Raw genomic sequence first — 115343 nt, 5'->3', positions numbered from 1 at the left:
ATAGGGGTGTCATCGCCAGGGAATTCATACTCGCTTAATAATTCTCTGATTTCCATCTCTACTAATTCAAGTAATTCAGGATCATCAACCATATCACACTTGTTCATGAATACTACGATGTAAGGAACACCTACCTGACGGGATAAAAGAATGTGCTCTTTTGTCTGAGCCATAACACCATCAGTAGCAGCAACTACAAGAATAGCACCATCCATCTGAGCAGCACCAGTGATCATGTTCTTTACATAATCGGCATGTCCAGGGCAGTCAACGTGAGCATAGTGTCTTGCTTTTGACTCATACTCAACGTGAGCTGTAGAGATTGTGATACCTCTTTCTCTTTCTTCGGGAGCTTTATCGATCTGATCAAATGCTACTGCCTGACCAGTACCTAATCTCTCGTGAAGAGTCTTTGTGATAGCAGCTGTTAAAGTAGTCTTACCATGGTCAACATGTCCGATGGTACCAATATTACAATGGGGTTTGTTTCTTTCAAACTTAGCTTTAGCCATTTTTTTAACGTCCTCCTTTAAATAAATGCATCTTTGTGCACATACTTTAATTGCCGGCAGGTAAGGCAGAAGCCTACCTGCGGACATTTGATTTTTAGCTTATATGCTTTATTATATTTCAGATTAGAAATATTTTCAAGCATTATTAACGATTCCACTTATATTTGTGGACTAGTTCTTACTCTTTGCTGCAAGTACCTTTTCCTGTACGTTCTTAGGAACGGGATCGTAGTTGGAGAAGAACATGGAATAAGCACCACGGCCCTGTGTTCTGGAACGAAGGGAAGTGGAATATCCAAACATTTCTGAGAGGGGAACAAAACCTCTGATAAGCTTTGTACCATTGATATCTTCAGAGCCTTCGATACGTCCGCGGCGTGAGCTGATATCTCCGATAACATCACCCATATATTCCTCGGGAACTGTTACTTCTACTCTCATGATAGGCTCTAATAAAACAGCGCCTGCTTTTTGCATCGCATCTTTAAATGCCATGGAACCGGCAATCTTAAATGCCATTTCGTTGGAGTCAACTTCATGGTAGGAACCATCGTATACAGTAGCTTTAATACCAAGTACGGGATATCCGCCAAGGATTCCGGCTTTGGAAGCTTCTTCGATACCGGCACCTACTGCAGGGATGTATTCCTTCGGAATAGCTCCACCTACAACGCTTGATACGAATTCAAAAGTCTTTTCTGCATTAGCATCCATAGGCTCAAAGCGAACTTTACAGTGACCGTACTGTCCACGTCCACCGGACTGCTTAGCATATTTAGAGTCAACTTCAACAGATTTTGTAAAGGTTTCTTTGTAAGCAACCTGAGGAGCACCTACATTAGCCTCTACCTTAAATTCACGCAGAAGTCTGTCTACGATAATTTCAAGATGGAGCTCACCCATACCGGCAATAATTGTCTGTCCGGTTTCTTCATTGGTGTAAGTTCTGAAGGTAGGATCTTCTTCTGCTAATTTCGCTAAAGATTCACCCATCTTATCCTGACCTGCTTTTGTCTTAGGCTCGATAGAAACCTCGATAACAGGTTCAGGGAATTCCATGGATTCAAGAATTACAGGGAATTTTTCATCACAGATAGTGTCACCTGTTGTGGTGCTCTTTAAACCAACTGCTGCTGCAATATCTCCTGAATATACTTTCTCCAGGTCTTCTCTCTTGTTAGCATGCATCTGTAAGATACGGCCAACACGTTCTTTCTTGTTCTTTGTTGAGTTAAGAACGTAGGAACCGGAATTTAATGTACCGGAGTAAACACGGAAGAATGCAAGCTTACCTACGAAAGGATCGGCCATAATCTTAAATGCAAGAGCTGCAAAAGGCTCTTCATCAGAAGATTTTCTGTGTACTTCGTTACCGTCTTCATCCACACCTTTGATATCAGGGATATCGGTAGGAGCAGGAAGGTATTCGATAACGGCATCCAGTAACTTCTGAACACCTTTATTTCTGTATGCGGAACCGCAAGTTACAGGAATAATGGTAGTTGCAATGGTTGCATTTCTAAGAGCTTTCTTTAATTCAACGGTTGAAGGTTCTTCACCTTCTAAGAACTTCTCAAGCAACTCATCATCAGTCTCGCAAATGGATTCGATCATAGCTGCTCTGTAAGTTTCTGCCTGCTCAAGTAAATCTGCAGGTATTTCAGTGATGCTGATATCATCACCTTTATCATCATTATAGAAATAAGCTTTCATTTCAAATAAGTCGATAATACCTTTAAACTCATCCTCTTTACCAATAGGTAACTGGATAGCTACAGGATTCTTACCAAGTCTTGATTTGATCATGCTGATTACATTGTAGAAGTCAGCACCGGAGATGTCCATCTTATTAACGAAAGCCATTCTGGGTACGTGATACTTGTCAGCCTGACGCCATACAGTTTCAGACTGAGGCTCAACACCGCCTTTAGCGCAAAATACGCCAACGGCACTATCGAGTACGCGTAAGGAACGCTCAACTTCTACTGTAAAGTCAACGTGTCCCGGTGTATCAATGATATTGATACGATGGGCAAGGGCTCCAGGTAAGGGCTGATGCTCAAGTTCCTGTGTCCAATGACAGGTTGTAGCAGCAGAAGTAATTGTGATACCTCTTTCCTGTTCCTGCTCCATCCAGTCCATGGTAGCAGTTCCTTCATGAGTATCACCGATTTTATAATTAACTCCGGTATAATATAAGATACGCTCTGTAAGTGTAGTCTTACCGGCATCAATATGTGCCATGATACCGATGTTTCTGGTTCTTTCTAACGGGTATTCTCTTCCAGCCAAGGAAATTCCTCCTTATCTTTATAGTCATCTGTGATGAAATCACCACAGTCTATTTATTTTGCAGTCGGCCGTATCAGCTGATGCTTTACAGCCAATCTGCTCTATAGCTACATAAGTCTTGTAATGAAACAAGACCTACTCATAAAATTACCAGCGATAATGTGCAAATGCCTTATTAGCGTCAGCCATCTTATGCATATCTTCTTTCTTCTTAACAGCAGAACCTGTGTTATTAGAAGCATCTAAAATCTCATTAGCTAACTTCTCTTCCATGGTCTTCTCTCCTCTTTTACGTGAGTAGAGTGTTAACCAACGAAGCGCTAAAGCCTGTCTTCTGTCAGGTCTTACTTCGATTGGTACCTGATAGGTAGCACCACCGATACGTCTTGCTTTTACTTCAAGAACCGGCATGATGTTATTCATAGCATCTTCGAAAACTTCAGTAGCTTCTTTACCTGTCTTCTCAGCTACTCTTTCAAAGGCTCCGTACACAATCTTCTGTGCAGTTCCTCTCTTACCATCTAACATAATGTTATTGATAAGCTTGGTTACAGTCTTACTCTTGTAAATAGGATCTGCCAATACATCTCTTTTCTGTATATGTCCTTTACGTGGCACGTTTCTTCCCTCCTTAATAATCCTTATTGCCCGAAGAAAAATCTATTCCGGACTGACAAAACAGGATTTTCCCGAATTGTCTTTTATAAGTTCCCTTAAATCATCGGTACTCACATTCCCCGGTTAACCGGGCAGCATAAGAAATCTCTTATACCATTTTGTGTTCGCGCACAGTTTAACTTATCTTTCAAATCTATTCCGTTGATGAAACAAAATGTTTTTTCCTCTGCGGTGATAAAACGCGGCTCCCTTATTTTATCCCAATCTGAAATAAAAATTAATCCGGCACTTAATGATTAGCGAAAAACTTAATTATTTACCTGCTTTAGGTCTCTTAGCTCCATACTTGGAACGAGCCTGTCTTCTCTTAGCAACACCTGCTGTATCAAGTGTACCTCTGACGATGTGGTAACGAGTACCGGGTAAATCCTTAACCCTTCCACCTCTGATCAGAACAACACTATGCTCCTGAAGGTTGTGGCCTTCTCCGGGGATATAGCTAGTTACTTCGATTCCGTTAGAAAGACGAACTCTGGCGATTTTTCTAAGAGCTGAGTTAGGCTTCTTAGGAGTTGCTGTTCTAACTGCTGTACAAACACCTCTCTTCTGGGGTGAGGACACATCAGTAGATCTCTTATTTAAGGAGTTAAATCCTTTTTGAAGAGCAGGAGAAGTTGATTTCTTCTCAACCGTCTTTCTACCTTTTCTAACTAATTGATTAAATGTAGGCATTAATTTTCACCTCCTGGTTTTTGTTTGAAATGAATAAATTTCCTGAATTTATTCCGTGAGCCGCTTTACATTTTACTTAAAATAAACATAAATACTGACGCAATATAAAATCGCGCTTTTAGATTATACTTTAAATAATCCATGGTGTCAAGGGTTTTCCTTTAAATTTAGCGGTAAGTACCTATATGATGAATGAAATAAAGTTTTAACACCCATTCAAAGGATTGCTTGTCCGAGGGATTTTATTCAAAAAAATGTTCCCATAATAAAGCTTTGGGAACATCTACCGATAATTATATTTGTTGTTTATTCCACAATTCCTTTATCTCGTCAGGCTCCTAAAATTCTAACAGCTCATCGGGTAGAATTCCCTATCTGTGCCTGTTTTATTTCGCATCTTTCTTAAAAAGAAGGACAAAGATTTTAATCACAAAATAATACGTCAAAATAATTCCTGCTAATGTAATTAACATTATTATCGGCTCAAAGCAATACTTCGCAAAATTATCTAAATCAATAAAATAATTCTCAAATATAACATCAACATTTTTCTGAATCAATTCAATATTTACTATGACCAGTAATAAAGAGATTGCTAATCCAAGTATGTGTTTTTTTAACAAGTTTATATTCATGATATTACTCAATATTACTCACTCCTTCTCTTACTAAGATACAGGAGACGCTGTTGCTATTGCCCTGTAATACAGCAGCCCTGTATTTTTACTTAATATGGTAATTCTTTATTAGCATAGTTTACCATATTTAGAATTAGCAAGCAATACATTTTTTGTAATAAAAACGGTACCCGCAATTGTATTTACTCTTGCGGGTACCATATTTACTATTTATCAGAATCATCCAAGGATTCATCATTCTCAAAATCTTCCTCTGAGAAATCTTCATCCTCGAACTCATCCAGGTCAATACTGTCTAAATCATCATCCATAGCATCATCGGAGTAATTAAAGTTCTGATAATTGTCATCATCAAAATCTTCAGAAAGAAGTATCTCTTCTTCCATATCACTGTCTAATTTTACAGAGCGATATCTCTTCATACCGGTTCCGGCAGGGATTAATTTACCGATAATAACATTTTCCTTCAGACCGATTAATGGATCAATCTTTCCGTTAATAGCAGCTTCTGTTAATACCTTAGTGGTTTCCTGGAAGGATGCTGCTGAAAGGAAGGAGTTTGTTGCAAGGGAAGCCTTTGTTATACCAAGCATTACCTGCTTTCCATCTGCTATCGGAAGTCCTTTGCTCTCTAACTCTTCATTTACATCCTCAAATTCCAGAATATCTACTAATTTACCAGGCAAGAATTCAGAATCACCGCTATTTTCGATGCGGATTTTCTTTAACATCTGACGAACAATTACTTCAATGTGCTTATCATTGATTTCAACACCTTGTAAGCGGTAAACTCGCTGAACTTCCTGGATCATGTAATCCTGAACCGCACGAACACCTTTAATCTTTAGGATATCATGAGGATTAACACTACCTTCTGTCAGTTCATCACCGGCTTCTAACACATCACCGTCTAACACTTTGATACGTGAACCGTAAGGAATTAGATAAGTCTTAGCTTCTCCGGTTTCATTGTTTGTTACAATAACTTCACGTTTCTTTTTCGTATCCTTTATGGTTACAACGCCGCCGAACTCTGCGATAATTGCAAGTCCCTTAGGCTTTCTGGCTTCAAATAATTCTTCTACACGGGGAAGACCCTGTGTAATATCATCGCCGGCAACACCACCGGTATGGAAAGTACGCATGGTAAGCTGCGTACCGGGTTCACCGATAGACTGTGCTGCAATAATACCTACTGCTTCACCAACCTGAACAGCTTCTCCGGTTGCCATGTTGGCACCATAACACTTGGCACATACACCAATGTGTGATTTACAGGTTAAGATGGTACGAATCTTTATTTTTGCATTAAAGCCCTGTTCTGATATCTTCTGGGTCGCAACGATTTTAGCTGCACGCTTCGGAGTAATCATATGGTTAGCTTTAACTATTACTTCGCCGTTATCATCCTGGATGGTCTCACAGGAATATCTTCCGGTGATTCTCTCTTCTAAGCTTTCAATTACTTCGCTGCCATCAGCAAACGCTTTGATCCACATACCAGGGATTTCTTTCCCTTCGCAGCAATCAACTTCACGGATGATAAGATCCTGTGATACGTCTACCAGACGACGGGTCAAGTAACCGGAGTCGGCAGTACGAAGAGCGGTATCGGAGAGACCTTTTCTCGCACCATGAGCAGACATAAAGTATTCCAATACGTCCAGACCTTCACGGAAATTAGACTTAATAGGAAGTTCCAAGGTACGTCCGGAGGTATCTGCCATAAGTCCACGCATACCGGCAAGCTGCTTAATCTGCTTATCGGAACCACGGGCACCGGAATCAGCCATCATATAAATGTTGTTGTATTTATCAAGTCCTGTAAGCAGCGCTTCTGTAATATCATCATCGGCTACTTTCCAGGTGTCAATTACAGCTTTGTGTCTTTCATCTTCCGTCATAAGACCACGGCGGAAGTTCTTGGAGATTTCTTCAACTCTTGATTCAGCTTCTGCGATAATGATCTTCTTCTGAGGAGGAACGGTCATATCGGAGATGGAAACGGTCATAGCTGCTCTGGTGGAGTATTTATATCCTAAGGACTTAATTGCATCCAGAGTTTCTGCCGTCTTAGTAGCTCCATGGGTATTAATGCATTTCTCAAGAATTTTCTTTAACTGCTTCTTACCTACATGGAAATCAACTTCAGGTACCAGGAAGTTATCCGAATTTGTTCTGTCTACGAATCCCAAATCCTGGCTGATGATTTCATTGAAGATAAAACGTCCCAAAGTGGACTCAATCGTTTTGGTTATGGTAACGCCTTCGCTATTAATACCGGTACGTCTTACTTTTATTCTTGCATGAAGAGTAATGGCACCATTTTCATAAGCTAAGATAGCTTCGTTAACACTCTTAAAGAAATGTCCTTCTCCAAGGTCACCGGGTTTTTGCAAGGTAAGGTAATAGATACCAAGTACCATATCCTGTGAAGGAACGGCTACAGGTCCACCGTCGGAAGGTTTTAAGAGGTTGTTAGGAGAGAGAAGAAGGAATCTGCACTCGGCCTGAGCTTCTACGGATAACGGTAAATGCACAGCCATCTGGTCACCATCGAAATCGGCATTGAAAGCAGTACAAACAAGAGGATGCAGCTTAATAGCCTTACCTTCTACCAATACCGGCTCGAAAGCCTGAATACCAAGTCTGTGAAGAGTCGGAGCACGGTTAAGCATAACCGGATGCTCTCTGATTACCTCTTCTAACACATCCCATACCTCAGACTGAAGCCTTTCCACCATCTTTTTAGCGGATTTTATATTATGAGCAGTGCCCTTGGCAACTAACTCTTTCATAACGAAAGGTTTGAATAATTCGATTGCCATTTCTTTGGGCAGACCGCACTGATAAATCTTTAATTCGGGTCCTACTACGATAACAGAACGTCCGGAGTAGTCAACACGTTTACCAAGTAAGTTCTGACGGAAACGTCCCTGCTTACCCTTTAACATATCAGATAAGGATTTTAATGCACGGTTTCCAGGACCGGTAACTGGTCTTCCTCTTCTGCCGTTATCAATTAAAGCATCAACTGCTTCCTGAAGCATTCTCTTTTCATTTCTTACAATAATATCCGGTGCACCAAGCTCTAAAAGTCTCTTCAGACGGTTGTTACGGTTGATAATTCTTCTATATAAATCGTTCATATCGGAAGTAGCAAAACGTCCGCCATCCAACTGAACCATAGGTCTTAAATCCGGAGGAATAACCGGAACTACAGTAAGTATCATCCAATCCGGTCTGTTACCAGACTCACGGAAGGCTTCAACAACCTCCAGTCTTTTGATAACTCTTGCTCTCTTCTGTCCGGTAAAATCCTTCAAACCTTTTTTCAGTTCTTTGGATTCTGCTTCCAGGTCAATTGCCATTAAAAGTTCCTGAATAGCTTCAGCACCCATTCCAACACGGAATCTGTTGCCGTACTTTTCATAAGCTTCACGGTATTCTTTTTCATTTAAAACCTGTTTGTACTGTAAATCACTGGTTCCTTTATCAAGAACAATATAGGAAGCAAAGTAAAGTACCTTTTCAAGAGTTCTGGGGGATAAATCCAGAATTAATCCCATACGGCTGGGGATTCCTTTAAAGTACCATATATGGGATACAGGGGCAGCAAGTTCAATATGCCCCATTCTCTCTCTGCGGACAGAAGCTTTGGTTACTTCAACACCACATCTGTCACATACAACACCCTTATATCGAATCTTTTTATATTTACCGCAGTGACACTCCCAATCTTTGCTGGGTCCAAAGATTTTCTCACAGAACAAACCGTCTTTTTCCGGTTTTAAGGTTCTGTAGTTAATTGTCTCCGGTTTTTTTACTTCGCCTCTGGACCACTCTCTGATTTTTTCAGGAGAAGCAAGGCCGATCTTTATAGCATCATAGGTTATTTCCTGATTACTTTGGTTATTTACCACTTCTGGCATCATCTGGCACTCCCTTTCATAGCATTCTGCAAACTAACAACCATGCCTTTTCCAACACACCGTAAGTTTGGGCCGAGGATTTCGCAGGCACTTGTATGAAAATTAGTTATTAACTTTCATTACTATTCCTCGAAATCTTCATCATCCAAGTCAGTAAGTTCTACCGTCTCTTCGTCAAACGGATCAAAGAAACTCTCTTCTTCTTCAGCAGTTGTCTCACGGTATCCGGCTTCCGTATAATCTTCGTCATAATGGAAGTTGTTGTCACCTTCGATAAGAGGAGTCAAATCGCCATCGCCGTAATCAATGTTTTCTGTCATTTTAATTTCGTGACCATTTTCATCCAGTACGATAACATCCAGCGCCAGTGACTGAAGCTCTTTTAAAAGCACCTTGAAGGATTCCGGAATTCCGGGATCGGAAATATTCTCACCTTTTATAATCGCTTCATAAGTCTTTACACGTCCCGTAACATCATCGGATTTTACAGTAAGGATTTCCTGAAGAGTATAAGCAGCACCGTAAGCTTCCAGTGCCCAAACCTCCATCTCACCGAATCTCTGTCCACCGAACTGTGCTTTACCACCTAAAGGCTGCTGTGTTACTAAGGAGTAAGGTCCTGTAGAACGTGCATGAATCTTATCATCTACAAGATGGTGAAGTTTTAAGTAGTGCATGAAACCTACGGTTACAGCTCCATCAAAATACTCACCGGTTCTTCCATCACGGAGTCTTACTTTACCGTCTCTGTTAATGGGAACACCCTTCCATTGATCTCTATATGCTTTATTGTTCTCTAAATAATCCATAACTTCCGGATCAAGAACTTCTTTATACTTGTTATAGAATTCATCCCACTCTGTATTAACATAATCATTGGCAAGTTCCAGAGTATCCATAATGTCATACTCGTTGGCACCATCAAATACAGGTGTTGCTACCTTAAATCCAAGTACTTTTGATGCAAGGCTTAAGTGGATTTCAAGTACCTGACCGATATTCATACGGGAAGGCACACCCAGCGGATTAAGCACGATATCAAGAGGTCTGCCGTTCGGTAAGAAAGGCATATCTTCTGCCGGTAATACACGGGATACAACACCCTTGTTACCATGTCGACCAGCCATCTTATCTCCGACTTGAATCTTTCTTTTCTGGGCAATATATACTCTAACAGTCTGATTCACTCCGGGAGAGAGTTCATCACCGTTTTCTCTTGTAAACACTTTGGCATCTACGATAATACCATATTCGCCATGAGGCACACGAAGGGATGTATCTCTTACTTCTCGTGCCTTCTCGCCGAAAATTGCACGAAGAAGTCTCTCTTCTGCTGTAAGTTCGGTCTCACCCTTTGGTGTTACCTTACCTACCAGAATATCTCCGGCACGTACTTCAGCACCGATTCTTATAATACCTCGTTCATCAAGGTCTTTTAAGGCATCGTCACCAACACCGGGAACATCTCTTGTAATTTCTTCCGGTCCCAACTTGGTGTCTCTGGACTCTGCTTCGTATTCTTCTATATGAACGGATGTATAAACATCCTCCTGAACAAGTCTTTCACTTAAAAGAACAGCATCTTCGTAGTTATAACCTTCCCAGGTCATAAATCCGATAAGAGGATTCTTACCTAATGCTAATTCACCATTGGAGGTAGAAGGACCATCTGCTATAACCTGGCCGGCATCAATCTTATCACCCTTTACAACGATAGGTCTCTGATTAATACAGGTTCCCTGGTTACTTCTTGCAAATTTTAACAATTTGTAATTACTCTTAGTTCCGTCGCTGTTCTTGATTATGATTTCCTTTGAAGTGGACTTTTCAACAACGCCGGCTTTTTCGGATACTACGCATACACCGGAGTCAACTGCGGCCTTTAATTCAATACCGGTACCAACAACAGGGGATTCGGTAATTAATAGAGGAACCGCCTGACGCTGCATGTTAGAACCCATGAGGGCACGGTTAGCATCATCATTTTCAAGGAAAGGAATCATAGCGGTAGCCACAGAAAATACCATCTTAGGAGATACGTCCATTAAATCAATTCTTGACTTCGGATATTCCAGAGTTTCCTCTCTAAAACGGCCTGATATATTACTGTCTGTAAAATATCCGTTTTCATCCAAAGGTTCATTTGCCTGTGCTACTACATATTTATCTTCTTCATCAGCAGTAAGATATACTACTTCATCGGTAACTCTAGGGTTCTTAGGGTCTGTTTTATCCACTTTACGGTAAGGTGCCTCAATGAATCCATACTCATTAATCCTTGCATAAGAAGCAAGGGAGTTAATAAGACCGATGTTAGGACCTTCGGGTGTTTCTACAGGGCACATTCTGCCATAATGGGAATAGTGAACATCTCGAACCTCGAATCCGGCACGATCACGGGACAAACCGCCAGGTCCTAAGGCTGAAAGACGTCTTTTATGAGTCAGCTCACCAAGAGGATTGTGCTGATCCATGAACTGTGACAGCTGAGAACTTCCAAAGAATTCTTTTACAGCAGCTGTAACCGGTTTGATATTAATTAAGGACTGAGGGCTAACGCCTTCTAAATCCTGTGTAGTCATTCTTTCTCTAACCACACGTTCCATTCTGGAAAGACCGATACGGTATTGGTTCTGTAATAATTCGCCCACTGCACGGATTCTTCTGTTACCTAAGTGGTCAATATCATCAGAACCACCAATGCCGTATTCCAAATGAATATTATAGTTAATAGATGCTATAATATCATCTTTTGTTATATGTTTAGGAATCAATTCAGCTATATTTCTCTTAATAGCAGTCTTAATATCCTCTATATTCTTATATTCATCCAAGATGTTCTTCAGAGCCGGGTAATAAACTTCCTCTGTTATGCCCAATTCTTTCTTATCCACATCCAGATAATAATTCAAGTCAACCATTAAACTGGAGAGAACCTTGACATTTCTTTCCTCCGCTTGTACCATTATAGAGCGAACAGCAGCATTCTGAATCTCAACTGCAAGATCTTCTGATATAACTGTACCAGCTTCTGCAATAATCTCACCGGTCTCTTTATTTACAACATCCTCAGCCAGAGTACAACCTATTACCCTGTTCTTAAGCGCAAGTTTTTTGTTGAATTTGAATCTACCTACTTTTGCAAGATCATATCTTCTGGGGTCAAAAAACATACTGTTGATTAAAGATTCCGCACTTTCTACAGAAAGCGGTTCGCCGGGACGCAGCTTTTTATACAACTCAAGTAAACCATCCTGATAATTATCAGATGGATCCTTTGTTATACTTGCTAAAATCTTCGGTTCTTCTCCGAAAAGCTCCTGAATCTCTATATTGCTGCCGATACCTAAGGCACGGATTAATACAGTAATGGGAACCTTTCTGTTACGATCCACACGAACATAAAAAACATCGTTTGAATCTGTTTCATACTCTAACCATGCTCCTCTGTTAGGAATAACAGTAGAAGAAAACAATCTCTTACCGATTTTGTCATGTCCGATGGCAAAGTAAATTCCGGGGGAACGTACCAACTGGCTAACGATAACTCTTTCTGCTCCGTTTATTACGAAGGTTCCGGTTTCCGTCATTAAAGGCAAGTCACCCATAAAAATATCGTGCTCATTGATCTCATCGTTCTCTTTGTTGTGAAGTCTGACTTTCACCTTTAAAGGAGCTGCATAGGTTGCATCTCTTTCCTTGCACTCTTCAATTGAATATTTTACATCATCTTCGCACAACGCAAAATCTACAAATTCTAAGCTTAAATGCCCACTGTAATCTTCAATTGGAGAGATATCTTCAAAAACTTCCTTCAGTCCTTCATCTAAAAACCACTGATAGGAATCTTTTTGAACTTCAATCAGATTTGGCATTTCCAGTACTTCTTTTTGCCTAGAATAGCTCATTCTTACGCCGTTTCCAACTTTGATTGGACGTATCCTGTTTTTATCCATTGACGTTTTCACCCCTTGAATTTTATTTTTATTTCCAGAAACATTCTAGAATAATTTGTTTAAACTACTTTTCTTTTATACGGAGATGTGCTATAATAGATATTGTAGGCATATCTTCGCACAATAGTGCATCTTTCATACTATCACAGGAATGTCAAGTTGTCAATATGTTTTTGTCCTTTTTTCATCTTTTTCTATTCCTTTAACCGAAAAATCCGCTATCTATAGTTTATTCCCAAAATAAGGCAGTCTATACCACTACCCCCTGAATTCTTTTTAAGGAGATATCATTCACTGTAATCTTCTATCTCATTGCAATATTCAGGATGCTTAGGATAAACCGGAGGTAAAGCTGCTATGTATCAATATTACATATTGCACAAAAAAGGTCTGTCCCATTGATACTCAGGACAGACCTTTACTGTTAAAGTTAAATTATTTAACTGTAACTTTAGCACCTTCAGCTTCAAGTTTAGCCTTGATATCAGCAGCTTCATCTTTGGATGCTGCTTCTTTTAACATCTTAGGAGCGCCATCTACAAGATCTTTAGCTTCTTTTAAGCCTAAGCCTGTGATTTCACGAACTACTTTGATAACCTTAACTTTGTTAGGGCCGCAATCTGTTAATTCAACGTCAAATTCTGTCTTCTCTTCTACTTCAGCTGCTGCTGCAGGACCAGCAACTACAACACCTGCTGCTGCGGATACACCGAATTCTTCTTCACATGCTTTTACTAAATCATTTAATTCTAATACTGTTAAGCTCTTAATAGCTTCGATAAACTCTTGAGTTGTCATTTCAAATACCTCCATTGAATAATTTATTTGTACGGATTAAAATTTCGTAACTGTTTCGCTCTTAGTTACTATGCTACTTCTGACTGTTTCTCAGCGATTTGCTTAAGAACACGAGCAAGATTGGTAACAGGTGACTGTAAGCTTCCAAGTAACTTGGAAATAAGTACTTCTCTTGAAGGAATTGTTGCGATAACCTGGATGCCTTTTTCATCATAATAGCTTCCATCAACAACACCTGCTTTGAACTCTAACTTAGGAGAAGTCTTAATATTATCATTGATGATTCTTGCAGGAGCGGTAGCATCTTCAATTCCGAAAGCTACTGCAGTAGGTCCTTCTAAGTGTTTTACAAGGCTCTCATATACAGTTCCTTCAAATGCACGCTTTAACAAAGTATTTTTGTATACTTTATATACAACGCCAGCTTCTCTTAACTGTTTACGAAGTTTTGTATCTTCTTCTACCGTAAGACCACGATAGTCAACAGCAACGATTGCCTTTGCCTGATCAACGTATCCCTTAATCTCTTCAACAATAGGTTGTTTTAATTCTACTTTTGCCATTCTGGTACACCTCCTTATAGATTTTAAAAAATCCCTTACTGCAAGACAGTAAGGGATTCAATAAGTTTCTTAATGAATGTGAGTTTGTTTATCAAACTCATTGAGCTTAGCTAGTAAACTCATCCCTGGGTAGGCGTTTTCTCCTTATGCCTTACGGCACCTACTGTCTTAGGCAGCTTAGTAGAAATAAAGTACAATTTCTACGGCAGAAATTAAAATGCAATTTCTGCAGTGGAAAATATATTAGTAATTTCCACAGCTTTAAAATTATAACATTAATCTATTATGGTGTCAACCATAAAACAAAATCTTTTTCAAAAGATTACTGAGCAAGTTTTGCAGTGTTTAATTTTACACCAGGTCCCATTGTGGAAGAAAGTGTAACGCTCTTTAAATACTGTCCCTTTGCAGCAGAAGGTTTTGCTTTATTGATTGCGCCAATAAGCGTCTGGAAGTTGTCCGCTAATTGATCTTCGCTAAATGAAGCTTTTCCCAACGGCACGTGAATGATATTTGTTTTGTCTAATCTGTATTCGATCTTACCGGCTTTGATTTCCTTAACAGCCTTTGCTACATCCATAGTAACAGTTCCGGCTTTGGGGTTAGGCATTAAGCCCTTAGGTCCGAGTACACGTCCTAAACGACCTACAACACCCATCATATCAGGTGTAGCAACAACTACGTCAAAGTCAATCCAGCCTTCATTCTGAATCTTAGGCACTAATTCTTCTCCGCCTACATGATCTGCGCCAGCTGCTTCAGCTTCTGCAAGCTTATCACCCTTTGCAAATACTAAAACTTTAACTGTTTTACCTGTTCCGTGGGGAAGTACTACTGCACCACGAACTTGCTGATCAGCGTGACGTCCGTCAACACCAAGTCTAATATGAGCCTCTACTGTTTCATCAAATTTAGCAACAGCTGTTTTCTTAACTAAGCCGATAGCAGCATCTGCATCGTAAAAAACAGCTCTGTCGATAAGCTTTGCAGCTTCTGCGTATTTCTTTCCTCTTTTCATTGCATTAACCTCCTAGTGGTATTATCGGGAGCTTAAAGAATCTCTTTCTGTCAAAGACCGGATTCCTATTCATGGTATGCCAAGGCAACCATTACCCTCCCACATTTTATTAAAAATTAGTCAACTACGGTAATTCCCATACTTCTTGCAGTACCAGCTATCATACTCGTAGCTGTATCAATGTTTGCAGCATTTAAATCAGGCATCTTTAATTCTGCAATCTTTCTTACTTCGGCTTTGGTTATTGTAGCAACCTTAGTCTTGTTAGGAACTGCAGAGCCAGATTTTAAGTTGCAAGCTTTCTTTAAAAGAATAGCAGCCGGAGGAGTCTTTGTGATGAAGCTAAAGCTTCTGTCTGCATATACAGTGATAACAACAGGAATAATCATTCCTTCCTGATCTGCGGTTCTAGCATTGAATTCCTTTGTAAACTGCACAATATTAACACCGTGCTGACCTAAAGCAGGTCCAACAGGCGGTGCGGGTGTTGCCTTTGCAGCGGGAATCTGTAATTTAATATATCCTGTAACTTTCTTTGCCATTATAGCATACCTCCTGAATTTGTGGTTTTATCGGGATTGCCCTCCCACCATCCGGTTTCTTTTGTGCAATAGAAGTTTTTGAGCCCGGATGTTCTTTGTTTACAATTTTCTGATATCCGTGAAACTTATTTCGACAGGAGTCTCACGGCCAAACATATCGACACTTATTGTGACAATCTGTTTGTGAGTATTAATCTGCTTAATGATGCCAGTTGTATTTTCCCACACACCGGAAACAACCTCCACCATATCACCGATTTCAAAATCAACAACAACGTCGTCTTTCTTAATTCCCATAGCTTTCATTTCTAAATCAGTTAAGGGAACCGGTTTGGAGCCAGGACCGACAAATCCGGTAACGCCTCGTGTATTACGAACAACGTACCATGTATCGTCGTTCATTTCCATGTTAAGCAAAACATATCCAGGGAACATCTTCTTCTGAACTTTTTTCTTAACGCCGTTCTTTACTTCGATAACATCCTGTAAGGGAACGGATACCTCTAAGATCTGATCTTGAAGTTTTCTGTTTTCAATTGTTTTCTCAATGTTGGCTTTCACCTTATTCTCATATCCTGAGTAGGTATGAACAACGTACCAATTCGTCTTTGACATATGACCATCCTTATTCTATTTAATAATAAAACCGAGACCGAATTTTACGATTAAATCTACTACAGATATAATTACACCAAGCGCAACAGATGCTGCAAGCACTGCTGAGGACTGCTTGATTAAAGTATCTCTGTCAGGCCAGGCTATTTTTGAGAATTCAGCTTTCAGTCCTTTGAACTTGCTTTTCTTTGGAGCCTTTTCCGTTGTAGTTAAGTTTTCTCCCATATTCTCACTTTCCTTTCCTATCAGTCTGTCCCAAAAATTGCTTTTTAAGTGAACTGTATAGAATTTAAGATACCGTTATTTTGTTTCTTTGTGTAGTGTGTGTGATTTGCAGAACTTGCAATATTTCTTTGTTTCCATTCTGTCTGGATGTGCTTTCTTCTCTTTTGTCGTATTGTAATTACGTTGTTTGCACTCCGTACATGCCAATGTGATCTTTACGCGCACAGCTTCCACCTCCGCTTGAATTTTAAAATTTTAGGCATAAAAAAAAGACCTCTTCCATCGCCAATATAATATAACATACTTTATTATTCACGTCAATTATTTTTTTATGTTTCTAACTGTACCGCCTTTTATCAGTTCAACCTTCAAACATACGGAATCCAGAGATGTTGTCATAGGGCTTTCAATTAGATTGATAAGCTGTCTTGCCGCTTCGCTTCCTATTTTATCCGTATCCTGTTTTATTGTTGTTAGTCTGGGTTCTATTGCCTGGGAGACAAGTATCCCATCATACCCGGCAACCGAAATATCCTCGGGTACTCTAAGTCCTGCCTTCCTGATTCCATTCATTACACCAAGAGCAGCATGATCATCCGGCGCCAGAATACAGGTGGGCGGAACCGGAAGTTTCATAAGATTAATCGCCAGTTCTTCACAGAATTCCGAATTTCTGTAGATTCCTTCTATCATATAATCTTCCGGTATTGAAAGACCATTTTCTTTCATAGTGTTATGAAAACCTACGAGACGGTTATGGGTAACCGATGATTTATTTCCATGTATATAGGCTATTCTTTCATGACCGCAGTCTATTATATACTGCACCAGCTGTCTCATTCCATCGTAATTATCCGATAAGATAGAAATTGCTTCATTCGATACCTGATCAATGGTCACAACAGGAAAAGGGCTGTTAATCAATTCGATTACCTGGGTCTGAGTGAAATCTGCACACACAATGAATACACCATCAAAGTTACGGTATCTGCAATGTTCCAGAAAGCTCATACTGCGCTTTCCCATATTCTGCTCTATAAATGTAATATCATAGCCTTTTAAGGCAGCTCTTTCCTTAAAAGACGCCAGAACATGGGCAAAATACTCATTTCTGAGTCCATAGTCAAAAAGAGTTGAAAAGAGCACCCCTATGTTATAAGTCTTTTTTGTTTTTAAGATTTTTTCTCCATTAGTAGGCAGATACCCTAATTCAATGGCGACCTTCTTAATCTCTTCTCTCTTCTCTTCACCGATATCCCTGTATCCATTTAATGCCTTACTGACAGTGGATACCGATACGCTGCATTTTTCAGCAATGTCTTTTATCGTTGCCATGTTCCCATCACCCCTTTTCCGTGTTTACCAATATCTTGTGCTGTTTTTAAGCTTTAACTGTACCTTAAGCAGCATTCCTCCAAGTATTCCTATTAAAATTCCTGTTACAGTACCGGCAATCAGTAATACCGGCAAATAATATATAATACTTGTGGTTTTCAGCATAAGTCCCGCTACTGCTATCTGCCCGATATTATGAGATATTCCTCCCGCAAGGCTTACTCCAATCATACTAAAGCCCTTGATTTTCTTGAACAGACACATTACCAGCCAGCTTAGAAGTCCTCCTGCTATACTGTAAAGAAGACTTGCCATGTTACCGAATGTAAATCCTACCAGTACTATCCGGACACAGGAGATAAAGAATGCATCCCTTGGGCCCATGGCATAAAGAGCTGTAAGCACCACAATATTTGCCAGTCCCAGCTTAATCCCCGGGATTCCCAGGGATATGGGAACCAACACCTCAACAAAACTAAATATAAAGGCAAGTGCCACAAATATTCCATAAAAAGCGACTTGGCCTGCCGTAGATTTCTTCATGTAAACTCCTATCTATGACTTTCTAATGTAATGTACCTCATGTTTATACCGAGGATTTCGCAGGTGCAAACATGTCTGTGAAAATTATCTTTTTAATTTTCACATTCTTATTGTTCTCTGATGTATTTTGCAAAACCAGGGCTATATTTGATGTCTCCGTTTTTGAATACCCAAAGGGCTTGTATCTGGGGATGCGCTGCTACAAACTTTAGTCCATCCTCATAAGGCATGTTATAAATTGCTTTCGTAAAGGCATCTGCCATTCCGGAATCTTTGCATACGATAGTGACTGCTGTAAAATACGTTGACGGCATTAAGGTTACAGGGTCGATGATGTGATGGTACTTTTTGCCGTCAACCATATAATATCTTTCATAGTCACCGCTGGATACTAAAGATGCTTCTGTTAGATTCAGAATCAGCAGATTCGTCTTTTCACTGTTTAAATCCGGATTCTGTATACCTACATGCCAAGGCTCTCCCTTACCGTCTCTGCTTCCGATAACCCGGACATTGCCTCCGACGCTGACCATACCGTTTGCAAAGCCATGAGCTTCAGCATATTGGCATACCTGTTCGGTTGCATATCCCTTGCCTACGCCTCCTACATCAAGAGACATTTCGGGATCTTTTAGGAATACGGTAGAATTCTTCTCATCAATAATCAGATTATCAATATTCGTATGTTTGTTTTTTTCCTGCAGCAACTCCATGGGTGGAAGTTTAGCCTTTTCAGGGTCATTAATACCTTCCTCCCTGTATTTATGCCATACCTGCAGAACTGCTCCAAGAGCAATATTTAATTTGCCGTCTGTTTCAGTATAAGCATTCTTGGCATATACAAGCATGTCCAATAACTTCTTATCCACTTTTACCGGTTTAACACCAGCATTATCGTTAATTGTTTTTATATTATTAATCCCGTCATAATTGTTATAGATGTCATACAACTCATGATATATTTTAAGCTCATCATAGATCATTTGGGCATTTTTGTCGAATTCTTTTTTGCTGTCGGCATAACCGACTATTTTTGTTACCGTATCAAATAAAACCAGAAATTCCGCTTCATATCTTTTTGGCTTTGAAAAAGCACAGGAGGTGAGAGAAATTACATTAATAAATATCAGTGCCAAGCATAAAATCCGCTTTCCCACGTTAGTCTCCATTTCTATAGAACCTGAAATTGTTCTATCACATATATTCTCTGTTTAAAATAGGGAGGTAGTCAAACTACCTCCCTTAAAGCTACGCCTTTACGAATTACTGAGCGTTTGTTACAGCTTTTTCGATTACACCAGAAAGAGGTGCAATATGTATTGTTACAGAACTTGCAAGATCAGAGTCCTTCGGTGTTCCTTCATCGCTTACAGCAATACCTTTGATCTGGTCAATTGTCTTACCTGTAGCATATTTAGCAAATGCATTTGCTTCTTCATACCACTCTTTGCCGATGGAGGAAGCCTGCTTCATACCATAAGCATCTTTTAATTCCTGTTTAGACTGAACATCAGCAGAAATATCAGATGTGATTGTACCTGTTGTATTGAATTTTACATCAGCGATAGAAGCATCAATAGCACAGCTTGTGATCTTCTTGGAAGAATCAACGGTTACTGCTGTGTAGTAAGAATAAGCTTCAGCTACACCATCAGTATCTGCTGCAGCATCTGTGGACTTATCAATTGTTGTATTAACGCCGAATCCTAATTTATCTCCGGATTTTGCACCTAAATCCTGTGCATTTGCAACAGCTTTAGCAACAACGGCAATAAAATCACCAACATGTACTGTTACAGAAGAAGAAAGATCAGCATCACTAGCTTTACCTTCATCTGTTACGGCAATACCTTTAACTTCATCTAAAGTTTTTCCAACACAATATTTTGCGAATGCATCAGCCTGCTCATTCCACTCTTTACCGATTGAAGAGCTGCCCTTCATACCGTATTCTTCTTTCAGTTCCTGTTTTGACTTCATAACTGTAGCTAAATCAGTTGTAAGTTTTCCTTCTTTAGAAAAGTTGATTTTTGTCTGAGCAGCATCAAGTTTACACTCGATAATCTTTCCATCAGAACCAACAGTTACAGCAGCAACATAAGAATCTGTCTCAGCGAGACCATCTTCGTCTCCTGCATTGGTTGAACTTGATACGTGTGTAATTATACCAAGACCAGTTTTAATTGCTTCGCCTTTAGAACCGCTGCTCTTACCGCAAGCTGTCAAAGCAGAAAGCACTAAAGTCATGCATAATACAAGTGCTAAGCCTTTTTTCATAAATTTTATCCTCCATAATATGATTATTTTTTTATTTTAATACCAGCATTTGCTGATAAAAATAAACACTTTTAAAACACAAAATCTGATTAGCCTTAATCATTCTAATTAGGGAAGCAGCAAACTAATAAATACAAGTATTGTAAGGCTGCCCATAATTGCAATATAATTCTTTATAGAAACCACAAAGGTCTCACTTTTTACTTGTTTTTTCTTGAATTCCCTGATGTTTTTCTCTACCGGGTACAGGGTAAGTAGTGCCAGTAAGCACAATGGTGATAATATTTTAACAATACACATTAAAATAATACCAGCGTAACAAATGTAATAAAGCCCGGCAAATAATCCAATTGATTTTTTACCAATATAATAAGGCAGGGTATGCCGTTTTACCAAAATATCCTTTTCTACATCACAAATGTTATTTGCCAGCATGATATTCGCTGTGCAGCAAAATGGAATCACAGCAACCAGGAAAAGTTTAAGAATCGGTATGATATGAAAACTTATACTAACTTCTTCCAAGCTTATGCTATAGCTTAAAAAGGTTCCTGCCGGTGAATTAATGTAAAACATTAAAAACGGAATAAACAAACCGTAAAAGATACCGGAAAGAAGTTCTCCTAAAGGCTGTCTTGATATGGGTACCGGGCCATAGGTATATAACACACCACACAAAAAACAAAGCCCTCCGACAAATAAAACAACCAAATCAGTACGGTAAGCCAAGTAGATTCCCAGTATCCCACCGGAAATCAGCAGCGCATATATAATATGCAGCGCTGTTCTTCTCTGAAAGGGGAGCAGCTGGTTACCATCCTTGGTATCTATATAATTATTAATTGCTGTAGTAGCAATATCTATCAAAAACATGGAGCAAAAGAATACCAGTGTAATCATTACCTGAATTGATTCACCCTGATAGAGTAAAACACCAATTGACATGGCAAATGCAAAGAGACTGGTAATTTTAGTCCGGATTTCTACATATTCAAAAAACCGTTTTATCATCTGCTTTTGCTCCTTAATCTAAACGGGAAGCTTTATTTAATATTTCTGTAAGCTTTTCTTTTTTTACAGGATTCAGTGACAATTCATCCATTATCTTTAAGGATTTCTTATAGTACTTATCGACAATGTGTCTGGTGGCCTTAAGTCCTCCGGAACGATTGACGGCATCATTTATCTCCTGTCTTGAGATATCCTTCTTCTCCGCCTTTTGCTTAAAATCAACTTCATTCTTTAAGGCATGTATAAGCGGGAGGGTTATAACACCTTGCTCATAATCCGATTGCACCGGTTTCATGCTTTTTTCCTTGGTGGATTCAAAATCCATTAAATCATCTGTCAACTGAAATATCATTCCGATATTAAAGCCCAACTGTTTGTAGCGGTTGCATTCCTTTTTATCATAGTCCGCAAGAACCGCACCTGCATAAAAAGAAGCCTCAAATAATGCCGCTGTTTTGCCTGAAATAATCTTTAAATACTGATAAACCGAGAGATTCAGATTAAAATTATTAATATATTGTTCCAATTCCCCAGTGCATATTTTACCTGCATAGTCAGGAAGTGCAAGACTCAGATATTTTTCTTTCTCAGTAATGGAAGCCGCTAACATAAGGGCAGTGCATAGAAGATAATCACCGCATATTACAGCCGTTTTTTTACCAAACTTCTTTTGCAGCGTCAGCTCGCCCCGGCGTAAATCCGCATCATCTATCACATCATCATGTACCAACGTAGCCAGATGTAGTACTTCTATAGCCGCCGCCATCTTAACTGCATTCGGATGAACCAACCCTTCTTCGTTCTGACTGCAGATGATAAGTGCTCCTGCACGAATATATTTGCCCCTGGATGAGAGCAAATGAGTTATATATCCGCGAACAACCCTTGGGGACCGTGCTATGGCACGGTCCATCTCCTCGATTGCAGCCTTTGTGGCTTCCTCAGCAGATAAAAGGGTTATATCGCTTTGACTGTGTGTCTTATTATTAATCATTATAAATGTACAACTTTCTTACTATAGGTAATTTCTTCCACCATTTCTTAAGTCCGGGCATTGCATAGTAATCCAGACCAAAGGTTCTTCCTGCACCGATTAACATCGCGATGCCTGCAAATATCATCCAGAAAGTGTTTAAATATAAGCCAGTTGTGCAGACAAACATAAATTGAAGTACTAAGGAAACAGCTGCTGCAGGACCTGTAAGAAGTCCGCCGATTAATGCAAGACCGATTAAAATTTCTGCTATTACGATAAATATCTGCATAAACATCTGCATTCCGTTGTTCGGTAAAATAAGATGATTTACAAACCAGTTCATAAGCGGAATATCTAATTTGAATGCCAGGTCATTTAATGTGGACTCTGCCAATGTCTTACCGCTTACAAAAATAACTTTAACTAACCCAAGAATATTAAAATGTACTAACACCTGGCCTACTGCCTGTGCTGCTCCTTCCCCGCCGCCGCTTGCTGTTGCAGAAGAAGTTGCATCTGCTGCTCCGCTTTCAACAGCTTTGGTAGCTACGTTTGATGCTGCATTTAAGATACTGTTATACCAAGTATTGGCGCCGCCGAAGAAATCTGTTAATTTACTTCCGGTAAACCAGCCTTCAACAATCTTCATAATACCTTCATAAACCCATACGGCTCCAAGCCATACTCTTAAAGCTACTAAAAGGAAACTAGGTGTTCTGTTGGAGAAATGTCCTCCCACAAAGCTTCTGCAGTTTCTTACTGTAAAGAACTCATGTTTTATATAGCTGAATATCTTATTCCATCCAAGTACCTGAATAAAATAAATAATATTAATGAAATGCTTTGTAAACATAGCGAAGAATGATGCCAGACTGAACATGTGATTCGGTAAACCTACCTGTGCCACACCGTATCTTCCTCCGATACTAACCATAACACCGTGGAATGCAGGTTTGTAAACTTCCATCTCACCCTGTCCGGTTACTGAACAAACTATATTGTGCGCAATAGTGTCTGCACACTGCTCACAGTTCTCAACCATCTGGGGAACAGGACGTTCTTCACCTTCCGGAACATAATACATATTGTCACCGGCAATAAATACTTTCTCGTCTTTTGTGGAACGAAGGTACTTATCTACTTGTACACGTGCGCCTCTGGTAAGTTCCAGATTCTTTCCGGCTTCCTGTGTAATATCAGCACTCTGAATACCAGCTGCCCAGATAACTGTTCCGGCGGTATAATGATTTATTTTATCGCCTTGTTTTAATTCTATAAAATCGTTACCAACTGCTGATACGGTTGCATTCATTATAAGGGAAACACCCATCTTTTCCAAGCGTCTTGCCACTTTTGCAGAAAGCTTTTCAGTCAGGTTAGGGATAACACGGCTCAATCCGTCAACATCACAAAGAGTTACTTCTTTTCTGTCAATTTCATATTTTTCGCAAAGGATTGGAACGTATTCTGCCAGTTCGCCGACCATTTCAACTCCGGTAAATCCAGCCCCGACAACAAAGAAACTTAAGAGTTTCTTTCTCTCTTCGATATTTGTTTCACAAGAAGCCTGTCGAAAAACGTTATGAATACGGTCTCTTAGCATCACTGCGTCATCAAAGGACCATAGTTTATAGGAAAATTCTTCCGCTCCGGGTACCCCATAAAAAGTAGGTTTGGAACCAGCAGCCATAACTAAAATGTCATATTTATATTCGCCTGTATTTCCTAAAACTTTCTTGCCTGTAAAATCGATGGAAGCTACGGTATCAATGACAACATTTACCTTTCTTCCGGCAAAAACTTTCTTAAGGCTGATCTTGATACTGTCTTCATCTACGCGGCTTGCCGCAACTTCGTGGAGTTCAGTAAGCATTGTATGGAATGGGTTCTTATCTATAATGGTTATGGTTACATCAGGATTTTTTTTGAATCTTTTCGCAAGTTTTTTCGCTGTCAGAATACCTGAATATCCGGCACCGACGATAACAATATTTTTCTCCATTTTCTTCTCCTTTGCTAATTTACAGATGCATTGTATCAAATAAAACTTGATTCGTCAACTATGTTTATAAGATTGTTAATTTATTAGTAAAGATTCTCATTATGCATCTGCCAGTTACAGTTTATAAAATATTTTTATGTGTTTTTATGCACTTTATTTAAATTATAGCATACATATCTGAAAAATAAAATACATAGATAAACTAATATAGCGAAATATAGAATGTCTTGACTAAAAGGCTCTTTTGCCTATGCAAAGAGCCTTTTTCATATCCTATATTTTTTATGAGCAATTGCTTTTTATTCTTTAGTATGCTTGACTATACTTGGTTTTATGTAGGTACTTTTCTTTTGTGGCTAATCCACCTCTGATATGCCTTTCTGACTTATTTAGGTCCAGCACAACTCTGGCTCTGTTAGCCAGGGAAGGATTTATCTGCCCTAAACGTTCTGTCACATCTTTATGTACTGTTGATACAGAAAAAAACGCTCTGTGTAAAGTGTGATTTTTTCGGTTATAGTAACCTTCAACAGTATTATTTATTTTATTTATTTTTTTCGAAAATTTGCTCATAAAGCAATATATTATTCTTTACATCTTTTATAATCAAATTGTTGCAAATTAAAAGTAAACGGAGTGATAAATAACTATGAAAAATCTAATAGGAGACCGGGTTAGAGAAGCCAGATATAAAAGGAGCCCGAAAATTACACAAGTGGATTTACTTGCAAGGCTGGCAATCAGAGGTGTTTATATGGAAAGTACCTCAATATCTAAAATCGAGTCATACAAAAGACCGGTAACAGATATCGAACTGGTGGCATTGGCCGATTCTTTAAATGTCAGTATATTATGGCTTTTAAGCAAAGAATAATGAACATATCTTAACAAAAGCTGCGCATACATCTATGTTTGTATGTGCAGCTTCTGAATATTTTTCATTCATTCATCGTATCCTTCACACTTTTCCTGTTTTTGTGCGAGCTTTTTTATCTCAATTATGATATTTCCTTTTTCATCAGCATCGATCCTTTCTATTATCCTCCTTAGATTGATATTGTCGGAGAAGGTTTTCCTGATATATGATTTTAGTATCTTATCCTCCGTATCTTTTTGATTTGCCTCATAACTTACCACATCTTTCTCCTCAGACGGCAGGTGTTCGGGCAGATTCACATTACCGCCCTCATAGCCCGTCTGAGATTCTCTTCTGAATAACTGTTCATTGAGATTTGACAGTTCATTCTCTATTCTGCTTGTATGGAGCTTCAATTCGCTAAGTGATATAACCTCAAAGGTATATAGTTCTATGTATTTGTTTCTTTCTTTCTCTTTTTTACAGATTTCTTTTTTTAAGCTTTGTACTTTTAAAAGAGTTTCATCAACTTCTAATAGCTTCCCCTCTTTTAACATGGTTTCTGCCACAGCCTGATTTTCCTTAAATACCATTGCAAAATAACCATGGATCGCATCTATAAGTTCTTCTTCTCTCAAAGATATGGCATTGGAGCAGCTGGTTGTACCATTTTTATTTCTTGTGCTGCATACCCAGGTTGTTATTGTATTTTTATAGGTTCTGGAAAGTCTGCGAAAGTAACCGCTGCATTCGCTGCAGATAATCAATTGGCTGAAGAGATGCTTGCCGGTTTCTGCGGTTCCCGGTGTTTTTCCAGCTTTTCTTCGGTTTGTTTTTAATTTATGTGCTTTTGAATATGTTTCCTCATCAATAATTTGGAGTTCCGGCTTATAGGTAATAAACCAGTTTTCCTCTTCCCGTTTTATTCGTTTACCGGTAAGGAAATCTTCTATTTCCTCTTTTCCGTTTATTACCTTTCCGATATAGATTTCATTATCCAGAATCCGGCAAATACTGGATTGGTTCCAGCTGCAGCCTTTCTTAGTCTTTATTCTTTCGTTGTTTAAGATTTCCGCAATTTTAGAAGCTCCCTTTTGACCTCTTATATATAGGTCGAATATCCTTTTTACAACCTTCGCTTCCTTTTCATTAATTTTCAAATCAAAATATTCACCGGGTATTTTATCATATCCGTATACAAGATTAGGCACTCTTCCTAGTCTCGCATTCTGCTTTTTACCAAACTTCACACGCTTTGAGGTATTTGCGCTTTCCTCCTGGGCAATTGCACTTAGCATGGTCAGCATAAATTCTGAGCTTTCCGAAGAGGTCTGATCATAATTAACAAATATAACCTTAATCCCCCAAGCCTTAAGCCGTCTTATACTGGTAAGGAAATCCACTGTATTTCTTGCAAGTCTTGAAATGTCTTTAATCAGTATAAGGTCAAATTCACCGCTTGATGCATCCTTTAAAAGATTTAGTAATTGGGTTCGGTTCTTCATTTTGGTTCCGCTTTTACCTTCGTCTGCGTAAATATGTACCAGCTCGTACTCATTTCTGGCTGCATATTCTAAAAAAAACTTCTGCTGACTTTCCAGACTGTCAAGCTGTTCTTCCTGCTTTGTAGAGACTCTGCAATAAGCTGCTGCCTTCAAATTCTGTCATCCTTCCCTTTATGTAACCGTTCTCTGTCCTTAAGCTCTTCCAGAATAATCTCAGCCAGATATTTTGCAGTGAGGAAAGAAGAGTTGGGATTCTTGATATTAATCTTTAACTTTTGTTTCCCATAAAGCTGTTGGTCTTGTTTCAATTGTTTCATTTTTCCGGCTAATTGTTTTTATTTAATCATATGACAACCCTCCCCACGATATGATAAGTAAAAAAGAAGACCTCCTTTACGGAAGTCCTCTTCTTTCAAATAAAAATATATTAAATTATAGATAAAAGGAATTATTCGTAATTAATGTTCGATGAAAGCCAATACCACAAAGTTTATAATAAATAAAGCACTTGCAACCCAAACGATAGGATGAACTTCCTTTGCTTTTCCCTTGCAGGTCTTTACGAGGCAATAGAATATAAAACCAGCTGCAATTCCGTAGGAAATGCTGTAGCTGAAGGCCATAAAGATTGAAGCAAAAAATGCAGGAATTGCTACGTCTAAGTCAGTCCAGTCAATTTCTTTGAAGGAAGACATCATCATAATACCTACTGCTATAAGAGCAGGAGCGGTAGCCTGAGTAGGTACGATGCTTACGATATTTCCGAGGAAGATACTAAGAAGGAATAAAACTGCTGTAACAACACTGGTAAGTCCTGTACGTCCGCCGGCACCGATACCTGCAGCACTCTCAACATAAGTGGTTGTATTGGAAGTACCGAAAATAGCTCCGATAGAAGTTGCAATGGAATCAGCAAATAAAGCCTTGTCCATCTTTGACTTAAAGCCATTTCCATCCTGAAGTGCTTTCTCATCCTCTGCGTCAAAGATACCGCTTCTCTTACCGGTTCCGACAAAGGTTCCGATTGTATCAAATGTATCGGATAAACTGAATGCAAAGATTGTCATTAATACAAGAGGAATTCTGGAAGCATCCTTAAAAAGAGATACAATTCCCTCTGAACCGAGAGCGGAACCAAACACGGTACCTAAGCTCTTAAAGGAATCTGCAAGACCGGAAGTTCCTTTTAAATCAGAAATGTTAACAACACCCATGGGAATACCGATAATGGTTGTTGCAGCTATACCAATCAGGATAGCGCCTTTTACCTTTAAAACTAATAATACAAATAATATAAGAATGCCGATAAGGGCAAGAATAACTTTTTTATCATTAAAGTCCACAAGTCCGGGAATTGCACTGCTGCTTCCGATGATTGTTCCGCCATCCAGTGCTGTATATGTTCCGGGATCTAATGTAAATTTGATTAAACCGGCATTCTTAATTCCTATGTAAGCGATAAAGATACCGATACCACCTCCGATAGCACTCTGGAGACCGGAAGGAATTGCTTTTACGATCAATTTACGTACTTTTGTTACAGTTATAAGAATATTGATAAGTCCGCATAAAAATACCATTGCTAAAGCTTCTTTCCAGGAAAATCCCAGAAGAAATACTACAGTATAAGTAAAGAATGCATTCAATCCCATACCAGGAGCCTGTGCATAAGGCACATTAGCAAACAACCCCATTACCAGCGTACCAACAACAGATGAAATAATTGTTGCTAAAAATATTGCTCCAAAGGGTATTCCTGTCTGGCTTAATATCTGCGGATTTACAAATATGATGTAAGCCATTGCAAAGAAGGTTGTGATACCCGCTACAATTTCTGTAGAAACCGTAGTGCCATGTTCTTTCAGTTTAAAAAACTTTTCCATAACTTTCTCCTTTTGATTGTTAACAAATTTACCTATACAGGCGAACACTGATTATTATAATAGATTACGTCGGTTTTTGAAAGTTTTCTTTTCTATTCCTTTTATTATTATTCATAATGTTATTTATTTGATTAGCTTATATATTCATAGTAAGTGTATATTTTATACTTAAGGGTTTTATGGTATAATTAAGGAAACGGTATCGTGAAAGGAATAATATATGTTTTATCAGATTAAGGACAGGCTCTGTCCCATCTCTATGAAAGAATACGATCCCTCCATACTTACACTAGGCATTATCAGTCTAAAGGAACTGACCGAGTGTTATGCCTCCTTTGGTTTCTCTCAAACCACTGTTATGGAATGTCAGGATACTACAAGAAAGCTTCATGGCATTATGGGAATATACGATGATTATCATTTCTGTATTATCACAGCAATTGATACAAAGTATTTTATCCATCTTGAGGACAGAATAGGCATCTATATTAAAGAAAATTTATTTTTAGTTGTGATTATCAAAGATCAGGATAACAGCATCCATATGGATCTATTTGATTCCCTGGATAAGCTGAACTTATCCAAGATTTCTCTGGAAAGGCTGATCTATGGATTTCTGGAGAGACTTCTTATTAATAATTATGAGATGCTGGAGGAGATCGAAAACACAATAAGTGTATATGAAGAGAATATTGATGATAACAGATTACCAAAAGATTTTTATCATGAAATTGCCGGTGTAAGAAAGAGACTGCTCCTTCTGGATAATTATTATGAGCAGCTCATCTTCATCGGCGAAGAACTTAAGGACAATTCTATTGGTCTTTTTGACGAAGGACATCTTCGTTATTTCAAGCTATTTACCGACCGTGTCAACAGGCTTAGCGAAAACGTCAGAAAACTTGATGATTACAGCATCCATGTAAGGGATGCCTATCATGCAAGGATGGATTATAATCTTAACAACATCATGAAATTGTTTACTGTAATTACTACTATTTTTCTGCCTCTAACTTTGATTGTAGGCTGGTATGGAATGAATTTTAGCAATATGCCGGAACTAAGGTGGAAATTCGGCTACCCATTTGTTATCCTCCTCAGTATTGTAGTAGTAATTATAAATATATTGTATTTCAAAAGAAAGAAGTTCCTATAACACCTCTTTCTCTTTATCAGGGTCCTCTGCATACTCTCTGAAAAATTCATCGGCTACAAACTCTGCGCTCTCTGCCCACATCAGAGAGCCTGTTTTTTGCAGCGTCTCATATGCTTTTGAACGGTAGAATTCATAAAGACAGTCATCAAAGGTTTTGCCGGTTTCTGCGGCAATCAAGCGTACAACATGTTCAACTTTCATAAGGATATCAAGAGTAATATCCTGATCTCTATAGCAATAAAGGGTCTTCATACTTTCCTCCATGGATTGGGCTTTTACCGGCTTAAGTTCTTTCCGGCCCAGATATGTCAGGTATTTCAGAGCTTTTTGTGTATGCAGGGATATCTGATCATGAGCCTGAAAGGGACGCAATTGTTCCAGTGCTGTTTCCTGGTTATAGATTCCTGCTACATAAAGAGCGATTGTTCTCATAATATTGTCATCCGCTACCGGTCCTATTACAATATCATATGTGTGCTGAATTCCTCCGTAAAGCCTGTTGTCTTTAATCATTGAAAGCCATTCGCTGGTAAGTCCCGGATACTTCATTACGGAAAGCTCTTCTGTTAATTGAAGTTTAAATTCCATAACGAATCTGCCTTCACCGCCGTACCGAATGTACATGTTTTCTGCCCAGCCCTCTGCCTGTTCTCTGAAGGTTGTGGTATAAAAGCCTCTTCCGAAATCCCTTTTGTCCTTTGAAAAACTCAAATCAACCTGGTCAAACTTTACATTCGTCCCATGGTACAAATATATTTCATTTTGCATCCAGCACTCTCCTTAAAATGTCCTCCACAAAGTATATGCTCTCCTCCATACTTTGTGTATGCAATGTCTTGTACTGTAACCGTAAGAGGTCTATAATACCGTTGCACCGAAATAACAAAAAGACTTCCCAGGTCTTCATATTGTGGTTTTTAGCATAGCCTTCAATGGCCTCTATCACCATAAGGTTCTTGTCATTTTCCAAATCCACACTATCCCTCCGTTCACTTTTGTTACATCTTTATGTACCGTTGATTTTGAAATGCCAAACTGCTTCGCTGTCTGCCTCACGGTCGCATTGTTGTCGATTATGTAGTTGGCTATTTCCACTGCTCTTTCTTCTATATAGCCTTTCAAAAGGATATCCCCCTATTGTACTTGTTTCTATAATTGTATGCATGACTATTACAAATTATATCCGGTTACTTCAAAGGAAATATAGAAAAATGCCGTAAATCAGCCGCATAGACTGTTTGAAGAAACAGCCTGTCAGCTAACTTACGGCAGGATAATATATGCCTATACTTTAATTTGTAGAACCGTCTACTTCACCGTCATCGCCGCCGGTAATTTTTACTACGACCTTATTCGGCAAACAGATGATGCTCTCACCGGTTTTATTTATCTTTCTTGATTTTACACATATTTTATCCGGGCAGCTTGCCTCAGTAACATCAGCATAACCATCCTTTATTACAAGGAGATTAGTGCTTCCGTTAACACCATGTATCGTGGCAGAGATATCTTTGTTTAAAGGGTACTCCTTATAAACCGCACCATCCACTGTGACCACCACCATCTTACCGTCCTTTTGTGTAAACCGAAAGGCCAGAAACCCTACTAGAGCTAAAACCAATATCACTCCTAATAAAATAATATCTTTCTTTTTTACATATGTGTTCTTATCCAAAGGTAACTCCTTATCTAATCCTTTTGTGTCAGGCTTTCTTATACTTTCTTCTCGTAGCCAATCCGCCTCTTATGTGCCGTTGTGCTTTATTCAACATAAGAATCTCATTTACAGCACTATAAAGCTGCTTATTAATACACGGCAGTCTATCCTGCAGATCTTTATGTACGGTTGATTTACTGACACCATACCGGATAGCCGTCTCCCGTACAGTCGCTTTTTGTTCAATCGTATAATTGGCTAGCTCAATTATTCTCTCCTCCATATATGGATGCATACCAGGGCCCCCAAGCTTGTTTTTTCTAATATATGCCTGTTTGTCCCCTTATATGTCAGAAGAAAATACCCTTTAGAAGCCTTCAGTACGCCTTAATTTACGTAGTTTATTCCGCTTAACAGCACCTTCCCATTCAGCTCTTTGAACCTCTGTTGTCAGGGTGAGCTTTGGAACCTTCACCGGTCTGCCATCCTTATCGATTGCGACATATACCAGATATGCCCGGTTAATTGGTTTTCTGGTCCCTGAGAGTTCTTCCAAATAAGTATCTACTCTTATCTCCATGGATGTAGTTCCTACATGTGTGATTCTGCCGATAAGCACAATTGTATCATTGATAAAGGCACCTGCTTTAAATTGAAGATTATCGATTGCTGCTGTTGTAATGTCACACTCCGCATGTCGTTTTGCAGTGATGCCTCCCACAATATCAATCCATTCCATCAGCTGCCCGCCAAAGAGCCTTCCGCTTCCGTTGATATGGCCAGGCATCAGAAGGTGAACCTGTTCTGTGATAGATTCTTCTACTGTTTTTGCTTCCTTCATAGTATCTTTCCTTCCTGCAGATTATCTTTTGCATTGCCTTAAGGTTATTCCTTCTCCCACTCTAACATTATCTAATCGCCTTGCTTTTGTCAAGGGCGTTCCTGTTTCGTGAAAGAATAAAAGGTCAGGGTTGTATGAAATACAAGGGGGACTGAGGGCGGACGATGACAGCTTGTTCCGTTGAGGTATTTATCTGGTTCAGGGTTTCGAATTCCACTAAGATGACACCCTTTATTCCAGGCAGGCTAAATTACACCAAACTCGCTTCTGCCTTTTGGTTATGTAACATTCTGCGCTCAAACATGGTGTAATTTAGCCTTGTCATAAAGGCTATCATCTAAGTGTCATACGAACCCCCTCAATAGATAAATACCTCAACGGAACAAGCTGCCATCTGTGTATAGCCTTAAATTTCCTATGTATTTATTACAAGGCAAAGTAGTATTGAATGGTAAATATACTTTTATACTCTATGATTAGATATGATTAAATTAGATTCTGCTGTGTAGTGTATTCCTTTTACTACGTAAAAAAGCCTGTAATATCTCCTCATGCATGTATGCAAGCACACTGCATGCCGGAAATGTTACAGACCTTTTCTAATTTACAAAAAGAAGGTATCAAAATGGGAGGCTATGAGGCTATATATGGCTGGGTATAATTAATTATTCAGAAAATAAAGGTGTGGATAAATATCTTTCACCGGTATCAGGCAGAAGTACCACAATGGTCTTTCCTTCATTTTCAGGACGTTTAGCAATCTGTGTTGCAGCCCAGGCTGCTGCACCGGAGGAGATACCTACTAACAGGCCTTCTGTTTTAGCAATCTCTCTGCCAGTTGCAAAAGCATCTTCATTATCAACTGTTATAATCTCATCATAAACTTCGGTATTTAAAATCTTCGGAACAAAACCGGCTCCAATACCCTGAATCTTATGAGGGCCAGGGGTTCCCTTGGATAATACAGGGGATGCACTGGGCTCTACGGCAATTATTTTTACATCGGGATTCTGGCTCTTTAAGTATTCGCCAACACCTGTAATCGTACCGCCGGTACCGATACCAGCTACAAAGATATCAACCTTTCCGTCTGTATCTTCCCAAATCTCAGGACCGGTTGTTTTTCTATGAACTTCCGGATTAGCGCTGTTAACAAACTGTCCCGGAATAAAAGAACCTTCAATTTCTTTTGATAATTCTTCCGCTTTTGCAATAGCACCGCTCATACCCTTGCTGCCTTCGGTAAGTACCAGCTCTGCGCCATATGCCTTTAAGAGATTTCTTCTTTCAATACTCATTGTCTCAGGCATTGTAAGAATGATCTTATATCCTCTGGCTGCTGCTACAGAAGCTAAACCGATTCCTGTGTTACCACTGGTAGGTTCGATAATAGTAGCACCTGGCTTTAAGGCTCCTTTTGCCTCGGCATCATCTATCATTGCTTTTGCAATTCTATCTTTTACGCTGCCGGCAGGATTAAAATACTCTAACTTTCCAACGATGGTTGCTTTGAGTTCCTTTGATGCACTGAATTTACCAAGTTCTAATAATGGTGTTCTTCCAATTAGATCTGTAAGACTTTTTGCAATCTTTCCCATAACTTATTCTCCTTTATATTCTTTTTTATAATATTCTTTTATGATCTAACTATAATCTATCACAGGTATTTTTATTTGTCAATAGATTTTATCATATTTCATATCTGTTTAGTATGAATTATTTTAGAAGGCAATAATTCATACGCAAGAATGTGCCTCCGTTATCCTCGGCACACTCTTGCAGCGTTTTGGTGATCTGTTTCTTCGTTTAGTATGTATTATTTTAAGAACATTAATTCACAAACAATAATGTGTCTCCGTTATCTTTGAACACTCTTGCAGCATTTGATGATTGTATCTTTTTTCTGTATGTCTGCCGCATTCATTGAAAAATATCTGGACATAAAAAATAACTGCCTAGGCAGTCATAATCATTTGTATTTTACTGTATCTCTCTAGTTCTTATAAATATTCTTCCAGATTACCAGTGTAAGTTTCCCCTGAACAGCAGCTGAATATTCATTCGGAGGCACTTTAAAAGCATAATTCGCTGCTAATTTCAGCCTGCCTATCAGTTCTCCCTTACTTTTATCCCTTCCGATCCGGCTGAATTCTTCCGGCAGTTGGTTTAATGTAAGTCCGTCACCTGCTATGTAACCGGTACTATCACTTTCGTTATCGGCATGCTTTATCCGAAGAGATTCCTTCAGCTCTTTCTCTGTCCCGGATATCCGATATTCTGTTGTAAAGCCCTTGAGCTCTTGGGGCAACAGTTCTTTAAGCGCTTCAAGGTTAACCGTAAAGTTCCCGACTCCTATATCGTCCTTATCCGTTACAAACCTCCAATAAATCGGATCTGCAGTCAATGTCAGATTTATTCTACCTTCCTCTGAGGCTGTCGCAGAATTTTGTTTGTCAGGAGAACTTACGGGAAAGGTAATAGATATTTCTTCTCCTTCTAATAGCTTTGGCATAGATATTTCATCAGTCCCGTCCACTGTTAGAAGCTTATCCGTTGTTTGAAAATAAGCATACATTTCTTCCCCATCAAATCGGATAACCGGAGCTTCTCCGTTGGTAACAAAGGAAGGACTGCCTTTATCTACTCTCCCGCCGCCGGCAAATGCCTTAGGGTTACTGGTGCTTCCGCCCGGTAAAAGCAACGGTACCAGAAAGAACAGAAGAAAGAGAAAAAGGAGTAAAAACCTCTTTTTCCATCGTGCCATACTTACCTCTATTCTGCCGCTTACTGCGGCATATTCAAACAATCATAACACAGAATGACTACCATATTATTACATTTGTATTATATAGAAGTACAGCACTTTTTACAAGGAAAATACCCCTTAACCGTTCGACGCCTCTCCTTATATAACAAGGAAAGTCTCCAGAAATCTTGTCTTTTATTAATATCCTAACATTTCTTTCTCTAAAACAACAGTGAAGGGGCCGTCATTTAACAACTCAACTTTCATATCCGCTCCAAACTCTCCCGCTTCTACCCGTCCATACTTTTCTTTACAACTCTTCAAAAAGTATTCATAAAGCTCTTTCGCTTCTTCCGGTCCTGCTGCATTTAAGAAGTTAGGCCTATTGCCCTTTTTACAATCTGCATATAAGGTGAACTGTGATATGGCCATAATATCTCCGTCAATATCGCTTAGTGACAGATTGGTTTTACCTTCTTCGTCCTCGAATATCCGAAGTTTCAAGATCTTGTCCAAATACTTATCAATCGTCTCTTTCGTGTCATCCTTTCCAATTCCGATGAGAAGAAGAAAGCCTCTGTTTATCCTGGACTTAACTAAACCTTCTATCGTAACTGATGCATACTTCACTCTTTGTATTACAACCTTCATAGGGGTTCCTCCTCTTCTGATACCCAATTACTTATTCTTACATTTTTCTTAAGACCCACTGAATTATCTTTTAACAATATTGTTATCTTGTCCTTCCTATGCTATAATGCCAGTATTGCATTTACTTGAAAATCAAATAATTAAATGGAGGCCTATTGATTGAAAAATCTAATTAATAAATACAAGCACGGCTGGGTCCTATCCTATTTTATCATCTATATGGTATGGTTTTCTTACCTGGAACGTACTGTTACTAAGAACTACCACGTTATCCACATTAAACTGGATGATATGATTCCTTTTAATGAGTGGTTTTTGATTCCATATTTGTTATGGTTTTTGTATATCTTAGCAACTGTTTCTTATTTCTTTCTGACTTCCAGGGGGGATTTTTACAAGCTTACAGCCTTTTTATTCATCGGCATGACCATATGCCTGATTATTTACACTATATGGCCAAACGGACAGGACTTAAGACCTAACTTGGATGCTTTGGGAAGAGATAACATTCTTATACGTATTATTCGCATTCTGTACGGAACTGACACTGCAACCAATGTATGCCCCAGTATCCATGTATTTAATTCCATCGGTGCCAGCATCGCTATCATTAAGAGCGACAAACTAAAGAAGTATAGGTGGGTGTCCGTGGGTTCGGTTATCTTAACTGTTTTAATCAGCATGTCCACTGTATTCCTAAAACAGCATTCCGTCTTTGATGTCTTTATGGGCATACTGCTTTCATTTGTAATGTACCTGGTAGTCTATGTATTAATAGCAGGAAAACAGACATCCAAAGCAAAAGAAAAAGAAATATTTGCAAAGGTTTAATTTATACGTAAAATAGCTCTATTACAAAAATCTATGGGTTCGCTTTAAGTGAACCCATAGATTTTTCTTGATATACGATATCCAACTTCAACAATTTTTCTTCCGGCCTTTCCGGGTAGTGTCATGGACCTGCCAAGGACTTTATTATGAATTCTATGATAGAGCCTTCTGTTGTTTTTCTCGAGATATTCCCAGAGTTCTTTTTTCTTGGCAAGGCTCTCCGGCGTATTTTCTTTGATTAGAAAAACAGAGGAAACCGCCATCATCATCGTCAGATACTTAATCATGTAATTCTTAAGCTTACGGTTCTTGATTGCCATAATATCTTTATAATCAATCATTATCTTAGTGATACGAATCTGCTGATCAATTCTTTTAATCATATTCTTTTCATTAACGGACTGATCATCACGGCCGATGAAATAGCGATATAAATTCACATCCAAATAATACAAGGTTTTCACATAGGGCAGAGGCTGATAAACAAAAATATTATCCACATAAAAGGTGTGGCTTGGAAGCTTTAGTCCACAATCTTTTAATAACTTGGTGCGGTAAATTGCAGCATGCATGATGATCTGCTGGCTTTGCTTAAAGAACATAATATCGTTCCAGGTAAATATCTTCTCCTGGGGAAGCGCTGTCTTATAATCCATTACTTTGTGTTTATTAATGCTTGGTTTTTCATAGACATAATTGGCAATAAACAGGTCTACCATTTTGCCGTCTGTTACCAGACTTCTAAGAGTGGATAAAACTTTTGCCAGGGCAGCTTCATTTACCCAGTCATCACTGTCAACTACTTTAAAATACAAACCGGTTGCAGCCGCAAGTCCGGTATTCACCGCTTCACCATGACCTCCGTTTTCCTGATGGATAGCTTTGATAATATCCGGATAGCGCTTAGCATAGTCATCTGCTATGGCGGCAGTATTGTCTTTTGAACCGTCATTAACAATAATTATCTCCATCTCGTCTTTTCCGGTCAGCAATGTCTTAATAGCGTGCTCCATATATTCCTGAGAATTATAGCATGGTATCGCAACACTTAGCAACTTCATATTTGTACCCATCACCTATTGCAGAACTCCAATCGTAATTCTGCAATACTGCCACAATAAAATCATGTGAAACAAGTTCACAGAGTGAAAGAAGACCCTGTGGCATCCTTTCATATCTATATTTTCTTTCACTCCCTATATTTGTTCTCAAATTTTGGTATTCCTATACCTATTATATAGAGTTTATCTAAAACATCAATCAGGAAAGCCAATGTTAATATATAATTAAGTATTCCTTCATAAATATCATCAACTTTCTGGCAAATAGGTAAAGAACAGATTGCCTGCATTTTCGAACATAGTACCTGCATCCTTTAAACCGATCTTCATGGTTTTTCCGAGTTCCGGATCAATGACTGTTATATTATACATATCATAACCTATTATCAATACCGCTTTTCCCTTACTCTTTATTCCAATGACCGGTTGATTCTTGTTCAAATAATATAATACCTGGTCTAAGTCGCTCCCTGATATATTCAGATAAGCATCGGCAAACTTTTCCTTCAGCATAGCTGCAAGGCTGCTGCCTTCCTTGGGATAGGTATCCTCATATCCTTTTTTATAGCCGCTTAACATGGATACACATGCCCTTAGGCTATCACCGCTTCCATAAACAGGCTGAATTCCGGATACGCTGACCTGCGTATTTCGTATACCTCTTTCCCATATGATCTGCTGACGGCTATTCACAACTATACCAGCCAGATTATAGGCGGCCCTCACCGCATCACCAGCATTTTCGTATGACCCCGCCACGTCTCCCATGGCATAAACAATGAAAGCCGGCAGTGTAAGAACGGAGTCTTTCAACCTTAAGGTAGTATCTTCCGTAATAATAGTATTTTTTGTTTTAGTAAGTGAGGGCAGCTTCTCCATAATAGAGTTGCCCGGCAGGGAAATATAGTACTCTGTCAAAGTCTTTTCCGTAACCCTCTGATTAATGCGAAATGCCTTACTGCTATCAGTTACCCGGTTTAGAATATAATCATCAGGGGCTTCTTCATAATCCCCCGAACCATCCTTCTTCTCCCTTTTAAGGGTAATGATATTTCCGGCCACGGACGCCCCGGTAATATAATATCCGCTCTTTTTATATTCCTTTAGTACGTTTTTATCCTTATCAGATATCTCAATCTTATAAAGAAGCGTCATAGGGGTTCCATCCGGGGAAAGTACGCTGGCATTCTCCTTGGCATAGCCATAGATAAGATTGTTATCTATCTTACCAAGCAAGTTTATAACTTCACCCTCCGGTGCTTTAAAACTGTCCTTTACGCCTGTTTCCAGATCCAGAAGGGATATCTCAGTAACATTCTCTTTATCCTGATTATTCTCCCAGGCAATATAATGCTGGTTAACATCCACGATATAATTTTCTTTCTTCACATTTTCTGCTATGACTGTAAGATTATTCGTAATAAGATTATAGGAATAAATTTTGTTATTGAGTATAAAGTAAAATACCTGCTGGTTGTTAACATAACTGAAGCCATCCAGCTCTTCCTTTAAAAGCTGGTAAGTTATGCTCATTGGTATATAAAGAAGTTCTTCAATACGGTTCTCTCCGCTGTAGTAGCGATAGAATATCATACCAACGCAGCCTTCATATGCTCCTCTGTTCATGTAACCATAAACCATAAAATCTATATTACCATCATCATCCATCTTAAGAAGCTGAATGTCATGTTCTCCATAAATATCCCTGGTATAATCGGTATCGTCCTGCCTGAAGGAAAATACTCTTGTCATCTTATTTTCTATCTGATTATAATACCACAACTCACCCATCCGCACGAAGGAGAGCTTATTTTTCTTGCTATCCGTTAAGTATGGAATGTCCGGATTCTGGGTGATGCCAAGTTTAAACTCACTTTTTGCCAGGCTCGTTAGCTTCAGATCAAAATAGGATTCCATTGTCCTGTTATAATTTAACAAATACATCCTGGTGCTCGTATATCTGACCCGGTAGAACTCCCTTACCTGATAGAGTTCTTCACCAGATTCTGTCTTTGCTTTTATCGTATAATTTAAGTTTACCGATGCTGTATCAGTATTTATCTCATCTATGGTTGGAATTACGGGTCCGACAATCTCCGGCTTTAGGCTGCCCCAGGTGATAAGTTCAAAACTCGAATGGATATCCACATAGGCCAGAGAAGTACTGTTTGCACTGCTGTCAGGCTCAAGATAGGCAATGATGTCTGTGGCTTTCTCTTTATCCATTATGGAATCATGAAAGCTCATAATAAATTCCAGTTTCTCTGTCAGATAGGAATTGTCTATTCTTTTAACCTGTGTATAATAATTCATCTTTCTGCTTTTGCTCGTAACAAGGGTAAGCTTAACCGAGTACTCTTTGCTCATAGTGAGTTCCGGCTTCAGTTTGATATGGGCAGTTTTATTATCCCCTTCCTTTTCCAGTGCATTGATAGTGCCGGAATCCAGCAGGCTGCTCTCTTTTGTATCTCTTAGCTCATAAAGCACACGCTTTACATCATTTCCTTTTCCATCAATAACAATATCAAAACTTTGGTCAGAGGATAAAGGTGTAATAGCTTCCCTTACCAGATTCGCATCCAGATTGGTGCTGTAGCCATGGAGAAGGTTGCATTCTTTGTTATCCTGCCTTATTGTAACAACAGGAAAAGAGGTTTCACCCATTGCAACGGTTCCCTGTGTCTGATTCACTTCTTCCTCAATATCTTTTGAAAAATAGTAAAGGGCACCGCCAAATATAAATAATAATATAATAATTCGATATACGTGCTTTAGCATATGTCCACATCCTTACTAAGCAAATCATATAGCTTTGGTCTGACTCCTAAGAATTCTATCAGCTCTTCATATTCCTTAGAGCCTTTTATTCCTGCTGCATTGGTTTCTGCTTTGGAAGAATCCTGCCTGTCTTTTGCCTGTTCAGCAGTCTCTCCATGCTTTCTCTTTACAGCCCGAATTAAAATATTCTTAGGTGTATGTTCCATATCAATGAACTCCAGAATCTGAGTCTTATAGCCTGCTGACTCTAAAAGCTCTGCTCTTAAGCCGTCCGTTGCCAGGGCTGCTATTCTTTCCTTTATTAATCCATATTTCAGTATAGGGTTTAATAATTCACTTTTTATTTGGCGGTTTAATTCATGCTGACAGCAGGGAACTGACAATATTACCTCGGCTCCCCATTTTACAGCCTTATACAGTGCATAATCCGTGGCCGTATCACAGGCATGCAGTGTTACTACCATGTCTACTTTATCAACACCTTGATAATCTGCGATATCACCTACTAAAAAGTTCAGTTTATCATAACCGTACTTAACCGCCAAAGCATTACAATTGGCGATTACATCCTTTTTCAAATCAAGTCCTATAATGCGTACAGCATAACCTTTCACAATCTTTAGGTAATAATACATGGCAAAGGTAAGATAGGATTTTCCGCATCCAAAGTCAAGTACCGTTATTTCTCTGTCCTTCTTTAATGCAGGCAGAATATCTTCAATAAATTCCAGAAACCGATTTATCTGCCGGAATTTATCATACTTCTCCTTTATAATCTTTCCTTCATGATTCACCACTCCAAGGTCAAATAAAAAGGGAACAAAAGTACCCTCCTGTATAATGTACGCCTTTTCACGGTTATGAGAGGTATTGTTCCGCGGCGCTTTGCCGGCGGCCGGCAGCTCATTCGCTTCCGTCGACTGAAGTTTCTTAACCTTTAGGGTTTCCTTCCCCTTACTGCTGATTAACATTGTAACTTCTTTTTTCGTGCTTCTTAGCAAAAGCTGTTTCATCAACGGACCCATCCACTGGTTCAGCATTCCTATTAGCACATTTTTTTCCACATTTTTATGAAACACTTGATTATTTCTATATTCACAAACCTGAAACAAATCTTCATTCTTTATTGTAACTGGCCTTACCGTAATCTTCTTTGTATCTTCTCCCTTTACCGGATTACTGATTATCATATCTGTAAAATCTATATTCAGATTTTCCTCTATAATAGATAAATTATAGTCTTCCATCTTTCTAACCTCTTTCATCCTGCATTAAACACTTTCGATAATTCTCAATCTCTCTTATCACAAGCTAAATGAATACTGTCACTAGTGCTGTGACTAGTGCTGCAACCATTGTATCATAATGAATAAAATATTCCTACTGTTTTTATTTTTTAGGTTAACGGTTGGAACAGGGCTGCATATATTAGTTACAAAATGATATTGCACATGATAGGAGGATCTAATGAAATATTCTCGTCCAGAATATTCACCTTCCAACAATTCTTTTGGTAAATCCGGTATTCCAAATTATACCACTCAGCCGGCAAATTCTTTCGCAGAGGGTAAACAACCCTTTGTCGACTCCATTTATTCGGATCTTCTCGGAACAAAATCCGCAATGAATTTAAGCTATACCGGAATCTCTCCGTCAGATTTTGATAGAAGGGTAAACTCCATGCAGGATACTTTCACTACTCCCACAGTTGGTACATTACCTGGAGGTACCGCACCTGTTCAGCCTGGGACTACCTCTCCTTTTACCCCTGTATCTCCGGTAACCCCAACTCCTGCCGTAACATTTCCTGCAGGAACAATTCCTGTTATCCCTAACAGACCCAGTTCCCCAAGACCACTCTCCCCGACAACTCCTAATACTCCCGGGTTTACATTACCTGGAATAACTACTCCCACCGCAAGGCCCGGACTTCTTACCCAGCCTGCTATGCCCATCTCACCTACCAGACCTACTATACCGGGTATGAGCACTATGCCAGGTATGGGTACTATGCCGTCAAGACCTACTACTCCAGGGATGAACACCATGCCAGGTATGAACACTATGCCGGGTATGGGCACTATGCCATCAAGACCTACTACTCCGGGGATGAACACTATGCCAGGTATGAACACTATGCCGGGTATGGGCACTATGCCGTCAAGACCTACTGCTCCTGGCATGGGTACTATACCAGGTATGAACACTATGCCGGGCATGGGCACCATGCCGACAAGGCCTACTACTCCGGGGATGAACACTATGCCAGGTATGGGCACTATGCCGGGTATGGGCACTATGCCATCAAGACCTACTACCCCGGGTATGAACACTATGCCAGGTATGGGCACTATGCCATCAAGACCTACTGCTCCAGGCATGAACACTATGCCAGGTATGGGCACTATGCCAGGTATGAATACTATGCCGGGTATGGGCACTATGCCATCAAGACCTACTACCCCAGGGATGAACACCATGCCAGGTACTGGTATGCCTGCTAGACCTACCATGCCGCCAATACCAACCGCACCTGCCAGACCTACTACCCCTACTGCTCCGGGAACTACATCACCTACCATACCGACCGTACCTGGCTTTACAACTCCTACCATGCCAACGTCTCCCTTTAATCAGCCAGGTTCCACTATGCCCCCCAGCAGCACTTTACCCACTGGTTTTACCATCCCGGCAGCACCTGCAACTACTCCGGCTACCCCGGTGTTTACCCTTCCTGCCCTTCCTACTATCCCTTATATTCCTGACATTCCTTCCGTACCGGGAGATGTCACAATGCCAAGAAACAACGGAAATACCATCTCAACCCTTCCCAACCCTTCCAGCTCATTTCCGGGAACTATTTTGCCTACTATTCCTCCGGCTCCGGGCTTTATTCCAAGGGCACAGGATTATTCCGATAGCGAGGCAAATCACCGGGATGAATATGACTATAACTACAACCAGGGTTATTCTGCCGGTAACATTTATTTGACTGACATGTCTCCTTATCATGTACCTCTTGCCGTTCCTATGATGCCTTTGTATGGTTATGATAACTGTGAAGACGCTGCTAAGGATTTTGATTATATGAAACAGTTGTATCCCAAACAGGCTAAGATGATGTTATCTTTAATCGAAGAAGAATGTGATAAATTGGAATATGACGGAAGCTGTATGTTTGATGAGTATCCGGACAGAGTTTATTTAAGCCGCCTCGTAGATAAAATCTATACCAACCTTAATACAGTAAAACAGTCCAGTGTAAATGAAAACACCGCAGCTGATAACACTGATTGGCTAAAAGACATGACAGAAGTGCTCCTTTACAATGAAATGCTTGAGCGCCGTAAACGTTACAGAGGCAGAAAACGCTGGTTCTAATAAAAACGATGCATAAAAGAGGCTCACGGCTTCTTCTATGCATCATTTTTATACACACAGATTAATACCCTCCATTAATTACCGGTGTACCTAGGTAGACAATGGTGGTGTCTGTGTCTTTATCATATTGTATCGCAATGTGAATATTTATTTTAGTACCCATAGAGGTAACATATTCTTTCAGAATTCCGCTGTAGGCATACACCGTATAAAGCTCTGCTTCTCTGTTTGCATAAGCTACTTTACCTCCAAGGCTCTCTATCATGCCATCGGAAATCTTGTTCATACTCTCCAGGCTCAAATGTCCTTTATACGTACTGGAAAGCTGCATCGTTGTCTGTACATTTTCCGTTTTCAGATCTTTTAAAGCTTTTTCAAGCAGTTTTCGGTATTGCATCAGACTTTCAGTATTCTCATATAGCTTAAGCCTGATTAACATGTAGTGATGAAAATTAGATTTTCCGGCATCATCCTGCTGTTTTAAGGTTACCACTTTAATGGAGGTATCTGCATTCTTTCCATCTTTTTCATAAACCATTTCTGTTTCCTGACCATTATTTGAAACTATCGGAGCCTTTTCCATTTTAAGTCCAATGCTGTCAGCCAGGTAATATATATCGCTTTCTTTCTCTTCCTCACTTAAATTACTCTCACCGATACTGGCACACATCTCCAGTTCATAGGCTGATACATTACTATTCGTACTGACAAATGCCTGTAAAAGGCTTGTCTTAGGTATCAGCAGATGGTTTACCCCAACCTGTACAACAACTGCTATCCACAGTACACCCAAAATATAAAGCCATACTTTTTGGTTCTGTTTCAGCAATGTACTCCCTAACTGCTTATAAATACTTTGTTTTGTGTCCATATAACACCTCCGCCAATGTTATCCATACTTTCTTATATGGTATTTTTACCCATTGGCAGGAGATTATTCATAAACATTCTTTATTTCCTGCTATTCTATAGAATCGGAAATTTTATATTAATCTTCAATCTGGCTGATTCTTCTGATATGTCTTTCGTCCTGTGAGAAAGGTGTATCCAGGAAGGTATCAACTATCTTAAGTGCATGCCCTACTCCAACTACTCTGCCGCCCAGTGCAAGGATATTAGCATCATTATGCTGTCTGGTAGCTTCTGCGCTAAAACAGTCATGGCATAGTGCAGCGCGAATACCTTTTATTTTATTGGCAGTAATTGAAATACCAATTCCAGTGCCGCAGATCAGTATACCAAGTTCACACTCTTTGCTTAATACTGCCTCCGCCACCTTCTTTGCATAAACAGGATAATCACAGGATTCCTCCGTATAAGTACCGTAATCTTTATATGCCACACCTTTGCCTTCAAGGTGTTTTATAATTTCCTGCTTTAATTCATATCCGCCGTGGTCACATCCTAATGCTATCATGCATTCTCCTCCTCATTCAGTTTATATACTGTTTTCTTCACAAGTCTTGCTAACTCTACATAGCAGTCTTCATAATCTATAAGAGTTCCTCCATAAGGATCAGTCACATCGCCGCTTTCTCCGACAAACTCCTTAATGGTATAAGTATTCCCTGTATCTTTAAAATCCTCTATGACACTTTGCTTTTGCTTTTCTGTCATTGCCAATATCAATGTATTTTCGTCTATATCTGAATTCTTAAGAGGTTTTGAGAAATGTCCTTCTAATTCCAGGTTATGATTCTTTAACACTGTATCTGCCTTCGGGTTAAATGGCTCTGAAAATAAAACCACCAAACCTCTGGAAGTCACTTCAATATCACTGTTGGTCTCCATGCTCTTATATATAGTCTCAGCCATGGGGCTTCTGCACGTATTTCCGGTACAGACAAAAATAATCTTCTCATATTTTATCATACTAACCTCCATGCTAACATGTTATACTTTTTCAATATGATATCCGGCTGCCTTAAGAAGCCGATTCATAATAGCTTGTCCCAGGGAATTATCATAAAAGCTCTCAGAAAAAATATAATCCGCCTGTTGTGTGTCAAATTCGCGAAGTATCTGAAATAACCCGGCTGCAATTGTTTTCTCATCTTCCCTGGTTCCAATTACTTCCACGCTTCCATAATGATAAGCCTCCGCTGTTTCTTTCGTTGCAATAATTCCTACCCTATAGCCCTCTGCCTGCTTTACGGCAGCTGCTGAATTGATTGCCCGGATGACATTATCGCTTTCACCCTCATATATGGTTAATTGTCCTTTCGGTGCATAATGCCTGTATTTCATCCCCGGTGCTTTTGGCTTAAAATCATCATTATCAGGCTTTTTAAATAAACCCTTATCATATTCTGCCTCACCGGTAATCTCTTTTATATCTTCTAATGTAATAAACCCCGGCCGCAAGATAACCGGCACCTTACCGGTAACATCAACAATAGTGGATTCCAGCCCGATATCTGCCCTTCCACCGTCAATTATCATCTCTATTCTTCCGTCCATATCTTCCAGCACATGGTCTGCCGCAGTAGGACTTGGTCTTCCGGAGGCATTTGCACTGGGGGCAGCAATATAAGCGCCTGATTGTCTGATTAATTCATAGGCAATGGGATGGGACGGCATCCGAATAGCCACAGTATCAAGCCCTCCAGTAGTTTCCAAAGGGACTTTATTGCTTTTTTGAAAGATAAGGGTTAAAGGCCCGGGCCAAAAAGCCTGTGCCAGCTTTCTCCCAAGGGGAGAATCTCCTTCTGTTAAATCCTCCAGTGCCTTGATAGAACTGATATGCAGAATCAGAGGATTATCTGAGGGCCTTCCCTTGGCAGCATATATCTTTTTTGAAGCATCGCTGTTTAATCCATCGGCTCCAAGTCCATATACTGTCTCTGTCGGAAAAGCCACTAATCCTCCCTGCCTAATGATATCCGCAGCTTCTGTTATTTTTGCACTGTCTATTTGATTACTGTTTATTTTTATTATTTTAGTCTTCATTCGCTTTACCTAAACCGTAATTTATATTTCATTTCCGGTATTTCTTTTGCATAACAGCTACATTATAACACCATATCCAGCCTAATACCATGTTTATTTATTTTCCAAGGTATTGAGGTAGCGGAAAATCCCAAGATGTATTGACCATGCAAGCTTTTCCTGATAATCATCCTTCAATAAAAGGGCTGCCTCTCTGCTATTGGACAGGTATCCGCATTCAACTATAATAATGGGGCAGTCTGTTTTTCTCAGCATATAATAGGAATCATTGGATTTGGCTTCTCTTTTGTTTCCGTCCTGCAAAGTTTCCTTTAACTGGCTTTGCATAATCTTAGCAAACTCTTCACCAGACTTGGACTTCGTATAATAAAATACCTGGGCTCCTTTAATTGCTTCACTGGTATAGCTGTTTTGATGGATACTGACAACTAACACTGCTTTGCTGTTATTAATGATATCCACCCGTTTACGCATATCAGCAGCTTTTTTATTACTATCACCGCTGCTGTAAAGTCCGCTGTCCGTGTCTCTGGTCATAATTACCTTAATATCATTTTGCTCCAAGAGCTTTTTCAGCCTCAAAGCTATGGATAAATTGATATCCTTTTCCAAAGCACCATTTATCCCTACTTTTCCGGGATCATATCCGCCATGCCCTGGGTCCAGAATAACAGTTATCTGCCCGTCCGTTTTACCTGTTTTGGTATCCCTCTGCATTACATCAACGGAGGGGTCGTTTAAGGTATAAACTGCCAGGCAGACAAAGCATAAAAACAATATGTGGAAATAGTTCCTGTAAAGTTTTCTGTGGTTTTTCACAATATAAATCCATTCAGGTTGTTTTACTATATTCTATGAGTAAAAGCCCTCCCCTATGAATCACATTACAATATGAATTTTTAATTCATATATTTTGCAATAACATTCCAGATGTCATCCTTCTCAAGTCCAAGCTTCCAACCGGCAATTCCGGCTACATTTCCCTTTGAAACTGCTTTTAACTTAGCTTCCATGGAATCCTCATCTTCCAGCCACATCTTATATACATCACCGTCTTTTGTAAATTCTCCATAGTATTGACCTGTCTTATCATCCCATTTTGCAGTGACACCGTTATCGATAAGCAGATTTGCTGCAGCATTCATACCATAAGCTTCAGATGATATCTTCACCGTTCCATCCTCATTTTTTGCCTCTTTCCACAATCTTGTGTAGAAAGGTAAGCCAATTATTACTCTTTCTTTGGGAACAGATTTCAGGATTTCACTCACCGCATTCTCTACAAAGCCTACAGAGGATACGGAACCACTTTCTTCTGAATTGCTGTGGTGTTCATCATAAGCCATAACGATAACATAATCAGCTACAATTCCCTGCTCCTCCCAATCATAATGAGAATTATAACTGGCCGGTACATAATTGTCTATGGAAAGTACGATGCCATTACTTCTGCACTTAACTGACAGCTCACGTATGAACTGGATATAATCCTCTCCGGCATCCTGAGGAATATTTTCAAAATCAATATTTATACCGTCTATTCCATCTTTGATGGTTTCTGCGATCAGTTCATTTACTAATTTTTTTCTGCTGGATGTGGATGAAAGCACCTTTTTCTTATCAACATCCGTATTAAAATCATCTACCAGTGCCCACACTTGAATACCCATATTATGTGCGCGTTCAACATAGCTCTCACTGGCAAGAGAAGTAATTCCTCCTTTATTGTCCGAAAGTTTAAACCAGGTAGGGGATACACAAGTTACCCCTTTTGCATCCTCTAATAGAGTTGCCAGATTACTGTTGGCCGAGGTATTGGTGACCTGATGCCATACCAGGTTCACTTTATTGTCCTGTGTAATATGTGAATAAGCCGGAGCCTTATAATTGCTTTTCAATTCGCTATAACCAGGTTTTATTACCCGGTTTGTCTTCACATAACCGATAATACCGTCTTTTGTAATTACTTTATAGAATTTTCCGCTTGTTACTTCGCTGGTATCAACAAGTGTAAGCTCTTCTCCTTCTTTTAACTCCTTTAGGATATCACTTTTAATACTTGACTTGTACCTAAGTTCGGTTTTCTTCTTAACCTTTGATGTAAGGATATCTCCCCATTTATACTCAATCACAACTCTGGAAGGGGATTTATAGAAAGTATAGTTCATATCAGTATACTGTTTCACAAAATCTATTGCTACATATGCATTCTGATTTTCCATGATAACCGGTTCATAGTCTGTTTTTACCTGACTGTTATTTTCATTATAAAAGCTATTGCCGATTTCAGCTCTTATAATTTCAGTCGGTGTGGTATAACTTAGAATATTCTCGTTAGAATCCCAGTAAAATCTTTTATTAAAGATATCTGCCACGGTATAATAATCAAGATATACCTGACCATCTTTTAATAATCCCTGTTTTTCATAAAGAGTATCCTGTAAAATGATCTGGACTTCGTCACCCTTAACCTGATAATAATCTGTAAGGGCCATTTGTTTATGGCTGGGAGTAAATTCCTTAATAACAGCAGATAGTATAATAACCAGCAATATTACCAGAGCAAGTGAGATTCCTGCCACTGTCATATTCCTTTGTTTTCTCATAATAAACCTCCATAAAGCGCGCTTTTCCTATTATTATAGCATTGAATCTGACAGTAGTCATTAGAAAAATCTACTTTTTTACATAATTCCCTTGTAGGCTTTAGCCGGTATGCAAATGAAAGTGGGATTCTTTTTAAAAGCTTTCTTTATTATCACCCTTCAATGGAGCTTTTAGTATAAGGGGCTGTTGCAAAATAGCCATAATAATCTCTAAAACAGGACTGGGTGTATAATAATACATTTTGCGTCGACTGGCCGAGCTCTTCTTGTGAAGCGGAGCGTTTTGAACGAGCGAGGGAAAAGCAGTTAAATGTATTATTATACACCCAATCTTTCAAAAGAATAAATTAGCTATTTTGCAACAGCCCCTTATGGTCTGCCGGTGTATTGAGGATACTTATTGCAGCCCTTTATTGACTTGCCTTTTGGATAAGAAGGTCATTTGTGATATGCTATACTTATACCAAGGGCAGATTACGTTAACAGTTATGTTCTTAAATTATTTAGTATGTACTTCGTAAAATTCATGGCATCAGGTGACAGAAAAAAAGGATCTTTTTCATATGGGATGGTAAGTATCTTTCCTGGCAGCGTTCTTCCATCAGAAGCCTTCCCCTTAAGTCTTCTGACTGCATCCGATACTTCTTTTGCGCTGCTGTGATTTATGCCGTAAATCCAATTCGCACTCTCTGGTATTTCCTCTGTTTCTGCTATAAATTCCTCCAAATAAAAGCGCTTCCAGGGCGAAAGACAAGAAACTATTATCTTCTTATCGCAGCGTAGAAATTCCTCCCTGTGATCTTTATAACTACTGCCAAAATCCATAACAATGCAGTCATAACCCTCGGATAAGATATCAAACATCTTTTCTCTTCGGACCCGCGGATAAAAAACTGCTCTAGATACCTGAAATTCTTCATCGAAAGAATCATTTTTATCCTCAGGGCAGAAATGATTTCTTAGAAAGCAGACATCCTTGTTGTCTGTCCAGTGAAGATATGCTGTATTCAACCCCAAACCTTCACTTAAGCAGGTGGTCAGCATAAGGCCCAGATGTGTGACCCCGGCACCTTTATGGGTGCCGGCAATTCCTATAATCTGCTTGCCAAACACCTTGTTTTTTATGGTTTTCCCTTTGAAGATATGCAACGAAGCACCTCCTGGCATCAATTGGTTATTCCGGTTCCATAATTCCCTCCAAGAAATCCTTCATTTCTTTCGAGAATTCATTTGTGAAAGGATTCGGTTCATACGGAATGCGGTACCACTGCTGTCTGTCAGCGAGCCGCCTTCTTTCATTGCTGCAAAAATCCCTGTAATCTTTTCCGCTTAGAAAATTTAGCAGGAGTTTCACGGAATCTTCTTTCAGCCAATCCTCGGCTTGGATAAAATTACCTATTTCCCAGTCTTTCGTACCGATAAGAAAAAGCTTAATATCAGCCTCCTTATAACTATTATCCTCCTTGTAATCCACGCCTGAATCATATATGATAATAGAATACTTTTTAGTTTCAGGTGGAGTAGATAACAAGGAAAAAGGTAGATAGAAGCTGCTTTCCAACTGCCAGATACCATCCTTTTGAAGCGTGGCACCCCGTTTATTCAGTATCCCTCGTAAGTGCCCGGAAGGATTCTTTTCCACATAAAGACTCTTAATTCCTTTTTTATTTAGATATCTTGTAAGCATCAACGCCAGATGAGTAACTCCTATTCTGCTTTGTGCTCCTGCAATTCCTATCTTCAGGAAATCTCTTGATATTGCATTGCCATTGCTTATTTTCCGATTTTGTTCTAATAATTTCTTTTTTAATTCAGCAACTGAAAGATAGCGAAAAACTGGATGATATCTGAAGGCTTTTTGGATAATATTTTGAAGGCCCTTTGAATACAGCGCTTTTGCTGTATCGAAGAAATGATTACTGTTGTTCGAAAGAGGTATTTCCCCCATTGTCATATAATATAACAGAGCACCGATGGCATATACATCACTTTGCTCATTGGGAATGCCGTTCTTTAATTCCGGTGCGGAAAAACCCTTGGTCCCTAATAAAATTTTTCGTTTTTCTGCTGATTTTTTATAGATACAGGCACCAAAGTCAATTAATTTGACTTCTTTATTCTTTAAAATAATATTTCCTGGATTGAGGTCTAAATATAGGAGAGGCTTGTCCAAAGAATATAGATAGAGAAATAAATCACAGATTGCTGCACCGATAGAAATAACCAGGCTTTCTTTTAATCTTCCTTCCTGTTTTACGAAGTCTTTTAATAGAACACCTTCAATATATTGTTCAATAATATAGGAATATTCGTCATCTTCTTCAAAATCGTAGATTACCGGGATACATGGATGTGACAGACTTTTTAAGATAACAGCTTCGTGTAAGAGCTGTTCGTGAAGGGGGTTACCCTTAGGAATTCTTTTTATAGCACACTGAGAAACAAGCTTAATATGCTCCGCGAGAAATACTTCTCCGCTTCCGCCCTTTCCCAGAGTTTTTATGATTCGGTACTTACCAAACCAAATCGGGTTATTCATCTTCTCCTTTCTTGTTAGACTCATTACGGAAAAAATATCAATGATTTCTTTTTCATTATAACGTTATCTTAAATGAATCACAATCATTTTCTATTCATTGTAATTCACAAACTTTTCTAACTAACTTCGTCATAATGACGGAGTATCTTTTTTTGTAATTACTAATACTGAAATTATATGTAAATGTTTGTTACGGTAAAGCATATATTAGAATGAATAAGAGATAGCAATAAAGCAGGAATATCCATGAATTTGGCGGAAAAAATCTCTTGACTAAGTAATATGAATAAATTATACTTTGAATACAACATCACTATAGCTATCTTTATACCTAGTACTATATCAGTGTTGCAGCACTCATAGTCTGTTACAGCAATAGAATGCCTGCAAGGCGGCCACAATATCGCAGGCCAGCACATAGAAAAGGATGTGATTCTATGAAGATAGAGAAAATTAGCGAACGTCAGATTCGCTGTACTTTGAGCAGAGATGATTTAGTGGATCGGGAGTTACGTATCAGTGAGCTAGCCTATGGTAGTGAAAAAGCGAAAGCCTTATTCCGTGACATGATGCAGCAGGCAAATTACGAGTTTGGATTTGAAGCAGAAGATATACCGTTGATGATAGAAGCAATACCTGTTTCACCGGAGTGTTTGATTCTGGTGATAACAAAAGTAGAGGATCCGGATGAACTGGATACCAGATTTTCGAAGTTCTCACCTGATGACCATGACAGTGACGATGTATATGAGGATGATGGCGATGACTCCTATGCTGATGAAATTATCAACTCCTTTGGACAAATAGACGACTTACTCTCCGACAACACATCGGAGGATAACGAGGATTTCATTCCTTTGGCAGAAGCCTTATCCATTAATAAAGAAGAGCCTTCTGAAAAGCTGACAGAAACAAAGACAGTATCCTATCAGACTAATCTGATGAAAGTATATTCCTTTAAGTCACTGGATGAAGTCAGCAAGCTTGCAGCAGTAATCGGTCACTTCTACAGCGGTCAAAATACACTGTATAAGAACCCCCTGAACTCCATTTATTATCTTGTAATATCAAAATCCGAGCACACGCCGGAAGAGTTTAATAAAATCTGCAATATTGTCTCGGAATACGGTAAACTTGAACCCACTACCTATGCAAGTACCTATTATTACGAGGAACACTTTGATCAGATTATAAAAGGTAAGGCCGTACAGGTTTTATCTCAGATATAAGACTTTATGAGTCGCAGGCAAGAAATCAAAAAAAGATTCTGTAGCAGTTTTGCTACAGAATCTTTTTTGATTTTTATCTATTTATTTTGCAAATATTCATTAATTGTTTCCATTAATTCATCTGCATCCATGCCATGAACCATCGCAGCTTCTTCCAAAGATTCTCCCTGAGAAGAAGGACAGCCGATGCAGTGCATTCCTGATGCTAAAAGAATAGGAATGATACCCTGATCAACGGTTATGATTTCACCGATTGTCATGTCCTTTGATACCTGTGCCATTTTAATTCCTCCTTGTTTATCAAAAGCTAACTTATCTGTATTGTTTACTATTACATTATAATCCATGACAATGATGCCGTCAAGGCGGTATTTCTCGCGCTACCGCCAGGCAAACAGCAACTTTCTTTTCGAAGTTTATGTATATTTTACTTGTATTATAGGCTTGTTTATATTAAAATAATAGTTGAAAAATAAAAAGGAGGTACATAAAAATGGCATATAAAATTACAGATGAATGTATTAGCTGCGGCGCATGTGCAGGAGAATGTCCTGTTGGAGCAATTTCTGAAGGTGCTAGTCACTATGAAATCGATGCTGATGCCTGTCTTGATTGTGGTGCTTGTGCAGCTACATGTCCTACAGGTGCTATTGAGGCTTAATTCAACAAAGCATTGCATTTGTTGAGTTCCTTCTATAGATATTATCGCAGACTGGTCTGCGATTTGCATGGGCTTAATATATTCAAAGAAAAAGACTGTATGCTTTACTCTAAGAGTCAAGCCTCGGTCTTTTTTATTATCTGAATTTTTTTGATTTTCCGAAGGCTTTTTTATGTTTCTTTATCAGTCCCGCTGCTGCTTCTGCTCTTCCTAGCTGAATTTCTCTTAAAGCTTTATCAAATTGTTTGTATCTTTCTTCTTCCCTTTCTTCCTTTATCCTCAACAAATAGTCCATCTCTTTTATCACCCGGTCTGTTACATTTTCACTTACCGTTTCTGCCATAAGTTCATTATTGTCTCTTAATGCGTCAACAAAAAGGCCCTCCATAATGGCCTTGAATTGGCTTAGTTTCTGTTCTGTTTTGGGGTAGCTGTTTCTTTCTTCACTCTTTGGCAGATTCTTTTCAGCAATGGAAATACTAAGCGGTTCCTCTTTCACCAGCTCCTCTACGTACTTTTTGTCCCACTCATCCTTCATTTTTCCGATTTCGCTTTCATCTGTACTTTTCATCTTCTCCAATTCCGGCAGCAGAATCTTTATAGCCCTTAACTGATACCCTTTCTCTTTTAACACCTTAACAGCTTTAAAAATTTCTATGTTTTCTTCCGTATAATATCTATGTCCCATTTCATTCCGGTTTATATGTAAATCCAGCTCCTCTTCCCAATACCGTAACGTATGCTGTTCAACATCTACTTTTTTCGAGGCCTCCGATATGATATAGCGCATTTCTTGCATTCCTCATCCTCCTGAGTTTGTAATTTATTTACATTAATTTTATTATAGCATAGAGCCTGTCCATTGCAATAAAAAGCAGGTACTTTCTTTCCGCTCTCCTCGACACTATGGCAGAAAAAAAAACGGCGGGAATCAAAAACAGACTTTCAAAAGAAAATAATTTCTCTTGAAAGCCTGCTTTATAGAAGATATCATAATAATTTGTCACGGTTATTTATAGTTCCTGTTAAACTTTGTATGAACTATGCTTTTCATTTTTCACACTTCAATCATACCTGCAGCTTTGCATGAAATGTTCTTTTTAATAATTCACACAAGTTAACTTCTTTCCAGGTTAGCAAACTTCGTATACTGGGACTGCCATGCCAGCTTAACGGTCCCTGTAGGACCATTTCTTTGTTTGCCGATTATAATTTCTGATATGCCCGCTTCCTCTGAATCATGATTATAGTAATCATCACGGTAGATGAACATTACAATATCGGCATCCTGCTCAATAGCACCGGACTCACGAAGGTCAGAGAGCATCGGTCTTTTATCAGGACGCTGCTCCACCGCACGGCTTAACTGAGACAATGCAATAACCGGAACATTCAATTCTCTGGCTATACCCTTTAAAGATCTTGATATTTCTGAGATTTCCTGCTGTCTGGATTCGTTTTTCTTACTGCCGGTCATCAACTGAAGGTAGTCAATAATTACCAATCCAAGATTATGTTCTAATTTAAACTTTCTGCATTTAGATCGAAGCTCACCGACGGAGATACTGGAAGTATCATCAATAATTAAATTAGAATTTCCGATTGCTCTGGCACTCTCTACCAGCTTAATCCAGTCCTCGTCTGATAATTCACCCGTCCTGATGGACTGGGAATTTACCTTTGAGTGCATGGACATAATACGTTTTACAAGCTGGTCCTTTGACATTTCCAAACTGAAAATGGCTGTAGTTACATTTCCTTTTAAAACAACATGTTCTGCTATATTTAATACAAAGGCTGTCTTACCCATGGAAGGTCTCGCAGCTATCAGTATTAGGTCCGAGGGCTGAAGCCCTGCTGTTTTGTAATCCAAGTCATAAAAACCGGTTGCAACTCCCGTTACACTTCCTTTATTGCGGGCAGCCATTTCAATACTCTCCAGGGACTGAAATACAATGTCTCTGATACCAACAAAATCTCCGGTATTTCTTTTCTGAAGAATATCAAACATCTTCTTTTCCGAATCCTCTAAGATATTTTCCAGCTTCTCTTTATCCAGATAACATTCGTTGGATATGGATTCTGTAACTTTTATAAGCTGCCTTAAGGTTGATTTTTCTTTAACAATCCCGGCATAATACCGTACATTGGCAGAAGTCGGTACGGATGCTATAATATCTCGAAAAAATTCCAGACTGCTTAGCTCTTCCGGAACTTCCTTTTCTTTTAACTTATTTTGCAGAGTGATTAAATCTACCGGCTTTCCTTCATTATATAATTCCAGAATGGCATCAAAGAGCACTCCGAAACGCTGCTCATAAAAGTCCTCACCGCTAACAAATTCCGATGCAGCCGAAATGGCATCCTTATCCATTATCATAGAGCCAATAACTGACTGCTCAGCCTCACCATTGTGTGGAAGAACTTTTTTTATAAATGCCTCATCCACGGTATTTCCTCCCTATTCCCGTATCTATCAATTTTCTTAAGTTTAATTTTTGTAACCTTTTTCAAGATATCTCTTTTTATAGGTCTAAAAGACAAACCGACGGAAAATCAGTTTCCTTCCTACTTACTGTTCTATAACCTTCACCTTTAATTCAGCGGTAACCTGAGGATGCAGTTTGACAGGAACCGTATGGGTTCCAAGAGTTTTAATAGGATCATTTACCTGAAGTTTCTTCTTGTCAATATCCAGTCCATACTGGGACTTTAATTCCTGGGCGATTTCCTTGGAGGAGATAGAACCGAAGGTTCTTCCGCCTTCGCCGGTCTTTATTCTTACTTCCAGGGTCTTGCTTTCTATATCTTTTCCAAGCACTTTTGCTTCTTCTAAGATTTCTTTCTGCCTTTTTTCCTCTGCAGCTTTCTGTAACTTTAAGTCATTGAGGTTTTTTGCATTGGCTTCCACTCCCAGTTTTTTAGGAAGAATAAAATTCCTGGCGTAGCCATCACTTACATTAACCATTTCACCCTTTTTACCTAATGCTTTTACATCCTGTGTTAATATAATCTGCATAATATAATGCCTCCTTTATTCAATCATCCGGAATCCTAGCTGATATTTATCACATTTGACCCGGCTTATAACTCGCCTTCCTTCTTCATAGTTGAAAGGGTTGTCTTTAAATTATAAGTAGCTTCTGAGAGGGTACAGCCGGTAAACTGTGCACCGGCAACACTCATGTGACCGCCTCCGCCTAATCTTTCCATAATAAGCTGCACGTTCACTTCATCAATTGATCTTGCACTAAGATATATTTTTTCATTAAATTCTGTGAAAACAAAAGATGCTCTGATATTATTAATATTAAGAAGCTCATTTGCAACCTGTGCGCCAAGAACAGTGGGGCTGTTAATACCCGCACTGGCGCATATGGTAATAGCATAATGCTCCATATAAACTTCTGTGCCGCTAATGGCTTCCGCTTTCGTCTTATATTCATCCATGTCACTGCGAAAGGCTTTTCTGATTCGCGTTACATCTGCGCCGCTTCTCCTTAGAAATGCTGCAGCTTCAAAGGTTCTTACCCCTGTTTTTGTCAGGAAATTGTTTGTATCAATCATAATACCAGCGTACATAGCATCTGCTTCCACCTGTTTCAAACGGAGACCGTCTCCGATATACTGCAGGATTTCTGCTACCATCTCGCAGGAAGAAGAAGCATAGGGCTCTATATAGGATAGAACAGGATTTTCGATTGCTTCTCCGGTCTGTCTGTGATGATCCAGTATTACAATGGTTTTGGTCAGACTTAAAAGTTCCTTGCACTCTGTATAACTCGGCCGGTTTACATCAACAATTACCAAAAGTGTATTATTATCTACCAGTCCGATAGCCTGTTCACTCTTTAAGAACATATCATCTTCATAATCCGGATTATTGATAAACCTTGTCATTAAGGGCCTTACAGAAGTAGTAACTTCATTTATAACAATATGTGCTTTCTTATTTAACGTCTTTGCAATACGGTAAATACCAATTCCTGCACCAAAAGAATCTACATCTCCTATGGCATGGCCCATTATCACTACTTTATCTTTCGCTTCTACGAATTCTTTTAAGGCATGAGCTTTTACACGGGCCTTTACACGGGTACTCTTCTCTAATTGAATACTCTTTCCGCCGTAGTAAGATATCTTATCCCCATCCTTAATAACAGCCTGGTCTCCGCCTCTGCCAAGCGCCAGATCGATTGCCGCTCTGGCATATTCATAACTCGTCTGGTAGGATTCTACATTAACACCAAGACCAATACTGATTGTCACGGACATCTCATTACCGATATTAATCGTTCTAACTTCCTCCAGAAGATTGAATTTGTTATTCTGAAGCTGACTCAGGTATTTATGCTTAAATAGAAAAATATATTTATCTTTCTCCACTTTCTTGACAATAGCATCAATACTCTGCATATATTTATTAATTTTACGGTCTACCAAAGCGACCAGCAGTGACCGTCTGACTTCATCAATGCTTTCAAGAGCTTCCTCATAATTATCAATGTACAAAAGTCCTGTAATCATCCGCTGTTCCTGATTCTGTCTGGCTAAGGACTTTATCTCTGTTTCATCGTAGATATAGATTCCGATCAGGCTGTTAGAGTCATCTCCATGCCCGTCCTCTGCTGCATCCCAAACCTGCTCATCAAAGAAACCATTTGCAATAATTTTACGCAGAACTACCTTATAAAAGAAATTATCCTTTGTAAGATGAAGAATCTGATCCTGCATATCAATAGGCAGAACCGCTTCCGTGATCTCAGGAAAGATCCGGCTTATAGATTTCTTTGCCAGCTTTTCATCACCGACTACTTCAATGAATTCATTGTTCCCCCAAAGAAGTCTGCCCTGGCAATCAAGGACACCATAAGGCAGCGCCATATCCTTCAAGAGCTGTTTTTGAACCTGCCCGTAGTCCGCGGCATAGCGTACAATATCTCCCAGTATATTAGGCCGTTTATAAAAATATAAGACCAGGGCTATGATAATGTACACAACAACAAAGCCGTTCATCATAATGCCGGCTTCTCTGTCTGCTATATTGATACCAATATCCATTGTTATTAACAGCAAGGACAAAAAGAGGGGCCATCTTAGATATGACTGTAAGGCACCCTTAACTTTTACTTTCTTTTTCATTTTCTTAATCCTCTATATCATCGCAAGATGGTACTTAGTATAAATTATTTTGGAAGACATAATTCACACGCTTTGGAAAAGCATGGCTGTTAGTATTGCTTATTATATCATTTATGATGAAAGAATAAAAGACTTTTTTAAACCCGTTTAGTTTTTAACAATAAAGTTGACAACTCAATTTTATTGGAGGTATAATAACTCGAACATTACAAAATAATATATCAGAAAAGGTACAATATGAGTGTAAATAATCCGCTTACCAGACGTGTAGGACATATTACGAAGTGCAGCCAACAGCATATGGATGTTGTATTAAAGCCTCTGGAATTAAGCAGCGGCTCCTATCCGTTTCTTTTAACTCTATACGATGAGGAAGGAATTAATCTGGAGAAGTTAAGCCGAAAAATACATGTGGATAAAGCCTTGTCAACTCGTACGGTTCAAAAGTTGATTTCCTTAGATTATATAAAAAAGCTGCCTCATGATAACGACCAAAGATCCTGCAAACTTTATCTGACCGATAAAGCAAGGGAGGTTATCCCTTTTATAAGACAAGCTTTAGATGACTGGATTGAGCAGATTACCGTAGATATTCCGCCGGAAAAGCTGGAGGAGTTATACAGCATGTTGAATACCATTATGATACGCGCAGAAGAAAAGTAAAGGAATTTTAGATTATGGATATTGCCATCAAAGAAAATGATCATCCGACCACTGTACCCCGAAGTGTCAGATGGGGCATTTTATTTATTGTTGTTATGTCAGTTTTTATGTCCACCTTGGACAGTAGTATTGTAAATGTAGCACTTCCCACTATGTCAAAAAACCTCTCTGTATCCTCCGGCGCCATTGCCTGGGTAGTAAGTATCTATCTTATTGCAGTATCTGCTACGATGCTGCTCTTTGGCAGACTGGGCGATATATACGGCAAAACCCTTGTCTTTCAAATAGGTCTTGCTGTCTTTACCTTAGGTTCTCTTCTATGTGGTATTTCTGCTTCCCTTACCGTGCTTTTAATTGCAAGGGTAGTCCAGGCTATCGGTGCCGCTGGACTTATGTCTAACAGCCAGGGAATTATCACCCAGGTATTTCCGGATAAGGAAAGAGGCCGTGCTTTAGGAATCAACGGTGCTTTTGTAGCTCTTGGTTCGTTGGTAGGACCATCCCTTGGAGGTCTGATCGTTGATTTTACCAGATGGGAATATATCTTCTGGATTAACATACCAATCGGTATTATAGTAATTTTACTGTCCCTGAAATTACTCCCCCATTCCGGAAAGAAAATGAATGAGAAAGTTGATCTACCCGGTTCTCTCTTATTCCTGACCTTTATTGTACTGCTCTTTGGAGGTTTAGGACAGGTTCAGCAGGCAGGCTTTACTTCTCCCGCTGTAATAATAAGCCTTATCACTTCTGTGATACTCTTCTGCTTCTTTTTACGCAGGGAGAAACGCATTGAGATGCCTTTACTGGATTTATCTCTTTTCCACAGCAAATGGTTCAGTATCAGCTTAGTCTGCAGCTTTATAAGCTTTATCGCTATTTTTTGCTCCAATATCGTTATGCCCTTTTACCTGCAGGATGCTTTGGGATTATCCCCGAAAAGTGCGGGAATATTCCTTTCCATCTACCCTCTAATCCTGGCACTGGCCGCTCCCATAAGCGGATATATCTCTGATAAAATAGGTTCTGAAATTTTAACATTAATAGGACTTTGCCTTATCAGTATCGGATTGCTTTTAATGTCCACCCTGAATGCCAGCCCGAACTACCTGGCAATGGGTATGTATATGGGAATTATGTCCCTTGGTAATGCCCTGTTTCAATCCCCTAATACTTCACTTGTAATGTCTACTCTTCCAAGGAACAAACTTGGTATTGGCGGCAGTATCAGTGCTCTGGTCCGTAATCTTGGTATGATTGTGGGTATTACCCTTGCTACTACCCTTTTATATCAGGGAATGAGCGGGAAAGTAGGTCATCACGTAAGCGATATTACAACAGCCGGTACTTCGGCCTTCCTCTTTGCCATGAGAATTGTATATCTGACAGCTTTTGTTATCAGTATGACAGGCGCTGCGATTACTGCTTTTCGTTTATTTTCCAGAAAAAAAGAGCGTCAATAAACGGGGCTGTTACAAAATAGCTAATTCACTCTTTTGAAAGGATTGGGTGTATACTAATACATTTGGCTGCTTTTCCCTCGCTCGTTCAAAACGCTCCGCTTCACAAGAAGAGCTCGACCAGTCGACGCGAAATGTATTAGTATACACTCAGTCCTGTTTTAGATTTTATTAAGCTATTTTGCAACAGCCCTTTGCATTTATACGGATTTATTTAAGCTCCAGTATAATCTGTCCAGTTTCTTTTTAAAACCTTTTCAATAAATATCCTGGCTACTGCTTCATCGAATTGGCTGCCTGCATTGGCTGCTATTTCTTTGATAACGGCCTCCTCCTCCATTGGTTCCTGATATTCTCTTGGGTACAGCATCCTGTCATATGCATCTGCAAGACTTAAGATCCTTGCCTGCAGTGGTATATCACTACCTTTTATTCCCCTGGGATAACCCTTGCCATCCATACGTTCATGATGGCATAAGACATATAGTGCAATCTGGGTAAATTCATTGGAGCTTTTCAATATCTGGTAACCTATTTCAGGGTGCCTTTTGTATTCAACCCATTCTGCCTCCGTAAGGGGATTCTGTTTGTTAAAAAGTTTTTCTTCCATTCCTATCTTACCGATATCATGAAGAGAACCAGCTGTTATAATCTCGTTAACCGACTCCTCGCTCATCCCCATTGCTTTTGCTATCTCTCCGCATAATCCGCCTACTCTTTTGTTATGAGCTTCTTCCTCTTTGCTTTTACGATAAAATACTTGCGTTATTATTTTCAGGGTTTCATTACGCATACTGCTGCTTTCATTGAGTTTATGCCGGTACATGGCATTCTCTGCTTCCACAAAAATATTCTCCATCCGCTGGGTATCTGCTGTCTTTGTTGCACAGCCAAAGGAAACGGAAAGGACAGAACTTTCACTGCTTCTTGCAGCTAATGTCTTTTTAATATTGGCTATAAGTCCCTCCGCCTCTTTTTCCTCCATCCCCGGCAGCAAGAGGACAAATTCATCTCCGCCGATACGTGCTACCATATCCTCCCCATGGCATTCACTGGAAAGAATCTGTGAGACCTGGATAAGCAGCTGATCGCCCGCCAGGTGACCAAAAGCATCATTGGTAAGTTTTAAACCGTTCACATCAGCAAGGACCAAGGTAACCGGAAGATTCCTGGCTGCATCCAGTCTTAAAAGCTCTTCATCATAGAACCTGCGATTGTATAGCCCTGTCAATTGATCATGATAACTTAAATATAACACCTTTTGTTCGACATTTCTTCTCTCCTCAATATTACGGCTGACTCCAAGTATCTCAATTTCCTGCTCAGCGTTATAACGATATCCGGCGGAGGTCTCCATCCAAATAAGCCGGCCGTTTTTATGATTACTCTGCATCTCAATAATATAAAACTGGGATTTTTCCGGATTCTCAAGAAACTCTCTTACATGTTCTGCAGCCCGCTGCTCCACACGCTGAAGAAATTCTTCCGGCAGCAAGTTTTCTAATGGAATCTCTAAGGCCTCCTCCGGCTGATAGCCCAATATCTGAACAACTGCCGGGCTTATATAAGTAAATTTATACCTGCTATAATTAAATATCCATATCATATCAGAAGTAAACTCGGTAATCAGACGGTACTTTTCCTCGCTTGCCCTTAATGCGCTCTCCATAAGTTTTCGCTGGGTTATATCCTGCTGCGTAGCGAGTATGCAGAGCTGGTTTTGATATTGAATAAAAATACCGCTTACCATTGCCCAGAATGTTCTCCCTTTCTGTGTCTGCAGATTCGTTTCAAAACCCTTTACCATACCCTGCTCTATCAGCTCATCAACGAACCGGCGTCTGTCTTCTGTGTTTGCCCAAAAGGCAAGGGTACTGCTTCCCTCCCTTACTATCTCACCTGTTTCAAAAAGTTCTTTTCCGGCATTGTTAACATAAAATATTTCACCGTCTATACCATTAATATAAAGTGAAATCGGTAGGTTATCAATCATACGGTGAAATTGCAGTTCATTTTCCTGTATCCTGTTAAACAGCTTTTCACTTTCCTCAACCTGCTGTCTTTCTCTGGATACATCCAGAAAATTTATCGCAAAGTAATATAGCCTGGGAGAATATACCTGGATGTGGTACCAGCGGCCAAGAGCCGCCGAGTATTGTTCGTATTCTGCGGTTTTCCCATGTAGGGCGGTTTCTGCATATGCCTTAATAAAATCGAATTCTTCTTCCTTTATTCCCGGAATTACTTCCGTTATCTTTTTCCCTATTATTTGTTCAGCTTTTAATCCTGTCATTTCTTCAAATGCTCTGTTTACTTCAAGAAACACATAGTCAATGGGTCTGCCTTCTTCGTCAAGAAGAATTTTGTGGTAAGCAAATGCCCTTGGTGAATTCAATAAAATCTGTTTATAAAATGCCTCTTCCATACAGTCTACAGCCCTTCTTTCCCCGGTATCAATTTCTGTGGCTTTCCCTATCACCGTCAACTTATTAATTATATTATATACCATATTTTCTTGAAGCCGTCATTCAAAATTTTGCAAAAAATCTATTGTTTCCCTTGTTTTCGACATATATGCCCAAAAAAGAAACTGTCCGCTTTTCTTTTATTTTCTATCTAGGGTTAAATTAATACCATAAGATAAGTAATTTTAAAGAAATTCAGACAGCTTTCTCTTTTCTCTATCACATTTTATATTTTACTTTAGCTTCACAGACAGGCTTAACAGATAGATTACCGCGGCATTATTACCTTACATTAACGTGCCCATACCATTTCATATTCCCCTGCAGGACATCCTTAACCACACCAAAAAATTCTCTGACATAATAATGCAGTGTTAAGATATCATCATTAGGAGCTCCAAGTCCCTGAACCACTTTAATCCCTTGGGTTCTGGCAAGACTTAGTGCCCGAAATACATGAAACCTGTTAGTGACCACAACAACCTTTACAGAGGAACTGTCAGAGGCTTCTCTTGAATCTATTATACCTTTACTGTTCACCAGATTCTCATAAGTATTTACCGACTTATCCTCCAACAAGATCCGCTCTGTATCAATTCCCTTATCTGCCAGGTAATTTCTCATAGCCAGAGCTTCTGTTATCTCTTCTCCTCTTCCTTGCCCTCCTGACACGATTACAGTTGTCTGTGGGTTATCCAAAAGATATTTAAGCGCAGTGTCCAGGCGGTTCTTAAGTGCTTTGGAAACCGTCCTTCCTTTTACCTGCGCTCCCAACACTATCATATAATCTGCCTTTGGGGCAGCCTTACCCATACCCCCATAGAAGATATTTCCTTCCACCAGAAGAAATACGGCTGCACCGCATATAAACAAAACGGAAAACGCATAATACCATATCCGATGAAAAAAGACATGCTTTGTATGGAGTAGGGTAAAAAGTGCGAAGGCCAAAAAGCTTCCTATCGCCGCCAAAATCCAGAACCACAAAAAAGCTGTTCCGGCTCCGGAATAGGAAATTATAAGGATTGTATACCCGACACAAAAGATACCGGCAATTAAGAATAAAATAGAAAATAATAACAGCATTTCTTACTCCTTTATGTACCTTTCTATATTAACAGGTACGTTAATAACATTACCATATTTGCTAATATTAACACCAGTTATTTCTCCTTAAATTTCCATTAAGAATTTATATAGACGAGCTATGTCAATATAAGAGTCAAAAGGTCAGTTTTATATAAAAGATTTATACGCACAAAGCAGAAAGATACATGCGCCGGTTCCAAGACACATTCCTTCTTTCTGCTTTGTTCAAATTATCTGTAAATTTATTATATCACGGCTCTGATATACTTATCAGTTATTGATTTATTGCTTTAAAAACCTGTCTTCTTTAACCACTCCTGGGCGATCAAGGCATGTCCTGCCATGGTAGGATGTACTCCGTCTGCTGCCCAAAACGCCGGACTCTTTAGCGCTGCCGCACTGTTTATTAAACCATCCAGAGGTAAGAGCAGCGTCTTAAATTCCCTTGCCAGATTTCTTACAGCATGTATCTTCGGGTCAAGATCCTCTCTCCACATATTTCTGTCCTCCGGGAAAGGTAATACAAAAGGTTCGCACAGCATGATTTTAGCACTGGTTTTTTCTTTCACCTGTAAGATAATCCTTCTGTAGGTATCCTCAAAAACTTTTGCAGAAGTAGGATCATTATTATCATAACGCCTCCAAGTGTCATTAATACCTATCAGAATGGATACAAATGTAGGCTCTAAACTAATACAATCCTCATTCCATCTTGCCTCTAAATCACATACTCTATTGCCTGATATCCCCTTATTTATAAAGCGGATATTTTTCTCAGGATACTTAGCCTGAAGCCATGAACTGATTAGCAGGGGATATCCGAGTCCCATATCATCTTCATTTTCTCTGTTTCTGCCACAGTCGGTTACACTGTCCCCCTGGAACAAAACTACTTCATTCTCTCTAAACATACCAACACCCTTTCTCCATAAGTTTTTATACAAACTGTTCCAATTATAGCAATAAAGTGAAAAATTCACAATAGAAATGGCTTACATAGATATTATGAATTCGAATATTTATTTCTGTGCCGAAGCACATTTAATCTACTTTAATTTTGCATGAAAAGGATAATCTATCGTTATACAGCCTTCCATGGTATCACCTATACCCGCATATAGGTCCGCTTTTTTGTCCTCCCTCATAACAATTCCTGAAGTAAACGTACAATCAATCAGGTTAGGTAATTTAGCAGGTCCCTCCGGATAACAGGAACGGGTTCCAATCACTTTCTTATTTGTGACTTCTAACGTCTGAGGATTAAATTCAAAAGAAATATTCATATAAACCGCCAGAGCTTCTCCCTCCTCAATGGGTTGGGTATAGCACTGATGTCCGATAACGCCTATCGTTCCATCCTCCAGCAGATATGCCTGATTACAGCCGCCCCATTCACCTCTGTCAAAAATACCCGGTACCAGCTCTGCTGCTTCTATCACATCATTGGTCAGTTCTTCCAAGGAAGAAATTACAGCAAAGCCAATCATGGCACCACTGCCATATTTCTTTTCTATTTCTTCATTTCTGGGTCTTGAAAATACCCCAATTCTACCATCCATAAGTTCAACCAGACGAATATCCTTCATATAATCAGGCCCTGTAGTAAAGTAGACTAAATCATTTAAATCTCTTCCTCTGTAGAAATAACCGTAATAAGTCTCCACCTTGCTGTTCTGCTTTCTCACATGAGTTCCCCCAAGCACCATCTCACCGTGAATAATGCTGATATAAGGGTCCTCCAACTGATAAATCATGTGATCCTTTACCAGCGTATAATCCTTCTCCCCTGTCCTTTCAAACAATCTGACCCAGGACCTTGCCCATTCTTCTCTTTTTTCCACTCTTCCGTAGATATACTCTTTTCCCTCCCAGGTAAAAGGTATAGAACAGTTATACACATCAAAACCTTCCACCCCATGAAAAGTCAGAACTGTACTATGATACACCTTCTTGTCCTTCTCCTGTTCAAACTGAATTTTCCAATCCTTAATAGACATGCTTCAACTCTCCTTCATTAATATAATTTTTGCCACCCATTTGCTGCTTAACCCTATTACCAATATAACATCCGCGGGACCTAAATAGCAAGCAAATGAGTCTTGAACAAGAAATGAAACACATAGATTATAGCCGGTAAGGCTATTAAGTAAGAAAATTTGTTCTTCACCACATCACGGAAAAAGCTATCTTTTTTCGTATCTGTTCTCTTTCTCATTTTTATGACCTCTCTCCTTCGTTCTGATTTCATTTTAATCTTTTAGGTCTCACCGTAAACTCAGAAGAAGTTGTGATGTGCTTTGAAAATTAGCAATTTCATCTATAAAAAACAGCTATCACCTATAAAATCGTGCAAATTAGTATCAATAAGTAAAATAAAAGGTTGCTGCAAATCAGCTTTAAAACAAAAAGGAATCATTCATCCTTCTGTCATTTAAGCTCTTCTGCAACAACCTTCACTAAGGTCTGCTTTATATAAATGATAATTTTCTATTTTGCTTCACAGATTTTTACTAAATCAATAAATCCTTTTAAGCTATACTCTGCCATAGGATAACCATATGCATCTCCTATAGCGGCACTATCCATTCCTGCTGCTCGCGCGGCATCAATACCTGCCTTAGCATCTTCCACTACAAGACAGCTCTCCGGCTCAACGTTTAAATACTCCGCAGCCATCAGAAAAACTTCCGGGTCAGGTTTTGATTTCGTAATGTTATTTCCGTCTGAAATTGCATCAAAAAATCCGGAGAGGCCTATTCTCTCTAATATAAATCTTGCATTCTTGCTGGAGGAACCAATGCTTAGTAATATTCCGCTGGTTCTAAGCTGCTCCAGTGTAGCCTTTACCTCAGCTGGCAGGTCATTTGGGGTCATCTCTTTCAGAAGCTCTTTATATCTGCCATTCTTTTCTTCGGCAAGTTCTGTCTTTTCTTCTTCTGTAAACTTAGTTCCCTTCCAACCTTCCAATATTATCTCTAGGCTCGCCATCCGGCTTACTCCTCTTAATCTATTGTTGATTGCCTCATCAAAATATACACCGATTTTGTCCGCCAACTGCTTCCAGGCAAGGTAATGGTACCGGTCCGTATGGCAGATAACTCCATCAAGATCAAAAATAACTGCTTTGTATTTCATTTAATCACCATTCTATCATTTGTTCAAACCTATTTTCACAGATACCCTGTCATTTAATTCATATAATTCCTGATATACCTGAAGTCTTGTGGCGCTTCCGCTTATCAGTGTAAAAATGCTTTCCTCTTTCTTAACCTCCACCTTTATACGGCTATCCTCATAATTAATCTGGAAACAGTATTCCTCCCAGCACTCCGGAAGCACCGGCGCAAAACTGATACCGCTTTCCTTGATTCTTAGCCCAGCAAAGCCATAGACAATTGCCATAAAGGTTCCTCCCATATTTGCTGTATGGATGCCATCCTTTGTATTCTTATGGGTATTGAATAAATCCAGCTTGGCAGAGTCTCCAAAATACTCATAAGCTTTCTGAGTCAGCCCAAGCTTGGAAGCTACGATACTGAAGATACAGGTAGATAAAGAGGAATCATGGGTAGTTACCTTTTCATAATACTCAAAGGACTTACCTATTGTCTCCAGGGACTGGGCATCCTCGAAGATAAAGTGTGCCAATACCGTATCTGCCTGCTTGCATACCTGATAACGGTATAAATGCAAGGGGTGATAATGCAGCAACAGCGGGAATTTATCTGCCGGTGTGCCAGGTATATCCCACACCTTTTTTGCAAGAAAGGAATCGTCTTGGGGGTTGATTCCAAGCTCCTCATCGTAGGGAAGATACATATTTTCCGCTGCTCGGCCAAACTCCTCGATCTCATTATCCGTAAGGGTTATTTTTTCTGTAACTTTTTGTAGCATACCTGCCTCTTTTAATAAATAAAAGAACTTAACAGCCCAATTAAGATTGTACTGGGCGGCTGCATTGGTAAAATAATTGTTGTTTACCATACAGGTGTATTCGTCCGGTCCGGTTACCTCGTTAATACGAAAGCTTCCCTCGAAGTAATTCCCCACATCCAGCCAAAGTCTGGCAGTTTCAAAAATAATCTCTGCGCCTTTATCCGCAATAAAGTCAATATCCTTTGTTGCCAGATAATATGAAACAATAGAGTAAGCAACATCTCCGTTGATGTGATAGGCAGCGGTTCCGGAGGGAAAGTAACCGGAACACTCCACTCCCATAATCGTACGCCAGGGATATAATATCCCTTTCTTATGGCCCAAAATATGTGCATTCTCTCTTGCCTGTTCCAATGTGCTGTAACGGAAGCTGATAAGATTCTTTGTGATAGCAGGCTGAGTCAGATTAAAGAAAGGCTGTATATACATTTCCGTATCCCAGAAATAATGGCCTTCATAACCTTCTCCGCTTAATCCCTTGGCTGCAATATTACTGTGTTCGTCTTTTCCCACGGATTGAATCAATTGGTACATATTATAATTAACTGCTTCTGTTAGGGCATCATCTCCCTTAATTTGCAACATACAATTATCCCAGAATTCCTTTAGATATATCCTTTGGGTTTCGTAATGCCCGGACAGGGGTATGCGCAGTGCCTTTTCCATCTCTTCCTTTGCCGCTTTACTGCAATCGCCAAATCGGATTGAATCACAAAATACTGTATATTTCGTCAGGATAACTGTCTCCTGTTCCTTTATAGGAAGCTGTGCTTTATAGCAGGCACTGTGCTCTGTTTGATTTAACAGCAGCTCCGTTTCTATATTTTCTTCTTGCTTTCCCTTTTCTCCCTCTGCTGTAAGGGTATGTGCTACTCCTGTGCAGACTGACAGGCCAGACTTTGAGGTCGTTGATGTAAGGTATGAAGCTCCTTCTTCCATCCAGGCCTTCTCAGGCAGGATATACCTCTTGCTTTCCTGGGCTACCCTTGGATCATTGGCATTACTGTAATTCGTTACCTTCCCGGTATGGTAGGAGGTAAAACTGATATTTCCGCTGAAATTCAGTGCTTTTACACTGTATTCAATCGTGAATAAGGTAAGCTGGCAAAAGGAAGTCATTCGCTTAATCCTGATCTCTGCTTCTTTTCCACCAGGTGAACGCCAATGAACCTCTCTTCCCGTAACCCCTGCCTCCATATCCAGAAATCTCCTGCTCCTTAAGACTTCTCCCTCAAAAAGGCTGAACCTTTCTCCATCAAGCTCCAGATATATGGTCTGGGTATCTGCAACATTTAACATTGCCTGCTTATCTTCCACAAGCCCGCAGAGCTTCTCTGCCTGCTTCATATCTGCAATATCATAAAAGCCATTAATATATGAACCTCTTATGGTGTCATACCCATCCGGATATCCTTCTTCATAATTGGAACGGATGCCGATATATCCGTTGGCATTATGAAAAACTGTTTCATTTACCATAAGTGCATTGTTGTCTGTTTTGTCATTCTCTATCTCATAAATTTTATACTGCACTTTAATTCTTTCCTCCCTATCCTTCCTTGATGCCATAGCACGCTCATATTTTTACAATTTAACCGCTCCGGCAGCAACTCCCTTTACGATGTATTTCTGAGCACACAGATAGAATATAATAACCGGTGTCACTGTCAGCATAAGTCCCGCCATTGCCAGATTCCATTCAATTGTAAACTGCCCGAAGAAGGAAGCTGTAGATAAGGGAATGGTCCTTAGAGATTTACTGGATAATACCAAAGAAGGAAGCAAGTAATCATTCCATATCCATATAACATCCAGTATCGCAACAGTCACAGTGGTCGGTTTCAGCATTGGAAAAACAATCTTCCAGAAGACCTTAAAGGTATTACAGCCGTCAATAGTAGCTGCTTCTTCCAGGGATACCGGTATGGATTTCACAAATCCATGGTATAAGAATACTGCCATACTGGTTCCAAATCCTATATTCATATAAATAAGTCCGCCTAAACTATTTAACATAGGGATATGCAGATTATCCCTTACCCATCCCATTACCTGCATTAAAGGCATCATAATAGTCTGGAAAGGTATAATCATGGTTGCCACAAATATCATAAATAATATCCGGCTAAGTCTGTTGTCGGTCCGTACAAACATCCAGGCAGTCATCGAAGCCAAGATAATAATAACCGTAATAGATATTATTGTAACAACAAGAGAGTTTCTAAAAGCTCCCAAAAAGCTCATCTTATTCATGGCCTTTGCAAAATATTCAAAGGACATGCTCTTTGGCAGCGCCAGCATATTCTTATAAAGTTCTGCCCTGTTCTTAAAGGAATTGACCAGTACAATATAAATCGGGAACAGATATGCAAGGCAGAGAACAACTACCAAAAACTCTATAAAAATCTTACCAAGTCTTTTCATCACATCTCCACCTCCTTCTTCTTAGTAACGGAAACCTGAAGCAAAGTAATCACTGCAACCGCAAGGAAGAATACAATGGCTTTTGCCTGGCCGTATCCGTAATTATTCAGAGAGAAGATTTCATTGTATATATTCATAGCCATCATTTCCGTGGCATTACTTGGACCTCCTCCGGTAAGGGAGAAGTTCACATCAAAGAGTTTAAAGCAATTGGATAAAGTTAAGAACAGACATATGGTAAAGGAAGGCATAATCAGAGGGAATTTAATTCGGAGCAATGTCTGCCAGAAATTAGCTCCGTCCACCTTAGCTGCCTCCAGCACATCTTCCGGCATAGCTTGAATACCATTGATATATATGATCATGATATATCCCGCCATCTGCCAGGTTGCCACAATTATCATTGCCACCAGTGCAAACCTGGGATTTAACAGCCAGCTAAAGAAAACCTTCGTTAAGCCTGTAATCTGTCCGATTGATTTGAATACATCCGTAAAAATAAATTTCCAGATATAACCCAGAATCAGACCCCCGATAAGATAAGGCATAAAAAGCATTGTCCTGGCTGCATTTTTCACTTTAAGTTTTCCGGTCACCGCCAGAGCAAAGGTCAGACCCAATAAGTTAATTAATAGCACAGAAAATATAGTGAATAGCACCGTATGTACTGCAGAGGTCAGAAAACGGCTGTCTGCAAAAAGTCTTATATAATTGTCCAAACCTACGAACTTTTTTTCATTTAACGGCATTCCGTCCCAGGATATGAAGGAATACCCGATGCCAATTATAAATGGTATTACTACAACTGTTGTAAAGATAAATACTAGAGGAAAAACAAACAAAGCATACCAGGCTTTATCCCTTCTCTTTCTCATAGAAATGCTCCTTTTATCAAACTTAAAATTACGGATAGAGAAATCGGCTTCACCGCCGCCAAATTTCCCTATCCGGTTACTTTACTAAAATCAGATTATTGTTTTCCTGCCTGAACGAAAGCATCTGTTAATTTCTCAAGGAGCTCCGTTCCGGTCATCTTGGTTGTAAAGAATTCCTGTGCTACAGGTACCAAATATACATCTACAATACCTGCGGGCCATTTACTCATAGGCCAGGAGATAGTCTTTCCCTGAGCTGCATAGTCTGCAACTGCCTGGGACAAAGGATCAAGCTTTGTACTTGTCATGGACTTTAACACGGGTATAAAACCGAACTTCTCCATCAGATATTTCTTTCCGGTGTCACTTGTATATAACCAGTTAATAAAGTCTTTACCTGCCTGTATCTCACCTGCAGAAGCCTGAGAATTTACATACCAGCAACTTGGTACGCTGACAGCAATTTTATCATTACCGTTGATAGGAAGTGGCATAATTCCCATATCAAACTTCACATCATAATCTTTGAACATACTATAGCACCAGTTGCCCTGATGGATGGAAGCGGTCTTACCGGTAGCAAAATCTCCTGTCTCACTATCATAATTTACTTCCAGAGGATTGCTGGTATTATCTCTGATTGCTTCCATAAACTTAGCAAACTCTACAAATTCAGGTGTATCCTGCATTTTTACTTCGCCTGCAACCAATTTCTTTATGTAATCATCCGGATCTGCCTGTAAGGCAAAAGGAGTATTTAAGATATGTCCGATAAGGAAATAACTTTCCTGGGATAAACTAAAACCGTTGATTCCGGCTGCCTTCTGATCTTTTAACATCTGAACAAAAGAATCATAACTTGTAACCTTGGATGCATCGATGAGGCTCTTATTATATACAACTCCAAAGCCTTCCATGGTATAAGGAATACCAACAACCTTGCCGTCAATTACATTTGCCATGTTGTCTGCAATATCGCTTACAAAAGATAAATCACTTAAATCAGCAAGATATGCTTTAAGGTCATCTGATTCGGAGCCGGGAGCCAAAGAGAAAACCGTAGGTCCCTGATTATTGCCAAGCTTTATTTTAAGTTGTTGTAAATAATCATCGCCGGTGGTTCCCCATACCTCAACCTGCACGCCGGTCTCATCGGTATAAGCTTTCGCGCATTCCTCCAACTGATCACTAATCTCAACCTTGGACTGGAAGATAACGATTTTATCTGCTGCCTTTGTCTGCTCTGTAGGTTTCGCATCGGTACTGCTATTCGTTCCGCTAGTTCCTGCATTATTTGTCTTTGCATTGTTGGTACTTGTATTTGTTTCCTTTTTCGTACCGCACCCGGTTAATATCATGCCCACAATCATGATAATTACAAGTAAAATGCTTGACATTTTTCTTAATTTCATAATACCCTCTCCTTTATATATGCTTTTTAATAAAACGTTACACTTAAATAATAATATTATTTTTTCATTATGTCAATATTGTTGAATTCTTTTCTTTAAACCGTTGCTATTTTTGTTATTTATGTATATTTTATACCATAAAAAAGTCATGTGAACCTCTCAACCTTTGTTGATTTTCACATGACTTTAGTAAAATAATATACAATTTTACTAATGTTTTACTTATTGCTATCCTTTTAAGCGCTAATTACGTTCTTCCGTCACACCAACACTGTCTCTAAAGATTATCTTGGCTTCTATTTTAAAAGTCTCTACATTCTTCTGTCCCCTAATATTCTCAATCAAATACCTGGCAGCAATATAACCTCTTTCATAATTAGGGATAGAAACGGTAGTAAGTCCCATGGCTTCGGCAAGATCACAATTATCAAATCCAGTGACTGCTATATCCTTGGGAACCCTGAGTCCGTTTTCCCTGAAGGCTTTCATTGCACCAATGGCCATATTATCATTGGCGCAGACAAGACAATCCGGAAGCTCTCTGCTTAACATCAATATCTTTGCAGCGGTATATCCGCTCTTCTCACGGTAGTTCCCGGCAAAGTAGCTCTTTTGCTGGAACTCTATATGGTTTGCCGCCAGTGCATCCCGGAAAGCCCTGTAACGTTCCTTGTTATCTGCGGTTTCTTCCGGACCTCCCACAAATCCAAAGCTCTTATAACCTCGGTCAATTACACCTTGTATCAGTTCATACATAGGCTCATAGTTGTTGACTACCACGCTCTTTATCCAGGGGTTCTCCAATATCCTATCCAGGACTACTATGGGGTAATTCTCTGCAGCGATGCGGTTTAAGACCTCATCCTTCATCTTTTTATCCAATATGATACTGCCGCTTGTAAGGCTGTTATTCATGTATTTCTCACAGGATTTATCCGTACAGATAATCAGGTCGAAATCATTGTCATTCACATAATCACTGATGCCATTGATAATCTTAAGATAAAAACTTCTGTCAAAATCGCTGAAATTAAAGAGGATGGTATTCGGTTTGCCGGATTTTAAGCCTTTTCCTGCCATATTAGGATAATAAGATAACTCTTCACAGATTTTAAGTATCTTATCTCTTGTATCATCCCCTACATTTTTCTTATTGTTTAAAACATTGGATACTGTTGATACGGAAACTCCTGCCTGTCTTGCAATATCTTTAATTCCTACCATAAGCCATCCCCCTTTATGCTCAGATTTTAGTATTCTTGTAAAATATTTTACTATATATCAGTAAACTTTACAATATATTTGTATAAATAGTCTACTCCCTTCTTCCTTTTTTAATATTCTATTTAATTCCCTTTTAACTCACTTCTAACTCCTTTTTAACTCACTTCTAGAATCAAGAGTACAAAAAGAAGCTTTCTTGTTTTTCTTTCAGAAAAGCAAGAAAGCTTCTGATAATAGCCTTCTATATTAATTAATTTCGAATGAGATAATCAAATGCACTGAGTGCTGCATTAGCCCCAGAGCCCATCGATATGATTATCTGCTTATAAGGACTGTCCGTACAGTCACCGGCAGCAAAGACACCGGGTACATTGGTATTATTATGGCTGTCAACTACGATTTCTCCTATCCTGTTACGATTAACGGTATCTCCCAGCCAGTCTGTATTGGCGGTTAAACCAATCTGTACGAATACACCCTCAAGGTTTAGGTGTTTCTCTTCACCTGTCTCCCGGTGGGTAAAGGTAATCCCGTCAACTTTACCCGCTCCGGTTATTTCCTTAGTCTGCACGTTCTTATAAACGGTGACGTTTGGCAGGCTGTTAAGATGTGCCTGCAGTACAGCATCTGCCTTTAGTTCCGGCATAAACTCAAGAACTGTAACCTGTTCAGCCACTCCTGCCAGATCAATAGCAGCTTCAATACCGGAATTACCTCCTCCGATAACAGCCACCCTCTTTCCTTTAAACAAAGGCCCGTCACAATGAGGGCAGTAGGCAACACCTTTAGTATTAAATTCTTCTTCTCCCGGTACATTGACCTTTCGCCACCTGGCACCGGTACTAATTATTACTGCTTTGCTTTTAAGCACAGCTCCATTCTCCAGTTCCACTTCGATCAAGTCTTTCTTCGCAAGTCCCTTCGCCCGCTGTCCTCTTATAATATCCACCTCATAATTTTTGACGTGTTCTTCCAGGCTCTGAGCTAACTTAGGTCCTTCCGTATACTTTGTACCGATTAGGTTCTCTATTCCCAGTGTATCAAGGACCTGCCCGCCGAAACGTTCTGCCACGATACCTGTTCGGATGCCTTTTCTTGCCGCATAGATAGCCGCGCTTGCTCCTGCAGGACCTCCGCCGACTACCAGTATTTCAAAGGGTTCTTTCTCATAAGCTTCCTCTGTCTCCATGGGAACATCTAGCTTAGAAAGAATTTCTTCCAACTCCATACGTCCGCCGCCAAAGAATTCTCCGTCAAGATAAACCGCCGGAACTGCCAGAATATCTTTTTCTTCTGTCTCCTTCTTATAGATGGCACCATCAATCATTGTATGACTATATCCGGGGTTTAGCACACTTATAATATTTAACGCCTGTACAACCTCCGGGCAATTATGGCAGCTTAGACTGACATAGGTCTCAAACTTGTGCTCGCCCTTTAATGCCTTAATCTGCTCTTTCACCTTTTCGCTGATCTTTGGGGCTCTGCCGCTGACCTGTAAAAGAGCAAGTACAAAGGAATTGAATTCATGTCCCAAAGGAATACCTGCAAAGGTTACACCCTTTAGTCCTCCTCTTTTACATATCTGAAAGCTGGGCGTTCTTGGTAAGCTTGCCTTTACTATATTAATTTTATCGGACAGTGTGCCGACTTCCCCGATAAAAGTTAATAAATCCTCGGATACAGTATCTGTACCTGCACTTATCTTTATATCTATTTCTTCTTCCAACAACTTTAAATATTCAATAAGTTGACTTTTAATTTCTTCTTCCAGTACCATAATCATACCCCTTCCAACATGCCGAGGTGAAAGCTGCGAATCTCTAGCACTTGTAAAAATTTTATTTCATCAAATTTTTCCTACGAGGTCAAGGCTGGGCTTTAGGGTTGCGCTGCCTTCTTTCCACTTCGCCGGGCATACTTCGCCTGGATTATTTCGAACATATTGGGCAGCTTTCAGCTTATCAACCAAAGTATCCGCATTTCGTCCGATATTGCCTGCATTAATCTCTACCGCCTTAATTATTCCATCTGGATCCACAAGAAATGTTCCTCTGTCTGCTAGTCCGTCTTCCTCGATCAGTACATCAAAGTTTCTGGAGAGAATATGGGAGGGGTCTCCAATCATGGTATAAGTTAACTTACGGATAGCTTCCGAAGTATCATGCCATGCTTTATGGGTATAGTGAGTATCCGTAGATACTGAATACACTTCTGCTCCCAGCTTCTGAAAGGTCTCATAGTTGTTCTGTAGATCCTCCAACTCTGTAGGGCATACAAAGGTAAAGTCCGCAGGATAAAAGCAGATAATACTCCACTTTCCCTTAAAATCAGCTTCTGTTACCTCTAGAAATTTTCCGTTACGAAATGCCTGTGCTTTAAATGGTTTTACTTCTTTTCCTACTAATGACATAGATGTTACCTCCTAATAATTTTATTTGTATTATAAGTTTTCATATTATTTAATTGATACCAGTAATCATTACTGTTATTATAATATAAAATTCTATCCTTATTGTCAAGAGGTATTTCTATTTTTTCCAACATTATGCAACTGAAAAAATGGGACTGCTGCTTTCGTATTTGAAATCGTAAAGCGACAGCTTGAACAAGATTTAAGATCATTGGGATTTACCACACCACTCACTAAAAAAGCAGAGAAGTCATTATCCAACCAGGTGAGAACGTGTCTCTGTCAGATAATAACTTCTCTGCTCTTTGCATAACTAAATATGATAAACTTCACGAATGCGAAAAGGGTGCCGCAAAATTTAGTGCGACAGCCCTTAATTATCTTAGTAACCTTTTGATTTTAACCAGGTCATTGCTTCATCTTCATTTAAAAAGGCCTGCTGAGGGAACTTGGATGATATAGCTCTGTTAATCTGCATTTTAACAATTGCGCTGTCTACGATAATAGCTCCGTACTGCAGATTATTATCTGCCAGCCATTCGGTGTGCTTAGCCATAACATCACCCAAATCTGACATTTTATATTTCCTTAAGTCGCTGACGATTACCCATGGTTGTTTGTTGATTGCAGGACCAATCTTATTCTCAAACTGGCTGTGATACTCTGCATAGTCTTCTTTAGTCCAGAGACCTACAGGTGTCTCATAAACTATTTTTTTGTCTGCATCATAGTTTATGGAGTACAGACCCTTTGGATGTGTTATTAACATAACAATTTTTCCTCCTAAAGTAAAATTTATTTTGAAATGGAGTAGACCTCCAAGACAAGCGGGTTCTGATTACTTTGCGTCGAATTCTTCAAGTTTTTGTTTCAATACCTGTGCTATGCTATACATCTCATTCGAGCATTCAGCAACCAATTGTATAAGGTTGTTCTGCTCTTCCACGGAGGAAGATGCTTCCTCTGTTCCTGCTGCTGTCTCTTCTGATATGCTTGCAATGGTAGCAATCATATCTTCCGCTTCTCTGGCATCTTCCGTCAGAGACTGGGTAGCTCCGGCTACCGCCTTTACTTTTACGCCAATGGAGAACACTTTTTCCGAAATATCTGTGATTGAATTCACTGTATGTTCAAAAGCTTTTTCCTGCTCTTGAGAAAGAGTATTCGCTTTTTTGATCTGCATAACAGTATTTTCAATGCCCTGTTGGACATCGTTGATAATCTCTGTAATCTGCTTACCGGATTCAGCTGATTGCTCCGCCAGCTTACGGATCTCCTCAGAAACAACCGCAAATCCTCTTCCGTGTTCACCTGCTCTTGCCGCTTCAATTGCCGCATTTAATGCAAGCAGATTGGTCTGCTGGGCTACTCCCTTTATAACCTCTAAGATCTTACCGATTTCTTTGGATTTATCCATTAAATCTGTAATGGCAACACCCATATTCTCAGTAATGACTTTGTTCTCAGCCATCTTTCCTTCCTGAAAACGGATAGATTCTTTTACATCTGTTATAGCCTCAATAGCCTCATCGGATACCTTGTCCGAAATTGCCATGTCATCACCGATACAGATTATCATCTCGGTAATATTATTTATTCTGGTGCTTCCCTTTTCCGTGGATTCTGCCTGCTGGGTTGCCCCTTCTGCCAATTGGGATATGGAAAGAGTTACTCTGTTTGAAATATCACTCATCTCACCGGAGGAGCGTTTCAATTCATCAGAAGAAAAGGTAATGATATCTACGGATTCCTTCACATGCTGAATAAATTCATGAATGTTCTTCTCTGTATTTGTTTTTGGCTTATCTTCGCTGTAATCAGAATTAGCTTCTGTTACTGCAGCCTTCTGCAACATGTTTCTTAGTATAAGTGTCAGGCAAAGAGCAGCAAGTCCCAGTAACACAACGACTAATACCAGCATAAAGCCAAGAAATCCACCCTTTGAAACATGTCCTTCACCACTGCTTTTTAATAAGGACTGCACTCTTAAAAACGCTCCTGCTGTTAAAAGAAGAAAGCTGCCAAACATTACAGCAAGAGTAGAAACTAAAATCCTCCTTAATGTACCCTTTTCATTATAACTCTCCACACTCAAGACCTCCTAATGTAATAATCTCTGTCTTTTATTGCATAAAAATAGCCAAATGCAGTCTCCCACAGATGGCTACATTAACTACAGCAACCCGACAATCATAGCATGCGCCTTAGACTCGCGGCTTTGCGTCCTTATCTTTTAATAAGTTTGCTTTTTAAAGTTAGCTTTAATACGTAATAAAAAGGTGTCATGGTTTGAGTTTTTTTCTGTTATTATAACCCACCATGTCGATTTATATAATATGATTATACCTAAAACTTGCTCTAAAGTCAAATTTTATATAACTAAAATTTACATAAGTGTGAAATATTTCTAGCAGATGCTCTATAAAGCCAATCCACCGTCTATTACGATAGTCTGTCCTACAATATACCTTGAAATATCCTGGCACAGGAAATATGCTAATTCAGCTACTTCTTCCGCATCGCAGAAACGCTTTGCAGGTATTTGCTGTTTATAGGCCTCTGCTGCATCTCCCAGGCTGTCCAGCATATCGGTGATAATAATTCCGGGTGCAATGGCATTGACATTAATATTATTTCCGATTAACTCTGTACCCAGAACCTTTGTAAATGCAGAAATACCTGCCTTGGTTGCAGTATAACCATAGGAAGCAGGCAGCATCTTAACTGCAGCGAGGGAGCTGATGTTAACAATTTTTCCATGGTTCTGTTTAATCATATAAGGAGCTACCAACTGGCATAAATTAAACATACCCGTTAAATTGGTATTCACCACATCATTCCAATCCTTCTGGCTCATATCAGTAATCGTGTTATAGCGAACAATTCCTGCATTGTTAACGAGAATATCTATTTTGCCGAATTTTTCAATGGTGAAAGCTACCATTGCTTCCAATTCATCTCTTTTAGCGATATCGCACTGATAAATATAGGCTTTTCTTCCAAGGCTTTCAATTTCCTTTTGTACCTTAAGAGCTGATTCTTCGCTGCTTACATAATTTACAATAACATCGGCACCTTCTTTTGCCAGTTTAAGTGCTATTGCCTTTCCGATTCCTCTGGATGCGCCTGTTACTAATGCTGTTTTACCTGTTAACATATGATTCCTCCTTATACTATTGGTATTTTAATTAATCATGCTTTTGTAATGCCTTAAGCCTGTCTCCGTTTGGAGCCCCTTCACTGCCGTCCGTTATAATTTCAATAACAGCAGGACCGTCCAGATTCTTTAAGAACTCCGGTAACTCTTTTATCTGGCTGTTTTCTCTTAATTCCATTGCTTTTATCCCACAGGCTCCAAGCATATTGGCTATGCTTATTCTCTCCTGCTTAAAACCTTTCACTACCCTTTCAAAAAGGAACTGATGACCATGCTCAACAAACCCTAGCATGGCATTATTGATAATAAAGTAGACAATGGGTAATCCGTATTCGTTGGCAGTAAGAACTTCCATACCATTCATAAAGAAATCCCCGTCACCTGCAAATACTGCAACACATCTCTTAGGATATGCCACCTGTACTCCTACGGCACCGCCGATTGCTGAACCCATGGCAGCATAATTTAAGTTGGTCTCAAAATCTCCGCCTTCCGGTATCGAAAGATATTTGAAGGCAAAGTTCATGAACTCTCCCATATCTGCCATATAGTAGGTGTTTTTTGGCATATACGACGGAAGCTCCTCCATAAATTCACGAAGGCTAACTCCGGTATTTGTTTTTTCAAGCTTCCCATTGACAGCAGGTCTTGTAAAACCGGTGTTTTTACCGGGAGCAGTATGATTGATGATATAAGGTATGGCAAGCCTTAAATCCGTGCAGATTTTAACATCTGTTTCATATACCTTGCCTAGTTCTTTCTCATCCCAGTCAATATGTATAATTTTTTTATTTTCTACCAGGGCTTTGCTGAAATTATTGGTAGCATTTTCGCCTAAGGCGCTGCCAAGTACCAGGAGACAATCAACCGCTTTATCATTGACATACCCTGATGCCGCATCGGTGCTGGCAAAGCCATAATTGCCAAGATTCAAAGGAAATTCAGAAGATACTACTCCCTTGCCCTCCGGTGTGGTAATTACCGGCCATTGCAGGTGTCTGCTCAACTCCATTACTAACTCGGATTTTCCCCTTGTACCCTTGCCGGCTAAAATCAGCCCTTTACCGGCCCCTTCCATCATATTGCAAGCTCTCATTAAACCTTCCTTGCTCGCAGCATCTAATTCAAAAGTTCTGCCTGACAGCTTTGGTATGTCTGCTGTCAAAGGGCATAACTGAATATCTATCGGTACAGAAAGATGCACCGGCCCCATGGGTACTGTGTTTGCCAGTTCAACCGCCAGCGCCAGTTCCTTCAATACATCTTCCTCTTTCATAACCGTCTTACTGTATTTTGTAACCGGCCTTAGAATTTCTTCTGTATTTAATTCTTGTATAGCGCCTTTTCCTATCTGCCATCTGTGAACATAGCCGGTTATAAATAACACCGGTGATTTTGCGCGATAGGCATCTGCCACACCATTCATCATATTATTCGCGCCTACTCCGCCGGCTCCTATGCAAACTGCCATCTTACCGGTAACACTTGCATATCTGGCTGCCATATAGGCTGCTCCGCCTTCATTTTTGGCTACAATAGGCTTAATATCAATATCATTTAAAGCATCAAAGAGCGGACTGATTGTTCCGGCCGGTATGCCAAATACATAATCAACTCCTGCTTCTTTTAGAAATCTCCATATTCCGTCAGCAATTCTCATTTGTAACTCCCCTTAGTAAACTCTATCGATGTATTAATAAGTGCCTTGTAAATAATTATCAGCGAGGTTGCAGCAAGTATCCATTTCTTCCCTGGTAAATTGGTGCTGTTTTCCTATAGCGGCTACACAGATAATCGCCTTTACCTCATCATCTCTGACCACAGGAATAATCATAATACTGTCCAGGCCAAAGAGGAAAAAGGCATCCGCGGATCTGCTGTCGTTATGGGTATCATATATCTCAACCGGCTGCTTCTTTTCAGTTATCTCCCTTAATATATATGTTTCTTTCACATAAACGGGATTCTGACCATGTACGGTTTTCCATTTCTCAATGCCCAGGGTATCTGTCTGGGTCTTATAAACAGGCTTTAAACGCCCCTCTTCTATTCTGTGATAGCCGATATCTTGAACTCCTGTTATTTCTACAATTTTTTGAAATAATTCTTCCAGTCTCTTCAGCTCCATTTCGTGCTCCTTTCATATTTATCTTTTGTGGTGATAAGTAACAGTAAAAATATATTTCAAACAGCAATCTTGACAGCGAAACAGGATTGCTGCAAGAATATCTATAAAATACACTATTTCCCTTTTTTGTAAATTTTTATATCAATTAATACTATAATATCATACTTTTTGACCAAAGTAAAGACCACTATTTCGATAGGTTTTAATCGTATTGCACAAAAGCAAACATTTCAATATAAAAAACCACTGAAGTAAAGGTTATCCACAAAATATTCATTTATGGATATTTTCTTTACTTCAGTGGCTATAAAAGCGGTTTATTTATTATGCATAATATTTAGCCTGGGCATTATACAAGGAGGCATAGATACCATCTTCTTTCAGCAGTTTATTATGGCTGCCCCGCTCTGAAATCACACCACCATCTAACACGATAATATCATCACAGAACTTACAGCTGCTCATTCGATGAGAAATATAGATTGCTGTCTTTCCTTGGATCATGGAATTAAAGTTCTCATATATTTCAGCTTCAGCTATCGGGTCAAGGGCTGCTGTCGGCTCATCCAAAATTACAAAGGGCCCGTTTTTATACAGCGCCCTGGAGATAGCAAGTTTCTGGGCTTCACCGCCTGATACCTCCACCCCTTCACCGTTATTCTTATAAAGATTCGTCTGAAGCCCACTTGGCATCTTTTCCACGGCACTCCTCATCCCGGATTGTGTAAGCACCTCCCAAATCCGTTCTTTATCTGCTTCTTCTCCCAGGGTCAGATTATCTTCAAGAGAGAGGGCCAATAGTTTAAAGTCCTGAAATACTACCGAGAATACTTTTGTATATTCTTGATAATCATAGTATTTGATATCGATACCATTAAGCAGAATTCGTCCCTCTGTAGGGTCATAAAGCCTGCATAAAAGCTTGATTAATGTAGTCTTTCCTGCACCGTTCTTCCCCACTATTGCATATTTATCTCCTACCTTCAGGGTGAGATTAATCTGGTTTAATATCAGGTTATCAGAACCCGGATAATGAAAGCTTACATTCTCAAAGACAAATTCATACTCTCCATCCGTACGTTTTTCCACCGGAAGGGTACCGGTGTACCGATTATTGGGCCGATTAATAAATTCATAATAAGTATTCAAATAATCCGACCGGTAATAAAAGCTGTTGTATTCAATAATCTCACTTCGGATAGCGCCGGTTAATTCCAGGATGACCCCCGCATACATAAATACTTCTCCAATACTGATGCTGCCATAAACCGCCTTCCCTCCCAAAACTACATATACCAGTCCGGAAGTTAATTGTGTCAATAATACAATGACCGCCGTATAGCTGCCATCTTTGATAGACCATTTCAAAAAGACACTGTTAATAGTCTTCATAGTTTTTTTAAAATAATGTTCCAGCAACCCCTGCATCGAAAATATACGAATATCTTTCCCAAACTGGTAATTATTCATAATTGCTAACAAATATACCCCAAATGAGTTAAAATGTTCATTCTTCTTCTCCACCTCATAAAACTTTCGATAGGATATGGCAGAAAGCTTTAAGCACAGGAAAAATACCGTCAGGAATACAATAATTATTAATAAGGTAGACCATATTGACGTAAAGAAATTGCTGCTGTCTGCCTTTGTCCGGGTAAAAAGAACAATAACAAAGATAAGAGAAAACAGAATAGCAAACCCTTTTTCAATCAAGACATAAATGCTTTGTATTTGGTCACCGATACCTCCCGAACTGTTCTCTCCGCCCTGCACTCTTCTGATGGCATCCATTGTTTCCGTTTTTTCGAACTCTTCGTATTCCATGGAGAAGGCCTTATTGGCAGTTTTGAGGTATATGGTATCCGCACAGGCTTCCCGTAAAACTTTGACAGACTGATCACAGGCTTTCTTAATAAGGCTTAAGACCAACGCAGCCGTAAGTAATATCACAACATCTGGAATACACTCTTTGTACAGTCCTTTTAATACTTTATTCAGCACTCTCGAGTAGAAGAATAATTGTGTAAACGGGCCTGCCGCTCCTGCTAATCCCCCCACTGCAATGACCCATATGATACCAGGATGGTCAGCCTTAATTAATTTTATAAAAGAAATCGAATCATACCATAGCTTCTTGAATTTCATCTTTACACCCATTGGGTATCACAGGCTTGCCTGGGATACTGCCTTTCCTCCTTGTAATATTTGCTTTGAACCTCAAACATCATGGCATATCTCCCATTCATGTCCATAAGTTCTTCATGACTTCCTGCTTCTGCAATTCTGCCTTTATCCAGGAAAAGAATTTTATCGCAATATCTGGTAGATGCCAATCTATGAGATATAAACAGCGCACTCCTGCCTTTTAGAAGTTTCTGATATTGTTCATACAGCTCGCTTTCTGCAATAGCATCCATTGCAGCAGTAGGCTCGTCAAAGAGCAGCAGTTTCGCTTTTTTATATAAAGCTCTGGCAAGCAGCAGTTTTTGCAATTCTCCTCCCGATAGCTGAATTCCGCTCTCTTCCACATCTTTATTCAGATAGGTGTGAACACCCTTTGGTAAGCTGTCTATCTTTTTCTTTAGCCCTGAGAGTTCAATTGCCTGCCATAAGTCCTCTTCCGCTGCTTTATCTGCCGTCACACCGCAGATATTTTCTCCTATAGTAAGAGATAATACCGTTGTATCCTGAAAAACTACCGCAATTTCTTTGAAATAGTTTTCAATATTAAGCTCTTTTATGTCTATTCCGTTTACCAGAATTCTGCCTTTGGTAGGCTGATAGAAACCACACATAAGCTTCACAAGGGTTGTTTTTCCGGCACCATTTACACCTACCAGTGCATATTTATCTCCCTTCTTCATATGAAAGCAGACATCCTCTAATACATAATCTTCTGCTCCTTCATACTTAAATGATACATGATCGAATACAATATCAAGTGCCGTATCTTCTTCTCCGGTCATCTGTCCCTTGGTATGGGAAAAAGTATCTTTCAAATCACAGAATTTGCGAAAATCACATATCATATAATGGCATCTTCCAAGCTCTGATATCTCTTCCGTAATTTTTGTAATCCAGCCTGCCAGACCACCGACAATGCCAAGATAAAGAACAAAATCAGACACAGAAAGGCCATGAATCAGCAGATAAATTAAATATCCATAGCAGCAGCCGTCTCTTAGGAATTTCAGGACAATTTCCACGATATCATTTACATAATAAATGCCTCTTACCTTTGTTTTTATTCTTTTTAATTTGTTATTGGCAGACCCATAGACACGGCTGATAATCTTATCCAACTGATAAAGCCGTATATCTTTACCTGCTTTTAAATCAAAGGCTTGATCCTGCAAATAGCTTTGGGTTATTTTGATTCTGGCTATTTCATCTTTTTTCTTGTGCTCATATAATTTAGCCCGGCGAAAGACCAATATCTGAATAGAGGAAAGTGCCAATAAAAATATCAGTATCAACGGATTAATCCACCCTATTACAGCACTGTATGCCACCAGTCCTAATACATTGGTAAGGAAGTTTATATTTCGATGCATCAACCCTTCAAGTCCCTGCCAATTGCCATATATACTGTCCCCTGCTTTCTTAAGCTCTGCTCTGACTTTCTCCTTTTCCAGCAGGCTGTAGTCCATATGAAAGCATTTGCGGAACAAAATAAGTGAAAAATAATTTAATCGGATGTCTATATACTGATTTCTGTTTCTGGTTGTCAGAAAAGCCTGTACTGCCGAAACTGTACCATACACCAAAAACACAAGAATCATAGTATAGATAAATTCTGAAATCTCAGCCTTCCTTTCCAATAATCCCACTACTATGGAGGGTAAAATAACCGTGCAAAGGGGCAGAATCACGTTGAATATAACTTCTGCCAAACCATAAAAAATCAATGATTTGTCATACTTCCACATATTTTCATAGATATAATGATAGTTGCTGCTTAAAGAATAAGCTGGCTCATTCTCTTTTTTCATAAACACTCTCCTCTGTCATATACTTTTGTTCAAAACTTCCGTTTTCATCGCTTCAACCGTCTCCATCCGATAGTCTTACTATAGCAGATATTCTTTCAATTAGAAAAAAAGTGCACGAACAGCATATCTTCGTGCACGAGTGGCAGATTCCTCAGAGCGGAAGCATAACTTCCGTTACGAATACTCCCGGTTCATTCTTTCTATTAATATAACCTTCATATTTTTCCACAATATTATTGATACGTTTTAAACCATGTCCGTGATTCCCTCTCTTAGTGGTAATATAATCTTCATCCAGCTTACGTATCACTTCATTGGTTCCGTTGGAAACAGATATATAGAGCTGCTTTTTAAGAACTCCCACATAGAGTCGAATAAATCTCTTCTCCTCCTGACCTGTCATCTTATTACAGGATTCTACCGCATTGTCAATGAGATTTCCAATTAATACACACAAGTCTATATCCGATACCGTAAGCTCCTTTGGCACCTCTGCCTTATAATGAATATCTATCTCATCCTTTAGGGCAAGAGACAGTTTTGAATTTAATATGGCATCCAGATTCACATTCCCGGATTCAATCAGATAATTAATACTGTCCAAGTCACTTTCCAGGCGGCCTAAGTAACCCGCTGCTTCTTCCGCCTGCCCTAATTTCAGATAGGCCTTTAGGGTCTGCAGATGATTATGGTAATCATGTCTCCATCCTCTCATGGTCATATAAATATTTTGTACTTCATTCACCTGCTTCGTTAACAGCTGGTTCTGATACAAAATCGTACTTTCTTCGTAAGTTTTTTTAAGATAAGAAATGTTGCTCTCCGTTAGGAAATATAACATCAACAGAATATATCCGTTTATAAGCCTGTCAGCATTAACAATACCGTTTATAGTAATTATACCTGTGATTAAACAAAAAAGCCCGTGAGACCAAAAAGACATCCTGCGCCATTTCATCTGCAATGTCCAAAAGGTAAGTAACACCAACAGAGCCAGACACAGAAGACTTGCGGCACTCCCATCTAAAACCCTTGCTATTCCATACCATATACCGGCTGTTATAAATGGCAGCAAAAGGTATAAGTAACTTTTTTTATCCTTTCGCCTAACCTGTCTAATAAGAAGGTATAGCATCATAACTGCTGACGGTATTATCTCCAAACAAACCGTTATCACAGTTCTCCTCCTTTATAATAATTAATAAATGCCCGATTGACCGCTTCATAGGAATTTCTGCTGATTGGCACTGTAATTCCTCCGCTCAGGATACAGTCTGTCCTTGTAATCTTTTCAATCCAGCCTATATTCACCAGATAACTTCTGTGAGTAGCGATAAAATCCTCTCCGAGCTCTTTTGCTACATCCCCCAGATTCCTCTTTACCTCAAGACTTCTCTCAGCCAGATGTATGACTACATAATGCCCCAGTGATTCCAAAAAACTGATATCACGAAGCAAAAGCTTATATTTCTCCGTGGCTCCACCCACAATAATATATTTTTTATCTTTCTCTGCTGCCACCTGTACCATGTCCAAAAGGGGATAGAGCTGTTCTTTTGCAAGGGGCTTCATCAGATATCTGACAGCTCCGACCTCATAGCCTTCAAATACGTATTCTCTGCTGTTTGACAAAAAGGCAATTGAAACCTTCTTATCCACCTTCCGAATCTGTCTGGCCAGTTCGATGCCATTCATTCTGTCCAGCTCAATATCCAGTATAATAAAATCAAAGGAAAAACTATCCTGATTCTCAAAGAGCATCTCCTCTGCACTGGTATATACCGTAATATCACAATTCTTACCGGTAGTCTTCGCCCACTGCTCCGTCAGTTCCCTTAAAAAGATAGATTGAGTTTTCTCGTCGTCACAGAATGCAATCCTCATGAAAAGTCTCCATTTTTATATGTTTGTATGTATCGGTGTCTTTACTTATTATATTGGATAAAATACAAAGATGTAAATAGAAAATAAAGAAGCACCATAACTTTCTATAAGATAATAGAAGGTTATGATGCTTTATGGTTAGGAATGAGCAGAGTCTTAAGTACTCTTTGATAATTATCCAAAATGTCCGCTTACATAATCTAAGGTCTTTTGTTCCTTCGGATTTACAAAGATATTCTCCGTAGTGTCATATTCAACTAAATCACCCATAAGGAAAAAGGCAGTTCTATCCGCAATACGGGAAGCCTGCTGCATATTATGGGTCACAATTACTACGGTAAAGGTTTTTTTAAGCTCTCCCATCAAATCTTCAATCTTATAAGTAGATATGGGATCGAGGGCACTGGTTGCCTCGTCCATCAGGATAACTTCCGGATTCAATGCTATAGTCCTTGCAATACAGAGACGCTGCTGCTGCCCTCCCGAAAGAGAGAGTGCGCTCTTACCCAGCCGGTCCTTAACCTCATCCCATAGAGCTGCAGCCTTTAAACTGCTTTCTACGATATCGTCCAATTCTTTTTTCTTCTTTCCATGATACTTTGGTGCATAGGCTATATTATCATAAATACTCATAGGAAAGGGATTTGGCTTTTGAAATACCATCCCTATCTTTTTACGAATTAGCATCGGGTCAATTTTATTTCCATAAATATTAATATTATCATAGATTACTTCCCCGGTGATTCTGCAATTGGGTATCGTGTCATTCATACGATTCAAGGTTTTTAAGAATGTAGTTTTACCGCAGCCGGAAGGACCAATTAATGCAGTAATTTTATTTTTTTCAATATCCATATTTATATTGCTGATAGCCTGCTTATCCCCATAATAGAGGTTTAAATCCTTTGTTGTAATAATACCCATTAGCTAATACTCACCTTCTTCTTAAATATACTTGCTATAATATTGGCTGAAAGATTAATGATAAATACCAGTATCATTAAAACTGCAGCCATTGCATAGGGAACCCAGTCAGGAGAGCCGCCTTCTGTGGCATACAGATAAAGCTGTACCGTAAGTCCTGCCCCCGGCTCTGTAATATGCCTTATTGCATTTGCCGGCATGGTGTAGTCAACGCCTGCCGTATAAAGGAGAGCTGCGGATTCACTGACAATACGCCCTATACTTAAGATAATGGCGACTACAATACCAGGGAGAGCACACGGAAGGAGCACAGTTCTTATTATATGAAGTTTTGATGCTCCCAAAGCAAAAGCCGCCTCCCGGTAGGAAGGATTGACCTGCATCAAAGATTCTTCCGTGGTACGTATCATAGTAGGAAGTACTATTAAAGTACAGGTAAGCGCCCCTGCTATCATGGAACCGCCGCTGCTGCCGGTCTTCAGGGCATTAATAAAAAATGCCAGCCCGAACAGACCATAAACAATCGATGGGATACCCGATAAAATCTCGATGGAGAAGCGAATCGCAGCAATAATTTTCCCTGGTTTTGAATACTCTGCAAGATATATCGCAGTTCCTATACCAAGGGGTATGGACACAATAAGTGACAGTAATACAATATAAAGGGTATTAATAATCATTGGCCCAATACCGTAGGTTTCATCCAGGCGGGAGGGTGCTTTTGATAAGAAATCCCAATTAATATAAGGAAGCCCTTTTATAATCAAGTAACCAATAATAGAAACCACCAGAATAACTACAATCGCAGTTACCGCATAAATCAAAGCCCGCACTGCCAAACTTCCCGGCCTTATCCGCTTTTCATATGTTGTATTAGACATTTGCCCCACCAGCCTTTTTTATTAAGATATGGAATATAGAATTGATAATAAAAACAAATACAAAAAGAACCAAACCAATTCCAATCAGTACTCCTCTGGTTTGCTCTGTGGCATAGGACATTTCTGTTACGATAGCAGTTGTAAGAAAGCGCACCGGCTTTAGCATAGACGGCATCTGGGGTATATTCCCGGCTACCATCATAACTGCCATGGTTTCACCGATTGCTCTTCCTACACCAAGCAGAACCGCAGCCATTATACCTGACTTCGCAGCCGGCAGGATAACGGTAAACAACGCATATTCCTTTCGAACGCCTAAGGCATAAGCAGCTTCCAGATAGCCTTTATCAACAGCATTAATACTCGTCTCGCTTACGCTGATAATCGTCGGAAGTGTCATAATAATCAATACGATAACCGATGAAAGCATCGTTAGACCCGAGGATAAATCAAATATCTTTTGAACCAGCGGAACAATGAAAATTATGCCAAGGAATCCATAAATAACGGAAGGAATCCCTGCCAACAGACTAATAATCATTCTTATCACCGAACCCAATCTCTTTGGCATAAGCTGCCCGATTGCAACAGCTACCAGAATAGAGATAGGAACGGCTATGAGAACAGTAAAAAAGGTAGAATAGAAAGAAGATAATATAAATGCAAGTATTCCATATTGGGGAGGTTCATTTGCAGAATTCCAGACCTTACCTAGCAAAAAATCCTTTAAGCCGACCTTTGCAATGCTTGGTCCGCCGTTCATCACCATGAATACTCCGATTAAAACAACTGACAAAACAGTAATGAAAGCAAAGAAAAAGACAATTGCTTTAAAAATGCTGTTATATAAATAAACTTTCTGTGTCTTCATTCTTCTCCTTTAACTGGGGCTGTTGCAAAATAGCCATAATAAACTCTAAAACAGGATTGGTGTATAATAATACATTTCGCGTAAACTGGCCGAGCTCTTCTTGTGAAGCGGAGCGTTTTGAACGAGCGAGGAAAAGCAGCCAAATGTATTATTTTATACACCCAATCCTTTCAAAAGAGTAAATTAGCTATTTTGCAACAGCCCCAGTCGTATTTATTTTAACTTAATCTATCTATCCAAATTATTTGGTTACTGTTACTTCGCAAACTGCTGTCTTCTTTCCGCTTACCGTTGTTACTGTAATCTTAACCTTTCCGGCTTTCTTTCCGGTAACAACACCGGATAAAGATACGGTAGCTACAGAAGGATTAGAAGAAGTCCAGATTACAGTTTTATTGGAAGCAGCAGAAGGATTAATAGCAGCCTTTAATTCAACTGTTTTTCCAACCTTGACATCTGCTTTGGTCTTGTTTAATTTCACACTTGTTACCGGGTTTTCTACTGTAACAAGGCAAGTTTTACTGATGTTACTTCCATCTGTGGTTTTTACGGTTACAACTGCTGTTCCGGCTTTGATACCTTTTACCACACCAGTGGAAGAAACAGTTGCTACAGCGGTATTAGAGGAAGAGAAGGTTACCTTCTTATTATCTGTATCAGCAGGTACCACATTTGCAATTACAGTACCGGTAGAACCGGGTTTTACACTAAGGGTAGCACTGCTTAAAGTGATGCCTGTTGCCTTTACTCTTACAAGGTTATTCTTAACAAATCCCATCTTATCGATAATGCTCTGTCCGTCTGCACTGGAGATGAAATCTAAGAACGCCTGAGCTGCAGGAGTAATTGTCTTTGTTTTATTATAAACCAGTAAGAAAGGTCTTTTGATTGCATATGTACCGTCAGCTACTGTATATTTGGAAGGTTCAACGCCTTCAACCTTTAAAGCTTTTACTTTCGATTCATCCATATCACCAAGAGACATATATCCGATAGCACCGGAATTGTTCTGAACGGATGTCTGCATAACTCCTGTACTTGCAAGGGAGCCATCTAAGTTAACATCATAACCGCTGGGAAGTGCTGTTCCATAATCTACCTTGAAGAAATCTTCAAAACAGCTTCTGGTGCCTGAACCTGCTTCACGGCCAAAAGGAGCAACTTTAACACTTGTTGAGAAGGAGCCGGTAATCTGATTCCAGTTAAGAGAAGCGGAATCTCTTGTATAGATCTTGTAAAGCTGTGCAGGAGAAATCTCCTCAATAGGGTTTTTCTTATTTACAACTACTGCAAGTCCGTCTAAGCAAATCTGAACTTTATTTAATACAGCTGCTTCATCGGTTGTAAGATTTCTGCTGGACATACCGAAGTCTACGGTGGTGCTGGCACTCGTTGCATCTTTAATACCTGCACCGGAGCCGGTAACGTTTTGTTCTACAATTTTAATGTTCGGGTTTTTTTTCATAAAGGCTTCGCCAAGAGCCTGGATAAGCGGATTAACGGAAGTCGAGCCTGAAAATACGACTGTTCCACTGGCATTTGATGCCGCTGATACCGGAGTGGTAGGATAATAGAATACTGATAGAGCTAATACGAGAGATAAAACAGCTGATACAAACTTCTTCATAATACTTCTCCTTACTTTGATTTTATATTTTGTCTATCACATTACAGACATACTATAATCTCCTAAAGTAAAGTTAGATACCATGAAATGTAAAAAATGGGAGTTGCTGTGTAAAGCAAATGTTAAATTTATTTTTGTAAATCAAGCAATTTATAATCCCTTTTATTTTAACTCATCTACCCAGATACCATCTGCCCTGTGCCAATAATATTCACTGATATCCTCTTCTAAAAATACTCGCAGCATCTTATCCATTCCTTCTGCCAGCCTCTTGTTCTTTAGCCCCTCCAAACTAGTCCAATAGACCTTCCCTTCCTCCGACGAAGTAACTTCTCCGGTGAATTTATCAGTCTTATAAAACAATACAACGTAACGGGTACTATCTTCCGTCATGAACTGCTTTATTCCGCACATTCTGGGAGAAAATATCCGCAGGCCTGTCTCTTCGTATACTTCTCTTATCACGGAATCTGTAAAAGATTCTTCTTTTTCAACATGTCCTCCTGGAAAGGTAACTCCTCCCCAATCTTTATCTGCTTTATCCAAAACCAATACCTTTCCTTTGCTATCGTATATCATGCACATATTTGTAAATATGGCCTTTTCACTTCTGTCCATCTTTCTTTCCTCCTCATTTGTTGTCCAATATCAGATAATTATTCTCAACCTATTGGGTTTTCCCAACATATGTGAATATTGCATTAACTGCTATGATATATACTAACTATATTATATATTATAAAACAGAAAAGAGAGCCCGAATTAATATTTCCTTACCAATACTTTGGTATGATTATATCATTCCCTGCTCTCATATCTATCTTTTATTTATTCATTGTTTTTAATATCTTGCAAATGGAATCTATCTCCTCATCGGAAAGGCTTGAAATATTATCAATCCGCCCTTTAATCATTTCCAGGGTTTCTTCCCTGACGCCTTTATTTTTACTGTTGACCTTCAGAAAATAGCTGGTGATGGTACTGGTAATGGAACCGATTAATCCAATACCGAAGATCATCAGAACTGCGGCGATAATTCTTCCCAGGTCCGTTGAAGGAGACAGGTCTCCGTAGCCAACCGTAGTTGCTGTTACGAAAGCCCACCACAATCCATCCTCAAAGGACATCTTTTCCGTATACATAATACCAAGTGCACCTAGAAAAATAGCCAGAACTGTTAATACGATAACATTCTTAAGCCCGTTGGTGTTTATAAACACCTTTACTTTTCGAAAAGCTTTACGGGGAAAGGCTCCTACAATACTAAGGCTTAATAGTTTTGTTAAGGAGGTAGCCCTGAATATTCGAAAAGCAGAGTGAAAAGGAATAATAGCGATTAGGTGAAAAATGTTCTCACGAAAAAACACCTTCTTATTCTTGGCAAGAACCAGCCTAATTAAATAATCGGCTGTTAAGATACCAAGAATGCCCCAATCCAATATGTGTTGCCAATAGGTTAAGCCCCTTGTTATATCAATCACTGCCAGTCCGGTTCCAATTAATGCAAGGACGCAGATAAAATACTCATAGAATAATCTTCTTTTCTTCTTTTTCCTTCTTTTGTTTTTGCTGTTGTTTTTACTGTTGTTTTTAATATCTGTACTATCACTGTTTTTACTAATATTTCTACTGTTTCCGTCTACAGGTTTTATCGGTGAATTCTTCCCTGTATCCTGTTCACCTACAATACCCTTTTTCTCCAAAGGCATGCCCCCTAACTTCGTATTATAAAAGAACCTTCAGGCAAATCTTTATGTCCAAACAACTCTTTGCCTATATTATAAGTCCTAATTTAACCCTGTCAAGGGAGAAGGAGGCCTGTGGCTCAATCTTAAATTATTCTTAATTTCTCAAATGCATGATAGATTCCATCCTTCGCAATATGTTCCGTAACAAAGGTCGCTTTCTCTTTCACATTATCCTCCGCATTTCCCATAGCTACACTAATATTGCAGTACTCAAGCATCTCAATATCATTGGCTCCGTCACCGACTCCGATGGTATCCTCTTGCTGCCAGTTATAGTGGGCAAGAAGCTTTTGAATTCCGCTTGCTTTATTTAATTCGGTCTGCATAATTTCCGCGCCATACCCAAGAAATCGGTAGCTCATAGGCACTACTTGAAAGTCCCCTCTGAGCTTTTTCTGCAGCTCCTCATAGGAATAATCCGACTGGAAGACCACAATTTTATCGACCTGCTTCATAGAATCCGGAAGCTCCTCGGGAAAAGCAGTTTTTGTCTTAAGAAGCCTTCCTATCAATTCCTTATACTCCGGTGTCATATTTCCATGGATAAATGCTCCTTCTACGGTTTCCAAGGCGAAAATAGAGTTACTCTCCAGAAGGAGCTCTACGGTTTTCTTACACGTCCTTTCCTCAAAGGAACTGTGAAATATCATCTTACCATCGCATATTATATTCGCTCCTGCTGCAAAAACACCTTCCATAAGTCCCATGTCTAATATCTGTGAATCTACAAAACACCGTTGTCTGCCCGTACACAAAAATAACTTATGTCCATTGGCATAAGCTCTTCTAATAGCTTCTCTGGTAGAAGGGTACACGATTTCACCACTGTCCAGAAGCGTTCCGTCGATATCTAAAAAAATCATCTTTTCTTTCACTTTCAGTCCTCCAAGTCAGCCCCGTTGCCTGCAAAATACCAGTTTCACTCCTATCAGATATTGTACACCTATGCTTTGCCTATGTCCAGTTGCATTCTTATCCAGCCCGTCAGCGTATGGGTCTTATCACAGCCGTATTCCCAGTACATCATCCCATACAACCCTTTTTCCATAACATATTCGGCCTTTCGCTTCAGGGATTCCTTATCGTCATAACTTATAAAGGTTTCTCCATTAAATAAATACGGGGCCATAGCTTCGTCATCCCAATAACGAACATATCCGTTCTTATTAATATAATCCTGTTCCAGGATATGATAAGCCGGACCATATCCTCCTGTGGTTCCTGCCATTTGATGCAGTCCATGCTCAATATCAGGTACAGCTCTCCATTCTCTGGAATAAAAGGCGCCGCCGATTACCAGCTTCTGCTTTGGTACTCCCGCCTGTATAAAGCTTTCCACTGCTTTGTTCGCGCTGGCCGGAAACAAATCTCTTTTGTTTGAATACAGACTGGTATGATGCCCTGTAAAAGTCTGAAAGCCTCCCTTTAAATCATAGGTCATCAGCTGGACATAATCCAGATAATGCTGTACCTTATCCATCTCTGTACAGGAAGTAAAATATTCGTCTCCTCCCGCAGCTATAGTTAACATATATTTCTTTTCCGCCGCATCCTCTAAAGCCTTCCTTAGGGCCTCAATTAAGAAAGTAAAATTCTCTCTGTCCTTTTCACTTCCATCAATACCGGCCACCCGTAAGCAGGGATATTCCCAATCTATATCTATGCCATCAAAATCATATTCTCTGATGATATCTACGGCGGAAACAGCCAGCCGCTTCCTGCTTTCTACTGTCATGGCTGCTTCCGAAAAACCTGCGGCGCTCCAACCTCCGATTGAAAGAAGAATTTTGATCTGCGGATTTTGTATTTTAATTTGTGATATAACGGATTTGCATTCCGGATGGTGCCACTCTGCTCTGCCCTGCTCAATGGTCCCAAATGCTATATTAATCACATCCAAATTATTGATATCTTCCTCGGTCACCTCTTTTAAATCTCTGGTACCGACATATCCGATTAACTTACCCATTATCCCTTTTCTTTTCCTCCCCTGTTTCCTGTCTTCCCAGCATATGAGATAGGGCTTTAAGCCCTCTGTTTATTTAAAACCGAAAACGGGCTGCAGAAATTTAACCTCCAGCCCGTTAATGCGGTTGTTTATTCTTATAATGCATGTTCCTTTGTAAATTGGATTAATTCGTCTATGGTGGTAAAAGCGAGGCTTGTTACTGTATCGGCACAGCCGTAATACAGAGCGATTCTTCCGGTATCCTTATCCGTCAGTGCAGCACAGGGGAACACAACATTTGGAACGTCACCCACACACTCATAGTATTCTTCCGGTCCCAAGATATAATACCCTGAGCGGTATTTTACTTTCCAGGGTTCTTCAAGGTCTAATATAGCAGAGCCCACCCGGTATACAAATCCGTTGCAGGTATTGATAACTCCATGATAAATCAGCAGCCAGCCTTCATCTGTTTCAATGGGTATGGGACCAGGTCCAATCTTGGTCCATTGCCATGCGGACTCATCTCCTTTGTAGGAGGACATAACATGCCTGTGATGACCCCAGTATTCCAAGTCACTGCTCTGACTGTAAAAGATATCGCCAAAAGGTGTATGTCCCGTATCACTTGGCCTGCTAAGCATTGCGTACTTACCGTTTATTTTTCTGGGAAATAGCACTCCGTTGCGGTTATAAGGCAGGAAGGCATTCTCCAGCTGATAAAAGGTTTTAAAATCAAATGTATATCCTACGCCTATGGTTGGTCCGTGATAACCATTGCACCAGGTAATATAATAACGGTCTTCGATAAAGCAAACCCTGGGGTCATAACGGTATTCCCTCTTTAATATTTCCTGATCTTCTCCCAGAAAGGTGACAGGCTCCTCATTAATATTCCATTTGATTCCATCCTCACTAAAGCCTGCATAAATATCCATACTAACTGCCCTGCTATCACATCGGAATACCCCTGCAAAGCCTTCTTTATAGGGAACTACAGCACTGTTAAAGATACTGTTGGAACTTTTTATGGCGTCCCTTTGTATAATAGGATTATTGTGATATCGCCAAACTGGTTTTTTATACCCCTCGGGTTTATCCTGCCAAGGAATGGTCGGCAGGGAATTTCCAATAATTTTACTCATATATTATCCTCCTATTTCTATTTATTGCTGTATCAGTTTCAGCATAAGCTCCACACTTCCGACATTATATCCTGCACAGGCATAAATACCGGAAAGCCCCTTTTTCAGCAGGATAAGGACAGGCAGCTTATCCGTATCCACCTGCATGAGTGCGGCGGCCTTTTCACAGCACATATCTTTGTCATAATAAACTTCAATTTCTGGGAGATTCTCCAGCACCTTTTGAAAGGTTACATTGCCTAATTCCCCCTGTTCCCGAAGGACCATAATCATTCTGGCAGCAGTTTCTTTCCAATGAGATACGGAAGCCAGAATTTCATTTAATACATGTTCGGTAGGCTCTTCCCCTACCCCAAGAAAAGCCAGAACCGTAAATTCTTCTGCCGCAAGCTCAGAGAGCCGATATTCTTTTCCGGAACTATCTTGTAACGAAAAATCCTTCAGGCGGTAATTGACTAAAACATCCTCTGTCTTGTTTTCCCAAAGTTCCATTTCAATAGATTTAGGTTTTCCCTCTTCAAGACGGAAGACCCTTTTGGAGGTATGCTGGTCACCGTTTGGCATACGCACTGAGGTAACAAGACGGTAAATTCCAGGCTCCAGTAAGAGCTCCAGGGTGTTATTTTCAAAGGACCTGCCCTCATAGTTTAATGTATCAAAACCGGTTCCCTTAAACTTTCCGATGGTCCAGGTCTGGAAATAATTCCATTTGCTTCCCTCCTTTACCTTTAAGACAAGGGATGCAGTTTTCTCTTCTTCCCTGAAATCCATAGGAGCGGTAAAGATACCCTCTTTTAAATATTCCGGTACCTGCATGATGGGATTTAATCTGGCCGGAATGTTAAAGCTTCTGCAAATTGCCACAAAGAGGATTTTCTGTGCCAGGGGATTACCCTGCTTTATCTTCAGGCACCCGATAGGTGTTGCGCAGATTGTTCTATAATCCACTTCCACATCGTAGTGAATGGTATTCTTAATATACTTCCAGATTTGTTCCGGATCTTTCTCAAAACTTTCTTTTTTTTCTCTGAAATAACTGCGGATAAAGCTTCGGTAAGGTGTCAGCTCTTCTTTGGATACCCTCGGACTAAGCAGATATTTTTCATAAACCTCATCTGTTAAACTGCCTTGTTCGCAAACTAAATGATCTTCCAGAATGTCCGCTTTCAAGTCTTTATAATCTTTTACTGACAGACAGTGGAGCATCCGCCTTCTGTCAGGATTTTCATCTTTTGTTAAAAAAGCACGTATTTCACTGATATTTTCTCCTGCTGTTTGAAATATACCTGTTTCCTCCGAATATACAGATTCCAGCTCTTCGTCATAGCAGGCTGCAAAACGCTGTTCCCGTATCTTATTGGCATCTCTTAAACGCTTTTCCCTCTGTTCCCTTTGTTCTTTTGTTTCCTGAACCGGATGCAGCGGATACTCTGTAGGAGCACAAAACTCCTCCTGTTCCCAGTTATCCGTTACCCAGTCAGTTTTTTCTGCACAGCACTCCAATAGTAACTCCGCTTTTGTGCTTGCTTTTAAAGAGACTTTCTTTTCCCCAAAACTCTCTCCCTTCCAAGCTCTTACACGGACATCTCCAAGTCCCACAACGACCTTAGCTTCTCCGTTATGGTCTGTTGTCAGAGTAACTGCCGGAAAATATTCTGCCATATTCAGAATCTCTACCGCTACAAAAGCACCCTCAATTGATTGACCCAATTGATCTTTCACCACTACGGTAAGTATATCTGTTTTTGCATAGAAGGACGTATTATTGTAATAGGTAAGTAAATTTTCTTGTACCATATATTCTTTTGAGGGATTTATCATATAATCAGAAAATGTACGGCTGTGAATTAGAATGGCACGGTTCGCCGGAGCCGTAAACCACCCCTTATTCAATACCTCTTCCGGCTCACAAGCCCCAAGAAAATACCATTTGTCCTGAAGATACACTTCCACCCAGGCATGATTATCATCACAATGGGCCCACCTCGGTGTATAGACCTGACGGGCAGGTATCCCGACACTTCGATATGCCGTAACCGCAAAAGTAGATTCTTCACCGCAGCGGCCCCTACCGCAGCGATACATTGTCATAGGAGAAACGGTACGTTCGTCCGTTGCTTCATACACTGCGTTCTCCGCACACCAATAATTTATCTCAATGACAGCTTCCTTAAGGCTCAATCCTTGTATTCTTTCTTTCAGCTGCTCATAAAAGAATTCTCTGCAGTCACTGATATCTTCTGTATTAATACGGTAATAAAGCACATGATGTACAAAGATATCTTCTGCAAGCTCCCTGCACCACTCAACGTTCCTGCGAAGCCATAAGGAATGCCGTACATACTTTAAAAAGACTTGGAAATCATATTCTCCTGCATCCCGAACCGGCATCGTTCCATAGAGAAAACGCATCAAAACCGCCTCTTCCTCCGTACATCCCCCTAAAGCTTCTTCAATTTCTTCCCACAGGGAGCCGTAATATTTCTTTCTTCCCTGATATTTATCCAAAGCATATTCCTGCAAATGTATTGAAAACATTCTCTGCGTGCCTTCCTTCCCTTTACTTCCTCAAACTTTATTTACACTTCCAGTTTATATACTCTGGCAATGGGTGCTGCAGTACTATCAACAGGCACCTTTACTATTATACCGCCATCCCTGCCGGTAAATAAAACTTTCTCTGCCGAATCTAACATAGTCACATTCTTTACTTTTCCTGCATAGGGAATCCATACCTCCTCCGGAATATTCGTTTCATCTTCCTGAAACATCTCCAGAGCATAGACATATTCTCCTTTTCTGGTAAAGGCAATATTCTTACTTTTATAGGGTTCGCAGACTCTTGTTCCATAGATAGCTTCACCAAATACTTTCAGCCAGGCTCCCACTCCACGCAATGATTCCACCGCTCCTTTCGGGAGGCGTCCATCAGGCTGCGGACCAACATTAATTGCAAGATTACCGCCCTTTGCTACAATATCTATCAGCAGGTGAATTACCTCTCTGGGGGATTTGTATGTATCTTCATAAGCAAAGGAAAAAGACGTCCCAAGGGTAATGCAGCTTTCCCAGGGTACTCCTAACGGCTTTTCGGGTACACATTGTTCCGGGGTAATATAATTTTCATATGGGCCGCCGACAGTTCTGTCCGCACACAACATTCCGGGCTGCCAGGTTCTGATTTCATCGATTATTTTACCAAGCCGGATATCCTGTCCATTCTGCTCACATACCCATCCTGCATCAAACCACATAATGTCCAATTTTCCATATCGGCTGGCCAGCTCCTTTATCTGATTCCCGGTAAACTGGGTAAATTTCTCCCATTCCTCAGGACACTCTGCAGGGGAATAAGAAGGCCCCCTCCACATATAATCCCCCCTGGGATAGTCTTTTGCCCAGTAATGATCAATATGCCAGTCCGCCTTAGAAAAATAGGCAGCTATTCCGATTCCCCTTTTTCGGAACGCTTCAAACAAGTGCCCGCATATATCGGCATGTTTATTGGTATGATAAGGGCAGTCCTCCCCGGTAATCTTATAACCGGAATATTGGGTATCCCACATACAAAAGCCATCATGGTGCTTTGTAGTAAATACCAAGTAACGAATACCGGCTTCCTCTGCAATATCTGCCCACTTTTCCGGTTCAAAGCGGATAGGGTTAAAGGTTTTATTCAGGTCAAAATACTGTTTCTTGAATTCCTTTCCAGTGACTTCCCAGTCAATTCCTGTTCTGGACCATTCTGCGTCTGCATCCGATAAAGCCCAGGATTCTACAATTCCAAGCTGGGAATAAGGCCCCCAATGCATCATCAGAGCCAGCTTCTGGTCCTGAAACCACTCCAGTTTCTCAAGCACCTTTGCATCTGTCGGCCATACGTAATCATCAGCAGCACTGTAATTGTGTACACCTTGTTCTATCTTCTCTTCCTCTTTCAGAGACCGTGCTTCCATCTTATCTGTCTGTGTTATTTCTGCTCCGTCCATTTCCTTAGGAACAACTGTTATGCTGTTATCCATATCCGCTGCCTCAACCTTCCTTTCTCCTTTAACTCCATTATATTCGTGTTACAGACTATTTTAAACAAGAAGGGCTGCTGCAAATGAGTACCTGCTTTTGCAACAGCCCCTTATTAGTACCGCTTCCCTGGCAGAATCAGCACCTGTGTCGCAAGACTCAGACTTTTATTCCGCTATTGTATCGATTCCGCGCATTTTAACCCAGTCTTCCAATCCTAAAGCCTTAAGACCGTCCACATATGCCTGCCACTGTGCATCATCATTAATATCCTGCTCTCCTGTTACAAACAATGCCTGCTGCTGGTTAAAATAATCTGTAAGAGCAGTACTGATATCAGAATATCTGTCAATGTCATCAAGAGCAATCCAGTTAGAAGGAATAACCGCTTTTGTCAGGTTGGGCTCATAAGTAGTCTCCATAGCCTTTTTCTCATCGTACAAAGGACTGTCTTCAATAAACTTAAATCCTACAGGCATATACTTAGGAAGAGACTGAGGCCACAAATTGCTCCAGCTGACTGCTTCCTGCTGGTCTTCCGGAAGGGTAGATGTATCAATGGCACGGTATCCGTCGCCCTCTTTAAAGGTAACTACACCAACTGGACCTCTGCTGCAACCGATTCCGTTTTCCAGTGCAAATGCGTTATCAAACCAACGGCAGATAATTTCAGGGTTCTTTGCTTTATCGGTAATAACTGCCTGTGTTCTGTATACGCTGAATCCATTAGTATCTCTAAGCCAGATACCGCCTTTGTCTGTATTCAGCACAGGCATAGCATCGAATTCGCTCTTTTCTGCTGTCTGTACAATGCCTGAGAATTCATTGCTGCCGTAAGCAATTGAAACACCATACAGATCCTTGTTTCCTTTACCTGCCCAGGTAGAGCTGTCTTGTGTGTAAAGTTCGGTATCTATCAGTCCCTCTTTATAGAGACCGTTAAACCAGCTTAAGAATTTTCTGTAGGCATCACTGACACCGCCGTAAACTGCTTTATCACCTTGAATTGCAACACCATATTTATCCATAGGCATGCCAAACCAGCCTGCCATAGCTTCGATATGTTTATTGTTGGGATCTGTAGAGAACGGAATTTCATCGTTGGCGTCACCATTGCCATTGGCATCCTTTTCCTTGAAGGCCTTTAATACTGCTTCGAACTCATCGGTATTTTTAGGCATTTCCATTCCGACACTCTTTAACCATCTGCTGTTAATATAAGGTGAATATCCTACGGTAGTGTCCCCGCACACATAAGGAATTGTATAGATATGTCCGTCAGGTGCCGTCATCTTTTCTCTCACACCCGGTAAATCCAGAATTGCGGAGATATTGGGGCAATATTTTTCAAAATAGTCTTCCAGCGGAATAAATATTCCCTGCTTAACCCCATAAGTTAAAATCATACTGTCATTTAAAGTCCAGCCTCCGATAACATCTGCGTAATCACCGGAATTTAAATCCAGATTCAGTCTTTCCGTAGCAGTTTCATAGGGAAAAATTTTCAGGGTTACATCCACATTGGTTTGCTTTTTAAATTCATCCATCATATAGAATTTTCCGGTTTCGCTGGAATCATCCACAAAGATGGAAAAGCCGTAAGCACCTGGGTCAACCAGGGGAAGGCCCTCTTTGTTCATCAGACCGTTTACCTTCCCATTTTCATCGGTGGTATCCGCTGAAGTATCCGGTACTGACGCTTTCGTGCTGTCCGTTTCCTTGTTCCCTTTGCCGCCGCAGCCTGCAAGTGCTGTTATGCACATAACCAGAACCAGTACCAGCGCAATTGCTTTTCTTTTCATGATAATTTCCTCCTCTTTCTATTTATTTATACACCGGTTTTTTATTAATACCGGTAAATAAACGGTTCCTCTCAGCCTTTTACAGAGCCAATCATCACTCCCTTAACAAAATGTTTCTGGATAAAGGGATAGAGAACCAACACCGGAATGCTGCTGATAATAATCAGGGAATATTTCATAACATCAATTAATTGCTGTTTTTCTCGAAGTGCTTCTCTGGCAGCTTTTGTGGTCGCTGTCTGAGACAGAGCCGTCTCATTGGTAATCAGAATATTGCGTAATACAAGCTGTAGCGGATAATGATCCTTATCTGAGATGTATACCAGGGCAGAGAAATAAGAATTCCAATGTCCTACCCCATAGTACAGTACCAGAATAGCAATGATAGCTTTTGACAGCGGAAGTGCAATTTTAAAGAAAAACTTCCCCTGGGAGCAGCCATCAATCTCGGCTGCCTCATACAATTCTTCTGAAATGTTGGACTTAAAGAAGGTTCTGGCTACAATCATGTTATATACACTCAAACAGCCCGGAAGGATCAGTGCCCACATAGAATTGAGCATATGTAAGTTTTTAACCACTAAATACGTAGGAATTAAGCCGCCGCCAAAAAACATCGTTACCATATAAAATAATGTAATTGGCTTTTTCCCGCTGAATACACTTCTTGACAGTGCATAGGCCGTGGGCAGCGTCACTGCCAGATTAACCGTAACTCCGCAGACAGTATAAAAGATAGAATTCAAAAAGCCTCTCATTACCGCACTGTTCTTAAATACTTCCCCATAGCCTTTTAAGGTAAATCCTATAGGCTTCCATAAAACCTCTCCGCTGGATACGGCACTTGGTTTACTGATGGACGATATCACCACCCAATACAGGGGATATGCCACAATTATCAAAATAACCGTCATAACCAGGAATGTTACCACATCAAAAATCACATCTTCCTTGCAGCGCTTTGTAGACCTTGCTTTCACCATTTTTCTCCTCCTACCATAAACTATTGCCTGAAAGTTTATCCGCTGCTTTATTTACAGCTACCAGCATAACCAGATTAATTAATGTATTAAAAAGGCCGATTGCCGTTGAATAGGATACATCATTATTAATCAGACCAACTTTATAAACATAAGTTGAAATAATTTCAGACACCGTCAGGTTCAGGTTATTTTGCAGCAAGTAGGCTTTTTCAAAACCGACAGAAAGGATACTGCCGCAGCTCATTATCAGTAAAATGGTTGCCGTAGGTAATATAGAAGGAAAATCTATATGCCGTATGAGCTGGAGCTTCGTTGCGCCGTCACAGCGGCCTGCCTCATGGAGCTCCGGACTGATGCCGGACAATGCCGCGAAATAAATAACAGAACTCCACCCCGTACTTTGCCAAATACCGGTCCAAACATATATGTGCCGCCAATACTCTTTCTTTGCCATAAAATTCACCGGATCAAGACCGAAAAACTGCATAATGCTATTTATAATTCCTACATAAGGTGATAAAAACAAAATAATCATACCGCACATAACAACGGTGGAAATAAAATTCGGTGCATAGGTAACTGTCTGAATTACTTTACGGTATCTTTTATGTCTGAAAGAATTCAGCATCAATGCGAGAATAATCGGAATAGGAAACGATACGATTAATCCGTAAAGGCTCAAAATCAAAGTATTTCTGATAGTTGAGTCAAAATAGGGAGACTCAAAGAACCTCTTGAAGTAGTACAACCCCACCCACGGGCTGCCCCATATACCTGCTCTTCCGTTATATCTTCTGAAAGCAAGCTGGATACCATACATGGGCACATAGCTGAAGATAAATGTCAGAACAACACCCGGAATGCAAAACATCCAGAGGGACATATCTCTTCTCAGCACTCGTAATATGTTACCTTTCTTCTTTTTTGTTTTTGAATTCATGTTTCTTTCCTCCACGATTCTTCCTATTGATGTTTTAACTATTTTTATCATTTACGTTTTGAACATTATTAACATGTATATTCTTCTATTTCAATAATATGTTCATTATTTGTCCATTATCTCTAATTTCACTCCTTTTTAAGGTTATATATCCGTGTTTTTGATGGACTAATCTTAACATTTGTTCACTTTAATGTCAATATGTTTTGTTAAATTGTTCTCTTTTTAGAATATGTTACAATTATGCAGTATAAATATCATGTTTTTTAACATTTTTTAGTGAGATATTAACAATTTATATAAACCATAAGCATATACTTGTTAAAACGGACTATCTTTAAACTTATAATGTAGAAAGAAAAACTAGTATTTTCTTTTATTTTAAATATTTATTTCCTTCATATGTTCAATATTTGTAAATATTTTGTTCATTAATGTTAACTTTCTATTGTAAAAAACTAAACATATGCTATAATCGGATTAGGAATGAATTTGCGATAACAAATTGGCAGAAGAGAGGTATACTATGAATCCTATAAGAATCCCAATCCCAGCAATTGATTTCAATCCACCCATTTACTATTGCCGCAGGCCCTTAAAACCCTTTGTTTTAGACGGAAGGCTTGACAAGCCCTTTTGGGAAGAAGCGCCTTTTACCAATGCTTTTATAGATATAGAAGGAGCACATATGCCCAAGCCTCGATTCCTTACACAGGCCAAAATGCTCTGGGATGATGAGAATTTATATATCGGTGCCCAACTGGATGGCAATGAAATCTGGGGTCATATCAGCCAGCGTGACGATGTTATCTTCCAGGACAACGATTTCGAGATCTTTATCGACCCGGATTCCGATACACAGCAGTATTACGAATTTGAAATGAACGTTTTAAACACCGTATGGGATCTGTTTCTGCCTGTAGCCTACCGGGATAACGGCAGCGCTCTTAACGGTTATGACATTCATGGTCTGCGAACAGCTGTATCTGTTGACGGTACTGTCAACCAGCCATCCGCTTCCAATCGAAGCTGGTCAGTAGAGGTTGTTATTCCCTTTTCTGCTCTTACAGAATGTCTTCCCGGGAAACAGGCTCCGAAGGAAGGCGAATACTACCGGATAAACTTCTCCCGGGTTCAATGGAAAACAGACTGCAAGGACGGTACATATCAGAAACGGATAAATCCTTCCACCGGACAAATTCTTCCTGAAGATAATTGGGTATGGGCACCAACTGGAGTAATTAATATCCACTATCCGGAATTGTGGGGCTTCCTGTTCTTTACCGGTACCGAAAAAGACAGCCCTTCCTACAACATTCCGGAAGATGAATACCTCAAATGGGAGCTGCGAAAGCTCTACTATGCCCAGCAGATATTTATGGACTTAAAAGGGCATTACAGTAATTGTTTGGAAGAGTTAACAGGTATCCTGCATGAATATGCTCCCACTGACGCCAACCAAACGATAAAGCCTTTGCCCTATCAGATAGAGACCACTTCCCATACCTTTGAGATGTCTTGTCCTGCTGCGGATAAGGCCCAAAAAATAATAATTTATTCCAATGGCAAGATGGAAGTGAGATAGAATTACCAGCTTATTTTCCCAGAACTATCTTAAGGGAAAATGTTCATTATGTTAATTTTTACGTTTGAAAATATTTGTATGAACTGGTATAATAATGAAAACATCTTAGCTTTTTCCTATGATTCAATTATATATGAGCACCACAGCGTGCAGATTGGTGTAATAATGAAAAAAATTACTCTACAAAAAATCGCAGATTCCCTCGGTGCATCACGCACAACGGTCTGGAAGGTATTCAGCGGTCAAGAAGGCGTTTCCGAAGACCTTAGGAATAAAATTATCGCCAAAGCTCAGGAATTGAATTATAAATTCCCAGAAAACTTCAACACCACAGAGGCTCCCGTCTCCGAACCCCCTGTAAATATCGCAGTTGCCGTATGCCGCCCGGAAACCTCTATCTTTTGGATGACTATCATTCACCAGATTGCGAAAGAGCTTTCTCTTCACAATGTTAACCTGGTGTATACTTATCTGCCATCCTCTATCAGCGGAAATTATGTGCTTCCCGCTTCTCTCGTTAATGGCAGCACTCACGGTATTATTATTATGAATGTTTATAACGAGCAGCTCCTCCGTCTGCTGGCGGCCTCTCCTGTTCCCAAGGTATTTTTAGATACCTCCACCGCCGTTCCTTCATCAGAACTAAACGGTGACCTGATTCTGACAGAAAACCGCAACAGTATTTACGAGATTACAGAGCATTTAATTAAAAAGGGTCGAAAATCTTTTGGTTTTATCGGCGATATCAACTATGCCATGTCAAACCATGAACGCTTTGAGGGTTTCTCCAGTGCTCTGCTTCAGCATGGACTACCCGTTAATACAGAACTGTGCCTGACACATTCCATCGGAGTTGATACCTACAAAGAAGAGATCGGAGATTTTCTTGATACACTGCCTTCCATGCCGGATGCATTTATCTGTGCCAACGACTATGTAGCTTGTATCTTAATGCAGCTGCTCTTAAAACGCAGACTCTGTATACCGGAAGATATTGCTCTTTCAGGATTTGATGCAAATACAGAAAATTCTCTTGCAGAAACCATGACCACCGTACAGGTATTCAACCAAAGCCTTGGCTTTCGCCTGGCTCTGCAGATTCTTTACCGTATTAAATACCCCTCTGTCCCTTACGAGGTTACTTATATAACCTCCAAGGTCATCTTCCGCAGTTCTACCGGGGATTTTGAAAGCTAGACCGAGAAATCAAGACAATACTATATCCATATATAGCAAGGGATTACAATAAAAAAATGCTCTGAGGAATATGCATGTCCTATTCCCCAGAGCATTTTTTATAGCATTGTTTTGTATCAATTTTGCACTAAGATTAGTCAGTGCATTTTTCTTGAATATATTCTACCTATTTCTTAAAGCCCTTGTTAATGTATAAAGCAATGTATTTAGCTAACCGCGCACTTATCAAGGGCTTTTCTTGCCTGCCGGACGTTTTCTTCCCCTGTACGGTATATTGTATATTCACTAAGAGAAGGCAGTCCCATATTCACCTCTCCTTTTCGATAGATCATGTTACTGTCTAGTACTTCTTTTCCTGACATATGATAGGCTGTCACACCGGCAGCTGTATATAGCTTTGGAATAACCCTGTCATTTACACCCCCGCCCGTCAGGATATCTATACGCTCCCTGCTCCTTTCTTTTAGAGTTTTCAGGAGGGGAATTCCTTCTGTACATTCATTTTTCTGGCCCGAGGTTAGGATTGTGTTAATTCCTAAACTTATAGCCTGTTCCATTGCCTCAAAAGGATCTGCTGTCATATCAAATGCCCGGTGCAGGGTAACAGACATTCCTTTTGCCTCTTCCATCAGTCCATACATGGCTTCCAGATTCAAAGTACCCTCCGGTGTAAGAACGCCAATTACTACTCCTTCCGCTCCCAATTCCCGGAACATCCTGACTTCTTCTTTTATAATGGAATATTCATATGAGGTATAGCAGAAATCTCCGAATCGCGGACGAATCAATGCATGGATCCTGATACTACTGTACTTGCGAATCTCCTCGTATAATTTTGGACTTGGCGTCGTTCCCCCAATCACAAGATTACTGCACAGCTCAATTCTAGAGGCTCCGCCTTTTTCTCCCGCTAAAACAGATTCCACAGAATCTGCACATACTTCCAATATAAAGTCTTTCATTTATGCCTCCCCAGCTTAAGTTTAGTTCTTCTATATCATTTCCGTATCATCTCACTTCCAGTAAATTATAGTATAGTATGCTATCAGATGCAATTTTTTTATCTCTTTCATGGCGTCCACTGTGCTGTTTTAGCTTCAGAGCAATTGTTTCAAAAAAATAAAAGCCGTCACATAACTCTTTGAAGTTATCTCTTAGATATATTACGTCTAACAGAATTCTCTTCTGAGTTATGTAACGGCTATACACCTCTCTATTTTACAGATATCACTTTTTTATCCTTGCATCTTTTACATACTGTTGTTTTACTGCCGTCTTCAGCAATCAGCGGATACAGTACTTTAATTCTTTCTGTTTTGCATACAGGACAAGTTCCTCTGCCATGGGATGGCGTACTCCATAATGTTTTTCCTCTATGGGGCTTTAATGCCATACAAATCATTCCTTTCTGTGTAATTATCCTTCGTAGTCTTCTTCCTAGCTACAAGATAACTATATCGCAACATCCGTCCAAAAACTATTACACATACTTTTCTGTAAAGAACTTAAACATCCCATTTTACTTGACTCAAGATACGTCTGATACTCTGTTCTGACAAAAAATACTCCATGGCCAGCTCTTCCGCTGTCCGTCCGCTGCGGTATTTTTTGTAAATCTCTAGATTTCTTTCTTTTAGTAACGACCTGGCTCCGCTCATTTCTCCCCAGGTTTTCTTTTCCCCTTCTTTGCGAGGGATATATAAGTATTCGCCATCTACATACTGCTGTAATAATTTAATCATTTCCTCAGGTAATATATCCTGGGCTTTAATATATTTCATATTCTTTGCTCCTCTGATATTAATGTTTAGATGAAGCAAAGGCCAAAAAAACTGCAGCATGGCAAACCATGCTGCAGCAAAGATTTTCTATAAAATCCATCTCTTAATCTGTAGTAAGCTGGTGAAAACGTACGCAAATAAGCCTTTTCCCTTGAAGGCTTAAAAAATACATTATTATTCACCAGCTACTTAAGAATCAGAGCTCCGAGCAAAGCAAGCCGACTAAATTTTTTGTGGTCTCTGCGCGGAGCATTGTTTGCGATCAACAGATTTAATGGATTTCATATAAATCCCTCCTATTTCTAAATAAAATTTACAATTAAGTTTAGTATAGCATAAATATTTCTAAAATCAAGTTCATAAACATTTCTATCTTATTTATGATCAAGAAATTGACAAAAGTAATAAACTGCATTCAAGATTCATTTATTCAAACAATTCTTGTGTGGCTTCCATCACTTCTGTCCGTGTTTTATGACCACTGTATATCATCCATATTATTATATTTTTCTTTCTTGCAACCACTTCAAAATAATTCTTTTCATTTCCGTCTGATGGCAGGTAATAAAATTCATCCACTCCTTTACAATCAAGCTTCTCAGCCTTGGTTTCCACCTCCGGAAAGTGTATAAAATAACACTTTGCTTTATATAATACATCCTTCATAAGGCCTTTTACCATAAAAGGCAGATAAACCTTATAATAATTAGTGCGAATGGTAGGAGTGTAGCTCTCATCATCAATGCTATCCTTCCGGACAAACTCTTCATATATTTCCATTTCCTTCATAAATACATTATAATTGACCCTTACATAACTAACAGGATGGGTACTAACTTTTGTTATATATGTTCGAAGTTCCGGGGATTCAAGCTTCTCTATCTCATTGAGTCTTATAACCGGCAGCTTCGTCTCCATTGTAAGTGCATAATTTGACTTACCTGTTATATACCCGGAAATTGATCCTATATTGCTGACAAATGAAGCAATACACAAAATAAATAAAACAGCTAAGATACCATTTACTATGTATCCGCTCACCGAACGCTTCTTCCACGGCTCATGATGATTAATATAAAAACCCATCTGGAGCCGTTTCTTTATACGATTAAATACCTGCATCTCTCTGGTGACCTCATATATTACATAAACAACAAGAGCAATATTAACAAAGTAAATGAAATTATTTTCAAACAGGTTTAATATCGGGGTATTGCCAATTCTGATTGTAAAAATTGTAATTGCTATCATAGCGAATAACAAAATTAATTCTATAAAAATCAATTTGATTAACATAGAACTTCTGTTCTTTAGCGTATAACTCTGTTCTTCCGGGTCTGTATGTATTTCCAACAATCCCTCAGAAGCTGCCGCTCGAAAGATATGAATCCCCCTATAGGAACATACATGATCCCACCCAGACACTTCATACATCTCACGCATTTCTTTATTTAAGGCCCTCTCCCCATATTCAATGCGATACTCTATATCGGCGGGCTCATTAATCTCAAAAATATTACACCCTTGCCTCATACCTGTTAAGAATAAGCCCTGCTTAGCCATATCAGACAAATAGCTCTCCGTCTTACCAATATCATATACACTTAATCTGCGAAATTTCTTTACTCTCATCATTACTCCCCTTCTAAGAAAGCTCCATCCTTTAACATCGATTTTAAACGCTCATATTCGGATTTCAGAGCTATTCTCCCTTGGATTGTCAGTTCATAGGTTTTCCTTCTACCATCGTCCTGCTTTATCCTCAGCAGATTCTCTTTCAGCAATCTGGTAAGTACCCCATAGAGAGTTCCAGGACCCATTTCGATACGGCCGCCTGAAATCTCTTTTATATCTAACATCAGCTGATATCCATGGGTTGGTTTACTAAGAGCTAATAGCACATAATACATGGCTTCTGTCATTGGTCCTTCCTGATATGGCATATCTCCCCCTCCTGCCCATTATATTTATCTATTACGCGATACGATATATCGTTTCACATAATATATCATTTTAGGAAGGAATTGTCAAATATATATTTCCAATCAATTGGCAACATGATGTCATGAGCACTAACCCATATAGCTTTAGAGCCCTTAATGTTGTTATGAGATTTAAGTTATTCAACAACTGTAATTAAAGTGAAAGTTATTCGACATTTTACGTCAAATATGCTTGTAATTGATACCAATTTATTGTATAATATTTATATATAACAATACATTTTCTACCACTTAATTGTACACTATCTACAATTTTGTACCAATTTATGTTATGTATGAATATTCCATTAATGGGCGGAGGTAAAACATATGATTTCTATTACAAACGAAAAAATCGACTTACAGAAGTTAGAAATCGAAGACATTATCGATATACCTACTTTGCAAAAATTCCTGGATAATTTTGCAATCGGTATGAATTGTGCGGCAGTATCCGTCAACCGGTCAGGTCAGGAAATAACAAAACCAAGTCATTACCGGCCTTTTTGCAGTGCCTATATCCATTCCAATTCAAAAGGTGACAACCGCTGTGCCGAATGTCACAGCTATTTTGGTACTGAAGCTGCTAAGCTTGGAAAGCCTTACATCGGAAAGTGTCATGCCGGGCTGATTGATTTTTCCGCCCCTATTATTATCCAGGGAGAACTCCTTGGTACGGTTTTGGGAGGTCAGATCTTAGACAAAGCTCCGAATGAAGCAGCAATACGGCAAGTGGCCAGGGAGATTGACCTGCCTGAGGACGAGCTATACATGGCCGCCAAAAAAATCGATATTGTCAACTCCCATAACATAGAAGCAGCAGCAGAAGTCCTGTTTATTGTTGTTAATACTCTTGCCCAGGAAGGATATGGAAGAATAGAAACCGAACTATTGTCAACGATTCTGGCCAATAATTTTGTTGAGATATCAAAGACGGTGGAGATACTTGCAGAATCTGCCCAGACAATCACCAGTAACCAGCAGGATTTGTACACTGAGATATCAGAAATTCGTGCTGTTACGAGTGAAATCGAACAAGTTCTGAACTCCATTACCAAGGTTGCCAATACAACCAAGCTCATCGGCTTGAATGCCTCCATAGAAGCCGCAAGATTAGGTAATAACGGGCGTGTATTTGCAGTTGTTGCTAGCGATATTCAGAAATTATCCGAGCATACCAAAAGTACTACCATGCACATAAATAACCTGAATTCAAAGATTAATGAAAAAATCAGCAGCACGGAGCTCAATTCCCGAAAGACTCTGGAAATCACAGAAGACCAGTCTGCAGCAATGGAAGAACTCTCAGCTACTGCCCAGAATTCTGCGGAGCTTGCTGAACGTTTAAAAGCATTCATCGAATCAAATTAAGACTTCTGAGGGCAGTAAAGAACATTTCATACATTTTTATATAAATAAAAAGCCGCTACATGACCAAAGCGAAGTATTTCACTTTCAGTCATGTAACGGCTATTTCATTTCTTATTCAAAAACATGTACAAGCCGCGTAAAGCGACTTTTCACATCTTCAGAAATCCCTGATCTTACTGAGATTAATCCAGAGTGTAAGGCATTAAAGCGATGTGTCTTGCTCTCTTAATAGCTACTGTAAGAGCTCTCTGATGTTTAGCACAGTTTCCTGTAATTCTTCTAGGAAGAATCTTTCCTCTTTCAGATACATATCTCTTTAACTTATTTACATCCTTATAATCAATTCCTGTATGATTCTTGTCCGCACAGAATACACAAACCTTTTTCCTTCTGCGGGTGTTTCTTCTCTTCATAGGGGAATCGCCTTTATCATCTCTATTGCTGTTTCTGTCATTTTTATTATATGCCATGACCTGACCTCCTTATCCAATGAATAACTGATTAATCTTCTTTATTCTTTATGCTTTAACTAAATGGCAGCTCCTCATCCAGTCCATCGGGAATGTTCATAAATCCATCTCCAATTGCCTGGCTGGGTGTTGGCCTCTGGGTTTGCTGATAGCCGGATTCGGTACTGGATGAACCTTTGCTCTCTGCAAATTCCTGTTCTTCAACTACAACATCAGTTGTATAAACTTTCTGTCCATCCTTATTGGTGTAACTGCCTGTCTGGATTCTTCCAGTAACAGCAATCTTAGTTCCTTGTTTAAAATACTTCTCAGCAAATTCAGCTGCTTTACCAAAGCTTACACAATTGATAAAATCTGCATCTGCTTCACCGGGTCTTTTAAATCTGCGGTCTACTGCCAAACTGTATCTGGCAACTGCTGTGGAGTTCTCTCCTTGAGAGTACCTTACTTCCGGGTCTCTTGTAAGACGACCCATTAAAATGACTTTATTCATATTAAGGAATACCTCCTTTTACTATGCGTCCCGTCTAATGCATAAGAATCTGATTACATTTTCCATAATGCGAATACGATCTTCAACTTCGCCAGGGCATGTTGAATCAGCATCGAATTGGATAAAATAATAGAAGCCTTCTTTCATCTTCTGAACTTCGTAAGCTAATTTCTTCCTACCCCATTCGTCGATGTTAGTGATGTTGCCGCCAAATCTTGTAATAAGTTCTTTTACGGCTTCCACTGTTGCGTTTCTAGCTTCGTCTTCGATTTTTGCATTTACAACTAAGGCTAATTCATATTGGTTCATAGTTGTCTGCACCTCCTTCTGGTCTCTGGCCCTTTCTCACAAATGCCGCAGCGGCTATTTGACAAAGTCGGATTATAAATAATCCCTTCGTTCGGAAAGAGCAAGGAAAATAATGTATAACATATCACGAATATATATTTTATCATATATTGCGAGGCTTGGCAAGAAAATTTTATATTTAATAAGCTGTATAGTATATTTATATAAAGACTTATTAATATGCTTATTTAATATACCGAATTTTCTAATTATTAAGATTAAGTATGTATGCAAGAGAACTGGAGGCCCCTGACTTATGAACTTTTATATAATAGGTTCCTTTATCAAAATAATTTTCTACCGCTAAAATCCAATGCCCCTCTTTGTTGTCGATTCCTTTACTTAATTGATATAATAATGTACCTTTTGAATCGATAACTTCACAGTCAAACTTCCCGTCCAATAAAAATTCTAACATAATTTGAACGTATTGCCTTGAATTAATTGTAAATTTATACCATTCTACCTTTGATGTTTTATCTGCAGTTGTAAAAAGACCTGTTCCATATGTTCCCTGCACTCTAATGCTCTTTGCCTTCGCTTTGTTTAACCCAGCATTAGATTTATATTTATTTCCATAGCTAACCAATTCGTATAAATTATCAGAAGCAGACACCTGGATATAATAGCTTCCTGCTGTTACTGTATAATATTTTACCATCATATCGTATCCATCACCATCTTCCTTTAAATCACTATGTAAGGTGCTAGTTTTGGTAATTGCTTTTTTATTTTTATCCAGTAGGCGAAAAGAGGCTGATCCACTTTTCGAATTATCAGCAGAACGCAAATCTATAGCCAACACACTTGTTGCTTTTACTACGAATTTGAAATTAATTTTTTTGTCCGTTTTTTCTTGGTAAGCAAGTGTTGATTTGCCGCTAGTGATGCTTCTGTCTTCTCCGTTTATCTCGTATAGTTTTACTTGAAATGGTGTTTCTTCTACTTCATGAAAAATTTCATCATTCTTTAGTATAAAATTAATATAATAGGTACCACTAGAAGGCAAACTTCTTAAGTAATCCTTATTATCGTCCATATCATACAA

Annotated in this window: 104 protein-coding genes, 2 pseudogenes, 1 riboswitch and 1 other annotated feature (2 of these 108 running past the window's edge); of the genes and pseudogenes, 11 read left to right on the top strand and 95 right to left on the bottom strand. The window is 39.5% G+C overall.

The features are described from left to right. The 22 genes and pseudogenes from tuf to bsdcttw_RS01710 form a co-directional block, all read right to left on the bottom strand. Positions 1-512 carry the 5' portion of an elongation factor Tu gene (gene tuf, locus bsdcttw_RS01815; protein WP_185257752.1) on the bottom strand. It extends 682 nt beyond the left edge of the window, so 512 of the gene's 1194 nt are visible here — the first part of the coding sequence; it begins with the start codon at positions 510-512; its stop codon lies off the left edge, out of view. Between the two features lie 171 nt (positions 513-683). Further along, the gene (gene fusA / locus bsdcttw_RS01810; RefSeq protein ID WP_185257751.1) at positions 684-2804 is read right to left on the bottom strand and encodes an elongation factor G; all 2121 of its coding nucleotides are present in this window, start codon (positions 2802-2804) and stop codon (positions 684-686) included. A gap of 147 nt (positions 2805-2951) precedes the next feature. After that, a complete protein-coding gene (gene rpsG, locus bsdcttw_RS01805) occupies positions 2952-3422 on the bottom strand; it encodes a 30S ribosomal protein S7 (RefSeq protein ID WP_185257750.1) in 471 nt (156 codons plus the stop codon). A gap of 312 nt (positions 3423-3734) precedes the next feature. Beyond that, positions 3735-4154, bottom strand: a complete 420-nt coding sequence (gene rpsL / locus bsdcttw_RS01800; protein WP_185257749.1) for a 30S ribosomal protein S12 — start codon at positions 4152-4154, stop codon at positions 3735-3737. Between the two features lie 386 nt (positions 4155-4540). Further along, positions 4541-4801: a hypothetical protein gene (locus bsdcttw_RS01795; protein ID WP_185257748.1), complete on the bottom strand. Its 261-nt coding sequence runs from the start codon at positions 4799-4801 to the stop codon at positions 4541-4543. Between the two features lie 197 nt (positions 4802-4998). Then, complete coding sequence (gene rpoC, locus bsdcttw_RS01790; RefSeq protein ID WP_185257747.1) at positions 4999-8724, bottom strand: DNA-directed RNA polymerase subunit beta'; 3726 nt, start codon at positions 8722-8724, stop codon at positions 4999-5001. 122 nt (positions 8725-8846) lie between these two features. Continuing rightward, positions 8847-12680, bottom strand: coding sequence for a DNA-directed RNA polymerase subunit beta (gene rpoB / locus bsdcttw_RS01785; RefSeq protein ID WP_185257746.1), 3834 nt, complete (start codon positions 12678-12680; stop codon positions 8847-8849). A 435-nt stretch (positions 12681-13115) separates the two neighbouring features. Further along, a complete protein-coding gene (rplL, locus tag bsdcttw_RS01780) occupies positions 13116-13478 on the bottom strand; it encodes a 50S ribosomal protein L7/L12 (protein ID WP_185257745.1) in 363 nt (120 codons plus the stop codon). Between the two features lie 68 nt (positions 13479-13546). After that, positions 13547-14041 carry a 50S ribosomal protein L10 gene (rplJ, locus tag bsdcttw_RS01775; RefSeq protein ID WP_185257744.1) on the bottom strand — a complete coding sequence of 165 codons (495 nt, stop codon included), beginning with the start codon at positions 14039-14041 and terminating at the stop codon, positions 13547-13549. A gap of 16 nt (positions 14042-14057) precedes the next feature. Further along, positions 14058-14232 (bottom strand) — a sequence feature (ribosomal protein L10 leader region). Between the two features lie 131 nt (positions 14233-14363). Continuing rightward, positions 14364-15059, bottom strand: a complete 696-nt coding sequence (rplA, locus tag bsdcttw_RS01770; protein ID WP_185257743.1) for a 50S ribosomal protein L1 — start codon at positions 15057-15059, stop codon at positions 14364-14366. Between the two features lie 116 nt (positions 15060-15175). Beyond that, positions 15176-15601, bottom strand: a complete 426-nt coding sequence (gene rplK / locus bsdcttw_RS01765) for a 50S ribosomal protein L11 (RefSeq protein ID WP_185257742.1) — start codon at positions 15599-15601, stop codon at positions 15176-15178. 99 nt (positions 15602-15700) lie between these two features. Further along, the gene (gene nusG / locus bsdcttw_RS01760; RefSeq protein WP_185257741.1) at positions 15701-16216 is read right to left on the bottom strand and encodes a transcription termination/antitermination protein NusG; all 516 of its coding nucleotides are present in this window, start codon (positions 16214-16216) and stop codon (positions 15701-15703) included. Positions 16217-16231: 15 nt separating this feature from the next. Continuing rightward, positions 16232-16441, bottom strand: a complete 210-nt coding sequence (secE, locus tag bsdcttw_RS01755; RefSeq protein ID WP_185257740.1) for a preprotein translocase subunit SecE — start codon at positions 16439-16441, stop codon at positions 16232-16234. 75 nt (positions 16442-16516) lie between these two features. Beyond that, a complete protein-coding gene (rpmG, locus tag bsdcttw_RS01750) occupies positions 16517-16666 on the bottom strand; it encodes a 50S ribosomal protein L33 (RefSeq protein ID WP_084558626.1) in 150 nt (49 codons plus the stop codon). Positions 16667-16762: 96 nt separating this feature from the next. Next, on the bottom strand, positions 16763-17776 hold the full coding sequence (locus bsdcttw_RS01745) for a LacI family DNA-binding transcriptional regulator (RefSeq protein ID WP_185257739.1): 1014 nt from the start codon (positions 17774-17776) through the stop codon (positions 16763-16765). A gap of 24 nt (positions 17777-17800) precedes the next feature. After that, on the bottom strand, positions 17801-18319 hold the full coding sequence (locus bsdcttw_RS01740) for a Gx transporter family protein (RefSeq protein ID WP_185257738.1): 519 nt from the start codon (positions 18317-18319) through the stop codon (positions 17801-17803). Positions 18320-18426: 107 nt separating this feature from the next. Next, complete coding sequence (locus tag bsdcttw_RS01735) at positions 18427-19476, bottom strand: FAD:protein FMN transferase (protein WP_225903764.1); 1050 nt, start codon at positions 19474-19476, stop codon at positions 18427-18429. A 106-nt stretch (positions 19477-19582) separates the two neighbouring features. Then, a complete protein-coding gene (locus bsdcttw_RS01730; RefSeq protein ID WP_185257736.1) occupies positions 19583-20596 on the bottom strand; it encodes a hypothetical protein in 1014 nt (337 codons plus the stop codon). A gap of 108 nt (positions 20597-20704) precedes the next feature. Next, positions 20705-21607, bottom strand: a complete 903-nt coding sequence (locus tag bsdcttw_RS01725) for a UbiA family prenyltransferase (protein WP_185257735.1) — start codon at positions 21605-21607, stop codon at positions 20705-20707. Between the two features lie 13 nt (positions 21608-21620). Then, a complete protein-coding gene (locus tag bsdcttw_RS01720) occupies positions 21621-22601 on the bottom strand; it encodes a polyprenyl synthetase family protein (protein ID WP_185257734.1) in 981 nt (326 codons plus the stop codon). Then, a complete protein-coding gene (locus tag bsdcttw_RS01715) occupies positions 22594-24585 on the bottom strand; it encodes an NAD(P)/FAD-dependent oxidoreductase (RefSeq protein WP_185257733.1) in 1992 nt (663 codons plus the stop codon). The genes bsdcttw_RS01720 and bsdcttw_RS01715 overlap by 8 nt, the downstream gene beginning before the upstream one ends. A gap of 306 nt (positions 24586-24891) precedes the next feature. Beyond that, positions 24892-25065, bottom strand: a pseudogene (locus bsdcttw_RS01710) (sporulation transcriptional regulator SpoIIID); the annotation flags it as partial. A gap of 169 nt (positions 25066-25234) precedes the next feature. Between bsdcttw_RS01710 and bsdcttw_RS01705 the strand changes: the two are divergent. Then, positions 25235-25459, top strand: coding sequence for a helix-turn-helix domain-containing protein (locus bsdcttw_RS01705; protein WP_185257731.1), 225 nt, complete (start codon positions 25235-25237; stop codon positions 25457-25459). A gap of 68 nt (positions 25460-25527) precedes the next feature. Here the strand turns inward: bsdcttw_RS01705 and bsdcttw_RS01700 are convergent, their stop codons facing one another. The 3 genes from bsdcttw_RS01700 to bsdcttw_RS01690 form a co-directional block, all read right to left on the bottom strand. Beyond that, positions 25528-27099, bottom strand: coding sequence for a recombinase family protein (locus bsdcttw_RS01700; protein ID WP_185257730.1), 1572 nt, complete (start codon positions 27097-27099; stop codon positions 25528-25530). Continuing rightward, positions 27096-27263 carry a hypothetical protein gene (locus bsdcttw_RS01695; RefSeq protein ID WP_185257729.1) on the bottom strand — a complete coding sequence of 56 codons (168 nt, stop codon included), beginning with the start codon at positions 27261-27263 and terminating at the stop codon, positions 27096-27098. Before bsdcttw_RS01695 ends, bsdcttw_RS01700 begins: the two co-directional genes overlap by 4 nt. 141 nt (positions 27264-27404) lie before the next feature. Beyond that, a complete protein-coding gene (locus bsdcttw_RS01690) occupies positions 27405-28829 on the bottom strand; it encodes an NCS2 family permease (protein WP_185257728.1) in 1425 nt (474 codons plus the stop codon). A 220-nt stretch (positions 28830-29049) separates the two neighbouring features. On the opposite strand from bsdcttw_RS01690, the gene bsdcttw_RS01685 reads away from it, so the two are divergent. Beyond that, positions 29050-29985: a magnesium transporter CorA family protein gene (locus tag bsdcttw_RS01685; RefSeq protein ID WP_185257727.1), complete on the top strand. Its 936-nt coding sequence runs from the start codon at positions 29050-29052 to the stop codon at positions 29983-29985. Here bsdcttw_RS01685 and bsdcttw_RS01680 read toward each other — a convergent pair. The 9 genes and pseudogenes from bsdcttw_RS01680 to dtd all read right to left on the bottom strand — a co-directional run bounded on the left by bsdcttw_RS01680 (position 29980) and on the right by dtd (position 35880). After that, a complete protein-coding gene (locus bsdcttw_RS01680) occupies positions 29980-30753 on the bottom strand; it encodes a DUF3990 domain-containing protein (RefSeq protein WP_197979818.1) in 774 nt (257 codons plus the stop codon). The genes bsdcttw_RS01685 and bsdcttw_RS01680 overlap by 6 nt on opposite strands. After that, entirely contained in the window at positions 30743-30961 is a 219-nt protein-coding gene (locus bsdcttw_RS01675) for a DUF3791 domain-containing protein (protein WP_225903763.1), read from the bottom strand. Before bsdcttw_RS01675 ends, bsdcttw_RS01680 begins: the two co-directional genes overlap by 11 nt. Before the next feature lie 20 nt (positions 30962-30981). Then, positions 30982-31107 (bottom strand): annotated as a pseudogene (locus bsdcttw_RS01670) (sporulation transcriptional regulator SpoIIID); the annotation flags it as partial. A gap of 169 nt (positions 31108-31276) precedes the next feature. Then, the gene (locus bsdcttw_RS01665) at positions 31277-31660 is read right to left on the bottom strand and encodes a NusG domain II-containing protein (protein ID WP_185257725.1); all 384 of its coding nucleotides are present in this window, start codon (positions 31658-31660) and stop codon (positions 31277-31279) included. Between the two features lie 28 nt (positions 31661-31688). Next, on the bottom strand, positions 31689-31937 hold the full coding sequence (spoIIID, locus tag bsdcttw_RS01660) for a sporulation transcriptional regulator SpoIIID (protein WP_185257724.1): 249 nt from the start codon (positions 31935-31937) through the stop codon (positions 31689-31691). A gap of 72 nt (positions 31938-32009) precedes the next feature. Further along, entirely contained in the window at positions 32010-32483 is a 474-nt protein-coding gene (locus tag bsdcttw_RS01655; protein ID WP_185257723.1) for an acyl-CoA thioesterase, read from the bottom strand. A gap of 665 nt (positions 32484-33148) precedes the next feature. Then, complete coding sequence (gene cysK, locus bsdcttw_RS01650) at positions 33149-34081, bottom strand: cysteine synthase A (protein WP_185257722.1); 933 nt, start codon at positions 34079-34081, stop codon at positions 33149-33151. Between the two features lie 395 nt (positions 34082-34476). Continuing rightward, a complete protein-coding gene (locus bsdcttw_RS01645; protein ID WP_185257721.1) occupies positions 34477-35247 on the bottom strand; it encodes a hypothetical protein in 771 nt (256 codons plus the stop codon). 180 nt (positions 35248-35427) lie between these two features. Then, entirely contained in the window at positions 35428-35880 is a 453-nt protein-coding gene (dtd, locus tag bsdcttw_RS01640) for a D-aminoacyl-tRNA deacylase (RefSeq protein ID WP_185257720.1), read from the bottom strand. Between the two features lie 159 nt (positions 35881-36039). Between dtd and bsdcttw_RS01635 the strand changes: the two genes are divergently transcribed. Then, the gene (locus bsdcttw_RS01635) at positions 36040-36711 is read left to right on the top strand and encodes a phosphatase PAP2 family protein (protein WP_185257719.1); all 672 of its coding nucleotides are present in this window, start codon (positions 36040-36042) and stop codon (positions 36709-36711) included. 44 nt (positions 36712-36755) lie between these two features. On the opposite strand, the gene bsdcttw_RS01630 is transcribed toward bsdcttw_RS01635, so the two are convergent. The 3 genes from bsdcttw_RS01630 to bsdcttw_RS01620 all read right to left on the bottom strand — a co-directional run bounded on the left by bsdcttw_RS01630 (position 36756) and on the right by bsdcttw_RS01620 (position 41815). Continuing rightward, complete coding sequence (locus bsdcttw_RS01630) at positions 36756-37772, bottom strand: glycosyltransferase family 2 protein (protein WP_185259654.1); 1017 nt, start codon at positions 37770-37772, stop codon at positions 36756-36758. A gap of 249 nt (positions 37773-38021) precedes the next feature. Further along, the gene (locus bsdcttw_RS01625; protein WP_185257718.1) at positions 38022-40550 is read right to left on the bottom strand and encodes a hypothetical protein; all 2529 of its coding nucleotides are present in this window, start codon (positions 40548-40550) and stop codon (positions 38022-38024) included. Then, positions 40544-41815: a class I SAM-dependent methyltransferase gene (locus bsdcttw_RS01620; protein WP_185257717.1), complete on the bottom strand. Its 1272-nt coding sequence runs from the start codon at positions 41813-41815 to the stop codon at positions 40544-40546. Before bsdcttw_RS01620 ends, bsdcttw_RS01625 begins: the two co-directional genes overlap by 7 nt. Before the next feature lie 202 nt (positions 41816-42017). On the opposite strand from bsdcttw_RS01620, the gene bsdcttw_RS01615 reads away from it, so the two are divergent. After that, entirely contained in the window at positions 42018-43931 is a 1914-nt protein-coding gene (locus bsdcttw_RS01615; protein WP_185257716.1) for a hypothetical protein, read from the top strand. Positions 43932-43992: 61 nt separating this feature from the next. Here bsdcttw_RS01615 and bsdcttw_RS01610 read toward each other — a convergent pair whose 3' ends face one another. The 8 genes from bsdcttw_RS01610 to bsdcttw_RS01575 form a co-directional block, all read right to left on the bottom strand. After that, a complete protein-coding gene (locus bsdcttw_RS01610) occupies positions 43993-44802 on the bottom strand; it encodes a YwmB family TATA-box binding protein (protein ID WP_185257715.1) in 810 nt (269 codons plus the stop codon). A gap of 117 nt (positions 44803-44919) precedes the next feature. Then, positions 44920-45348, bottom strand: coding sequence for a ribose 5-phosphate isomerase B (gene rpiB / locus bsdcttw_RS01605; RefSeq protein WP_185257714.1), 429 nt, complete (start codon positions 45346-45348; stop codon positions 44920-44922). Continuing rightward, positions 45345-45803: a low molecular weight protein arginine phosphatase gene (locus tag bsdcttw_RS01600; RefSeq protein ID WP_185257713.1), complete on the bottom strand. Its 459-nt coding sequence runs from the start codon at positions 45801-45803 to the stop codon at positions 45345-45347. Before bsdcttw_RS01600 ends, rpiB begins: the two co-directional genes overlap by 4 nt. A gap of 21 nt (positions 45804-45824) precedes the next feature. Beyond that, entirely contained in the window at positions 45825-46880 is a 1056-nt protein-coding gene (locus bsdcttw_RS01595; RefSeq protein ID WP_185257712.1) for an L-threonylcarbamoyladenylate synthase, read from the bottom strand. Between the two features lie 93 nt (positions 46881-46973). Continuing rightward, entirely contained in the window at positions 46974-47699 is a 726-nt protein-coding gene (locus tag bsdcttw_RS01590; protein WP_225903762.1) for an N-acetylmuramoyl-L-alanine amidase, read from the bottom strand. Between the two features lie 80 nt (positions 47700-47779). Next, positions 47780-49486: a glycosyl hydrolase family 18 protein gene (locus bsdcttw_RS01585; protein WP_185257711.1), complete on the bottom strand. Its 1707-nt coding sequence runs from the start codon at positions 49484-49486 to the stop codon at positions 47780-47782. 486 nt (positions 49487-49972) lie between these two features. Further along, positions 49973-50635: a hypothetical protein gene (locus bsdcttw_RS01580; protein WP_185257710.1), complete on the bottom strand. Its 663-nt coding sequence runs from the start codon at positions 50633-50635 to the stop codon at positions 49973-49975. Between the two features lie 25 nt (positions 50636-50660). Next, positions 50661-52025 carry a serine/threonine-protein kinase gene (locus bsdcttw_RS01575; RefSeq protein ID WP_185257709.1) on the bottom strand — a complete coding sequence of 455 codons (1365 nt, stop codon included), beginning with the start codon at positions 52023-52025 and terminating at the stop codon, positions 50661-50663. Between the two features lie 437 nt (positions 52026-52462). Between bsdcttw_RS01575 and bsdcttw_RS01570 the strand changes: the two genes are divergently transcribed. Further along, positions 52463-53254, top strand: a complete 792-nt coding sequence (locus bsdcttw_RS01570; protein ID WP_185257708.1) for an adaptor protein MecA — start codon at positions 52463-52465, stop codon at positions 53252-53254. 77 nt (positions 53255-53331) lie between these two features. Here the strand turns inward: bsdcttw_RS01570 and bsdcttw_RS01565 are convergent, their stop codons facing one another. Beyond that, on the bottom strand, positions 53332-53535 hold the full coding sequence (locus bsdcttw_RS01565) for a DUF1858 domain-containing protein (RefSeq protein WP_185257707.1): 204 nt from the start codon (positions 53533-53535) through the stop codon (positions 53332-53334). 212 nt (positions 53536-53747) lie between these two features. Between bsdcttw_RS01565 and bsdcttw_RS01560 the strand changes: the two genes are divergently transcribed. Continuing rightward, positions 53748-53915, top strand: a complete 168-nt coding sequence (locus tag bsdcttw_RS01560) for a DUF362 domain-containing protein (RefSeq protein WP_185257706.1) — start codon at positions 53748-53750, stop codon at positions 53913-53915. Between the two features lie 136 nt (positions 53916-54051). On the opposite strand, the gene bsdcttw_RS01555 is transcribed toward bsdcttw_RS01560, so the two are convergent. The 4 genes from bsdcttw_RS01555 to bsdcttw_RS01540 all read right to left on the bottom strand — a co-directional run bounded on the left by bsdcttw_RS01555 (position 54052) and on the right by bsdcttw_RS01540 (position 59057). Then, positions 54052-54714: a helix-turn-helix domain-containing protein gene (locus tag bsdcttw_RS01555; RefSeq protein WP_185257705.1), complete on the bottom strand. Its 663-nt coding sequence runs from the start codon at positions 54712-54714 to the stop codon at positions 54052-54054. 318 nt (positions 54715-55032) lie between these two features. Further along, positions 55033-56364, bottom strand: a complete 1332-nt coding sequence (dnaB, locus tag bsdcttw_RS01550; RefSeq protein ID WP_185257704.1) for a replicative DNA helicase — start codon at positions 56362-56364, stop codon at positions 55033-55035. Positions 56365-56487: 123 nt separating this feature from the next. Next, positions 56488-56934 carry a 50S ribosomal protein L9 gene (gene rplI / locus bsdcttw_RS01545; protein WP_185257703.1) on the bottom strand — a complete coding sequence of 149 codons (447 nt, stop codon included), beginning with the start codon at positions 56932-56934 and terminating at the stop codon, positions 56488-56490. Between the two features lie 65 nt (positions 56935-56999). Beyond that, positions 57000-59057 carry a DHH family phosphoesterase gene (locus bsdcttw_RS01540; protein ID WP_185257702.1) on the bottom strand — a complete coding sequence of 686 codons (2058 nt, stop codon included), beginning with the start codon at positions 59055-59057 and terminating at the stop codon, positions 57000-57002. Between the two features lie 237 nt (positions 59058-59294). Here bsdcttw_RS01540 and bsdcttw_RS01535 point away from each other — a divergent pair, with 237 nt between their 5' ends. Together bsdcttw_RS01535 and bsdcttw_RS01530 are read left to right on the top strand one after the other, a co-directional pair. Beyond that, positions 59295-59720 (top strand): MarR family winged helix-turn-helix transcriptional regulator, encoded by a 426-nt coding sequence (locus bsdcttw_RS01535; protein ID WP_185257701.1) that lies wholly within the window; start codon positions 59295-59297, stop codon positions 59718-59720. A 14-nt stretch (positions 59721-59734) separates the two neighbouring features. Then, positions 59735-61183, top strand: a complete 1449-nt coding sequence (locus bsdcttw_RS01530) for an MFS transporter (protein WP_185257700.1) — start codon at positions 59735-59737, stop codon at positions 61181-61183. Between the two features lie 211 nt (positions 61184-61394). Here the strand turns inward: bsdcttw_RS01530 and bsdcttw_RS01525 are convergent, their stop codons facing one another. From bsdcttw_RS01525 to bsdcttw_RS01350, 36 genes are all read right to left on the bottom strand, one after another. After that, positions 61395-63605 carry a PAS domain S-box protein gene (locus tag bsdcttw_RS01525; RefSeq protein WP_207726478.1) on the bottom strand — a complete coding sequence of 737 codons (2211 nt, stop codon included), beginning with the start codon at positions 63603-63605 and terminating at the stop codon, positions 61395-61397. 322 nt (positions 63606-63927) lie between these two features. Further along, positions 63928-64731: a YdcF family protein gene (locus bsdcttw_RS01520; protein WP_185257698.1), complete on the bottom strand. Its 804-nt coding sequence runs from the start codon at positions 64729-64731 to the stop codon at positions 63928-63930. A 293-nt stretch (positions 64732-65024) separates the two neighbouring features. Then, positions 65025-65645: an SGNH/GDSL hydrolase family protein gene (locus bsdcttw_RS01515; protein ID WP_185257697.1), complete on the bottom strand. Its 621-nt coding sequence runs from the start codon at positions 65643-65645 to the stop codon at positions 65025-65027. Positions 65646-65780: 135 nt separating this feature from the next. Then, positions 65781-66731 (bottom strand): DUF1861 family protein, encoded by a 951-nt coding sequence (locus bsdcttw_RS01510; protein ID WP_185257696.1) that lies wholly within the window; start codon positions 66729-66731, stop codon positions 65781-65783. An 80-nt stretch (positions 66732-66811) separates the two neighbouring features. Beyond that, positions 66812-66949 (bottom strand): hypothetical protein, encoded by a 138-nt coding sequence (locus bsdcttw_RS01505; RefSeq protein WP_185257695.1) that lies wholly within the window; start codon positions 66947-66949, stop codon positions 66812-66814. 272 nt (positions 66950-67221) lie between these two features. Beyond that, complete coding sequence (gene pgmB / locus bsdcttw_RS01500) at positions 67222-67869, bottom strand: beta-phosphoglucomutase (protein ID WP_185257694.1); 648 nt, start codon at positions 67867-67869, stop codon at positions 67222-67224. 15 nt (positions 67870-67884) lie between these two features. Then, positions 67885-70203, bottom strand: coding sequence for a glycoside hydrolase family 65 protein (locus bsdcttw_RS01495; RefSeq protein ID WP_225903761.1), 2319 nt, complete (start codon positions 70201-70203; stop codon positions 67885-67887). A 51-nt stretch (positions 70204-70254) separates the two neighbouring features. Continuing rightward, on the bottom strand, positions 70255-71094 hold the full coding sequence (locus tag bsdcttw_RS01490) for a carbohydrate ABC transporter permease (RefSeq protein ID WP_185259652.1): 840 nt from the start codon (positions 71092-71094) through the stop codon (positions 70255-70257). After that, entirely contained in the window at positions 71094-71969 is an 876-nt protein-coding gene (locus bsdcttw_RS01485; protein WP_185257692.1) for a carbohydrate ABC transporter permease, read from the bottom strand. The genes bsdcttw_RS01490 and bsdcttw_RS01485 overlap by 1 nt, the downstream gene beginning before the upstream one ends. A gap of 95 nt (positions 71970-72064) precedes the next feature. Continuing rightward, positions 72065-73381 carry a sugar ABC transporter substrate-binding protein gene (locus bsdcttw_RS01480; RefSeq protein ID WP_197979817.1) on the bottom strand — a complete coding sequence of 439 codons (1317 nt, stop codon included), beginning with the start codon at positions 73379-73381 and terminating at the stop codon, positions 72065-72067. A gap of 243 nt (positions 73382-73624) precedes the next feature. Further along, positions 73625-74605 (bottom strand): LacI family DNA-binding transcriptional regulator, encoded by a 981-nt coding sequence (locus tag bsdcttw_RS01475; protein WP_185257691.1) that lies wholly within the window; start codon positions 74603-74605, stop codon positions 73625-73627. A gap of 250 nt (positions 74606-74855) precedes the next feature. Beyond that, positions 74856-76385, bottom strand: a complete 1530-nt coding sequence (gene ahpF / locus bsdcttw_RS01470) for an alkyl hydroperoxide reductase subunit F (RefSeq protein ID WP_185257690.1) — start codon at positions 76383-76385, stop codon at positions 74856-74858. 69 nt (positions 76386-76454) lie between these two features. Continuing rightward, on the bottom strand, positions 76455-77018 hold the full coding sequence (gene ahpC, locus bsdcttw_RS01465; protein WP_185257689.1) for an alkyl hydroperoxide reductase subunit C: 564 nt from the start codon (positions 77016-77018) through the stop codon (positions 76455-76457). A 382-nt stretch (positions 77019-77400) separates the two neighbouring features. Then, positions 77401-77787 carry a hypothetical protein gene (locus tag bsdcttw_RS01460; RefSeq protein ID WP_185257688.1) on the bottom strand — a complete coding sequence of 129 codons (387 nt, stop codon included), beginning with the start codon at positions 77785-77787 and terminating at the stop codon, positions 77401-77403. A gap of 69 nt (positions 77788-77856) precedes the next feature. Further along, positions 77857-79107 (bottom strand): methyl-accepting chemotaxis protein, encoded by a 1251-nt coding sequence (locus bsdcttw_RS01455; RefSeq protein ID WP_185257687.1) that lies wholly within the window; start codon positions 79105-79107, stop codon positions 77857-77859. A gap of 85 nt (positions 79108-79192) precedes the next feature. Continuing rightward, positions 79193-79275, bottom strand: a riboswitch (cyclic di-GMP riboswitch). A gap of 162 nt (positions 79276-79437) precedes the next feature. Then, entirely contained in the window at positions 79438-80175 is a 738-nt protein-coding gene (locus bsdcttw_RS01450; RefSeq protein WP_185257686.1) for an SDR family NAD(P)-dependent oxidoreductase, read from the bottom strand. Positions 80176-80206: 31 nt separating this feature from the next. After that, positions 80207-81835 (bottom strand): thiamine pyrophosphate-binding protein, encoded by a 1629-nt coding sequence (locus bsdcttw_RS01445; protein ID WP_185257685.1) that lies wholly within the window; start codon positions 81833-81835, stop codon positions 80207-80209. A 33-nt stretch (positions 81836-81868) separates the two neighbouring features. Next, complete coding sequence (locus tag bsdcttw_RS01440; RefSeq protein WP_185257684.1) at positions 81869-82303, bottom strand: GAF domain-containing protein; 435 nt, start codon at positions 82301-82303, stop codon at positions 81869-81871. 324 nt (positions 82304-82627) lie between these two features. Then, positions 82628-84448 (bottom strand): ABC transporter ATP-binding protein, encoded by a 1821-nt coding sequence (locus tag bsdcttw_RS01435; RefSeq protein WP_207726477.1) that lies wholly within the window; start codon positions 84446-84448, stop codon positions 82628-82630. A 2-nt stretch (positions 84449-84450) separates the two neighbouring features. Next, on the bottom strand, positions 84451-86295 hold the full coding sequence (locus tag bsdcttw_RS01430; protein ID WP_185257682.1) for an ABC transporter ATP-binding protein: 1845 nt from the start codon (positions 86293-86295) through the stop codon (positions 84451-84453). 151 nt (positions 86296-86446) lie between these two features. Next, positions 86447-87472 (bottom strand): sensor histidine kinase, encoded by a 1026-nt coding sequence (locus bsdcttw_RS01425; RefSeq protein WP_225903760.1) that lies wholly within the window; start codon positions 87470-87472, stop codon positions 86447-86449. Continuing rightward, on the bottom strand, positions 87469-88179 hold the full coding sequence (locus bsdcttw_RS01420; protein WP_185257681.1) for a LytR/AlgR family response regulator transcription factor: 711 nt from the start codon (positions 88177-88179) through the stop codon (positions 87469-87471). Before bsdcttw_RS01420 ends, bsdcttw_RS01425 begins: the two co-directional genes overlap by 4 nt. Before the next feature lie 174 nt (positions 88180-88353). Then, a complete protein-coding gene (gene pstB, locus bsdcttw_RS01415) occupies positions 88354-89103 on the bottom strand; it encodes a phosphate ABC transporter ATP-binding protein PstB (protein WP_185257680.1) in 750 nt (249 codons plus the stop codon). Next, on the bottom strand, positions 89103-89984 hold the full coding sequence (gene pstA / locus bsdcttw_RS01410) for a phosphate ABC transporter permease PstA (protein WP_185257679.1): 882 nt from the start codon (positions 89982-89984) through the stop codon (positions 89103-89105). Before pstA ends, pstB begins: the two co-directional genes overlap by 1 nt. Then, positions 89977-90855: a phosphate ABC transporter permease subunit PstC gene (gene pstC / locus bsdcttw_RS01405; RefSeq protein ID WP_185257678.1), complete on the bottom strand. Its 879-nt coding sequence runs from the start codon at positions 90853-90855 to the stop codon at positions 89977-89979. Before pstC ends, pstA begins: the two co-directional genes overlap by 8 nt. A gap of 241 nt (positions 90856-91096) precedes the next feature. Next, a complete protein-coding gene (locus bsdcttw_RS01400) occupies positions 91097-92482 on the bottom strand; it encodes an extracellular solute-binding protein (RefSeq protein WP_185257677.1) in 1386 nt (461 codons plus the stop codon). Positions 92483-92644: 162 nt separating this feature from the next. Next, positions 92645-93100: an 8-oxo-dGTP diphosphatase gene (locus tag bsdcttw_RS01395; protein WP_185257676.1), complete on the bottom strand. Its 456-nt coding sequence runs from the start codon at positions 93098-93100 to the stop codon at positions 92645-92647. A gap of 206 nt (positions 93101-93306) precedes the next feature. Continuing rightward, on the bottom strand, positions 93307-94185 hold the full coding sequence (locus tag bsdcttw_RS01390; protein WP_185257675.1) for a potassium channel family protein: 879 nt from the start codon (positions 94183-94185) through the stop codon (positions 93307-93309). A 128-nt stretch (positions 94186-94313) separates the two neighbouring features. Continuing rightward, positions 94314-95105, bottom strand: a complete 792-nt coding sequence (locus tag bsdcttw_RS01385) for an HAD family hydrolase (RefSeq protein WP_185257674.1) — start codon at positions 95103-95105, stop codon at positions 94314-94316. Positions 95106-95173: 68 nt separating this feature from the next. Then, on the bottom strand, positions 95174-96199 hold the full coding sequence (locus tag bsdcttw_RS01380) for a glycoside hydrolase family 18 protein (protein ID WP_185257673.1): 1026 nt from the start codon (positions 96197-96199) through the stop codon (positions 95174-95176). A 134-nt stretch (positions 96200-96333) separates the two neighbouring features. Beyond that, positions 96334-97323, bottom strand: a complete 990-nt coding sequence (locus tag bsdcttw_RS01375; RefSeq protein WP_185257672.1) for a glycoside hydrolase family 130 protein — start codon at positions 97321-97323, stop codon at positions 96334-96336. A gap of 21 nt (positions 97324-97344) precedes the next feature. Continuing rightward, positions 97345-99861 (bottom strand): transglutaminase domain-containing protein, encoded by a 2517-nt coding sequence (locus bsdcttw_RS01370; protein WP_185257671.1) that lies wholly within the window; start codon positions 99859-99861, stop codon positions 97345-97347. A 41-nt stretch (positions 99862-99902) separates the two neighbouring features. Next, on the bottom strand, positions 99903-101345 hold the full coding sequence (locus bsdcttw_RS01365) for an alpha-L-fucosidase (protein ID WP_225903759.1): 1443 nt from the start codon (positions 101343-101345) through the stop codon (positions 99903-99905). 165 nt (positions 101346-101510) lie between these two features. Next, positions 101511-103145, bottom strand: a complete 1635-nt coding sequence (locus bsdcttw_RS01360; RefSeq protein ID WP_185257670.1) for an extracellular solute-binding protein — start codon at positions 103143-103145, stop codon at positions 101511-101513. Between the two features lie 71 nt (positions 103146-103216). Then, positions 103217-104128, bottom strand: a complete 912-nt coding sequence (locus bsdcttw_RS01355) for a carbohydrate ABC transporter permease (protein WP_185257669.1) — start codon at positions 104126-104128, stop codon at positions 103217-103219. A 10-nt stretch (positions 104129-104138) separates the two neighbouring features. After that, complete coding sequence (locus tag bsdcttw_RS01350) at positions 104139-105068, bottom strand: ABC transporter permease (protein WP_185257668.1); 930 nt, start codon at positions 105066-105068, stop codon at positions 104139-104141. Between the two features lie 526 nt (positions 105069-105594). Between bsdcttw_RS01350 and bsdcttw_RS01345 the strand changes: the two genes are divergently transcribed. Together bsdcttw_RS01345 and bsdcttw_RS01340 are read left to right on the top strand one after the other, a co-directional pair. Beyond that, the gene (locus bsdcttw_RS01345; RefSeq protein ID WP_185257667.1) at positions 105595-106653 is read left to right on the top strand and encodes a carbohydrate-binding family 9-like protein; all 1059 of its coding nucleotides are present in this window, start codon (positions 105595-105597) and stop codon (positions 106651-106653) included. 48 nt (positions 106654-106701) lie between these two features. Next, on the top strand, positions 106702-107850 hold the full coding sequence (locus bsdcttw_RS01340; RefSeq protein ID WP_185257666.1) for a LacI family DNA-binding transcriptional regulator: 1149 nt from the start codon (positions 106702-106704) through the stop codon (positions 107848-107850). 206 nt (positions 107851-108056) lie between these two features. On the opposite strand, the gene bsdcttw_RS01335 is transcribed toward bsdcttw_RS01340, so the two are convergent. The 5 genes from bsdcttw_RS01335 to bsdcttw_RS01315 all read right to left on the bottom strand — a co-directional run bounded on the left by bsdcttw_RS01335 (position 108057) and on the right by bsdcttw_RS01315 (position 111574). Beyond that, positions 108057-108812, bottom strand: coding sequence for a copper homeostasis protein CutC (locus tag bsdcttw_RS01335; RefSeq protein ID WP_185257665.1), 756 nt, complete (start codon positions 108810-108812; stop codon positions 108057-108059). A gap of 251 nt (positions 108813-109063) precedes the next feature. Continuing rightward, positions 109064-109243, bottom strand: a complete 180-nt coding sequence (locus tag bsdcttw_RS01330) for a hypothetical protein (protein ID WP_185259648.1) — start codon at positions 109241-109243, stop codon at positions 109064-109066. A 112-nt stretch (positions 109244-109355) separates the two neighbouring features. Further along, positions 109356-109631 (bottom strand): CD3324 family protein, encoded by a 276-nt coding sequence (locus tag bsdcttw_RS01325; RefSeq protein ID WP_185257664.1) that lies wholly within the window; start codon positions 109629-109631, stop codon positions 109356-109358. A gap of 426 nt (positions 109632-110057) precedes the next feature. Next, on the bottom strand, positions 110058-111263 hold the full coding sequence (locus bsdcttw_RS01320) for a DUF2812 domain-containing protein (protein WP_207726476.1): 1206 nt from the start codon (positions 111261-111263) through the stop codon (positions 110058-110060). Positions 111264-111265: 2 nt separating this feature from the next. Then, complete coding sequence (locus bsdcttw_RS01315) at positions 111266-111574, bottom strand: PadR family transcriptional regulator (protein ID WP_185257662.1); 309 nt, start codon at positions 111572-111574, stop codon at positions 111266-111268. A 369-nt stretch (positions 111575-111943) separates the two neighbouring features. On the opposite strand from bsdcttw_RS01315, the gene bsdcttw_RS01310 reads away from it, so the two are divergent. Continuing rightward, positions 111944-112984 carry a PocR ligand-binding domain-containing protein gene (locus tag bsdcttw_RS01310; RefSeq protein ID WP_185257661.1) on the top strand — a complete coding sequence of 347 codons (1041 nt, stop codon included), beginning with the start codon at positions 111944-111946 and terminating at the stop codon, positions 112982-112984. 182 nt (positions 112985-113166) lie between these two features. On the opposite strand, the gene rpsR is transcribed toward bsdcttw_RS01310, so the two are convergent. The 4 genes from rpsR to bsdcttw_RS01290 all read right to left on the bottom strand — a co-directional run. After that, entirely contained in the window at positions 113167-113454 is a 288-nt protein-coding gene (gene rpsR, locus bsdcttw_RS01305) for a 30S ribosomal protein S18 (protein ID WP_408626496.1), read from the bottom strand. A 55-nt stretch (positions 113455-113509) separates the two neighbouring features. After that, a complete protein-coding gene (locus bsdcttw_RS01300) occupies positions 113510-113947 on the bottom strand; it encodes a single-stranded DNA-binding protein (RefSeq protein WP_185257660.1) in 438 nt (145 codons plus the stop codon). A 21-nt stretch (positions 113948-113968) separates the two neighbouring features. Continuing rightward, complete coding sequence (rpsF, locus tag bsdcttw_RS01295; protein ID WP_185257659.1) at positions 113969-114256, bottom strand: 30S ribosomal protein S6; 288 nt, start codon at positions 114254-114256, stop codon at positions 113969-113971. A 244-nt stretch (positions 114257-114500) separates the two neighbouring features. After that, a protein-coding gene (locus bsdcttw_RS01290; RefSeq protein ID WP_207726475.1) for a pre-peptidase C-terminal domain-containing protein crosses the window boundary here: on the bottom strand, positions 114501-115343 show its 3' portion. Its footprint extends 675 nt past the window's final position; only the last 843 of its 1518 coding nucleotides appear in the window; its start codon lies off the right edge, out of view; it ends in the stop codon at positions 114501-114503.

The sequence above is a fragment of the Anaerocolumna chitinilytica genome (assembly GCF_014218355.1).
GTDB lineage: Bacteria > Bacillota > Clostridia > Lachnospirales > Lachnospiraceae > Anaerocolumna > Anaerocolumna chitinilytica.
Note: the sequence above shows the minus strand (reverse complement) of the source record. Positions and strands in the feature narration are given on the sequence as shown.

Coding starts and splice junctions, on each gene's coding strand:
- rpsL (WP_185257749.1), bottom strand. CDS start 4,154: ATGCCTACATTTAATCAATTAGTTAGAAAAGGTAGAAAGACGGTTGAG.
- rpoC (WP_185257747.1), bottom strand. CDS start 8,724: ATGCCAGAAGTGGTAAATAACCAAAGTAATCAGGAAATAACCTATGAT.
- rpoB (WP_185257746.1), bottom strand. CDS start 12,680: ATGGATAAAAACAGGATACGTCCAATCAAAGTTGGAAACGGCGTAAGA.
- rplL (WP_185257745.1), bottom strand. CDS start 13,478: ATGACAACTCAAGAGTTTATCGAAGCTATTAAGAGCTTAACAGTATTA.
- rplJ (WP_185257744.1), bottom strand. CDS start 14,041: ATGGCAAAAGTAGAATTAAAACAACCTATTGTTGAAGAGATTAAGGGA.
- rplA (WP_185257743.1), bottom strand. CDS start 15,059: ATGAAAAGAGGAAAGAAATACGCAGAAGCTGCAAAGCTTATCGACAGA.
- rplK (WP_185257742.1), bottom strand. CDS start 15,601: ATGGCAAAGAAAGTTACAGGATATATTAAATTACAGATTCCCGCTGCA.
- nusG (WP_185257741.1), bottom strand. CDS start 16,216: ATGTCAAAGACGAATTGGTACGTTGTTCATACCTACTCAGGATATGAG.
- secE (WP_185257740.1), bottom strand. CDS start 16,441: ATGGGAGAAAACTTAACTACAACGGAAAAGGCTCCAAAGAAAAGCAAG.
- bsdcttw_RS01745 (WP_185257739.1), bottom strand. CDS start 17,776: ATGGCAACGATAAAAGACATTGCTGAAAAATGCAGCGTATCGGTATCC.
- bsdcttw_RS01740 (WP_185257738.1), bottom strand. CDS start 18,319: ATGAAGAAATCTACGGCAGGCCAAGTCGCTTTTTATGGAATATTTGTG.
- bsdcttw_RS01730 (WP_185257736.1), bottom strand. CDS start 20,596: ATGAAAAAAGGCTTAGCACTTGTATTATGCATGACTTTAGTGCTTTCT.
- bsdcttw_RS01725 (WP_185257735.1), bottom strand. CDS start 21,607: ATGATAAAACGGTTTTTTGAATATGTAGAAATCCGGACTAAAATTACC.
- bsdcttw_RS01720 (WP_185257734.1), bottom strand. CDS start 22,601: ATGATTAATAATAAGACACACAGTCAAAGCGATATAACCCTTTTATCT.
- bsdcttw_RS01715 (WP_185257733.1), bottom strand. CDS start 24,585: ATGGAGAAAAATATTGTTATCGTCGGTGCCGGATATTCAGGTATTCTG.
- bsdcttw_RS01705 (WP_185257731.1), top strand. CDS start 25,235: ATGAAAAATCTAATAGGAGACCGGGTTAGAGAAGCCAGATATAAAAGG.
- bsdcttw_RS01695 (WP_185257729.1), bottom strand. CDS start 27,263: ATGAAACAATTGAAACAAGACCAACAGCTTTATGGGAAACAAAAGTTA.
- bsdcttw_RS01690 (WP_185257728.1), bottom strand. CDS start 28,829: ATGGAAAAGTTTTTTAAACTGAAAGAACATGGCACTACGGTTTCTACA.
- bsdcttw_RS01685 (WP_185257727.1), top strand. CDS start 29,050: ATGTTTTATCAGATTAAGGACAGGCTCTGTCCCATCTCTATGAAAGAA.
- bsdcttw_RS01680 (WP_197979818.1), bottom strand. CDS start 30,753: ATGCAAAATGAAATATATTTGTACCATGGGACGAATGTAAAGTTTGAC.
- spoIIID (WP_185257724.1), bottom strand. CDS start 31,937: ATGCATCCATATATGGAGGAGAGAATAATTGAGCTAGCCAATTATACG.
- bsdcttw_RS01655 (WP_185257723.1), bottom strand. CDS start 32,483: ATGAAGGAAGCAAAAACAGTAGAAGAATCTATCACAGAACAGGTTCAC.
- cysK (WP_185257722.1), bottom strand. CDS start 34,081: ATGGGAAAGATTGCAAAAAGTCTTACAGATCTAATTGGAAGAACACCA.
- bsdcttw_RS01645 (WP_185257721.1), bottom strand. CDS start 35,247: ATGGCACGATGGAAAAAGAGGTTTTTACTCCTTTTTCTCTTTCTTCTG.
- dtd (WP_185257720.1), bottom strand. CDS start 35,880: ATGAAGGTTGTAATACAAAGAGTGAAGTATGCATCAGTTACGATAGAA.
- bsdcttw_RS01630 (WP_185259654.1), bottom strand. CDS start 37,772: ATGAAGTTGCTAAGTGTTGCGATACCATGCTATAATTCTCAGGAATAT.
- bsdcttw_RS01625 (WP_185257718.1), bottom strand. CDS start 40,550: ATGCTAAAGCACGTATATCGAATTATTATATTATTATTTATATTTGGC.
- bsdcttw_RS01620 (WP_185257717.1), bottom strand. CDS start 41,815: ATGAAAGAGGTTAGAAAGATGGAAGACTATAATTTATCTATTATAGAG.
- bsdcttw_RS01615 (WP_185257716.1), top strand. CDS start 42,018: ATGAAATATTCTCGTCCAGAATATTCACCTTCCAACAATTCTTTTGGT.
- bsdcttw_RS01610 (WP_185257715.1), bottom strand. CDS start 44,802: ATGGACACAAAACAAAGTATTTATAAGCAGTTAGGGAGTACATTGCTG.
- rpiB (WP_185257714.1), bottom strand. CDS start 45,348: ATGATAGCATTAGGATGTGACCACGGCGGATATGAATTAAAGCAGGAA.
- bsdcttw_RS01600 (WP_185257713.1), bottom strand. CDS start 45,803: ATGATAAAATATGAGAAGATTATTTTTGTCTGTACCGGAAATACGTGC.
- bsdcttw_RS01595 (WP_185257712.1), bottom strand. CDS start 46,880: ATGAAGACTAAAATAATAAAAATAAACAGTAATCAAATAGACAGTGCA.
- bsdcttw_RS01585 (WP_185257711.1), bottom strand. CDS start 49,486: ATGAGAAAACAAAGGAATATGACAGTGGCAGGAATCTCACTTGCTCTG.
- bsdcttw_RS01575 (WP_185257709.1), bottom strand. CDS start 52,025: ATGAATAACCCGATTTGGTTTGGTAAGTACCGAATCATAAAAACTCTG.
- bsdcttw_RS01570 (WP_185257708.1), top strand. CDS start 52,463: ATGAAGATAGAGAAAATTAGCGAACGTCAGATTCGCTGTACTTTGAGC.
- bsdcttw_RS01565 (WP_185257707.1), bottom strand. CDS start 53,535: ATGGCACAGGTATCAAAGGACATGACAATCGGTGAAATCATAACCGTT.
- bsdcttw_RS01560 (WP_185257706.1), top strand. CDS start 53,748: ATGGCATATAAAATTACAGATGAATGTATTAGCTGCGGCGCATGTGCA.
- bsdcttw_RS01555 (WP_185257705.1), bottom strand. CDS start 54,714: ATGCAAGAAATGCGCTATATCATATCGGAGGCCTCGAAAAAAGTAGAT.
- rplI (WP_185257703.1), bottom strand. CDS start 56,934: ATGCAGATTATATTAACACAGGATGTAAAAGCATTAGGTAAAAAGGGT.
- bsdcttw_RS01540 (WP_185257702.1), bottom strand. CDS start 59,057: ATGAAAAAGAAAGTAAAAGTTAAGGGTGCCTTACAGTCATATCTAAGA.
- bsdcttw_RS01535 (WP_185257701.1), top strand. CDS start 59,295: ATGAGTGTAAATAATCCGCTTACCAGACGTGTAGGACATATTACGAAG.
- bsdcttw_RS01530 (WP_185257700.1), top strand. CDS start 59,735: ATGGATATTGCCATCAAAGAAAATGATCATCCGACCACTGTACCCCGA.
- bsdcttw_RS01525 (WP_207726478.1), bottom strand. CDS start 63,605: ATGGAAGAGGCATTTTATAAACAGATTTTATTGAATTCACCAAGGGCA.
- bsdcttw_RS01520 (WP_185257698.1), bottom strand. CDS start 64,731: ATGCTGTTATTATTTTCTATTTTATTCTTAATTGCCGGTATCTTTTGT.
- bsdcttw_RS01515 (WP_185257697.1), bottom strand. CDS start 65,645: ATGTTTAGAGAGAATGAAGTAGTTTTGTTCCAGGGGGACAGTGTAACC.
- bsdcttw_RS01510 (WP_185257696.1), bottom strand. CDS start 66,731: ATGTCTATTAAGGATTGGAAAATTCAGTTTGAACAGGAGAAGGACAAG.
- bsdcttw_RS01505 (WP_185257695.1), bottom strand. CDS start 66,949: ATGAGAAAGAGAACAGATACGAAAAAAGATAGCTTTTTCCGTGATGTG.
- pgmB (WP_185257694.1), bottom strand. CDS start 67,869: ATGAAATACAAAGCAGTTATTTTTGATCTTGATGGAGTTATCTGCCAT.
- bsdcttw_RS01490 (WP_185259652.1), bottom strand. CDS start 71,094: ATGAAAAGACTTGGTAAGATTTTTATAGAGTTTTTGGTAGTTGTTCTC.
- bsdcttw_RS01485 (WP_185257692.1), bottom strand. CDS start 71,969: ATGAGAAAGAGAAGGGATAAAGCCTGGTATGCTTTGTTTGTTTTTCCT.
- bsdcttw_RS01480 (WP_197979817.1), bottom strand. CDS start 73,381: ATGAAATTAAGAAAAATGTCAAGCATTTTACTTGTAATTATCATGATT.
- bsdcttw_RS01475 (WP_185257691.1), bottom strand. CDS start 74,605: ATGGTAGGAATTAAAGATATTGCAAGACAGGCAGGAGTTTCCGTATCA.
- ahpF (WP_185257690.1), bottom strand. CDS start 76,385: ATGGTACTGGAAGAAGAAATTAAAAGTCAACTTATTGAATATTTAAAG.
- ahpC (WP_185257689.1), bottom strand. CDS start 77,018: ATGTCATTAGTAGGAAAAGAAGTAAAACCATTTAAAGCACAGGCATTT.
- bsdcttw_RS01460 (WP_185257688.1), bottom strand. CDS start 77,787: ATGTTAATAACACATCCAAAGGGTCTGTACTCCATAAACTATGATGCA.
- bsdcttw_RS01450 (WP_185257686.1), bottom strand. CDS start 80,175: ATGTTAACAGGTAAAACAGCATTAGTAACAGGCGCATCCAGAGGAATC.
- bsdcttw_RS01445 (WP_185257685.1), bottom strand. CDS start 81,835: ATGAGAATTGCTGACGGAATATGGAGATTTCTAAAAGAAGCAGGAGTT.
- bsdcttw_RS01440 (WP_185257684.1), bottom strand. CDS start 82,303: ATGGAGCTGAAGAGACTGGAAGAATTATTTCAAAAAATTGTAGAAATA.
- bsdcttw_RS01435 (WP_207726477.1), bottom strand. CDS start 84,448: ATGAAATTCAAGAAGCTATGGTATGATTCGATTTCTTTTATAAAATTA.
- bsdcttw_RS01430 (WP_185257682.1), bottom strand. CDS start 86,295: ATGAAAAAAGAGAATGAGCCAGCTTATTCTTTAAGCAGCAACTATCAT.
- bsdcttw_RS01420 (WP_185257681.1), bottom strand. CDS start 88,179: ATGAGGATTGCATTCTGTGACGACGAGAAAACTCAATCTATCTTTTTA.
- pstB (WP_185257680.1), bottom strand. CDS start 89,103: ATGGGTATTATTACAACAAAGGATTTAAACCTCTATTATGGGGATAAG.
- pstA (WP_185257679.1), bottom strand. CDS start 89,984: ATGTCTAATACAACATATGAAAAGCGGATAAGGCCGGGAAGTTTGGCA.
- pstC (WP_185257678.1), bottom strand. CDS start 90,855: ATGAAGACACAGAAAGTTTATTTATATAACAGCATTTTTAAAGCAATT.
- bsdcttw_RS01400 (WP_185257677.1), bottom strand. CDS start 92,482: ATGAAGAAGTTTGTATCAGCTGTTTTATCTCTCGTATTAGCTCTATCA.
- bsdcttw_RS01395 (WP_185257676.1), bottom strand. CDS start 93,100: ATGGACAGAAGTGAAAAGGCCATATTTACAAATATGTGCATGATATAC.
- bsdcttw_RS01380 (WP_185257673.1), bottom strand. CDS start 96,199: ATGGGTAAGTTAATCGGATATGTCGGTACCAGAGATTTAAAAGAGGTG.
- bsdcttw_RS01375 (WP_185257672.1), bottom strand. CDS start 97,323: ATGAGTAAAATTATTGGAAATTCCCTGCCGACCATTCCTTGGCAGGAT.
- bsdcttw_RS01370 (WP_185257671.1), bottom strand. CDS start 99,861: ATGTTTTCAATACATTTGCAGGAATATGCTTTGGATAAATATCAGGGA.
- bsdcttw_RS01365 (WP_225903759.1), bottom strand. CDS start 101,345: ATGGATAACAGCATAACAGTTGTTCCTAAGGAAATGGACGGAGCAGAA.
- bsdcttw_RS01360 (WP_185257670.1), bottom strand. CDS start 103,145: ATGAAAAGAAAAGCAATTGCGCTGGTACTGGTTCTGGTTATGTGCATA.
- bsdcttw_RS01355 (WP_185257669.1), bottom strand. CDS start 104,128: ATGGTGAAAGCAAGGTCTACAAAGCGCTGCAAGGAAGATGTGATTTTT.
- bsdcttw_RS01350 (WP_185257668.1), bottom strand. CDS start 105,068: ATGAATTCAAAAACAAAAAAGAAGAAAGGTAACATATTACGAGTGCTG.
- bsdcttw_RS01345 (WP_185257667.1), top strand. CDS start 105,595: ATGAATCCTATAAGAATCCCAATCCCAGCAATTGATTTCAATCCACCC.
- bsdcttw_RS01340 (WP_185257666.1), top strand. CDS start 106,702: ATGTTAATTTTTACGTTTGAAAATATTTGTATGAACTGGTATAATAAT.
- bsdcttw_RS01335 (WP_185257665.1), bottom strand. CDS start 108,812: ATGAAAGACTTTATATTGGAAGTATGTGCAGATTCTGTGGAATCTGTT.
- bsdcttw_RS01330 (WP_185259648.1), bottom strand. CDS start 109,243: ATGGCATTAAAGCCCCATAGAGGAAAAACATTATGGAGTACGCCATCC.
- bsdcttw_RS01325 (WP_185257664.1), bottom strand. CDS start 109,631: ATGAAATATATTAAAGCCCAGGATATATTACCTGAGGAAATGATTAAA.
- bsdcttw_RS01320 (WP_207726476.1), bottom strand. CDS start 111,263: ATGAGAGTAAAGAAATTTCGCAGATTAAGTGTATATGATATTGGTAAG.
- bsdcttw_RS01315 (WP_185257662.1), bottom strand. CDS start 111,574: ATGCCATATCAGGAAGGACCAATGACAGAAGCCATGTATTATGTGCTA.
- bsdcttw_RS01310 (WP_185257661.1), top strand. CDS start 111,944: ATGATTTCTATTACAAACGAAAAAATCGACTTACAGAAGTTAGAAATC.
- rpsR (WP_408626496.1), bottom strand. CDS start 113,454: ATGGCATATAATAAAAATGACAGAAACAGCAATAGAGATGATAAAGGC.
- bsdcttw_RS01300 (WP_185257660.1), bottom strand. CDS start 113,947: ATGAATAAAGTCATTTTAATGGGTCGTCTTACAAGAGACCCGGAAGTA.
- rpsF (WP_185257659.1), bottom strand. CDS start 114,256: ATGAACCAATATGAATTAGCCTTAGTTGTAAATGCAAAAATCGAAGAC.